This window comes from Roseobacter sp. FCG-D35, assembly GCF_033436665.1.
Classification (GTDB): Bacteria; Pseudomonadota; Alphaproteobacteria; order Rhodobacterales; family Rhodobacteraceae; genus JAWQFO01.
Map to the genome: position 1 here is coordinate 56,962 of NZ_JAWQFO010000002.1, position 112,618 is coordinate 169,579.

Below are 112,618 nucleotides of genomic sequence, written 5' to 3' on the forward strand. Positions count from 1 at the left end.
GGTCCTTGACCTCGTAGGCCGACTGTCCGGCCCCGCAGGCCACCAGCCCTTCGGGGTTGGGATCGTTGGCGCCGTGCAGCACGCCCATGTCGTGCCAGACCGAGCCAGGATAGTTCGGGGAGTGGTCGCCGACCTCGCGCCAAGCATATCCGCGCAGCTGGTCGGGGCCGACCGAGTGCATGCGGCCCACAAGCCCCGGACGGATGCCCGCCGCCCCGAGCGCATGCAGCCAGGTCGGCCGGTCTCCGGCGAGGACGTCGTCGTTGGTCCAGCACTCCTGCGCGCTGGGATGGCAGGCGGTCAGCATCGACATGCGGCTCGGCACGCAGATCGGCGAGGGGCAATAGGCGTTGGTCATCCGCACGCCGCGCGCGGCCAGCCGGTCGAGCGCCGGGGTGACGGCATGTGGATCGCCCGCCGCGCCGAGGACATGCGCGGCGTGCTGGTCGGAGAAGATGAACATCAGGTTCTTCGGTCGGGTCATCTTGGCCTCATGGCGCAGCCTTGCGGCGGCGTCGCCGTTCGCTGACAAGCGGCCAGACCAGCAGAAGCACCGCGAGCAAGGTGAAGATCAGCGGAAGTGGACGGGTGACGATGGGCGAGAAATCTCCGTTTGTCATCATCAGGCCCGAGCGCAGCTTTTCCTCTCCGAGAGGGGCGAGCACAAAGCCGATCACGAAGGGACCGAGCGGGATGCCGGCCTTTTCCAGCAGGAAACCGAGCACGCCGAAGATCAGCATGACCCAGACGTCGAAGGCGGTATTGTGCAGCGCGAAGGAGCCGATGACGCAAAACATCATCACCACAGGCAGAACGTAGCTTTTCGGCAGGTAGACCAGCCCCGCGATCCAGCGCACCGAGACCGACATCATGCCCCACATCACGAAGGTCGCCAGCAGGCAGGTTGCGATCATGCCCCAGACCACGTCAGCGTTGGTCAGAAACAGCGTCGGCCCGGGCTGGATCGACTGGATCATTAAAGCTCCGATCAGCACCGCGTCGATCACGCTGCCGGGGATGCCCATGGCGATCAGAGGGATCAGCGCGCCGCCGACGGTGGCATTGTTGGCGGCCTCCGAGGCGACGATGCCCTCTTCCGATCCCTTGCCGAATTTCTCCGGTTCGTTCGAGACGTTGCGGGTGACAGAGTAGGCGATGACCGACCCGATCGACGCTCCGATGCCGGGCAGGATGCCCACAAAGGTGCCGATGAAGGACGAACGCAGGATGTTGCCCGCGTAACGCTTGAGATCGCGCAGCGACATCAGGATCTGGCTCGACTTCATCTCGACCCGCTCGGGCACGCCCTCGCGCGAGACGCATTCCTTGATCACCTGGCTGACGGCGAAGGTGCCGATCAGCACCGGAAGTAGCTGCAGGCCGCCGTTCAACTTGTACCAGTCGAAGGTCAGGCGCGGCATCCCCGTGGCCGGATCGACGCCCGGCATCGAGACCAGCATGCCGAGGAAACCCGCGATCAACCCCTTGAGCAGGGAGCCTTCCGAGACCGAGGCGATCAGCACCATCGCCATCAGAATCAGCGTGAAATACTCGAACGGGCCAAAGCGCGTGGCGAGGATTGAAAGCGGTTGGGTGACGGTGAAGAGCACTGTCCAGGCGATCAGCCCGCCGAAGAAGGACGCGGTGATGCCAAGCCCGAGCGCACGCCCGGGCTGGCCGGCGCGCGCCAGCGGGTAGCCATCGAGCGTGGTCATCACGTTTGACGGCGTGCCGGGCATGCGCATCAGCGTGGCGGTGATCAGCCCGCCGCTGATCGAGCCCACATACATGGCGATCAGCAGCACCACCGCCTCGAAGGGCGGCATGTAGAAGGTCAGCGGCAGCGTGAGCGCGATCAGCATCGCGCCGGTCAGGCCGGGAATGGCACCGACGACGATGCCGAGGCCGGTCCCCAGCAGCAGCAGGAAGAACGGCCAGGGGGCGAAGATGTCGAGGATCGCGCCGCCGAGTGCGGGAAAGTCCATGGATCAGCCCTCAGACCGGCAGGTCGACGAAAAAGACGCGGGTGAAGACGTATTGCGCGCCGAAGGCCGCAATCAGCGCGATCCCAAGGGCGAAGGGCAGCGCGCGCAGGCGAAAGCGTTCCATCGCGAGGATCAGCAGGACGAGGTAGCCGGTCGTCAGGACGCCGAAGCCGATCAGCCGGCTTTGCAGCAGGGCGACATAGGCGACGGTCAGGCCCATCATCAACAGACCGCTGGCGGGATTGCCGCCCTCGAACTCGTCCCGGAAGATCGCCTTGGGGTCAGGCTGGCGCGCGAGGTAGCGCGCAGCGCTGACGCAGACCCCGAGACAGCAGGCGATCACCACGAGCGCGGTCCATTTCGGCACCGGTCCGGAGCCCAGCGGCTCGAACGTGCCGGGCGGCAGCGCGAGCGCCTGGACCAGGAACACGAGGCTGATGAGGGCGATCAGGAGACAGACTCCGATCTCGGTGAACGGGCGGCGGTCCATGGCGGTATCCGGAAGTTTCGGGAACGCCCCTGCGCCGCGCGTGGCGGCGCAGGGGTGCGGTTCACTTCTGCGCGGCCTGCTTGGCGACCGGCTCGATCGCTTCCCAGGTTGCGTCGAGGTCCGCCTGCAGGTCGGCACCGGTCAGGAAGGTCGGCGCGAAGCCTTTCGAGGTGAGGAACTCCTGGTAGCGGTCGGTCTGGGTCGCCTGTTCGAGTGCCGCGTTGAACTTCTCGACCACCTCGTCCGGGGTTTCTTTCGGGGCGAATATCCAGTTCTTGACGCAGAAGTTCATGTCATACCCGAGCTCCTTCATCGTCGGCAGGTCGGGCAGGCCGTCGAAACGCTCGCTCCCGGTGTAGGCCAGCGGCCGGATCTGGGAATCGGGGTTCTCGGACCCGTCCGGCAGCAGGGTGAAGTTGACCACCTCGGCCCCGGAGAGCACGGTCGCCCCGGTCTGGTTCCCGGTCAGTGCGGTGAAATTCGCCGTGCCGCCGCCGATCTGGACGAAGCGGAACTTGGCCCCCTCTTCGAGGTTCTGCAGCATGATCCCGGCCATGTGGTTGATCGCGCCGAGGTTGGCGCCGAAGATCATCGTGTCGGGCTCTGCCTTGACCTTCTCGAGCAGTTGTTCGACCGTTTCGATGCCGCTGTCCTTGCGCACCATCGGCGCGAGGCAGAACTCACCGGTCGCCGCCACTGGTTTGAAATCGCGCCAGCTGAAATCCAGCGCCCCGGTGCCTTCGCCGCCCATCAGCGCGATATGGATGATCAGGAAGTTGTAGCCGTCGGCCTCGGCTTCGAGAACCTGCCGCGAACCGATCGAGTAATGCCCTCCGACATTGACCACGGTCAGCGGCTGCGCGAGCGCGCCGGCATCCTCGAGGCTGGCCTGCAGCACCCGCGCCATCTGGTCCGAAGTGCCGCCGGGCTTGAACGGCACCACCAGCTTGACCGGTTTTTCGGGCCATTCGGCCTGCGCCATCCCGGCGCCGGCGAGCATGGCGGCAAGCGCCAGTCCGATAACTCTCTTCATTGTCTCTCCCTTTCTTGTGAAACGCGCCTCGATGCCACCAGGTCGTTGTGACCTGCCATCGATCCGGACAGGACACCCGGCGCAGCCTGCGGCCTGTCGGAACCAGCGGACGCGATACGATCTCGGCGGCGCGGACGCGCCGTGAACCGCCAAGAGACCACCCCGATCTGCTGTCGCCGCAGCTTCGGCGACACCGGGGCGGACCTGTCGTGCAAGAGCGCGATGCCCTGCTCGCAGTCCACGTTCTCCTCCCATCATAAGCCAATAGTTATACAAGATAATTCTTTGGCCGACCAATGATTATGGTAGAGAGGGATTCGTTGCAACGTCTTTGAACAGGCCGGACATGACGCACCCCAATATCCTTCTCGTCACCGCCGACCAGTGGCCCGGCGCCCTGTTCGGCGTGGCCGGACGGACCGATATCGACACACCCAGCTTCGACCAACTTGCGCGCAACGGGATCCGGTTTGTCAACGCCTTCTCGGAATGCCCGATCTGCATTCCGGCGCGGCGCAGCATGATGACCGGCACCGCGCCGCGCGAGCATGGGGATCGCGAGTTCCAGCCTTCGCTGACCCGGCCGGATCTGCCGCATCTTGCCGAGGTGCTGCGCGATGCCGGATACCAGACCGCCGCGGTCGGCAAGCTGCACGTCTACCCCTCGCGCGACCGGATCGGTTTCGAGGAGACGGTGCTTTACGAAGAAGGACGCCCGCAGCTTGGCGGGCCAGACGATTGGGAGCTGTGGCTGACCGATCGCGGGCAGGCCGGTCTGGGTCACGCCCACGGCATGTCCAACAACGGCTACGAGGTCCGGACCTGGCACCTCGACGAAGAAAGTCATCCGACGGTCTGGCTGGCCCGGCAGGCCTGCCGGACGATCCAGCGCCGCGACCCGACGCGGCCGATGTTTCTGCACCTGTCGTTCAACTTCCCGCACCCGCCGATCGTGCCGCTGCGCGACTACCTCGACGCCTATCGGGACCGCGCCATAGACCCGCCGGTCTCGGGCGACTGGACCGAGGACATGCCGCATGTGCTGCAGCGCGTACGCGCCTCCTGGCCGGAGATGACCGAGGATCAGATCGTCGCGATGCGCCGGGCGTTCTATGCCCAATGCACGCTGATCGACCACCAGTTCCGGCTGGTTGTCGGCACGCTGCGCGAACAGCTGATGCTCGACGATACGATCATCCTCTTCACCTCCGATCACGGCGAGATGCTGGGCGATCATGGCCTCTACGCCAAGCGGCTGATGCTGGGCATGTCCGCGTCGGTGCCGATGTTCCTGATGGGGGTGAAGGACTGTCTCCGCACCCGTCCCGGGACTATCGACATGCGCCTCGCCGCGATCCGGGATATCATGCCGACGCTGCTTGACCTCGCGGGCGTTCCTGTCCCCGAAAGCTGCACCGGGCGTTCGCTGGTTTCGGGTCCGCCGCGCGAGACGCTCTATTGCGAGGCACTGGCCGGAGCAATGGCGATGCGCATGGTCACCGACGGCCGGCACAAGCTGATCTGGTATCCTGCGGGCAACAGATTGCAGCTGTTCGACTGTGTCGACGATCCGCAAGAGTTGCACGACCTCTCTGCTGCGGCGGAACTGGCCGAGGTGCGCGACCGGCTCACCGCGCGGCTGATCGAAGAGCTGTATGGCGAGGATCTCGACTGGGTCCGCGATGGCGCGCTTCTGGGTTTCGACCCGCCCGAGGTCGTCACACCCGACGACCGCGGCCTGCACGGGCAGCGCGGCATCCATTTCCCGCAACCGCCGGCGGGCGACCCGTCGAAGGTCGTTGGCGCGCCCTGACCGGATGATTATCGATTAATCGACAGCGGGAGCTACGGATGGCGACGGGATGCGCTGACGTTCCGGACCAACTGCGTTTGCGCCTCGATGTCAGACGGGCGTTTGTCTTGATTTCGTTGTGAAACCTGGCTGAACCGTTGCCGTGGCACCGCCGAAGGCTTCGGTTTCCTTCTGCGTTGAACCAAGCGACCGTATGTGTCGAGGTGCCGGTACAGCGAGGGACCCTTCGGCATCCTGAAGGCCGTCACGTCGATGTCGCGCAGAAGGCGACATGGCCCGAGGCGAACCACGCGATCACCAGCGGACCGTAAGGGGGCGCCCATTCGCTGTGATGTGTGCGGTTGCGCGGGACCGATACCTCTGTGCGCGATCCCGTCGGAGCGACCCTCTGGCCCGCGACACTCAGGAGAATGGGCGGGGCCTCGCAATCGATGACGAGATGGTGCATCTGGTCGTCCGTCGTGGCCGTCACGCGCAGGGACGGCGGGGCGTCGTCTGGGGCGTGCGGCAGGTCGGGCAGGGCTGGCAGATCGGGCGTGCGCGGCGGTGCCGCGCGGCGACAGCCGGTGGCTTCCACCGCGCAGGCCAAAGACAGGAGCGCGGCGTCGTCCGCACCGCGCCCGGCCAGCGTGAGGCCAACGGGCATGCCGGTATCGGACATGATCCCCATCGGCACGGTCACCGTCGGTACGCCCATGTGCCGGATCGCGAGGTTGCCGTTGGCGACCCAGACGCCGTTGCGCCAGGCCGCTTCGGCCGAGGTCGGGTTCGTATCGGCATCCGCGGGTCCCACGTCGGCGACGGCGGGAAAGACCACGGCGTCGAGACCTGCGGCATCCATCCAGGCCTCGAGGTCCTGGCGCCGGGTCTCTTCGAGCCCTTCGAGCCCTTCGCGCAGACGGGGGATCTCCCGGAAGTCTGTTGAGGGGTGCTTGCGGGCGTGATCCGGATAGGTCGCGATGTCATCGTCGAACCCGGTGTAGCGGTCGGGCAGGGCCCCCTTTGCTGCCGGGAAGATGCGCGCGCCGTCGATCACTTCGAGGCGGTCGAGTCCCGGCTGGCCGTTGCGGCGCAGGAAGTCGTCCCAGGCCCAGACCGAGAGATCCATGATCTCGCGGCGCAGGTAGTCAGGACTGACAAGTCCGCGGCTGGCGACCGTGGGACAACCCGGGCGGTCGCCTTCGTAGTTCGAGACCAGCGGGAAATCGGTCAGGACCACCTCGGCGCCGGCCGCTTCGAGGTCGCGGCGCAGCGCCTCCCAGAGTGCCACGACCGAGGCGCGGGTCTCGATCTTCCGACCTGTGGGTCCGCCGATGCCGGGGTCGGGATGGGTTCCAGCCTCCGGGTCGGCGTTGAGATACATGCGCGGCAGCCCGAGCCGCTTGCCGGCCAAAGTTGCGGTGTCCGCGAGGGCCACGAAGCTTTCGGGTCGCGCCGGTGCAGGCAGAGCGACCCACGGCTGGCTGCGCCAGAAGTCGCCGTCGCTGCGCGGATCCTCGACGACCAGCACGTCGAGCAGCGCCAGCATGTCGACCATGCAGCGGGTATGCGGCACGACGACATCCATGGTCGGGACCAGCGGCCAGTTGCCGCGCACCGAGATCACGCCGCGGCTGGGCGTGTAGGCGCAAAGCCCGTTGTTTGAGGCCGGTGCGCGCCCGGAGGACCAGGTCTCTTCGCCCAGTCCGAAGGCGCCGAAGCCGGCGGCGGTGGCCGTGCCGGACCCGTTGGACGAGCCCGAGGCGAAGGCTGCGGTAAGCCAGTCCGCCGAATAGGGAGACTCGGCCCGCCCGTGCAGACCGCGCTGCATGCCGCCGTTGGCCATCGGCGGCATGGTCGTCAGCCCGACGAGGACGGCGCCCGCGGCGCGCAAGCGCTCGATCGCGAAACTGTCCTCGTTGGCGATCAGCCCGGCGAAGGCGGGCGAGCCGGCATCGACGGGCAGGCCACGCGCCTTGTAGCTGCCCTTGGCGGTGTAGGGGATGCCGTCGAGCCGCCCGAGCGCCGCACCTTGCGCACGGCGCCGGTCGGAGGCCCGCGCCGCCTCGAACATGGCCGGATCGAGGATCGGTACTGCGTTCAGACGCGGCCCCGCCCGGTCGAAGGCGGCGATGCGTTCGAGATGGGCGGCAAGCAACGCCGTGGCGGTCAAACGGCCCGCATCGAGGGTCGCCGAAAGCTCGGCGATTGTGGCCGTGGCCAGTGATATCATGACGGTCCTTCCGCTTGTTCCCGCCTCGGTAATTCAGCCGTTCGGGGTTGTCCAATGGCGCGCAATCTCGCGCCTGACACAGGCCGGTCGCGTGGACGATGCGCAAGGAATGGTTTGGCCGAACCGCGCGCTTCCGCTTAACCTCTGCGGGTAGGGACAGATCCGGACACCCGGAAAAGGAAAGCCAATGCCGAAGAACATCGTCATCCTGATGGACGGAACCTCGAACGAGATCAGGAAAAACCGCTCGAACATTCTGCGGCTTTACGGGACGCTGAAGAAATCGCAGGACCAGATCGTGTTCTACGATCCCGGCGTCGGGACCTTCGGGGCCGACAACGCCTGGTCTCGCCTCTGGCGCAAGACGGTCGAGCTCTGGGGTCTGGCGACCGGCTGGGGCATGGATGAGAACGTCAAGGAATCCTACCGCTTCATCGTCGAGCATTTCGACCGCGAGGCCGAGGAGAAAGACCGCATCTACATCATCGGCTTCTCCCGCGGCGCCTACACCGCCCGGGTGCTCGCAGGTTTCCTGCATGCCTTTGGGCTGGTCGATAAAACCAACCTCAACCTGCTCGACTATGCCTATCGCGCCTACAAACGCATCGGGGATCACGGGGACGCCCATGCCTTCGACGAAATCCGGCTGTTCAACGCGGTGCTGCGCCCCTACCGGCCCGAGATCCGGTTCCTGGGACTCTTCGATACCGTCTCGTCGGTGATCGAATCCGGGCGGTTCGGGCCGCGGCTCACGTCCCACGCCTTCACCAAGCACAACCCTTCGGTGCAGTCAGTGCGCCAGGCGGTGTCGATCGCCGAACGGCGCACGATGTTCCGCCCGCAACTCTGGCCCGAGGATCAGCCGTTCCGCTCGAACCCCTACGACGAGGATACCGAGGTGCCGCAGGACGCGCGCGAGGTCTGGTTTAGCGGTGTCCACGGCGACGTTGGCGGGGGCTATGCCGAGGAGGAAAGCGGGCTCGCAAAACTTCCGCTCGACTGGCTGATCGACGAGTCCAGGCACACCGAGTTGCAGTTCGTCGACCAGACCGTCGACCGGGTGGTGATGGGAGAGCATGGCGCCACGCAATACGCCCCGCCCGATCCGCTGGCCGACAAGCACGTCTCGCTCAAGGGGTTCTGGTGGATCTCCGAATACGTGCCGCGCCGCCCGCAGGCGCTGTCGCGGCGCAAGCCCTTCCTCGGCCTGATCCTGCCGCGCGGCGAGCCGCGCTGGCTGCCCGAGGGCGCGCGGCTGCACTGGTCGGTGCTGAAACGCGTGCGCGAGCTTGGCGACAAGCCGGTCAACCTTCCCGAACGCTACGAGATCGAAGGGTCGGAGTCCGACACAGAGAACGGCACGAAGGCCGACGCACCGGCGAAAACGGCCTGAGCAGATCGGCCGCGCATCGGGGACGTGCGGCGTGCGGCACGCGGTAAACGCCCCGTCCCGGATGCAGCCCGGGCCGGCGCGCGGGGTCCCGCATCTCAGGCGCTCGCCGCGAGGCGCTCGCGGGTTTCCTCGTAGTGATCGGGTGTGCTGTGGAACCACGCGGTGCCGCGCGTCGCACCGCCAAGCGACATCGACAGGTCTTCGAGCGAGGCCATGGGCAACTGCGCGTGAAACACGTCCCATCCGTTGGCGACCGGGTGCGCTTCGAACCCCAACACCCGGCCCTTGAGCCCGCTCACGAGCTGCACCAGGCCTCCGGAAAACACCGACGGCACCTCGACATCGACGTTCAGGATCGGTTGCAGGACCACTGTGCCGATCTCGGACAGCGCCTCGCGCACGGCGCTTTGCCCGGCGATACGGAAAGCCAGGTCGGAGCTGTCGACCGAATGCGCCTTGCCGTCCTTCAGCGTGACCGCGACGTCGACCACCGGAAATCCGGCCGGACCCGAGGCCAGCGCATCGCGCGCCCCCGCTTCGACGGCCGGAATGTAGTTGCGCGGCACGGCACCGCCCTTGACAGTCTCGGAAAATTCGAACCCGCTGCCCGAGGCGCGCGGGGTCAGGTCGATCACCACGTCGGCGAACTGCCCGGCGCCGCCGGACTGCTTGCGGTGCCGGTAGCGTTTCTCGGCGCCGCGCCGGATGGTCTCGCGCAGCGCGGCTGGCACCTCGATGCAGTCGACCTCGATCCCGTAGGCGTCGGAGAGCTTGGCGGTCATCCGCCGCAGGTGCAGCGGTCCCTGAACGCCGACCTCGAGCATGCCGGTAGCCTCGTCCTGCGCAAGGCTGAGACCGGGGTCGATCTCGGCCAGCATCCCGAGCGCCGCCGAAAGCTTGTTCTCGTCCTTTTCGTGCACTGGGCGGGTCAGTCGGCGCAGCGCTGGCGGATGCGCCTGTGCCCAGTCGGGCAGGTCGGTCGCCGCCTCGGCCTCGTAAAGCTTTCCGGGCGCCATGTGATCGCTCTTGATCGTCAGGGCGAAATGCCCGGCCGGCAGGGTCGAGACCGGCGACTTGCCGTCAAGCGCATTGAGGCTGCCGATGGCCGCGCCGCCAAGCCGGCATCCCGGGGCCACGCCCGGGCCGAGGGCGCGCATCAGAACGGCCTTGCCGATATGCTTGAGATGGTCGGCGAGGCTCGTCGCGGCCAGGACCCCGTCCGGCAGGTCGAGGCGGTCACGCAAGGTGGCGACGTCCGGCACCTCGTGGCGGAGCGACTTCATCAGCCGCTGGAGACCATTGCCCTGGCTGGCCGCGCCGAGCAGGGCGGGGATCAGGTCGTGGTGCTGCAACACGCGGGTCGCCACGGTGTAAAGCGAGTCGCTGGCCGGCACCTGGTCTTCGATGATCTGTTCGAGCAACGTGTCGTCGAAATCCGCCAGCGTCTCGAGCAGGTCGCTGCGTGCCTCGGTCTCGCGGGCCTGCATGTCGCGCGGCAGTTCAACCAGCGACGACCGCTCGCCCTCGTGGTACTCCCAGGCGCGTTCCGAGATGAGATCGATGGCGCCGGTGATCCTGTCGCCCAAGCGCATCGGGATCTGACGCAGCACGATGCCGTGCTTGCAGTAGGTCTGGAGTGCCGCGACGATGTCGGCCACGCGGTCGGTCGCGGCATCGATCCGGTTCACGAACAGGAAGGTCGGGATCCCGGATTCCTCCAGTGTTCGCAGGTAAGGGGCGGCCAGGACCGCCGCGTCCGCCTCGGCCGGCACGCAGAGCACGGCGGCGTCGCAGACCGCGAGCGCCGGACCGACCATCGCGAAGGTGTCGTGCCCGCCGGGCACATCCAGCACGGTCCAGTCGTCGCCCATGTACGCGAAAGTTTTCACGCTGACGTCGCCCATCAGGGAAAAGCCCTGAGCGTGCGGGGTCTCGAGACCGGCGAGCCCCTCGACCAGCGTGGTTTTTCCCGATTGAGACGGTCCGATTACAGCAAATGCCCTCACGCAAAGTCCTCCCAGCTTTTGCGGCGCAGGATCGCGCCCACTGCGATGGAGGTTCGCTTGCTCTGGTCCGGACCTGCCGTGCCGCGCGATTGCCAGAGCCGAAGGCCGGTTGCGCGCCGCTTTTGAACGCCAGTGTCAGTCAGGAGGAGGCGCGCAGTCAATAGTCCCGGGTGGCCCTCGCGGCGCCCCGCCGCGTCCCGGAGACCGCCTGCGCGTCAGGATGCGAGGGCGTTGATCACGACGAAGATCACGGCCGACAGGCCCGCGGCCGCGGGTACAGTGATGACCCAGGCCGCGACGATGGTCAGGAAATGCGAGCGTCGGACCAGCTTGCGCCGGCGCCGCTCTTCGGGGGCGAGCAGCGGCCGGTCGGGCACGGCGAGCCGCATCTGGCGCAAGCGTCGCTCGGAGTGCCACTCGCGGAAGAAGCCAACCCCGAAGATGGCCCCCACCGCGATATGAGTCGAGCTGACCGGCAAACCGAGCCAGCTTGCGAAGATAACAGTGATCGCTGCCGAGAGTGCGACGCAATAGGCGCGCATCGGGTTGAGCTTGGTGATCTGGCCGCCGACCACGCGGATCAGCTTGGGCCCGAAGAGGAACAGGCCGAAGGAGATGCCGAGCGCCCCGATCACCGTAACCCAGTAGGGGATGCTGACCGCCTGGGTGAAATCCCCGGTGCTCGACGCCTGAACGATCGCGGCGAGCGGCCCGACGGCGTTGGCGACATCGTTGGCGCCGTGGGCGAAGCTGAGCAGGGCCGCCGAGACGATCAGCGGGATACCGAACAGGATCTTGAGCGACTTGTTGCGGTTCTCCAGTCCCTCGGACTGTCGCCGGATCACCGGGATCATAGCGAGCCAGAGCAGCACGCCGATCAGGACGCCGATGCCCAGAGCCCCCGGCAGATCGATGCTGACCAGCTTCTTGAGGCCTTTGAGCACGAGGTAGCTGGCGAAAGTGCCGCCCATGACGCCGACGAGGACCGGAACCCAGGTGCGGGCGGCGGCGATCTTGTCGTCGCGGTAGATCACCCGGCTTTTGATGAACCACAGGAAGGCGGCGGCGATGAGACCGCCCAGGACCGGAGAGATCACCCAGCTTGCCGCGATCGATCCCATCGTGCCCCAACTCACTGCGCCAAGTCCCGCAGCGGCGACACCGGCCCCCATGACCCCGCCGACTACCGAATGGGTCGTCGAGACCGGTGCGCCGAGCCAGGTCGCGAGGTTGACCCAGAGCGCCGAGGACAACAGCGCCGCCATCATCGCCCAGATGAAGGTCGACGGGTCGTGCATGTCCTGCGGGGCGATGATGCCCTTGGCGATGGTCGACACCACGTCGCCGCCGGCGATCAGCGCCCCGGCGCTTTCGAAGACGGCGGCAATCACGATTGCTCCGCCCATGGTCAGCGCATTTGCGCCAACGGCGGGACCCATGTTGTTGGCGACATCGTTGGCGCCGATGTTGAGCGCCATGTAGGCACCGAAGATGGCAGCAATAACGACGACGAAGGTGTTGCTGGTCTGACCGAAGACGGCCGCGGCGACGACACCGGCGAGCACGACGAACACGAAGGCGATGCCGTAGCCCACGACCGGGCGCCCGGCGTGGCTGAGGGCCAGTTCCATGTTGGAATAGCGCCCGAGGTCGCGGTCCAGCGTATCGAGATGCCGGGCCTCGAAGTCTCTTTCCGCCATGTTCGTCCTCCGGGGGAATCGGTCAGCGGGCGTGTTACGGGATACCTGCGCCGCGGATCAACCGCAACGCGGGGTATTTTCCACTGTTACGTCCCGAATTCGCGCAGAATCGCCTTGAGTTCGGGTTCGTCCACGCGCTCGGACGCTTCCTGCGGGCTGAACCAGCCGCGCCGGCGTTCGTCGACCTCGGGAAAATCGTCGGCCAGTTCCTCGACCTCGACCGAGAAGACCAGCGTTTCCACCGGCATCGCCCAGCCCGTCGAGATGGTCTTGTCGTAATGGTAGGTGCCGACGGGTTCGGGGCAGAGCCGTCCGCGTCTGACCCCCGCCTCTTCCCAGGCCTCCTGCATGGCGGCCTCGGGCGAGGTCTTGCCCTCGATCGGCCAGCCCTTCGGCAGAATCCATCGACCGGTGTCCCGGCTGGTGATCAGCAGCACCTGTTGTCGGTCGGCTTCTTGCCGCAGACAGAGTGCAGCCACTTGCAGTCGTTTCGGTCGTTGAAGGAGGGGCTGAACATAATCGCCCCAAGCGGTCTTAAGTTGTTCGAGCATAATAGCCTGCATTTCTTATTGTTATTGGTCCATACATACAGCGATTGACGCGATTTTTCAATGCTTCCCGCCGATTGGGACGGGCGGGCGTGGGCGCGCTTCCAGCGGGACCCTGCTTGCGACCTCGACGCCGGATCGCCGGACCGGGCAGGAACTTCCCAGCCCGGATCGGCGTTGGTGTCTGCTTTGCGGCGCGGGACAGGACAATGCTAACAATCGACACCGAAAGTGGACCGGCCCCTACGGCGGGCACGGCGGCGGACGCCGGAACCGGTCGACCTGCTGGCGCCGCGCCAGACCGATCATCGCGCACCGAAACGCGCCCGGATCGCGTTTGCGTCGTGATCAATCCCAAATCCGGCCGCCGTCGCGGCGAGGCGAACCTCGACGACATCGGCAGGCTTTTCGAGGCCAACGGAATGGACGTGACCTTCTCGCGTCTCACGAAAGGCTCCGACGTCGAGGCCGCGGCGCGCGAGGCGGTGGCCGCGGGATACGATTGCGTGGTCAGCGCAGGCGGCGACGGGACCATGTCCGGCGTGGCGAGTGCGCTGAAGAACACAGGCGTCGCGATGGGCATCCTTCCGCTGGGAACGTTCAACTATTTCGCTCGGTCGCTCGGCGTGCCGGAGGACCTCGAAGGCGCCGTGGCGAACATCGCCCGAGGGATCCGGCGCCGCATAGCGGTCGGCACGATCAACGACCGGGTGTTTCTCAACAACGCGTCGCTCGGCATCTACCCGGAGGTTCTGCGCACCCGCGAGACCACCTATACGCGCTGGGGCCGAAGCCGAATTGCCGCCTACTGGTCCGTCCTGCTGACGCTTTTGCGCTTCCCCAAACCGCTACGCCTGAAGATCACGGCAGGTTCGGACGCGTTCACGGTTCGCACGCCACTTGCCTTCGTGGTCAGCAACGCCTTCCAGCTCGAACAGCTTGGTCTCGAAGGCGCCGACTGCATACGTAACGGCCAGATGGCGCTGCTGCTTGCACCTGATTGCAAACGCAGCGGGCTTTTCCTGCGCGGGCTGGCCCTTGCGCTTGGCGTCGCCCAGAAGAACCGTGATTTCCGGCTGGTCTGCGTCGACCCGATGGAGATTGCCTCGACACGCAAGCGTCTGCTGATTGCACGCGACGGGGAGCGTGCCGGAATGGAGCGCCCTTTCCGGTTTCAGCTGCATTCGGATGCGCTTACCGTGATTGCGCCTGCCGAAACGGCATCGAAGGTACGATGAAACGACTGATCCATTTGTCCGACCTGCACTTCGGCCGCGACCGGCCACAACTGCTCGAACCGCTGGTCGCGGCGGTGAACGGGATCGGGGCGGACCTCGTGGCGATTTCCGGCGATCTCACCCAGCGTGCCACGTCGGAACAGTACCGTGCCGCGCGGCGCTTCATCGACGAGATCGACGCGCCGGTGCTCTGCGTGCCGGGCAACCACGACACGCCCCTGCACAACTTCCCCGAACGCGTGCTGCGTCCGTGGCGGCGCTACCGCAAGTACATTTCCGAAGAGCTCGAACCGCAGGTCCACCATCCTGAGATGTCGGTGATCGGCATCAACTCGGTCAACAACCTCGGCTGGCAGCGCGGCTGGTTCAGCCGGCGCGCAATGCGCAAGGTTTGCCGCGGGTTCGCCAACGTGAACCCGCACGCATTCCGGCTTGTCGTGGTGCATCACCCGCTCGAGCACCTGCCGGGCGAGCGCAAGCGGCTGACGCGCGGAGCGAACAAGGCGATCCGCGAGTTGTCGCGCTGCGGCACGGACATCGTGCTTTCGGGGCATCTGCACAGCTGGCGCGCGGATACGTTCGCGACCCGTGCCGCCGACCGTCATGTCCTGTCGGTGCAGGCCGGCACCGGGTTGTCGAACCGTGTCCGGGGTGAGCCCAACGACTTCAACCTGCTGCTTATGCAGGACGACGAAGTGCAGGTCGAGCGCTTTGCGACGGATGGAGACTCACTCGCCTTCGCGCGCAGCGACTGCGTGCGTTTTCGCAAGATCGACGGCAGTTGGCGCGGCCTTCAGAAAGAGGACAGCGCCATCGCCGAGCGCGAGGCGCGCGATGTTTGACTGGATCGTCGCGCTGCTGCAGCAGGCGGGCTATTTCGGCATCGCCTTCCTGATGTTCGCCGAGAACGTCTTTCCGCCGATCCCGTCCGAACTGATCATGCCTTTGGCGGGGTTTCTGGTGCATCGCGGAGACCTAGGATTCGTACCGACCATGCTGGCCGGGATGGCGGGCTCGATCGCCGGGGCTTGGATCTGGTACTTCGCGGCGATGAAGTTCAAGCGGCGCCGGGTGCGGCGGCTGATCTCGAACCACGGGCGCTGGTTCACGATGACGCTCGAGGATCTCGACCGGGCCGAGGACTGGTTCGAGCGTCACGGCAGGATGGCGGTGCTGGTCGGGCGTCTGCTACCCGGTGTGCGCACGCTGATCTCGGTTCCGGCCGGGCTGACCGGGATGCCGCAGGGCACCTTCCTTCTGCTGACGGCCGTGGGTACGACCGTCTGGGTCGGTATCCTGACCCTGGCCGGCATGCTGCTCGGCAGCCAGTACGATCTCGTGCAGCAATGGCTGAACCCGGTGTCCAACATCCTGTTCGGTGCGCTTGCATTGATCTATGTCTATCGCCTTGTCACCCACAAGGGCGTGGTGGAGGACGAAGGGCAGGGCGCCTCATCGAAATGACGCCGGGCTCCGTCTCGCGCGGATGCGATGGACAGTCACAACCGGTGCTCCTAGATATCGGAGCGGCGCGGCCTGCGCGCCTACCGCCAACCGGAGATTGCGCGTGACAGGTCATGATCGGAAAAAAGGCTTTTCAGCACGCCGGCACGGACAGCTCCGACGGTCGCGCGGCCCGCATCTGCTCCTGTTCGCGGGCCTGGTCACCTGGCAAGCCTCCGCTGCCGGGGCGCAGCCGATCCCGATGCAGGAGCCGACGCTGAACACGCAGCTTCAGGACGCGCCGGAGTTCGGTTTCGCCAACGGTTCGGTCGTCGCCGCTCCGGTACCGTTCAAAAGCCCGGCGCTGGGCAGCGGTCTGGCCTTGGGTGGCGCGTGGCTGTTCAGCGACGATGCCGGCTCGGACGGCTCCTCGATTGGGCTTGGCGCGTTTCGCACGTCGAACGGCAGCGAGGGTATCGGAGCGGGGTTGAGCTTCAACCTCGACAACAACCGCTGGCAAGTGTCCTTTCTCGCCGCCAGCGCCGACCTCAACTACGACCTCTTCGTTCTCGGGATCCCGGTCCCGATCACGCAATCGGCCAACGCTGTGGACGCCACCTTCGAGTACGGGTTCCAGTCCGGCCTGTCGCTGGGGTTCGGGCTGTCCTATGCCGAGACGACGATCGGGTTGCAGCGCGGCGAGGACGGCATTCTGCCGCAATCGGTGCAGCTCGATTCCGATCTCGCCGTGGCCAAGTTCCGGCTGCTGGCGAATTACGACACCCGCGACGATTCCTACTATCCGACGACTGGAACCCTGTTCTCGGGCCAGCTTGCCTATGGCGAAGTCACCAACATCGGCCAGCGGGACTACCTTAAGGGCGTGCTGAAGGCCGCGGCCTACCGGCCTGTGTTCTCCGAGGGCGTGATCGCGGGACGCCTCACGGCCTGCGCCGCCGAGGAGGCAGCGCCGTTCTTCGACAGCTGCGCGATCGGCCCCACCGACGGCTTTCGCGGGTTTTCGTCGACCCAGTACCTCGATGACGCGCTGTTCTCGGTGCAGGCAGAGTACCGCGGCCGGATCACCAACTGGCTGGGGTTCGTGGTCTTCGCCGGAGCGGGATCGGTCGACGACGATCTGGCCGGCGCCGTGACCGGCGAGTACCAGACCGCGGCCGGGCTCGGGGCGCGCATCCGCCTGTCGAAAAGCTACCCGCTGGACTACAGCATCGACTACTCGATCAACAACGACGACGAGAAGCTGCTCTACATCAGCGTCGGGCAGCGCTTCTGAGCGCCCGCCCGCGTTATTTCCCTTCGTCCTGCTGCTGTGCGGCGCTGGTCGCGGCGGCGGCGATGGACTGCTTCTGCTCGTCGGTAAGATCCGACTGTTCCAGCCCCGGCACGTTCACGCGGACCTCGCGACGGGCGAAGTCGATGCCGGCTTCGTTGAAGGCCGCCTTGACGCGGTTGTAGACCTCCTTGCGGATGGTGAACTGCGTACCGGGCTTGGCCATGAACTTGCCGCGGATGATCATGCCGACGTCGTCGAAATCGAAGACGCCCTGGCTCTTGAACGGCTCCAGCATGTCGTCCTTGAACATCGGGTCCGCAATCATCTCCTGGCCGATCTTCTTAAAGATCTTCTTCACCTTGTTCGGATCGGTGTCGAAAGGCACCGTGAACTTGAGCTTCATGATCACCCAGTCGCGGCTGAAGTTGGTGAGCTTCGGAATCTCGCCGTAGGGGATCGTGTGGACCAGTCCGCGGTGATGGCGCAGCTGCATCGAGCGGACCGAGATTTTCTCGACCGTACCCATCGTTCCGTCGACCTCGACGTATTCGCCGACCCGGAAGGCATCGTCGAGCAGAAAGAAGATGCCCGAGACCACGTCGGTCACCAGCTTCTGCGCGCCGAAGCCGATGGCGAGGCCGAGGATGCCGGCACCGGCCAGCAGTGGCGTGATGTCGATGCCGAGCGATCCGATGGCGAGCAGGGCGAAGATCACCACGATGGCGATCTGCGACGCGATCCGCACCAGCGGAAGCACCGTCACCAGGCGCGAGCCGCCCTGTCCGCCACCTTCGCCGCCCTGTTCCTCCTCGGAGACCGCAAAGCTGGTCTGTTCCTTCGCAAGCCGGCGATTGACGTAAAGCGAGACCACCTCGAAGAGGATGTAGCCGACGGCCGCGACCATGACGAACTCAACAAGGTTGCTGGCGAAAGTGTCCTCGGTCGCGCTGGCCATGCTGAGCAGGTCGAGACCCCAGGCATTCGCGATGATCAGGACCACGAGGGTCAGGGCGACCACCCGTCCGATGCGCACGTAGCTGCGCTTGGTGGCCACGAAGGCGCGCTCGGCCACCTTACCCTCGCCCAGCATCGGCGGGTGCAGGTGCCGCACGAGACCGCGCACGGCGGTGTCGATGGCGGGCACCATCAGCAGCCAGAACATCGTGGAGTAATGCGGCGCATGCAGCAGCAGCCGGCCGTAGCCGAGACCGGTCAGGATGGTCACGACGACCCACATCAGGGCCGAGACGGCAATGGCGAACCGCGGATACCAGAAGGCGGCCTGTTCGTCGAACTCCGACCGGTCCGGGTCCGACCCGCGCATCATCTGCTGCAGGCCCTCGCGTGCCCGCCATGCGATCAGGGCGATGTAGACGTGCACGGCGAGGTTGGCCCAGAAGCCGATGCGAGTTTCCTCCAGCGGAACGCCGTGCAGGTTGTTGAAGTGAATGATGTAAAGCGTGAACCCGCCCAGCAAGACGAGACCGACGAGGTTGCGCGTCAGGTACTTCGCCCAGTGGTCCGACACGTTGACCAGGCGCAGGTGCGGGGTTTCGGGCGCGAGGATGAACCGCGAGGCGGCATAGGCGAGACGCGGGAACCAGATCAGGTAGGTCAGGAACGGCGCCGCGAAACTCAGCTGTTCCGGCGTCATAACCGAAAGTGCCGTGGCGCGGGTGGCGAAGTAGAATGCGATAAGACCCAGCAGTTCGCGGCAGAAGCGGCGGAACAGGAAGCTGAGCGCCGCCCACAGCGAGTCGGCATCGTAGGTGCGTTTGGAGGTCTGCCAGCGGCGCGAGAAGAGGTTGACGAGATACTCGGCCAGAAGCCCGACGCCGAGCGACAGGACCAGCAGACCGGCCAGAAGCAGCAGGCCCTTGGCACCGAATTTCGCGCCGAGGTCGGCAAAGGCCTCGGCCTGCTTGGACAGCAGCACCGGAAGCCGCGAGATCGCGGCCAGGATCGGCGTGTAGAACGCCTCCCACCCTGTCTGGATCGCCGAGAGGAAGCTTGCCGCCTCGCCAGGTTCGCCCGCGGCTTCCGCGGTCGAGTTGAGCTGTTCCAGCAACAGGCCTCGGACCTGATCGTCGGAGAGGCGCGCGACGAGGGCGTCGATGGCTTCTGGCGTCAGCGGGTCGGGCAGGGCGACCGCGTCTTCGGCGGTGGCGTCCGTTGAACTTTCCTGCGCGATGAGCGGGGCGGTCAAAAATAGCAGAAACGAAATGAAAGCGGCGGCGGCAGTGGCGAGACGGGACAAGTGGTATCCTTCGGCGTCTGTGGGTCTTCGGGCGCACGCTAGCAGCATGGTCCCGAGGGCCGAAAGGAAAAGGATCCTGCCAGCCAAGGATTTTCAGCGAGCGCTGCCGCAGGACAACAGCGCAGACCCTTGTGCCGGAGCGGCGCCGCGGCCGCCCTGCGTCAGAACCGGAAGGTCGCGCCGATCACCGGACCGGTCTGGTCGACATCGAAAATCACCTCGTCGTCGGAGTAGTCGACCGACATGTGGCGCCAGCCCACGGCGACGTTCACCGTGTCGTTGATGTTGTAGGTAGTGCCCGCGAAGATACTCCAGGTCATGTCCGACCCGACGCCGAATCCGCCGACCTCGGCATTGCCGAAGAGGGTGAAACGGTCGTTGATCCGGTATGTGCCAACCAGACCGACCACCGGGTCGACCCAGTCCGCGTCGGAATCTCGCTGGATCGTGCGCCCGGCAGCGGTCCGGACTTCGAAATCGTTGCGCAGCCACCACGCGCGCGCACCGCCGTAGGCCTCGAGCCGGTGCGTGTCGGATCGCGACAGCGTGCCGCCCACCGACAGCATGAAGTTGCTCGTTTTGGCAACCAGCTCGACATCGTCGACATTCGGGCCGGACACATCCTGATCGTAGGACAGGCGCGAGATCGAGCCGTCGAAGAAGACGGCGAAATCGTCCCGACGCGCGACCCCGAGCATGAAGACCGCATAATCGAGGTTGTCGAGAATATCGCCGAAGGACAGGTCGACATCGGCCGCCGGAAGCCCGAAGGAACCGACATCGCCCTCCATTCCCAGAAGCCAGGCATAGGGCGTCACCTGGATTTCCCAGTCCTGCGCAAGCGCGGGACTTCCGGCGAGGAACGCCATTGCCGCGCCCATTGCGAACCTGCGAGCCGTCATCGGATCTTTCCTCCGTCTGCACCATACGGCCCCGCGCGCGGGGCCCCGCGTCAGTTGCCGTCTTCTTCGACTTCCGTCCACCGGTCGTCGGGGTCGAACGCCTGCAACGCGGCGTTCACCGTTTCGTCGTCCTCGCCCAGATCGGCCTCGAGCAGGATCCCGTTCTCGCCGATCATGAAGGACATGATGCCGGTATGGCCGTAGTCGGCCGGCACCGCGATCAGCGCGTGGCTCACCACCTGGTTGCCGTTGATGATGTAATCCATCTCGCCGCCCGGCGCATTCGGGCCTTGCGAATTGAAGACGTGGAACAGGTAGCCGTAGAACGGCTCCGGGTCCTGCTCCTCTCCGTCGATCTCGTAGCCGACCGCCGCCGCCCGCGCGAAGATGTCGCCGAGCGGGCTGTCCTCTTCGGGCCAGTAGAGCCCGTCTTTTTCGTCCGGCGACGAGATGATGTGCCAGGCGAACTCCATAACGCCGTCTTCGTCGTAATCGACAAGCCGGTACTCGGCCTGCAGATCGACGTAGGCCTCCATCAGTTCCATGACCGACAACTCGTTGAACCCGATGCGACGCGCGTCGATTTCCTCGCGTCCGGCGACGGCGTCGAAATACCACGCGCCGGCGTCATTCTCGATCAGCGGGACCGGCATCGGCCAGTCGTCTTCGCCGACGAGCAGTTCGACCGAACCGTCCTCCTGCGGTTCGAAGCTGTAACCCTCCTTGTAGAGCTCCATGAACCGTTCCCAGACCAGCCGGTCGCGCGGTGCGCTGCCCGACGAGATTACATCGACCGCCTCGGTCCCGAAGACGGCGATGACGCCGTCGCGATCCGACGCCTCGAGCGCCGCGATCAATGCGTCGAGCGCGGCCTGTGGCGTATCGAAGGTTGCCGGATCCTCCGCGGCAGTCACCGGGCTGGAGAGAACGGCCGCGATGGCCGCGGCAGACAACAAACGTACCATGATCATCTTCTCCGCTTCTTGCCGCCGCGACTCTTGTGGCCGCGGCTCGAAGATGCCCGGGACACGTGGCCGTGGCTGGTCTTGTGCATGGCAGGCCGCGATGCCTGCCGCTTGACCGTCGGCTTGCGCACGGCCGGTTTCGCGGCCGGCCGGCGCACCTGGGCCGGCTTGGCCGCCGCTTTCCTGACCGCCGGCTTTTGGGCCGCCGGTTTTTTCACCGCGGGCTTGGCAGCCGCCTTTTGCGTCGCTGGCCTGTTTGCGTGCGCCTTCGAGGACCCTGCGCGATGCACCTTGGCCTTGTCGCCGTTTTTGGACTTGCGCTTGATCGAGTTCGACGCGCCGGTTTTGGGCCGGTTCGACGCGGCGCGATCGACCTTGGGCTTCGGCCGCTGCGCGGGGCGCGTCTCGGGCCGGTCGCGGTCGGGACGGTTCGCGTTCGGGCGGTTGTTCCCGGGTCGGTTCCTGTCCGCGGTGTCGCCTCGGTTGGGCCGGTCGGCATTGGGCCGGTTGTTGCGGTTGCCATCCCGGTTCGGACGGTCCACTGCCGCCGCGAGGTCGCGGTTGCCGCTCTTGGAGATGTTCTCACGAACCTTGTCGCCACGTGACTTGTGTTTTTCGGTGTGCAGCTTGCTCTTGCCGTCGGCGTTCTTGCGGTTCTTGATCTTCTTGCGCGCGTCCTTGCGCTTGCGCTCGTCGGCCTTCCACTCCTGCTTGAGCTTCTTCTTGGTGTCCTTGTCGATGTTGACGCGATTGCCAATGTTGACGTTGCCGTCGACGTCGAGATCGATGTCGGGATCATGGATGATCGGGCCGCCGCCCCAGCCGCCGCAGTTCCGGCAGCCCCAGTAGTCGTTCCAGTCGTCGTCATCGTCGAAGATCTCGTCGATCAAGGCGTAGGTGCCGAAAGCCACTGCGCCGGTCATCAGCGCGTCGCCGACACCGTAGTTCGTATCGGCATAGCCATAGGTCGCCGGAAAGACCTGCTGCGCCTCGTACTGCGGAACATAGACCACCTGCGGATCGGTCGGCTGGATCACGACGTCCTGGGTCTCGGTCACCTCGACCTGCTGTTCCTCGCCGCTCTCAAGCGCCCCGGTCTGAACGGCATCCTTGCGCAGTTCCTGGACCGCGGCCATCACGTCGTCGCTCTGGGCCAGCATCGCAGTGCCCATCGCTTCGGTCCATTCGAGATGTTCGGCCATGTCCGACAAAACGTCGGGGAAGGCCTCTGCTAGAACACCGACGCTTTCGTCCCAGTCCTCGTCGGCGATCAGCGCCTCGAGTTCCTGCGGGTCGGCGTCGGCATTGCCTTCTACCAGACGATTGGCCTTCACCACGTCCAGCGGCGAAGTCGCGGCGACAAGCACCTGAACCAGCAGGGTATCGGGGTAGAGCGCGACCGGCGCCACCAGCGAGGACAACTCGTCGGTGTCGAGCAGATCCTCGTCGGCAATCTCTGTGTCGAGCGCGTCTTCGTCGCTGTCCTGTGCAAAGGACGCCGTGCCGGCGCAAATCGCCAAGCCGGCCAGAAACTTCAGGGTCGTCCGGAACATCGTGGTTACCTCCCGCCCAAAAATCGCAAAACTTGTATTTACAATAGTTTGCTAAACCGATTCCGCTAGAAGAATCTGCCAGAATGGCCGAATTTCAAAGGCCTCGGCCTCGCAGCCGGCAGCCTGTTGTAAGATCGGGGGGCCGGGCCGCCCGACCGTGCCGGTTCAGAGCACGAGCAGCTTTTTTGCCGCGCTCACGATGTCGCCCAGTGGCAGCTGGGTCGCGCCGGCGGCCAGCAGCGGCAGCAGCGCGGCGCCGAGCAGGGGCAGGATCGCGGCCCGGCTGAAGGGGATCGTGCGCATTTTTTTCGCCGCCTCGTCGATCTTGGCCGCGTCCGCCGCGTCGCCCTCGGCCTCGGCGTCCTGCGGAGCGGCGAAGTTCCGGCCGAAGGTTTCGCGTTCCTGTGCGCGGAAGCGCCGGGTTGCATTTGCGGCGGCGGCCATCCGGGTCCGGCGCTTGAGGTCGAGAAGCGGTGCGCGGAAGGCTGTCAGAGACACCAGAAACAGCGCCGCGGTCGTTGCCACCCAGATCGACAGCATCCAGCCGTAGGCATCCGGAGAGATCCGGCCGGAACTCAATCCTTGCGCCACCGACCCCGCGACCGAGATCGACAGCGCGAACATCATTGCTGAAAAAACGTTCGGATGCTGCCCGAGAAATCCGAGTCCGCCGGAGCGGTCAGGATGCGTCGCGACAAGGCGCAGGTCGAGCCGCGCGATCCCGCGCAGAAGCTGCGCCCAGCAGAAATAACGCCAAAGCGCGCGCAGAAGCAGGAACCAGAAGATCGGCGCGGTCACCAGCCCGGCCCAAAGACCTGCAACGGTGACCCGGGTATTCTCGGGTGTTCCGGCGTATCGCCAGTCAGGCAACTGCACGTCCCGGAAGAGGTGACCGCAAAGCACCAGGACAAACGCGAGCCCGGCGCAGGCCAGCAGCGCGTGGCGGCTGCGCGCCCGGTCGATCGCGCGGACGACTGCGTCCGCGGCCTGCGTCATGTGATGCGGTGCGATCAACGGCGCCTCGGCGAAATGCGCGAGGTAGCGCCGCAGCTGGACGTCGACCCGGCGGTCCATCAGCAAGAGAAGCGGCGAGGCGACCAGGTAGCGCGCCCAAGCGTTGGCATCGGCAAGGAACGCGCCGCGGAACCCGGCGGCGGTTCCCGACAGCAAGGTGATGAAGAGCAGTACGCCCCAGCCGACGATGGCGACCGCGATCGCCTTGCCGCGCGCTCTGCGCGCAGTCTCTGAAAGCGCGCTGAGGCGCAGGGTGAGCTGGTCGAGCGCGTCGCCGGAATGCAGCGCGAACCGGTCGACGGCCGCGTCGAACACCCGCGTGTCTTGCGCATCCTTGCCCTTGGGAGATTCCGCCTCTGTCATCACAGCCTCCAACCCGTTCGGGCAGACACTGCACCCACCGCCTTTCGCGCGCAAGGCCGCTTGCGGATCTCGTTTTGGCCGGCACCCGTGGTTGCCGGGAAAATGGATCTGCGCGAAAAACCCTTGCCGAAACCGGTTTCGGAGACAATCCTGCGTTGCATGGGAGGACGTACAGAGGTGAAAACCAAGCCTGTGGAGACGCGCGCCGGTCGTGGCGACCGGGTGCGGATCAGCGATCTTGCCGAGGCGCTTGGGCTGACCAAGGGCACGGTGTCGCGGGCGCTGAACGACTATCCCGATATCTCCGAGGCGACCCGGCGTCGCGTGGCGGGCGCTGCACAGCGCATGGGTTACAGGCCGCTTGCCACCGCGCAGGCGATCCGCACCGGACGGGTGCGCGCCGTCGGGCTCGTGATGCAGCTTGAACAGCACGACAGCCAGCGCCCCTTCCTCGCCGATTTCCTGCGCGGCATCTCGACGGCAGCGGGCAGCGAGGGCTGGACCCTGACCGTGGCGACGGCGCAAAGCGAAGCCGAGGGGCTCGAGACCTTCCGGCGCATCGTCGCGGACCGCAAGGCAGACGGCTTCATCCTGCCGCGGACCAAGGTGCGCGACCCGCGCATCGACCTGCTGCGCGATCGCCGCGTGCCCTTCGTGCTCTACGGTCGCACCGGCAATCCCGAAGGCTGCGCCTGGTTCGACATCCTTGGCGAAGACGCGATGAGCGAGGCGGTGATCCGCCTGGCCGATCACGGTCACCGCCGGATCGCGTTCCTGAACGGGGCGACGCGGTTCAATTACTCGGCCTTGCGGGCGCGCGGATTCCGCGACGGCATGGCGGCGGCGGGGCTCGTGGCCGACCCCGACCTGATGCTGAGCGGTGTCGTGAGCGTCGACGAAGGCGAGGCGGCGGCGCGGCGGCTTCTGGCCTTGCCGGAGCCGCCGACCGCCATTCTCTGCGCGCTCGACACGGCGGCACTGGGTGTCTACCGCGCCGCTGCCGCGCTTGGGCTGGACCTCGGGCGCGACCTATCGCTGATCGGCTATGACGGCATCCCCGAGGCCGCCGCAGTCACGCCGACGCTGACAAGTTTCGAAGTCGATCAGGCCGAGGCCGGCGCGCGACTGGCCCGCCTGCTGATCGAACGCTGCCGCGGCGCGTCGGCCGAGGACCTGCGCGAGACCGCGCATGCCCGTCTGCGCATCGGCGGCACGGACGGCCCGCCGGCACAGGACAGCGCCGGGCTGGCGGCAAAGATCACACAAAAACGCAATGAAACCCGAGGGAGACAACCATGACACAAAAGCAAATCACCACCCGGCTTCTGGCCGGTACCGCGCTTGCCGCGCTGCTGGCCGGGGCCGCCGGCGCGGACATCCGGTTCTGGACCACAGAGGAACAGCCCGAGCGTCTCGCCCAGCAGGAGAAGCTGGCGGCCGATTTCGAGGCGGAGACCGGCATCGGCGTCGAGGTCATCCCAGTCACCGAGTCCGATCTGGGCACCCGCGCCACGGCGGCCTTTGCCGCCGGGGACCTGCCGGACGTGATCTACCACACGCTGCAATACGCACTGCCTTGGGTCGATGCAGGCATTCTCGACACCGAGGCCGCGACCGAAGTGATCGAGGCGTTGGGTCCCGACACCTTCGCGCCGGGTGCGCTCGACTTCGCCAAGACCGAAGACGGCTGGGCCAGCGTGCCGGTCGATGGCTGGACGCAGATGATCCTCTACCGGCAGGATCTCTTCGAGGAGGCAGGGCTGGAAGCGCCCACTACCTTTGCTGCCGTCGAGGCGGCGATCGAGACGCTGCACAACCCGCCCGAGATGTTCGGCTTTGTCGCCGCCACCAAGGTCGACGAGAACTTCATGAGCCAGGTGCTGGAGCATGTCTTCCTCGCCAACGGTGCGACACCCGTCGGCGCGGACGGCTTCAGCGGCTTCGACGAAGCCGCGACGGTGGAGGTTCTGGAATTCTACAAGAAGCTCGCCGAAGCCTCGCCGCCGGGCGAGCTTTACTGGGACCAGTCGCGCACGCTCTACTTCGCGGGAGACGCGGCCATGATCATCTGGTCGCCGTTCATCCTCGACGAACTCGCGGGCCTGCGCGACAGCGCACCGCCGACGATCAACGACGATCCGACCTCGCCCGAGCTTGCCTCGAAGACCGGGATCGTGACCAATTTCGCCGGCCCCTCGAACCCCGACGGTGCGGCCTGGGCCGACATCCGCTATTTCGGCATCACGGCGGACGCCGATTTCGACGAGGCCAAGCAGTTCGTCGAATACTCGATGTCGACGGGCTATACCGCCACGCTGGCCATCGCGCCCGAGGGCAAGTTCCCGGTACGTCGCGGCGGCGAGGCCGGCAGCGAGGAGTTCATCGAGGCCTGGTCGCAACTGCCCGCGGGCGTGGATCGCAAGGCTCCGCTGGCGGAGCTTTACGGTGCCGCGATGATCGACGAGATCGTCGGCGGCCTCGACGTCGCCAAGCGCTGGGGCGTGGCCGAGAACCAGCTCGCCCTCGCCTCCAAGATCGTAAACAGCCAGGTCATCAACCGGGTCGTGCGCGAATACATGGACGGCCAGATCGAGGCCGCGGAGGCGGTTGCCAAGATGAACGACGAGCTGGCCGCGATCGAGTGAACCATGAGGGCAGGGGCCGTGCCGGCCCCTGCCGCGACCCGTCCCGAGGATGACGCAATGTCAGATGCCGTACCGCCGAAAGGCACAGGTCCGCTCGCCCGCCGCGAAGCGCGGCTGGCCTGGGGTCTGCTGCTACCGACGCTGCTGATCGTCTCGGCGGTCGTGGTCATCCCGTTGCTGTCGATCTTCTGGATCAGCTTCAAGCCCATCGGGCTCGCCGACCTGCGCCCGCCCGCGCCGGTGATCCGCGAAAGCTTGCGCGGCTCGGGCGAAGAGATGCGCATCGAGTACCGGCTGCGCAACTCGTCGCGCAGCGAGACGATCTCGGGGGTGACCCTGCGCGACACGCTGCCCGAAGGGCTGACGCCGGGCGCGCTCGACCCGCGCTGCGCGATCGAAGGGCGCGATCTCTTCTGCGACTTCGGCGATCTCGACGGCGGCGGTCGCGACGAGCTCGAGCTTTCGGTGACGCTGGAGGGCGAGGAGGCGGCGGTCGAAGCGGCGCTCGAAGCCAGCGTTCCGGCGATCTCGGGTACCGCGCCCAATGTCCTGACCAGCCTTGATTTTAGCCTCGAGAACTTCCAGCGGGTCTTCGACGGCGGTGAATTCTGGTCGGTGCTGGGCGTGACGATGTTCTACACCGTTTTCGGGACCATCGGCGCGCTGCTGGTGGGGCTTTTCGCTGCGATGCTGCTCGACCGTTCGTTCAAGGGGCAGTCGATCCTGCGCGGGCTCTACCTCTTTCCCTATGTCGCCCCGGTCATCGCCGTCGCCTTCACCTGGGTGATCCTCTTCGATCCGTTCTCGGGCTCGGCCAATGCGCTCTTGATCCAGATGGGCGTCAGCGACACGTCGATCAATTTCTTCGGAGAGCGTCCGCTGGCGCTGATCATGGTGACGGTGTTCGAGATCTGGCGCTACTTCCCGCTGAGCTTCCTTTTCATCCTCGCGCGCATGCAATCCATCGGCGAGGATATGTACGAGGCCGCCGACATGGACGGCGCCTCGCCGTTCCAGCAGTTCTGGTTCCTCTCGCTGCCGCAGCTTCTGGGCATCCTGTCGGTACTCTTCCTGCTGCGCTTCATCTGGACCTTCAACAAGTTCGACGACATCTTCCTGCTGACCGGCGGCAACGCCGGCACGCGCACGCTGACCGTGAACGTCTACGAACAGGCCTTCGCCGTCTCCAATATCGGGGCGGGGGCGGCCGTCGCCGTTGTGATTTTCGGCTGCCTGCTGATCTTCTCCTACTTCTTCTTCCGCTTCATCAGCCGGGAGGAAGGGCTGTGACTGACATCTCCCGCGAAACCTGGACCACCGGCGGCTGGGCGCGCCCCTTGCACAACGGCAACATCACCGGCCCGCTCATCGGTGCGGTCTGGATGGTCGTCGTGGCCACCGGTGTCACCGTGATCATGTCCTTTGCCACCGGGGCCGAGTATCGCCCTTCGCTGGTCTGGTCGCTGGTCTTCGGTGCGGGTCTCGGCGCGCTGGCGGTCCGGGTGAAGCGCGAGATGCTGCTCGGCGTTGCGGCTGCGGTTCTCGCCGGCTTTGCGGTCGCCGGCATCGGCCCGGTCCTGACCGGCGAAGTTTCTTTTGCCGGGCGCTGGATCGCGGTTTTCCTCGCCGCCTTCGGGTCCGCCTGGCCGCTGGCATGGATGGTGTCGGGTCTGCCTGCGGGGCCGGCCACGCGCCACGAATTCGAGCATTCGGTGATCCGCTTCCTGCTCGGTTTCGGCTACGTCTTCTTCACCGCGATCGTCGCCATTCCTTTCTACGTCATGGTGATGACAAGCCTGAAGAACCAGCAGCAGCTGATGCAGAACCCGCTGGATTTCACGCTGGACCTCAGCCAGGGCTGGGGCCTTTTCGACAGCTATGTCGAGCTGATGACGACCTTCAGTTTCGGCACCTACCTCTGGACGTCGTTCTATGTCTCCTGCCTTACGGTGCTGCTGACCCTGCTGTTCTCGATCCCCGGCGCCTATGCCGTGGCGCGGCTGCGCTTCAAGGGGCGGCTCGCGTTCTCGCGCTCGATCCTGCTCATTTACATGGTGCCGATGATCGTGCTCGCCCTGCCGATCTACATCGCCTTCTCGATGACCGGCCTGCGCAATTCGATCTTTGGCATCGTGCTGATCTATCCCGTGACAACCATCCCGGTCGCGCTCTACATGCTGCAGGGCTATTTCCGGGGCCTGCCCGCCGAGGTTGAGGAGGCGGGGCTGATGGACGGGCTGTCGCGGCTTGCGGTGATCTGGAAGATCACGCTTCCGCTGTCGCTGCCGGCGCTGGCCTCGGTGTCGCTTTACGTCTTCATGATCGCCTGGAACGAGTTTCTGCTGGCGTTCATGCTGCTCGACGATCCGTCGAAATTCACGCTGACCCGCGGGGTCGCGATGCTCAATTCCTCCGAGATTCCGCGCCAGCACCTGATGGCGGGCTCGGTCATCGCGACGGTGCCGATCATGGCGCTGTTCCTCGGGCTCGAACGTTTCATGACCAAGGGCCTGACCGCGGGCTCGGTAAAGGGGTGACGATGACCGACCAAGACCTCGACGACCGCGCGCGGCAGATCCTGCGTGACAACGACAGGGGCGGCTACACGATCCCCACCAAGGGGCTTTACCCCTTCCAGTGGAACTGGGATTCCGCCTTCGCCGCCTGGGGGTTCTCGACCTTCGACATCGACCGCGCCTGGACCGAACTCGAGACGCTGTTTTCGGGGCAATGGGACACCGGCATGGTGCCGCATATCATCTTCCACGTCGAGGATGACGGGTATTTTCCGGGCTCTTCGGTCTGGAGCACCGGGCAGACCCCACCGTCCTCGGGGATCAGCCAGCCGCCCGTCGCCGCCACGCTGGCGCGCAAGATCTTCGAGACCGACCCGGAGGCCGGGCGGGACCGCCTTTCGGCCCTCTATCCGAAGCTGCTGGACTGGCACCGCTGGTGGCGCGAGGCACGCACCGTCGACGGGCTCGCCTGCGTGACGCATCCCTGGGAGTCCGGGCGCGACAACTGTCCGGATTGGGATCCGGGCATGGAGAATGTCGACGGCTCGGGCGTCGGCCCCTACCAGCGCCGCGACACCGGGCACGTCGATGCGTCTATGCGCCCGAGCAAGGAGGAATACGACCGGTACCTCGCGCTCGTGCAGTACGGCGTCGCCTGTGGCTGGGACCAAGGGCAGATCCTCGGCAAAGGTCCGTTCGTGATGGCCGATCCGGCGATCACCTTCATCCTGATCCGGGCCAATCGCGACCTCGCGGCGCTGGCCGAGGTGCTGGGCGCGGACTCCGCAGAACCGCTGGGTTGGGCGCGGGACCTCGAGACGGCGCTGCCCGGCATCTGGAACGAGGACCTTCAGGCCTACTGCGCCCGCGACATGCGCACCGGCGCGTTCGCGCGCTCGATCAGTTCGGGCGCGTCGCTGGGGCTGCTGGCGGCGGTTGAGAACCCGCAAATGGAGGACAGGCTCTCGGCGATCTGGGACCGGGTCGAGTACGGCTTCCCGTCGAACGATCCCGCGGCGCCGAGTTTCGATGCCCGGCGCTACTGGCGCGGTCCCACCTGGCCGGTGGTCAATTCCCTGATTGCGATGGGTCTCAAAGACGCCGGCCGCGGGAACGAGGAAATGCGCCTGCGCCGCGAAACCGCACGGCTGATCCGCGACGGCGGGTTCTACGAGTACTTCGACCCGACCGACGGCACGCCCTGCGGCGGCAACCACTTCACCTGGACGGCGGCGATCTGGCTCGCCTGGGCCAGTCCCAACGCGAGGAACTGACGATGGGAGCGATTGCGCTACGCAAGATCGAGAAATGGTTCGGCGACCTGCAGGTTATCAAGGGCGTCGACCTCGACATCTCGGATGGCGAGTTCGTCGTCTTCGTCGGCCCGTCTGGCTGCGGCAAGTCCACGCTGCTGCGCATGATCGGCGGGCTCGAGGAGATCTCGCGCGGGCAGCTTCTGATCGACGGCAAGGACGTGACCTCGGACCCGCCCTCGCGGCGCGGCTTGTCGATGGTCTTCCAGTCCTACGCGCTTTACCCGCATATGTCGGTGCGCGACAACATGGGCTTTTCGCTCAAGACCGCCGGTGCGCCGAAATCGGTGATCGACGAGAAGGTGTCGGAAGCCTCGCGCATTCTCAAGCTCGACGACTATCTCGATCGCAGGCCAAAGGCGCTCTCCGGCGGTCAGCGCCAGCGGGTCGCTATCGGGCGCTCGATCGTGCGCGACCCGACCGCGTTTCTCTTCGACGAACCGCTGTCGAACCTCGATGCGGCCCTGCGCGTCGAAATGCGCTACGAGATCGCAAAGCTGCACCAGGCCCTGGCTTCGACGATGATCTACGTCACCCATGACCAGGTCGAGGCGATGACACTGGCCGACCGGATCGTGGTGCTCGAGTTCGGGACAATCGCGCAGGCCGGCACGCCGCGCGAGCTTTACGAGAACCCGGCCAACCTTTTCGTCGCGCAGTTCATCGGCAGCCCGGCGATGAACGTTATGGCCTGCACGACGGACGGCGCATCCTACCGCCTCGACGGCGGGCGCGGAGGCGACTTCTCGGGCGACCGCCCCGCGGTGAAGCTGGGCGTGCGGCCGGAACATATCTCACTCGGAGACGCCGGAACGGGCCAACTCGACGGAACGGTGGACGTGCTGGAGTATCTCGGGGCCGATACCTTCGTGATCATCGACGCCGGCAGCGCGGGCCGGCTGACCGTACGGCTCATCGGAGATTCGGAGCTGAAGCCGGGGTCGCAGGTCGGCCTGTCCTTCGACGGGCCGGTGCATTTCTTCGACGCGGACGGGCGGGCCATCTGACCCGCGCCCGCCCGGCGCAACGCTCAGAACGGCAGTTTCATGCCCGGCGGCAGGCCGAGACCTTCGGTTAGCTTCGACATCTCTTCCTGCGCGCGATCCGACGCCTTCGCCTGCGCGTCCTTGATCGCGGCAAGGATCAGGTCCTCGACGACTTCCTTTTCGTCCTTGTTGAAGATCGACGGGTCGATGTCGAGCGACCTGAGTTCGCCCTTGGCGCTGCAGACGGCCTTGACCAGGCCCGCACCGGATTCGCCGGTCACGGTGATGTTGTGCATCTCCTCCTGCATCTCGGCCATCTTGCCCTGCATTTCCTGCGCGGCCTTCATCATCTTGGTCATGTCGCCAAGTCCGCCAAGTCCCTTGAACATCTGGTCTCCTTCCGGGAATTCGTTGCCTTGCGCTCGCTCTGCGCCGCTTCTGTCAGCTGCCACGGCCCCGACCGGCCGCGTTGCGCCCTATATCGGCCCGCCGGGTTGCGACGACAAGGCCCGGAGCGGACGCCGGGGCGAAGAAACGCCTAGTCCTCCTCGAACGGATCCCATTCTTCCTCGACCTCCGGCAGCGCCTCGCTGGCGGTCTGCGCCGCGATCTCCTGCGCGGTGCGGATCGCCGAGATCTTTGCCTGTGGGAAGGAGGCCAGCACCGCCTGCATCAGGGGATGCGCCTGCGCCTCGGCTTCCATCGCGTAGCGTTCGGCATTGCGCACCTCGTCGATGGTCTCTCCGCCACCGTCCGAGACCACGCTGACCGCCCAGCGGTTGCCGGTCCAGCCCTGCAGCCGGTGTCCGAGGCGCTGGGCGAGGTCGCGCGACGCGCTGTCGGTCGGCTGGAATTCGATCCGGCCGGGCTGGTAGGACACGAGCCGCAGGTCGGTCTCGACATCGGCCAGTAGCTTGCCGTCGCGGTTGGCGCGGATCAGTTCGACGACGTGATCGAAGGTGGCATACCGCGCCAGTGCCTCGTCGGGGCTCTGCGCAAGCGCGGCCTGCGGTGCGAGACCCGCGCCGCGCCCGCTCTGCCCGCCTGTCCGGTAGGCGACCGGCGCGGCTTCGGCCTGCGGCGCCGAGACCTGGCGCCCGCCACCCGGACCGGGGCCCGGCGGCGGCGTCTCGTCCTTGAGCCGGCGCACCAGCTCCTCGGGTGAGGGCAGGTCGGCGACGTGGGTCAGGCGGATCACCGCCATCTCGGCGGCCATCATCGTGTTGGGGGCCTGCGCCACCTCTTCCAGCGCCTTGAGCAGCATCTGCCAGAGCCGTGTCAGAACCCGCATCGGCAGTGCCTCGGCCATCTGCAGCCCGCGCGCGCGCTCGTCCGGCGAGACGGTCGGATCCTCTGCGGCCGAGGGCGTGATCTTGACCACCGACACCCAGTGCGTGATCTCGGCCAGATCGCGCATGACTGCCATCGGATCGGCCCCGTCGGCATATTGCGCGCCGAGTTCCGTCAGCGCGCCTGCGGCATCGCCTTTCAGCACCATGTCGAAGAGATCGAGCACCCGGCCCCGGTCGGCGAGACCGAGCATCGCGCGGACCTGGTCGGCCCCGGTTTCGCCCGCGCCGTGGCTGATCGCCTGATCGAGCAGCGAGGTCGCGTCGCGCGCCGAGCCTTCCGCTGCGCGGGTGATCAGCGCCAGCGCGTCCTCGGCGATCTGCGCACCTTCCGCCTCGGCGATGCGGCGCAGGAGACCGATCATCACTTCGGGCTCGATCCGGCGCAGATCAAAGCGCTGGCAGCGCGAAAGCACGGTCACCGGCACCTTGCGGATCTCGGTGGTCGCGAAGATGAATTTCACATGCGCGGGCGGCTCCTCGAGCGTCTTCAGCAGCGCGTTGAAGGCCGAGGTGCTGAGCATGTGCACCTCGTCGATGATGTAGATCTTGTAGCGCGCCGAGGCGGCCCGGTAATGCACGCTGTCGATGATCTCGCGGATGTCGTTGACGCCGGTGCGCGAGGCGGCGTCCATCTCCATCACGTCGACGTGTCGGCCCTCCATGATCGCCGTGCAATGCTCACAGACGCCGCAGGGATCGGTCGTCGGTCCGCCGGTACCGTCCGATCCGATGCAGTTCATGCCCTTGGCGATGATCCGGGCGGTGGTGGTCTTACCGGTGCCCCGGATGCCCGTCATGATGAAGGCCTGGGCGATGCGGTCGGCCTCGAAGGCGTTGCGCAGGGTGCGCACCATCGCGTCCTGGCCGACGAGATCGGCGAAGGTTTCGGGCCGGTACTTGCGTGCGAGAACCTGGTATCGGGGGGAGTCGGACATCTTCGCGCCTTGTCTGTTCGCGCAGACCCTAAGGCTTGCGACCGATGCCGTCCACCAGCACTCACAGAAGCCAGAGCACGGCGCCGGTTGCGACCGCGCCGAAACACAGCGTGACCGCGATCACCGTAAGGGACCGGCTTGGCTGGGCCTTCGCATCGTGCTCGTTCATGCGTTTTTGGGTCTCGATCGATTTCCGCCAGGCGGCCCAGAAGATCAGCAGCGCGACGAGGACGAAAACCTGTGCCACGAGCTTCGCCGCCCATGTGGGTTCGAAATCCCCGAAGACCGCCTTGAGACCTAAGGCGACGGCGAGGCTGGCCATGCCGGTGCGCATCCACCCGGCAAACGTGCGCTCGTTGGCGAGGATCGTGCGATCCTCGGCCCAGTCGGTGCGGTCCTCCGCCATTTGCTGGCTGCTCGGCATGGCGATGACTATAGCGGTCGACCTGCGCGATGACAGGCCCAACCTGCGCGATTGTCGAGGTCGTCGCCGGGCCCGTCTCGGGCGCAACCCCGCCGCGGTCGGCGGAACTGCCGCGCCGTTCGGCGCATTGAGTGACTGCGGCGGGAAGGGAACCGGGCATTTTTTGCGCTGACCCAACGTCGCCGCGCATGTAGGATGTCTGAGTATCGCAAACTGCGCCAAGGGGGATGGGTCCATGCGCCTGAGGGGAATTCGCGGCAGCCGGAACGTGGAGGATCGCCGTCGCATGGGCGGCCGGCGCGCCGGTGGCATCGGCGGCATCGGGCTGATTCTCGTGCTGATCATCGGGTATTTCGCCGGAATCGACGTGACCCCCTTCCTGCAGGGAGCGGGCGGAGGCGCGCCGGTGACCCAGTCGCGCGAACCCTCCGAGCAGAGCAACCAGCAGGCGGAGTTCTCCAGCCGGGTGCTGGCCACGACCGAGGAGGTCTGGTCGCGCATCTTCGCCGAACAGCTGGGCCGGACCTACGAGCCGCCTGTGCTGGTGCTTTTCGCGGGCGTGACGCAAAGCCCCTGCGGCAGCGCCTCGGGGGCGACGGGCCCGTTCTACTGCCCGGCGGATGAAAAGGCCTATCTCGACACCGATTTCTTCCGCATGCTCGACCAGCAGATGGGTGCGGGTGGGGACTTTGCCGCCGCCTACGTGATCGCACATGAGGTCGCGCACCACGTCCAGAACCAGCTTGGCATCCTGCCCAAGGTCAACGCCGCGCGCCAGCAGGCCAGCACGGTCGAGGCAAACCAGATGACGGTTCGGCTTGAGCTCATGGCTGATTGCCTTTCGGGAGTCTGGGCCAGCAACGTGCAGGGCCTCTTGGACAAGGGCGATATCGAGGAGGCGCTGAACGCCGCCAGGAAGATCGGCGACGACTACATCCAGCGTCAGGCGGGCCGGGTTCCGAACCCGCACAGCTTCACCCACGGCACCTCCGAGCAGCGCATGCGCTGGTTTGCCGCCGGCTACGACACCGGTGACATCGGCCGGTGCGACACCTTCGGGCCCGATCAGATCTGACGGAGCGGTGCACGCCAGAGCGCGCACCGCACCGCGTCATCGCCGCTTGTCGCGCCCGCGTCGCGCACCTTCGTCATAGAGTTTCTGCAGACCACGCTGCCGCGCGCGCGCCTCGGCAACGGTTTCCGAATTGATCTGGTCCTCGCGCAGAAGCTTGCGCCAGCGCCGCAATCGCTCGGGGTCGAGTTCGCCTCGGCGGACGGCTTCCTGCACCGCGCAGCCAGGTTCGCTCTCGTGGCCGCAATCGCGGAACCGGCATTCCCCGGCCAGCGTGCCAATGTCGGAAAACACCTCGTCGATCCCCTCCGCGGCATCGACCAACCCGAGTTCGCGCATGCCGGGCGTATCGATCAGCCAACCTCCGGCCAGCGTGCGGCGCAGGGCGCGCGCGGTGGTGGTGTGTCGTCCGCGCGCATCGGCCTCGCGGATGCCCTGCGTGGCTTCCTCGGTGGCGGTCAGGGCGTTCTGCAGGGTGGTCTTGCCGACCCCGGACATGCCGACAAGCGCAAGGGTCTGGCCGCCCCGGCACCATGGATCGAGCCTGCGCGCCTCGTCGGGCTGGCGCGCGTCCAGCGTCAGGGCTGTGACCAGAGGCGACAGGCGCTCGGCCGCGCGTCGGTAGGTCGCGGGGTCGGGGCAGGTGTCGGCCTTTGTCAGTACCACCAGCGGCAGGCAGCCCGATTGCGCGGCGAGCGCGAGGTAGCGCTCGACCCGCGCTTCGCGGAAGTCGTCGTTGCAGCTGGTCACGATGCCCAGCGTGTCGACATTCGCCGCGATCAGCTGGTCGCGGTGTTCGCGGCCCGCGGCTTTGCGCCCAAGCTGCGTGTCGCGTGGCAGTACCGACAGGATGCGGGTGCCATCCTGCAGTACCCAGTCACCCACGGCGAGCGGCGCGCCGTCCGGCAGCGACAGGTCGAGGGCACCTGCCTCGCCCAGCGCCTCGGCGCGATTGCGATGCACGCTCGTGATGCGCGCGGGCCTGCCAGTTTCGCCCGGCTCGAGCGCCCGCGCACGGTGGTCCGACCATCCGAGGTCGGAAAGGGAAAAGTCTGTCATTTGTTCGAAGATCCCGAAAATGCCTTCAGATCGGTCCGCATGCACATGCTGCGGTCCGTTCGATGCATCGGGCGGGTCGGCCTAGCCGCGCGCCGCCCGGAGAGGGGTGACAAGCTCCATGCTGTCCTCCGGTCCGGGGAGTCGAAGTGAGAGGCTGGACAACGACCCAAGCGGGACTCGTTACGGCTGCTTCCTTCCGGACCTGACCGGGTTGGCGAGGCGCTCGCCCGCGCCAACCTCTCACCGCGTGATATAGGCCTTTGTCGCGCATGCCGCAACCCAGGCCGCCAGATCACAGGCTAAGCCGCACCGGAAGGAAGCCATCGCAGGTCGGCGCGAGCGGTTCCGGCGCCATCCATGCGAGATCGGACAGGTGCCGCACTGCGTCCGGAGCGGTGTAGAGCACGGCCTTGACGCCCAATCCCGGCGTGAAGAGCCATGGCGGACGCGTGTCCGGTAGCGCCCAATCGTCAGACCGCAGGCAGTCGAGCAGGGCGCGCTCGGTTGAGGTATTGCTGCGCAATGCGACCTGCGTGTCGTGGTGAATTTCGTATCCGCCGCCGCCGCCGATCCGGTAATGCGTGGTCGCCATCACGAAATCCTGCGCGGGGTCGAGCGGCGCGCCGCGGAAGGTCAGGTTGCGGATACGCCTTGGGGCGCCGGGCACCGGGTAGCCCGAGTGGTCGAAGGCGGGCGCGCGCGTCGGGTCGATTTCGTAATCCAGACCGTGCACCGTGTCGAAGCGGAACCCGGGCACCCGCGTATCTACAAGCAACTGGTCGGCGTTGCCCGGGGTCAGTGTTTCGAAGATTCGGGCTGAGCGCTCGAGCCAGTCACGCACCTGAGCGCCGGTCACACGCACCGCCCAGACCTGGTTGTGGTAGGGCGAGATACCCGCGATCGAGCGTCGCGGCACCGCGCCTTTCGGCAGGCAGACGAAATTGTCCGGACCCTCGAGACCGCCGACGGCGGGGATCGCGGTGGCAACCAGCAGCGGCAGGTCCTCGAGCGGTGTGCCGCAGAGCGCACGGCTGACGACACGCCGCTTGGCGGCGGCCAGCAGGTGCGAGAGCGGCCCGGCTTGTGCCAGCGCGAAGTAGCTGTGCATCGCCTCTGGCAATTCCGTCACCTTCGCGGAGAGGAAGCTGCGGGTCGCTTCGTGCGCCCGCTGCGACAGTCGCAGGATCGCGGGGTCTCTCGGCGCTTCGAGCGGCAGAGCTTCCAGCCGGGCGGTGTGGTTCTGCACGCGCCAGCGGGTGCCGTCGCGCATCAGGTCGAGGTCGATGACCCCCAGATCGGACCCAGCGACGCCGGGTAGCACGGCGGCCTTGCCTTCGAGTGTTCCCTGCCGGCTGTCGACACCGGCAATGCCGTCGTGGTCGGGGCCGGGAAAACGCAGGTGTGTATGGCCCGCCACCACGGCATCGACCCCGTCGAGCGCCGCGATGGCGCGCGCGGCGCTTTCGGGATCGGGGCCGCTTTCGCTGCCGCTGATCCCCATGTGCGCAAGGACGACGACAAGGTCTGCGCCTTCCGCGCGGGCCTCGGCCAGCGCACAGCGCAGCGCATCGAGCGCGCCCGTGACCGTGGCGCGCCCCTCGAGGTGGTGCCGCGACCAGTCGGCTGTTTGCGGTGGTAGCACCGACAGAACTGCGATGCGCAGCGGATGAGCCTCGCCTGCGGTATCCCGCACCGTGCGGTCGAGAACCGCTAGACGGCGCAGCATCGGCAGAGTCGGGCTGGTCAGGTTGGCGCAGACCACCGGCATGTTGTACTGGTCGAGAACCGACGCAAGGTAGGGCAGACCGTGGTCGACATCATGGTTTCCGAGCCCGACCGCATCGTATCGCAGGTGGTTCAGGCTCGCGGCCATCGGGTGCGGCGACACGTCCGTGCCTTGCTCGGCCAGCCAGTCGCCCAGCGGTGTCCCCTGCAACGTGTCGCCATTGTCGAGCAGCAGGCACAGATCGCCGCGTGCGACAGCCTCAGCCCGCGCCCGTTCGATCATCGGGGCCAACATGGCGAGCCCGCGGCGCTCGACCGGGCGATCGTTTACGTAGTCATGCCCGACAAGCTGCATATGCAGATCCGTGGTCGCCAAGATCCGCAGGCTGGCCCGAACCGGTTCCGACGATGGCTTTGCGCTGTCCGCGATCAGGCTGTCCTCCTGTCCTGCCGAACAATCTAAGGCTGTATCGGTTCGATCAGATCGCGCGTGACTTGGCAATCCCCACCGAGGTTCCTTTCGGCGCGGACTTGCGCCGCGCGGCGCACCATGCGACGTCGAAGTCCGGGATGCGAACGGGAGCGGTATGAAACTCGCGGAAACGGTGACATTCGGGGGATCGGCGCTCGATCGGGCCGGAGAAATCCGTGCGGACGCGGACAAGGTCGCGGCGGCGATGTGCGATCCGCGGGCGCGGACGCTGCTCTATTGGCGCGGCAAGGTCCTGATCACGCCCGAGCGCCCGGCGGCCCTGGTCCGGCTTCCGATGGATCACCCGGTGCTGGACGAGGCCGCGGACGAACGCATCCTGATTGGCCGCGAGGACGGCGCGCCGTGCTTTGCCTGCGATCTCTCGGCCTGGGAGCCCGACGACCTCGACCCCGACCTCTTGGGCGGATTTCTCGATCCGACCGAGCAGCGCCACCCGAAGCTGCCCGACACCGCGTGTTTCGTGGAACTGCGCCGGGTCATGACTTGGCTGTCTCCGCGGGACGCCGAACTTGCGGCGACCGGCAAGGCGGTGTTCGGCTGGCATGCGACCCACCGGTTCTGCGCGCGTTGCGGGCAGGCCACCGACATGGCCCAGGCGGGTTGGCAGAGGGTCTGCCCCGGCTGTGGCGGCCAGCATTTCCCGCGCACCGACCCCGTCGTCATCATGCTGATCACCCGCGGCAACTCGGTCCTGATGGGACGCAGCCCGGGCTGGCCCGACGGCATGTATTCGCTTCTTGCAGGCTTCGTCGAACCGGGCGAGACGCTCGAGGCCGCCGTGCGCCGCGAGGTGTTCGAGGAAACCCGTGTCCAGGTCGGCGAGGTCAGCTACCTCGCAAGCCAGCCCTGGCCGTTCCCCGCCTCGCTGATGATCGGCTGCGCCGGCATCGCGGAAAGCGAGGAGATCGTGATCGACCCGCTCGAGATCGAGGCGGCGATGTGGGTCAGCCGGGAAGAAATGATGCAAGCCTTCGCCGGAGACCATCCGGACATCCTGCCGGCGCGCAAGGGCGCGATCGCGCATTTCCTGATCTCGGCCTGGCTGGCCGACCGCCTGGACTGAAGGCGCGCCATGAAGGTTTCGGGCAAGGAAGACATAGATGCGCCTGTCGAAGCGGTCTTCGACATGCTCTGTGATTTCGAAACTTTCGAAGCGACCGCGCGGCGCAAAGGGGCCGAAGTCCACCGGGTGTCACCGGGCGGACCGGTCGGCAAGGGGGCGGCGTGGGAAACGCGCTTTGTCTTTCGCGGTGTCCGGCGCGACATGCGGCTCGAGATCGCGACCTTCGCACCGCCGCACGAAATGGTCATCGACGCGCGGTCCGACGGCATCGACGGGGCCGGACGGTTCGAACTGATGGCGCTCTCGCCGGAGCGCACACGGATCATGGTCAGTTTCGAGATGCGCCCGCGCACGATGGCCGCGCGACTGCTGATCCAGACGCTGCGGCTTGCCAAGCCGCAGCTCTCCAAGCGCTTCAAGCTGCGCCTTGCGCAACACGCGCGCGACGCCGAGGAGCGCTGCCGCGCGAACAAACTGCCAAGGTCCGGCGATCAGCCGAGGTAGACCTGACCCGCGGGGTACCGCACGCGGGGCACGCTGTGGGTGGCGAGGAAGAAGCCGATGGTCAGCGGGCCGACACGACCCAGAAACATCACGATCATCACCAGTGTCCGGCCTAGCGCATCGAGCTCGGTCGTCGCGCCGCGCGACAGGCCCACGGTTCCGAAGGCCGAGCTGATCTCGAAGGCGAGGTCGAGAAACGCGCCGTCGTGCGAGATCGAGGTCAGGAAGATGCCGGTCAGTACCAGCAGCATCGACACGACCGTGAGCGCGAGCACCTTCATCACTTCTTCCATCTTCATGCTGCGTCCGAAGGCGTTGAGGCTCGTGTGACGCTTGAAGAAGGCGATCGTTGCTAGAAGAAGGACGATGCCCGTCGTGACCTTGATGCCGCCCGCCGTCGAGGTCGATCCACCGCCGATCAGCATCAGCGCCATTGTCATCAGCGTCGTGCTGTCGTGCATGCCCGAGGTGTTGAGCGTGTTGAACCCCGCCGTGCGCGGTGTCACGGCCTGAAACCAGCTGGCCCAGACCTTGTCGGCGGTCGAGCTCAACGCGCCGAGTGTTCCGGGGTTCTGCCACTCGAGGGCGGCGAACAGCACCCAAGCACCGAGGATGAGCGAGAGGGTTCCGGCCAGCGTGAGCTTGCTGTGCAGGGTAAGGCCGTGCCAGCCGCGGACCTGCCAGATATCGCCGACGACGACAAAGCCGATACCGCCGAGGATGAAGAGCAGCGGGACGACGAGGTTGACCACCGGATGGCCGACATAGCTCATCAGGCTGTCGTGAAAGAGCGCGAAACCGGCGTTGTTGAAGGCCGAGATCGAATGGAAAAGCGCGTGCCAGAGCCCCTGTCCCCAGCCGTACTCTGGCACGAACACGACCGAAAGCGCCAGCGCGCCCATGGCCTCGCAGGCGAGCGCCACCGCAAGGATCACCCGGATCAGCACCATCAGGTTGGCAATCGAGGTCTGGTTCACCTCCTCGCGCAGGATCAGGCGCTGCGGCATGCCGACGGGAATGCCGAGCGCCGACAGGACCAGCACCGCAAAGGTCATCAGGCCCAGCCCGCCAAGCTGGATCAGCACCGCGATCACCGCCTGGCCGAAGTAGCTGAAGGTGCTGCCCGGATCGACGACGACAAGGCCTGTCACGGTCACCGCCGAGGTCGACATGAACAGCGCGTCCCAGAACGGGATCGGGCGCTGCAGTGATACCGGCAGCCACAGAAGGATCGCACCGACGACAATGCAGCCGAGATATAGTAAGGCAAGCGTTGCCGGCGGTGGCAGCCGCCAGCCGCTTGGATCGCGCACCGAACGCGACCGCGCGCGGCTGCGCGCCCTGGGCATCGCGCGCGGGGCGCGCGGCATCAGAGGCTGGCCGCGAAGTTGCGCAGGTCGTTGCGCTGGCCGAGCAGCAGCAACAGGTCGTTCTTCTGCAACGTGCAGTCCTGTCCGTCCCGCCCGAGGTACTCGGTCCCGCGCATCACGCCGACGCAGCGCAGGTTGAAGTCGTCGGTGTGTGGCAGGGCCGACAGCGGCTTGCCTTCGAGGCTTTCGGGAATGCGGAAATTCACCACGTGATAGCCGTTGCCGAGGCTCACGTAGTCACGCACCAGCGGGTTGTTGAGCACCTGCGCGACATGCTGGCCGACCTCTTCCTCGGGGTGGATGATCCGGTCGACACCTAGCTTCGACAGGATACGGTGGTGGGTCTTGGTGCGCGCCTTGGCCCAGACCGTTTCGACGCCGATGAGCTTGAGGTTTATGGCCGCCAGGATGCTCGATTCGAGATCGTCCGCCATCGCGACGAGCGCGACGTCGCAGTCGCCCAGCCCCGCCTCGCGCAGGGCGAGGTCGTCGCGCGCATCCGCGATCATCGCCTGCGAGATACGGTCGGCAAGGTTGCTCACCACCGCCTCGTCGAGGTCGATGCCGATGACGTGGTTGCCGAAGCGCGACAGCTCGGTGGCGACGGTGGCGCCAAAATTGCCGAGGCCCACGACACCGAAAGTCCTGTTTTTCTGCGCCATGGCCGCCTCCGGAAAGGGTTTCGTCCCGGCTGCTCAGTCCCGCCTTGGATCGGCCGGGTAGACGCCGAGGATTTCGATCATGGTAGTGAAGTACGCCAGTTCTTCCAGTGCCAGCGCGACGCCGCGATCGTCGGGGTGGCCCTCGATGTCGGCGTAGAACTGCGTCGCGGTGAACGACCCGCCGACCATGTAGCTTTCGAGCTTGGTCATGTTGATGCCGTTGGTCGCGAACCCGCCCATCGCCTTGTAGAGCGCGGCGGGAATGTTGCGCACTTCGAAGACGAAGCTGGTGATCATCCCGTGGTCGCCGCGCCGGCTGTGATCGGCCTCGGCGGACATCACCAGAAACCGCGTGGTGTTGTTGTCGTGATCCTCGATATGGCGGGCCAGCACGTCCAGTCCGTAGATCTCGGCGGCCAGCTCGCTGGCCAGCGCGGCAAGCGCCGGATCGGCGGCCTCGGCGACTTCGCGCGCGGCGCGCGCATTGTCCGAGCGCGTGACCCCGGTGATGCCGTTGGCGCGCAGGAAACTCGCGCATTGTGGCAGGATCACAGGATGCCCGTGCGCTTCGCGGACCTGCGCCAGCGTGGCACCGGGCAGGCCGAGAAGGTTGACGTGGACGCGCACGAAGGCCTCGTCGATGATGTGCAGCCCGCTTTTCGGCAGCAGCGAGTGCACGTCGGCCACGCGCCCGTAGGTGGAGTTCTCCACCGCGATCATGCCGAGATCGGCCGCGCCGCTGCGCACGGCCTCGATCGCGTCCTCGAAGGTGGGGCAGGGCAGCGGCTCGTGTTCGGGCCGTGCCTCAACACAGGCCTGGTGCGAATAGGCGCCCAGTTCGCCCTGGAATGCGATGCGGCGCGGCAGGTCGGTTGTCATCGGCGAGTCCTTGGATATGCTCGGGATATTCTCTCGGGGCGAGGGCGATTGGTCGCGGTAACTACACCTTGCCACAGCCAAGGTGAAGCAATAGACAGCGCCAAAACCCATAGCAATGGACGACTACCGATGTTCGACACGATGACCTTGACCAAAGTCGCGGCCGGCCTGTGCGGTGCGTGGCTGATCCTGCTTCTCGGAAAATGGGTCGCTGAAGAGACCTATCACGTCGCCGGGCACGGCGAGCAGGCGTATGTCATCGAGGTCGCCGAAGCCGAAGGTGGCGGCGAGGAAGAAGAGCAGGTCGATATCGCAGCCCTCGTGGCCGAAGCCGACGTGGACAAGGGTGCCACCGTGTTCCGCAAGTGCACGGCCTGCCACAAGCTGGACGGCAGCGACGGCGTCGGGCCGCATCTGAACGGCGTCGTGGGGCGCGACATCGCCTCGGTCGGCGGGTTCAGCTACTCGGGCGCGCTGCAGGAAAAGGAAGGGGCCTGGACGCCGGAAAACCTCAGCGGCTTCCTCGAAAAGCCCTCGTCCTGGGCCGCGGGAACCTCGATGGGCTTTGCCGGTCTCAACAAGGTTGAGGACCGGGCAAACGTGATCGCCTACCTCCAAAGCACCGGCGGCTGAACGTGCCGCGATACGGTATCCGGGCCGTCTGCCGAAGGGCAGGCGGCCTTTTTCTTGTGCGCTCCCGAAATCGCGGCAGAACATAACATTTTCGCAACTTGTCACTTGGTGGCGCGAGCCGTTAGCTTACATCAACGCGCAGACGGACGGCGCCAAGACCGCCGCGATTGAGGAGGATCAGCCAGATGCATGCAGCCCGCCCCCGTGCCATATCCCGCCAGTTCCGCGACGCGAATTTTCCGGCGCTGGCATTGGCCTGGCTGCTCGTCGGCCTGCTTATTGCGATGCCGGCACTGGCGCAGGACAGCGAGGAACCTGCGGAAGAGATCGTGCTCTCCGAAGGCTCGGGCGAAATCATCGAGAGCCATGGCTATTCCTATTACGGCGATCTGACCTATCCCGCCGATTACGAGCATTTCGACTACGTCAATCCCGATGCCCCGAAAGGCGGAGAGATCTCGCTATCCGCACTCGGCACCTTCGATTCCATGAACCCGTATTCGCGAAAGGGCCGTGCCGGGGCGCTGTCGACTGTGATGTACGAAAGCCTTCTGGGCGAGGGCACGGGCAACATACTGGCGCCTGCGGATGTCTACGGCGAGGGCTACGGCCTTCTGGCCGAACGCCTGGAATACCCCGAAAGCAAGGACTGGGTGATCTTTCACATGCGGCCCGAAGCGCGGTTCTCGGACGGCACGCCGGTCACCGCCCATGACATCGCCTTCAGCCACAACCTGCTGCTCGACCAGGGGCTCGAATCCTACGCCAAGGCGGTGCGCAAGCGCATCCCGAAGGTCGAGGTGATCGACGATCACACGATCAAGTTCTGGTTCACACCCGGCATCTCGCGGCGCAGCCTGATCGACCAGGTCGGTGGTGTGCCGGCATGGTCGAAGAAATGGTACGAGGAAAGCGGCGCGCGGCTCGACGAATCCCGGCTCGAGATCTCGCCGGGCTCCGGTCCTTACATGGTCGAAAGCGTCGATGTGAACCGCCGGATCGTCTACAAGCGCAATCCCGACTACTGGGGCAAGGACCTGCCGTTCAACAAGGGCCGCAACAACTTCGATCGCATCCGGATCGAGTATTTCGGCGACGAGAACTCGGCCTTCGAAGCCTTCAAGGCCGGCGAGTACACCTTCCGGACCGAGGGCAACTCGCGCCAGTGGGCTACGGCTTACGAATTCCCCAAGGTCCAGCAGGGTCAGGTCATCAAAACTGAGCTTCCGGACGGGGCTCCGCCGACGCCGTCGGGCATCGTTTTCAACCTCGGCCGCGAGGCGCTGCAGGACAAGCGCGTGCGCGAGGCGATCGCGCTGGGGTTCAACTTCGAATGGACCAACGAGTCGCTGCAATTCGGTCTTTTCAAGCCGCGCGCCTCGTTCTCGCAGGATACCGACCTGATGGCGACCGGGATGCCGGAAGGGCCGGAACTCGCCTTCCTGGAGTCCCTCGGCGATCTCGTGCCACCCGAATTGCTGACCGAGGAAGCGCGGATGCCGCATACCTCCGACCCCTCGCGGCTGCTTGATCGGCGCAACCGCCGCGCGGCCAAGCAGCTTTTCGAAGAGGCGGGCTGGACGGCGGGGTCCGACGGCCAGCTGCGCGATGCGAACGGCCAGACGATGCGCCTGACCTTCCTGCTGAACTCCGCCGGGTCTTCCACCCTTCGGGCCGTCGTGGAAAACTTCATCGCCAACCTGCAGGCGATGGGCGTGGATGCCGTTCTGGATGCGGTGGACGCCAGCCAGTACACCCTGCGTGAGCGCGACCGCGATTACGACATGGTCTACGACGCCTATGCCGCCTTCCTCGGCACCGGCACCGGGCTTGCCCAACGGTACGGGTCGGAGGCGGCCAGTTACTCGCTCTTCAACCCCGCCGGCCTCGCAAGCCCGCTGGTCGACGCCATCATCGAGGCGTCGCTGCAGGCGGAAAGCAGCGAAGAGGAGCAGGCGACCTTGCGCGCGCTCGACCGGGCGCTGCGGCACGAATTCTTCATGATCCCGACCTGGTACAACGACAGTCACTGGGTCGCCTACTACGATCAGTACGAGCATCCCGAGGAACTGCCCGCGTTTGCGCTCGGAGAGCTGGACTTCTGGTGGTACAACGAGGAAAAGGCCGAGGCGCTGCGGGCTTCGGGCGCGCTGCGGTAAGGTGCCAGGAAGGTAAAGACGGCCGATGGGCGCCTACATTCTCCGACGACTGCTGCTGATCGTTCCGACGCTTCTGGGCATCATGCTGATCAACTTCGCGCTGGTGCAGTTCGTGCCCGGCGGCCCGGTCGAACAGGCCATCGCGCGCCTGCAGGGCAGTGGCGACGTCTTCGAGGGCTTCGCCGGGGCCGGCAACGATGCGGGCAACAACCAGATGGCCGCGAACGAAAGCCAGTACGTCGGCGCGCGCGGCCTGCCGCCCGAATTCATCGAGGAGCTTGAGCGCGAGTTCGGCTTCGACAAGCCGCCCGTGGAACGCTTTTTCACGATGATGTGGAACTACATGCGTTTCGATTTCGGCGAGAGCTACTTCCGCTCCATCGGCGTCATCGACCTGATCAAGGAGAAGCTGCCGGTTTCCATCACGCTCGGTCTCTGGTCGACACTGATCGCCTATCTGGTCTCGATCCCGCTCGGTGTACGAAAGGCGGTCAAGGACGGGACGAGCTTCGATACCTGGACCTCGGGCGTGATCATCGCGGCCTATGCCATCCCCGGCTTTCTCTTCGCCATCCTGCTGCTGGTGCTCTTTGCGGGCGGGTCCTACTGGCAGATCTTCCCGCTGCGCGGCCTCACCTCCGACAACTGGGATCAGTTGAGCCTTCTGGGCAAGATCGGCGACTACTTCTGGCACATCACCCTGCCGGTCGTCGCCTCGACGATCTCGGCCTTCGCCACGCTGACGCTGCTGACCAAGAACAGCTTTCTCGACGAGATCAAAAAGCAATATGTGATGACCGCCCGCGCCAAGGGCCTGTCGGAATCCCGCGTGCTTTATGGCCATGTCTTCCGCAACGCGATGCTGATCGTGATTGCGGGCTTCCCGGCGGTCTTCATCGGCGTCTTCTTCGGCGGGTCGCTGATCATCGAGACGATCTTTTCGCTCGACGGTCTCGGCCGGCTCGGCTTCGAGGCGGCCGTGGCGCGCGACTATCCAATTGTCTTCGGCACGCTCTTCATCTTCGGCCTCATCGGCCTGCTTGTCGGGATACTGTCGGACCTGATGTATGTCTTCGTCGATCCGCGCATCGACTTCGAAAAGCGGGAGGGCTGAGATGGCGCAGGTCGATCTTCGCCCCGAACGCATGCCCGGCCAGGACGCGCCGCCGCCGGTCACCGAACCGCCCAAGACATGGCTCTCGCCGCTCAACCAGCGGCGCTGGCGCAACTTCAAGCGCAACCGACGCGCTTTCTGGTCGCTGTGGATCTTCGCCGTCCTTTTCGGGCTGTCGCTCTTTGCCGAGTTCATCGCCTACGACAAGCCGATCGTGGTGAACTATCGCGGCGAGTACTATTTCCCGATCTGGAACTTTTACCCCGAGACCGAGTTCGGCGGCGATTTCCAGACCGAGGCCGTGTACCGCGACCCGGAGGTGAAGTGCCTCATCGAAAGCGGCGGGCTCGACATTTGTTTCGATGATCCCGAAGGTGTCATCGAGGATGCGCAGGACGGCGTGGTCGAAGGCGAAGCGATCGAGAAGGGCTGGGCGATCTGGCCGCTTATCCCCTATTCCTACAACACCGCCGTCGACCGGCCCGGCGCGGCCCCGCTGCCGCCCAACGGCCAGAACCTGCTTGGGACCGACGGGACCAAGCGCGACGTGCTGGCCCGGGTGATCCACGGCTTCCGCCTGTCGATCCTCTTCACGCTGATGGTGACGGGCGCCTCGACGGTGATCGGCATCATCGCGGGCGCCGTGCAGGGCTTTTTCGGCGGCTGGCTCGACCTCGTGTTCCAGCGCATCATCGAGATCTGGTCCTCGACGCCTTCGCTATACGTCATCATCATCATGTTCGCGATCCTGGGGCGAAGTTTCTGGTTGCTCGTGATCCTGCTGGTGCTGTTTTCCTGGACCGGCCTTGTCGGTGTCGTGCGCGCCGAGTTCCTGCGCGCGCGCAACCTCGAATACGTCCGCGCGGCGCGGGCGCTGGGCGTCAGCAACATCACCATCATGTTCCGCCACATGCTGCCCAACGCGATGGTTGCCACGCTGACCATGCTGCCCTTCATCATCACCGGCACGATCTCGTCGCTGGCGGTGCTCGACTTCCTCGGCTTCGGCCTGCCGTCCTCGGCCCCGTCGCTGGGCGAACTGACGCTGCAGGCCAAGCAGAACCTGCAGGCGCCCTGGCTTGCCTTTACCGCGTTTTTTACCTTCGCGATCATGCTGTCGCTGCTGGTCTTCATCTTCGAAGGCATCCGCGATGCCTTCGACCCCAGAAAGACCTTCTCATGAGCCTGCTCGACGTGAAGGACCTCCACGTCCGCTTCCGGCAGGACGGCGCGGTGACCCACGCGGTCAAGGGTGTGAGCTTTACCGTCGACCGCGGCGAGACCGTTGCGCTGGTCGGCGAAAGCGGCTCGGGGAAATCGGTGTCGGCGCTCTCCACGGTGTCGCTGCTCGGCGACAGTGCCGAGGTGTCGGGCTCAGTGACCTTCGACGGCCAGCAGATGATCGGCGCCAGCGAGAAGCTGCTGCGCGACGTGCGCGGCAACGACATCAGCTTCATCTTCCAGGAGCCGATGACCTCGCTGAACCCGCTGCACACCATCGAGAAGCAGCTGTCGGAAAGCCTCGCGCTGCACCAGGGCCTGACCGGGCAGGCGGCGCGGGACCGAATCCTCGAACTGCTCGACAAGGTCGGCATCCAGGACGCCGAGTCGCGCCTGACCAGCTATCCGCACCAGCTTTCGGGTGGGCAGCGCCAGCGCGTGATGATCGCGATGGCACTGGCGAACAAACCCGACGTGCTGATCGCGGACGAGCCGACAACGGCGCTCGACGTGACGATCCAGGCGCAGATCCTCGACCTGCTGGGCGAGCTCAAGCAATCCGAGGGCATGGGGCTTTTGTTCATCACCCACGACCTCGGGATCGTGCGCCGCATCGCGGACCGGGTCTGCGTGATGCAGAAAGGCGAGATCGTCGAGACCGGACCGACCCACGAGATCTTCGACAACCCGCAGCACCCCTACACCCAGAAGCTGCTCAGCGCCGAGCCCTCGGGCCACCCCGAACCGGTCGCAAGCGACGCCGGGGTGATCGCCGAGACCCGTAACCTGCGGGTCTGGTTCCCGATCCAGAAAGGTCTGTTGCGCCGGACGGTGGGCCACGTGAAGGCGGTCAACGACGCCACAATCGACGTGCGCGCCGGGGAGACGCTGGGCATCGTCGGGGAAAGCGGGTCGGGCAAGACCACGATGGCGCTGGCGATCATGCGGCTGATCTCGTCGGACGGCGAAATCCGCTTTCTTGATCAGGACGTGCGCAAGTGGTCCACGCGTGAGTTGCGGCGCCGCCGGGCGGACATGCAGATCGTCTTCCAGGATCCGTTTGGATCGCTCTCGCCGCGCATGACATGCTTCCAGATCATTTCCGAGGGGCTCACCATCCACAAGGTCGACCCCGAGCGCGAGCCACGTGAGCTGGTGCGCGATGTCATGATCGAGGTCGGACTCGACCCGGCGACGATGGACCGCTACCCGCACGAGTTCTCGGGCGGCCAGCGTCAGCGCATCGCGATCGCGCGAGCGATGGTCCTGCGCCCGCGTCTGCTGGTACTGGACGAGCCGACCTCGGCGCTCGACATGACCGTGCAGGTGCAGATCGTCGACCTGCTGCGCCGCCTGCAGGAGAAATACGGGCTCGCCTATCTCTTCATCAGCCACGATCTCAAGGTTGTGCGGGCGATGTCGCACAAGGTCATCGTGATGAAGCGCGGCGATGTGGTCGAGTACGGTCCGGCCGATGCGCTCTACGAGAACCCGCGCACGGAGTACACGCGCACGCTGCTCAAGGCTGCCACCTGAGAGCAGTTGCCAACGCCCAGATTGGCGTGGTCATCGTGACAAGATAAGTCTATACAATTGGGCATGAGCGGACAGCGCCCGATCTACCGGACCGTCAAGAACGCCCTGCAGCACCGGATCGAAACTGGCGCGCTGCGGGTCGGCGACCAATTGCCAAGCGAAGAGGCCATTGCGCAGGAATTCGACTGCTCGCGCCTGACCGCGCACCGCGCCGTGCGCGAACTGGCGGCCGAAGGCTTTGTCGAGCGGCGCCGTCGTGCGGGCACAACGGTCCTGCCGCGCGAGCGCGGCGGCGTGTTGATCCGAATTCCACTGATCCGCGACGAGGTGGCCGCGGCTGGCAAGAGCTACCGCTACGAGTTGATCGACCTCAAGAGCGTCGCCGCCAGTGCCCGGGTCGCCTCCGATCTCGGGCTGGCGCAGGGCGACGAGGTTCTGGCCGTGCGCTGCCGGCATTGGGGCGACCGCACGGTCTGGCAGTACGAGGAGCGCTGGATCAACCCGGCGGCGGCGCCCGGCGTCCAGGACCAGTCCTTCCTGCGCACCAGCCCGAACCGCTGGCTGCTGACCCATGTGCCCTATTCGGACGTGACCCACGAGATCACGGCGGTCGCGGCGACGAAGGCACAGGCGGTGCGCCTCGGTCTCGCCATCGGTGCGCCGCTGCTTCAGACCCGGCGCGTCACCTCGCTGCACGGGACTGGCATCACCACCGTGACGCTGCTGCATCCGGGCGGCACCTACACGTTACGCTCCGGGCCTGCGCAGGATGGGACATCTGCATGAAATCGAAAGAGATCTTCGCGGAGACGGCCTTGTTGCCTAGCGGTTGGGCTCAGAACGTAAGTGTTTCGGTCGATCCGTCAGGCCGCATCGCCGAGGTGCGCAAAGATGCGCAGCCGGGGGCCTTTACCCACCGCGTTGGAGTTCTTCTGGCGGCTCCCGCGAACCTGCACAGCCATGCGTTTCAGCGCGCGATGGCCGGTTTCACCGAGACCCGCGGCAGCGGCGCGTCAGACAGCTTCTGGACCTGGCGACAGGTGATGTACCGCTTTCTCGAGCAATTGACTCCGGAGGATGTCGAGGCGATCACCGGCTTCGTGCAGATGGAGATGCTCGAGGCCGGCTATGCCGCCTCGGTCGAGTTCCACTACCTGCACCATCGGCCCGACGGAGAACCCTATGCCGACCTTGCGGAAATGTCCGGCCGGGTCTGCGCCGCGGCGGCGGATACCGGAATCGGGCTGACGCTGCTTCCGGTGCTCTACCAGTACGGCGGGATCGACCGGCGGCCGCTCGGTGCCGGGCAGGTGCGCTTCGGCAACGATCCGGACCGATACGCGCGTCTGCTCGAAGGGGCCGAGGCGGCGCTGACGGGTCTTCCGCCGGATGCGAGGATCGGGGTCGCGCCCCACAGCCTGCGCGCGGTCGACGCCGAAAGGCTGACATGGGCCTCAGAGCTTCGGCCCGACGCACCGCTGCACATGCACATCGCCGAGCAGGTGGCGGAGGTCGAGGAGATCCGACAGGCGACCGGCGCGCGGCCGGTGGACTGGCTGCTCGACACGCATGCGGTCGACGGGCGCTGGTGCCTGATCCATTGCACCCAGATGACCGAGGCCGAAACCGTGCGGCTGGCGACGAGCGGCGCAGTTGCGGGCCTTTGCCCGATCACAGAAAGCAGCCTCGGCGACGGGATCTTCAACGGCGAGAGCTATGTCGGACAGGGCGGTCGCTTCGGGATCGGGTCGGATTCCAACATCCGTATCTCGCTGTCCGAAGAGTTGCGCACGCTGGAGTACTCCCAGCGCCTCGCCAGCAGCCGGCGCGCGGTCTTCGCCGAAGCCGGCCGCAGCACCGGTCGGGTACTCTTCGAGGCCGCGCTGTCCGGGGGCGCGGCGGCCGCCGGACGCGATTGCGGTGCAATCGAAGCGGGTCGGGTCGCCGACCTGCTGAGCCTCGACGCTGAGGCGACCGGTCTGCTCGGGCGCGCGGGCGACCAGATCCTTGACAGCTGGATCTTCGCCGGTGACGACCGTCTGGTCCGTGATGTCTGGTCGGCGGGGCGCCATGTCGTGCGTGAGGGGCGACACGTCGCCCGAAACGGAATCGAGGCCCGTTACCGCCGCACGATCCGGTGCCTGACGGGCGCGATCTGAGCTGCCCGCCAGTCGCTTGACAGCGTCGCGGCGTGGATATTTATATATACAATAATACGTCTTTCGATCTTTCCGCCCGACCGGAGCCGCCGTGACCGCGCAACGAGTCCTTCTCAACCTCGCCCTTCCGGCCCCCGGTTACGCGGGCCCGGTGATCCGCGATGCGGGCATCGTCATCAAGGACGGACGCATCGCGGCGGCGGGTTCAGTCAGGGACCTCGACCTTCCCGAGGCGGCCGAGCAGCTCGACTGCGGCGGACGGCTGGCAACGCCCGCACTGGTCGATTGCCACACTCACCTCGTGCATGGCGGCGAACGCTCCGGCGAGTTCAGGATGCGGCTCGAAGGGCGCAGCTATGCCGAGATCGCGCGTGCGGGCGGCGGGATTCTCTCGACGGTCGCGGCGACACGCGCGCTCTCGGTCGACGAACTTGTCGAGACAGCGTTGCCGCGGCTCGACCACCTGCTGGCCGAAGGGGTCGGAACGGTCGAGATCAAGTCGGGTTATGGTCTTGAGGTCGAAGCTGAACTCGACATGCTGCGGGCCGCCCGTGCGCTGTCGGACCACATAAAGGTCCGTATCCGCACCAGCTGGCTCGCCGCACACGCGGTGCCGCCGGAGTACCGGGACCGACGGCAGGCCTACATCGACGAGGTGGTGATCGCCGGTCTGCGCGCCGCGCATGCCGAAGGGCTGGTCGACGCCGTTGACGGCTTTTGCGAGGGGATCGCCTTTTCGGTGGATGAAATGGCGCAGGTCTTCGAGGCGGCGACGGCGTTGGGCCTGCCGGTGAAGCTGCATGCCGAGCAGCTCTCGGACCTCGGCGGGGCGGCGCTGGCCGCGCGGCACGGCGCGTTGTCGGCGGATCACCTCGAATACCTCTCCGAAGCCGATGCCGCAGCGCTGGCAGAGGCCGGTACGGTGGCCGTCCTTCTGCCCGGGGCCTTCTACACGCTGCGCGAAACCCAGGCACCGCCGGTTGCCGCCCTGCGCAAAACCGGTGCGCGGATGGCGCTGGCCACGGACTGCAACCCGGGCAGTTCGCCGCTGACCTCGCTGCTGCTGGCGATGAACATGGGGGCCACGCTTTTCGGCCTCACGGTGCCGGAATGCCTTGAGGCGGTGACCGTCAACGCGGCGCGGGCGCTCGGACTTGAGGGCGAGGTGGGAACGCTGGCGCCCGGCGCTGCCGCCGATATCGCGATCTGGGACGTGGCGGACCCGGCCGAGCTGGTCTATCGCATCGGTTACAATCCGCTCTGGCGGCGCATTTACGAAGGTCAGGACGCATGAGCGTGACGTTGCAGCCCGGCCAGGTGACACTGGCTGATCTGGAACGGATCTACCGATCCGTCGAGCCGGTGCGGCTAAACCCGGATACCGCCGAAGGCATTCGGGCCGCCGCCGACGTGATATCGGGGATCGCCGCGGGCACGGCGGCGGTCTACGGCGTGAACACGGGCTTTGGCAAGCTCGCCTCGGTGCGTATTCCTGCCGCGGACACCGCAGCGCTGCAGCGCAACCTGATCCTCAGCCATTGCTGCGGTGTCGGCGACCCGCTGTCCGAGGATGTCACCCGGCTGATGATGGCGCTCAAGCTGATCTCGCTGGGCCGCGGCGCCTCCGGGGTCCGCCCGCTCGTGATCGCGCAGATCGAGGCGATGCTGGAGCGCGGCGTGCTGCCGGTGGTGCCGGGGCAGGGCTCGGTCGGGGCCTCTGGCGACCTCGCGCCGCTTGCGCATATGGCCGCGGCGATGCTGGGCGAGGGCGAGGCCATTATTGATGGACGCCGGATGCCGGCGCGCGAGGCGCTGGCCGCGGCGGGGCTCGCGCCCATTGAACTCGCCGCCAAGGAAGGCCTCGCGCTGATCAACGGCACCCAGACCTCGACCGCGTTGGCGCTGGCGGCGCTGTTTCGGGCGCATCGCATCTTCGTGGCCTCGGTCGCCGCGGGCGCGCTGTCGACCGATGCGGCGATGGGCAGCTCGGCTCCGTTCCATCCAGAGATCCATCGCCTGCGCGGCCATCGTGGCCAGATCGACACCGGCGCCGCCCTGCGGGCCCTTCTCGACGGCTCCGAGATCCGCCTCAGCCACCTCGACGGCGACGAGCGGGTGCAGGACCCGTATTGCATCCGCTGCCAGCCGCAGGTCGCCGGTGCCTGCCTCGACCTGATGCGCTCGGTTGCCGCCGTTCTCGAGATCGAGGCCAATGCCGTCACCGACAACCCTCTGGTGCTGTCGGACGGCACGACCGTGTCGGGCGGCAACTTCCACGCCGAACCGGTGGCCTTCGCCGCTGACCAGCTGGCGCTTGCCATCGCCGAGACCGGCGCGATCAGCCAGCGCCGCATTGCGCTTCTGGTCGACCCGGCGCTCAGTTTCGGCCTGCCCGCCTTTCTGACCCCGGCACCCGGGCTGAACTCGGGGCTGATGATCGCCGAAGTCACCTCGGCGGCGCTGATGAGCGAGAACAAGCAGCTCGCGCATCCCGCGAGCGTCGATTCGACCCCGACCTCGGCCAACCAGGAAGATCACGTGTCGATGGCCTGCCACGGCGCGCGGCGGCTATTGCGGATGACCCGCAACCTGTCGGTCATCGTCGGGGTGGAAATGATCAGCGCAGCACAGGGAGTGGCGCTGCGCGGACCGATGAAGACGTCCGCCCCCCTTCAGCAGGTGATCGCACGGTTGCGGCAGGAGGTGGCGGAACTGGCCGAGGACCGTTACATGGCGCCCGATCTGGAGGCGGCGGCGCGACTGGTCATGGACGGCGCCCTGACGGAGGTGCTGCCCGACGATTGCCTCGCGGGGCTTGCGCTGTGAGCGCGGTCGAGGTCTCGCGCGGCGACGGGCCGGTGGTCCTCGGCCTGCCGCATACCGGCACCTTCGTGCCGGACGACATCCGCCATCGGCTGAACGAGAACGGGCGCGGGCTGGCGGATACGGACTGGCACGTTCACGAGCTCTACGAGGGGCTTCTGGACGGCGTCACGACGGTTCGCACGCCGGTGCATCGCTACGTCATCGACTGCAACCGCGACCCGTCGCGCGCTTCGCTCTATCCGGGCATGAACACAACGGCCCTCGTCCCGGACACGGATTTCGACGGAAAGCCGATCTGGAAGCCGGGGGCGGAGCCGACCGAGGCCGATATCGCGCATCGACTGAACGATCACTTTTGGCCTTATCATGTCGCGCTCGAGGCCGAGTTGGCCCGGGTTCGCGAGCGTCACGGCGTCGTGATCTTGTACGATTGTCACTCGATTCGGGGCGATATTCCATTTCTCTTCGCCGGTCGCTTGACGGATCTCAACATCGGGACCGACTCCGGAAAGACCTGTGCGGAATTGGTGGAAAAGATCGTTATCCGGCACTGCAAGAGCTCCGATTACAGCTGCGTTCTGAACGGCCGCTTCAAGGGCGGCTGGACGACACGCCATTATGGCCGCCCGGCCGAAGACTGGCACGCCATCCAGATGGAAATCGCGCAGGCCGCCTACATGGACGAGACCCCACCCTGGACTTGGCGGCCGGAAAAGGCCGAACGACTGCGCACCCTGCTGCGCGCGATCCTGAGCGACCTGGCCGACCTGGCCCCGACCCTGAAAGGTGCCGCATGACCCTCAACCGCCATGAAGACCGTGTCGTAAAGCCCGCAACGGGAACGATATTGTCGGCCAAGAGCTGGCTGACCGAGGCACCGCTGCGGATGCTGATGAACAACCTGCACCCGGACGTGGCCGAGAACCCCAAGGAGTTGGTGGTCTATGGCGGCATCGGGCGCGCGGCGCGGGACTGGCAGAGTTTCGATCGCATCGTCGCGGCGCTGGAGGAACTCGAAGACGACGAGACCCTGCTGGTGCAATCCGGCAAGCCGGTGGGCGTTTTCCGTACTCACAAGGACGCCCCGCGGGTGCTGATCGCCAACTCGAATCTGGTGCCGCATTGGGCGAACTGGGACCATTTCAACGAACTCGACCGCAAGGGGCTGATGATGTACGGCCAGATGACGGCCGGGTCGTGGATCTACATCGGCAGCCAGGGGATCGTGCAGGGCACCTACGAGACCTTCGTCGAGGCCGGGCGCCAGCACTATGGCGGCGATCTCAGCGGACGCTGGATTCTGACCGGTGGCCTCGGCGGCATGGGCGGGGCGCAGCCTTTGGCGGCGGTCATGGCGGGCGCGAGTTGCCTCGCGGTCGAATGCAATCCCGAAAGCATCGCGTTTCGCCTGCGCACGCGTTATCTCGACGCGCAGGCCGAGACACTTGACGAGGCGCTCGAGATGATCGCGCGCTGGACCGAGGCGGGCGAGGCGAAATCGGTCGGTCTGCTGGGCAATGCCGCCGACGTGTTTCCCGAACTTTACGCCCGCGGCGTGCGCCCCGACATCGTGACCGATCAGACCTCGGCCCATGACCCGGTCAACGGCTACCTGCCGCAGGGCTGGACGCTGGAGCGCTGGAAGGCGTCGCGCGCGCAGGACCCGAAAGGCGTGGCCGAGGCCGCGCGGGCCTCGATGAAGGTGCAGGTCGCGGCGATGGTCGATTTCCACAAGGCGGGTGTGCCGACGGTCGATTACGGCAACAACATCCGGCAGGTGGCCTATGACGAGGGGCTGAAGGATGCCTTCGCCTTCCCCGGGTTCGTTCCGGCCTACGTGCGGCCACTTTTCTGTCGCGGCATCGGGCCGTTCCGCTGGGTGGCGCTGTCGGGCGATCCCGAGGACATCGCCCGCACCGATGCCAAGGTCAAGGAACTGACACCGGGCAACACGCATCTGCACAACTGGCTCGACATGGCGGCCGAGCGCATCGCCTTCCAGGGTCTGCCGGCGCGGATCTGCTGGGTCGGGCTCGGCGACCGGCATCGGCTGGGTCTGGCCTTCAACGAGATGGTGCGCAGCGGCGAATTGAAGGCCCCGGTGGTGATCGGCCGCGACCATCTCGATTCGGGCTCGGTTGCCTCGCCGAACCGCGAAACCGAGGCGATGCGGGACGGCTCGGACGCGGTGTCGGACTGGCCCTTGCTCAACGCGCTTCTCAACACGGCCTCCGGTGCCACGTGGGTGTCGCTGCATCACGGCGGCGGGGTCGGGATGGGGTTCAGCCAGCATTCAGGCGTGGTGATCTGCTGCGATGGGACCGAGGACGCGGACCGGCGCATCGAGCGGGTGCTCTGGAACGACCCGGCCAGCGGGGTGATGCGCCACGCCGACGCGGGCTATGACATCGCGCGCGACTGTGCCCGGGAACATGGGCTCGACCTGCCGGGCATCCTGTAGGACCGCGCGCCGCCGGCGACCTCACGGTTGTCGCGGCAGCGCGCGGTCCAGACCCGCCGAAAATTGACGGGTCGTTCGAGGGTGTCAGTGTGCCATGAGGACGGGAAGTTTCGCCTCCTGGAGCATGACCCGGGTCGTTCCACCGAGAAGTGCTTCCCGGAAGCGGGAGTGCCCGTAGGCGCCCATAACGATCATGTCGGCCCCGTTTTCCTGTGCGAACTGGTTAAGAGACGCACCAACGCTGCTGCCCGTCTTGGCCAGCACGCTGATCTCGCAATTGACCCCGTGCCGCGACAGCAACACGGCAAGTTGCCCGCCGGGATCCGATCCTTCGGGCCCGTGCCCGGGCGGATCGATGGCGGCGATGCGCACCTGCTTCGCGGCTTTCAGGAAGGGTAGGGCGACCCGGGTCGCGCGCAGCGCCTGGGCACTGAAGTTCCAGGCCACGACGATGGACTCGGGCAGCCGGAGTTCGGCGTCGCGCGGCAGGCAGAGGGTCGGGCAGGCGGCGTCGAACAGCAGTTCCTCGACGATACTGACGTTTTCGGGCGTCGCTCCGGGCCCGTAGGGCAGGGACGCCACGGCAAGGTCCGAGAATCGCGCGATCCGCGCCACCGGATTGCCGGTGTCGGGGCTGGTGACAACGCCGATGGAAGTGTTGGTTCGCAGTCCGGAGCGTTCGAGACGTTTCTCGACCGCCTCGCGGATCTTCTTGCCGCGCGACTGTGCCTGTTCCAGCGACGCCTGCAGCAGGGCCGCACCGACGCCGACCTCGTAATAGCTCGACAGGGCATGATCGATCCCGAGGCAGATCACCTCGAGATGCGCGTCGAGGTCACGCGCGAGCGATATCGCCTGTTCCAGCGAGGGCGGCGGATCGGCGGCGTCGGTGACGACGGTCAGGATGGATTTGAAACTCATGATCCCCTCCTCTCGGATGCGGGTGGCGGATGGCCGAGGATCCGCTTTGTGGTTTGCCTAGCATGTGACGCACGTGGCGGGCCTTGATGCAAATCAAGCGTTTGGCGGCAGCATAGCACGAAAAAACCCGGCGCCGTGGCGCCGGGTCTCGGTCGGTTGGGAGGGGAGTAAGCCGCCCGAGGTAATCAGGACGGTCCGACCATAAGGCACGTCATGTTGCGCGCGGCGAGGCGCCGGCAGGCAAGGTCCGCGGTTTCGCGGGTCATGCCGAGGAAATTCGCGTCGAAACCCGAGCTGCGCTTGACCACCTTGCGCAACGATCCGTCGAGCGTCGCCATCTCGGCCAGGGCCGTTGTCAGCAGCGCTTTCTCGGCCGCGTAGCGGCTGGGGTAGCTTCCGACGTTCACGCCCCATTGTCGGCCGCCGGAGGTCGAGATCCGGGTCACGACCTCGGGCTCTTCCTCGGCAAGCACCGTGGCCACGACGCTGCTCAGGTCGCTCGGACGCAGCTCGGGCCGGGGCGAGGCGAAGGACACCAGCGTTGCCGCGGGCCGGTCGCCCACGGTCTCGGCGACCGTGGCGACCTGCGCCGCGGCCAGCGCGGTCGCGATGTCGTCGGCCTGTACCACCTGTCCCGGCAGCGGGGCGTCCGGCACCGGCTCAGGTGGGGCGCTGGCGACCACGACCTGCGGTTCCGCCGATTGCGGGCGCAATTGCGGACGCTTGCTGGTGGTGACCGCGCCGGCAAGACGGATCGTCTTGCCCTGCGCGCCAGTGGTCATGCCGGTGGTGCCGGCGACCTCGCTCACGCGCGAGTAGTCCGGAGCCGCAGGCTTGCGCACGGCGACGCGGCTGGGCGCGGCGCGAAAGCCGAGATCCAGCAGTTCGGCCACCTTGGCGTTGCGATTTGCGCTCGACGTGCCGCCGAAGACGGTGGCGATAATGCGCTCGTCGCCACGTTCCGCCGAGGCCACGAGGTTGAACCCCGCGGCGCGGGTGTAGCCGGTCTTGATGCCGTCGGCGCCGCGGTAGGCGGCCAGCAGGCGGCGGTTGGTGTTCGGCACTTCCTTGATCCCGGCATAGGTCGAGCGGCGCGAGAACAGGTTGTAATACTGCGGGTAGTCGTAAAGCACGTGGCGTCCGAGGATCGTCATGTCACGCGCGGTCGACAGGTGCCCGTTCTCGGTCAGCCCGTGCGCGTTCTTGAACGTGGTCCGGGTCATGCCAAGCGCCTTGGCGGTGCGGTTCATGCGCCGGGCAAAGGCCGCCTCGGAGCCTTCCAGCGCCTCGCCGATGGCCGTCGCCGCATCGTTGGCCGACTTCACGGCGGCGGCGCGGACCAGGTAGCGGAACGCGATCTTCTGCCCCGAGCGCAGACCCAGTTTCGACGGCGGCTCGGACGCGGCGAACCTGGAAATGGTGACCTTCTGATCAAGCGAGATCTCGCCGCGTTCCACCGCCTCGAAGGCAATGTAGAGCGTCATCATCTTTGTGAGAGAGGCGGGGTGCAGCCGGGTGTCGGCGTTGCGCGAATGCAGCACTTCGCCACTGCGCGCGTCCACCACGTAGGCGGCATAGGGCGCGGCCAGTGCGCTGAGCGGAAGCACGACCATCATCCAGAATGCTGCGAAAAGAAATAGCCCTGTGCGGGCCGACTGCATGCGTCGCGCCTTCATGATTTCACCTGCCTCGTTCTGCCGCTGCCGCCGATTATCCCGGCTGACAATTAATTTTCGAAAAAGCTAGCACAGCGCCGGAAACCGATAAAGCGAGAGATTCAACGGCCTTGGCAAAAGCAGTTCACGTATTGCCGCCACATGTTGCGAGTCGTCGCAGGCGTATCCACAACTGCCAGCAAAACAGGGCGGTTATGCAATCCTGCGCGCGATGCAAGCGATGTGCAAAACTCTTGCCGGGCGTGGCGCAGGGGACACAGATAGCGCGCTGCCAGCACCTCCGGGTTTGGCAAAGTGGCGCTCAGACCGATCAGCCAAGGCGGTCGAGCAGTGCGGACAAGCCCGCAAGATCGCGAATTTCGGCAAAGCGCGGGTGCTCGGGAGGCTCGGCGTGTTCCACCGCCCAAGTCAGGTCATGCGGCACGTAGGCCCCCCAACCGCCGGCCGCGATCATCGGCAGGACGTCCGACCGCAGCGAATTGCCGACCATCAGCCCGCGCGCTGCGCCGTCGGCGTGGCGTGTGAAGATTTCGGCATAGACCGCGTCGGATTTCTCGGAAACGATCTCGACGCCGTCGAAAAGCTCGCCCAGCCCGGACTGGGCCAGCTTGCGTTCCTGGTCGAGCAGGTCGCCCTTGGTGATCAGCAGCACCTTGTGCGTCTCGCGCGCGGCTTCGACGGCCGTTCGGGCGTGCGGCAGCAGGTCGACGGGGTGCTCGAGCATCTCGCGCCCTGCCGCGAGCAATTCCGAGATCACGCGTGCCGAGACCCGTCCGCCTGTCACCTCGATGGCGGTTTCGATCATCGACAGGGTGAAGCCCTTGATGCCGAAACCGTAGTGCCCCAGATTGCGACGCTCGGCGGCCTCGAGCCGGGCAGTCAGGCTTTCTGGATCGGTGAAATCCGCGAGCAGCCCGGCAAAGCGTTCCTGTGTCAACTGGAAGTACCGCTCGTTGTGCCACAGCGTGTCATCGGCATCGAAACCGACGGTGGTGACGGATTGCGGCATGTGGCGGACCCCTTTTCTAAATATTCAGACAGGTTATATAGACGCGCAAGAGACTCGGCTTGTCTGGATGGGGAATCAGTAGCGGCGATGCGCGTGCAGGAGCACTTGATGGCGGAACGTTTCGGGGATGACGGGGACACGTCGATCCTGACGAAAACCAAGCCCAAGACCAAGCGCCCGCCGCTCTACAAGGTTCTGTTGCTGAATGACGACTTCACGCCGATGGAATTCGTTGTTCACGTCCTTGAACGGTTCTTCCACCTCAGCCACGCGCAGGCGTTCGAGATCATGCTGACGGTCCACAAGAAGGGTCTCGCCGTGGTCGGCGTGTTCAGCCACGAGATCGCCGAGACCAAGGTGGCGCAGGTGATGGATTTCGCCCGGCGCCACCAGCATCCGCTCCAGTGCACGATGGAAAAAGAAGAATAGGCAGGTGATCGACGCCCGCCTGACCATCGCCCTGTCCGGCGACGCATTGGCGTTGCCCGATGACGGCCGGATCGTTGCCTTCGAACCGCCGCGCGGGTCTGACCTGCCGGGCCTCGACCGCGATCGGCTGCTCGTGGTTCAGGACTCAAAGCTCGATTTTGACGACTTTTCCGCGCGCGGCTTCGACTGCGCCACCCAGGCCGAGGGGTCGTTTGCGACCGCGGTTGTCTGTCTGCCGCGCGCGCGGCGCGAGGCGCAGGCGCTGCTGGCCCGGGCGTTCGAACTGACCGACGGACCGGTCATCGTCGACGGGCAGAAGACCGACGGCATCGACGCCATGCTGCGGCAGGTCCGCAGGCGCGCGCGCGTCGAGGGACCGATCTCGAAGGCGCATGGCAAGCTCTTCTGGCTGCCTTCCGGCACCGGGGACCGGTTCGCCGACTGGGCCGCCGGCCCGGAACTGAGCTCCGGCGGGTTCTGGACCGCCCCGGGCGTGTTCTCTGCCGACGGCATCGACCCGGCCTCGGCGATGCTTGCCGACGCGCTGCCCGAGAAACTCGGGCCCGAGGTTGCTGACCTGGGCGCGGGCTGGGGCTTTCTGTCGGCCCACGTGCTGACCCGCGACAGCGTGCGCCGTGTGCACCTCGTTGAGGCCGGTCACATGGCCCTGCAGTGCGCCCAGCACAATCTCACGGACCCCCGCGCGGTGTTCCACTGGGCCGATGCCACGCGTTGGCAGGCGCCCGAGCGGATCGACACGGTGGTCATGAACCCGCCCTTTCACACCGACCGGGCCGCCGATCCGCGGCTCGGCCAGGCCTTTGTCGCCGCCGCGGCGCGTATTCTCGCACCACAGGGCCAGCTCTGGATGGTGGCCAACCGGCACCTGCCTTACGAGTCGACCTTGAAGGACCATTTTGCCATGGTGGCCGAGGCGGGCGGAGATTCGCGGTTCAAGCTCTTGCAGGCGGCGCGACCGGTACGGCGGCGCGGCTGAAGACACGGAAGGCGGGACATGTCCTTTTCGATCAGCGGCAAGACGGCGATCGTCACCGGCGCGGCGAACGGCATCGGACTCGCCATCGCGCGCCATTTCGTCGAGCGCGGCGCCAACGTGATGTGCGCCGACATGGACGAGAAGAAACTCGTCGAGGAATGGCGCGACCCGGCGCGGACCGAGGAGAACCTTGCCTATTTCGCCGGCGACCTGCGCCAGCGCCTGACCATCGCCAACCTGATCTCGGCCACGATCGACCAGTTCGATCAGGTCGACATTTTGGTCAACGCCTCGCGGCAGATGCTGACCACGGACCCGCTCGATGTCGAAGACACATCGGTCTCGCTGCTGATGGAGCAGAACGTGATGACCGCGCTGCAGCTGACCCAGCAGGTCGCGCGGCGCATGATCAAGCAGGGCGAAGGACAGGAAGAGGGGCAGGTCGGCTCGATCGTCAACCTGTCCTCGATCACCGCACATCACACCCGGCCGGAACTCATGGCGTTTTCGATGGCCTCCGCGGCGATGGAGCAGATGACCCGTTCGATGGCGCTGGTGCTGGCGCAGCACAGGATCCGCGTCAACGCCGTCGCTTTCGGGTCGGTGATGAGCAACTCGCTCAAGCTGTCGATGGCCGATCATTCCGAATGGCGCGACGACATCCGCAGCCACACGCCGCTGGGCCGGATCGCGGCACCCTCGGAACTGAGCGAGGCGGTTCAATTCCTGGCCGCCGAAAGCTCGGGCTTCGTGACCGGGCAGGTGATCACCATCGACGGCGGACGCTCGTTGCTCGATGCGGTCGCCGCCCCGGCGCATTGACGCGGCGCCCCTTTCCCTATCCGCCGCTTGGGCATAGAACGCCCCGAAACCCGCAGGAGCGATCATGAGCAGCGATTTCGACAGCGAAAAGACACGCGCCGCGGCGTGGTTCCGCGACCTCCGCGACGGCATCGTCGCGGCCTTCGAAGCGCTCGAGGAGACCCACGACGAAGGTCCGCTCTCGGAGGCGGCGACAGGCCGGTTCGAGGTCAGCCAAACCCGGCGCAAGAGCGAGGACGGATCGGACGCCGGCGGCGGTCTGATGAGCGTGATGCGCGGCGGCCGTGTGTTCGAGAAGGTCGGCGTCAACGTTTCGACCGTCTACGGCACGCTCGGGGCGCGCGCGCAGCAGGCGATGGCCGCGCGCAAGGGCATCCCCGGTATGGCCGAGGATCCGCGTTTCTGGGCCTCCGGGATCAGCCTTGTCGCGCATATGCAGAACCCGCATGTCCCGGCAGTCCATATGAACACGCGAATGTTCTGGACCCCGCATGCCTGGTGGTTCGGCGGCGGGTCCGACCTCAATCCCTGCATCGAGTATGACGAGGACACCGCGCATTTCCATGCCACTCAGCAGGCCCATCTCGACCCGCATGGCACCGCGCATTACCCGCGCCTCAAGAACTGGGCGGACGAGTATTTCTTCATCCCGCACCGTGGGCGCGCGCGGGGCGTCGGGGGCATCTTCATGGATGACCATTGCACCGGCGACTGGGAGGCTGATTTTGCGCTGACCCAGGACATCGGGCGGGCATTTCTGCCCGCCTACCTCCCGCTGGTCGAGAAGCGCCGGGGGCAGGCATGGGGCGATGCCGACAAGGACGCCCAGCTGGTGCACCGCGGGCTCTACGCGGAATACAACCTCGTCTACGATCGCGGCACGAAATTCGGGCTGGAAACCGGCCATGATGCCAATGCCGTTCTGATGAGCCTGCCGCCGCTGGCCAAATGGGTCTAAGCGCGCGGGCCTACCAGCCGGCCTCGACCAGCGCGGCGCGGTAGGACAGGCTGACGCGCATCTTCGGACCGTGACCGCGGTCATGCAGCAGGCGGTGCAGTTTCGGAAGCTGCCAGCAGGGCACGTGCATCACCATATGATGCTCGAGGTGGTAGTTGACCCAGTAGGGGGCGACCAGCGCGCGCTCGACAAGGCCGGCCTTCGTGGTGCGCACGTTCTGCAACGGATTGTCCGACTGTTCGGTGGCGCCGTGCTCGGCGATGTTGCGGATGCGCAGGACAAGCTGGAACCAGGTCAGGTAGGGCAGAAGCCAGAAGGCAAGGCCGTACCACCACTCTCCGGCCAGCCCCATCAGCAGCATGACAGCCGCGAAGACGGGCAGCGATTTCCACAGGTCGCGCGCCTTGAACGCTTGCGCGGCATCGCGGGTCGCGGCCTCGATGGCGTCGTCGTCTCCCGCCAGCCGCAGCGACATTGCGATCTGCGCGGCAAGCTGGCGGACTCCGGTTTGCCCGGTCAGGTCGCGCAGGAACTTGCGTTTCAGGCTCGCGCGCGACGTCGGGAACTTCGAGGACAGCACGAGATCGGGGTCGCGCTCGGTCTGGGTGTGGCGGTGATGTGTCAGGTGATAGTGCCGGTAGCTCGCCAGCTCGGCTAGGATCGGCCGCCCGCAGAGCCATTCGCCGGCGAACTCGTTGAGCTTGCGGTCCCGGAACAGCGCATTGTGTGCCGCCTCGTGCATCAGGATGGCAAGCCCCAGCTGGCGCGAGCCGATCAGCACGACGGCCAGAAGGAAGGTCAGCGGGTTGGGCCAGACCGCGAAGATCGCGACGGCCGCCGCGATCACGCCCCAGCAATGCAGGACCAGCCACGCCCCGGCAAGGTCCGAGCGCCGCGCAAGCGGGCGGATGTCGTCGCTGCTGAGGTAGGCCTTGCCCGGCGTCATGGTGGAATGCTTCCAGACGTGCCCGGCTTGCGTCAAGCAGGACGCCCCGTCACGTTCCGTGCCAGTCGAAGAATCCGTCGCCCGCTTTGGCGAGCAATTCATCGGCCAGGTCGGTTCCCATGTCCGGGCCCTCGGCGACCGGGCCACTGCGCGCGCCGGCGATGGCCTGCGACCCGTCCGGACGCAGCACCTCGCCGCGCAGGTGCAGACGGTCGCCCTCGAGCACGGCCAGTCCGGCGATCGGTGTCTCGCAGGATCCGTCGAGCCGGCGCAGGAAGGCGCGTTCGGCCTCGACGCGCTGTGCCGTGGGGCGGTCGTGGATCGCCGCCAGCATCTCGGCCACCCGGTCGTCGTCGCCCCGGCGTTCGATGCCGATCGCGCCTTGCGCGATGGCCGGCAGCATGTCCTCGGGATCGACTGGCGTGGCCGGTACGCCGTCCATGCCGAGACGGTTCAGGCCAGCGGTGGCGAGGAAGGTGCAGTCTGCCACCCCGTCGGCCAGCTTTTTCAGCCGCGTCTGCACGTTTCCGCGAAATTCGACGACCTCGAGGCCGGGACGGCGGTTCAACAGCTGCGCGCGGCGGCGCAGGCTCGAGGTGCCGACCACCGAGCCTGCCGGCAGGTCGGCGATGCGCGAATAACGTTGCGAGACGAAAGCGTCGCGCACGTCCTCGCGCGGAAGGTAGCAGTCGATCAGCAGGCCCTGCGGCTGCTCGGTCGGCATGTCCTTCATCGAGTGCACGGCAATGTCGATGCCACCGGCCAGGAGGCTGGCCTCGATCTCGCGGGTGAAAAGCCCCTTGCCGCCGATCTCCTTCAGCGGCCGGTCCTGGATCCTGTCGCCGGTCACCTTTATGACGACGATCTCGAAACACGCCCCCGGTAGGCCGAAGGCACCCGCGAGCCTGTCACGTGTCTCGTGGGCCTGGGCCAGTGCAAGCGGCGAGCCGCGGGTGCCGATCCGAAGCGGCTGGTCCGGTGTGGGAAGTGTCTCGGTCATGCGATCTTCCTTACGCGCCGGGTTCGGACGTGACAAGGCGACCGCTTGACATCGCTTGCGGGTCGGGAAACCAACGTGGGAACGAATGCGAGGAGCCTCATGACAAAGACCCTGTTGCGCGCGCTTGGCGGAGAAACCCTGGCGACCCCGCCGATCTGGATGATGCGGCAGGCCGGACGCTACCTGCCGGAGTACCGCGCCACGCGCGAGAAGGCGGGCGATTTCCTGTCCTTGTGCTACACGCCCGATCTTGCCGCCGAGGTGACGCTGCAACCGATCCGGCGCTACGGCTTCGACGCGGCGATCCTTTTTGCCGACATCCTGCTGGTCCCGCAGGCGCTGGGCGCCGAGCTGTGGTTCGTGACCGGCGAGGGGCCGCGGCTTTCGACGGTGACCGAACAGCGGGATTTCGACGCGCTGCGGCCTGCGGGCGAGGTACATGAGACGCTTTCGCCGGTCTACGAGACGCTGCGGATCCTGGCGCGCGAACTGCCCGACACGGTGACCCTGATCGGCTTTGCCGGCGCGCCCTGGACGGTGGCGACCTACATGATCGCCGGGCGCGGCACGCCCGACCAGGGTCCGGCACATGCGCTCAAAGACGGCAATTGTGTACTCTTCGAAGCGCTGCTGGAGCGGATCACGGCCGCGACCATCGAATACCTCTCGGCCCAGATCGAGGCCGGGGCGGAGGTGGTGAAGCTTTTCGACAGCTGGGCCGGATCGCTGAACGACGAAGACTTCCAGAAGTATGCGCTGGCACCCGCGCGCGAGATCACGGCAGCACTGAAGAAACGCCACCCCGGAATCCCCGTGATCGGTTTTCCACGCGGGGCGGACACGCGCTATGCCGGTTTCGCACAGGCGACCGGCGTCGATTGCGTGGCACTCGACAATGCGGTCGATGCGGATTGGGCGGCGGGGCATGTGCAAACGGATGGCTGCGTGCAGGGCAACCTCGCGCCCGAGCACCTCGTGACGGGCGGGCAGGCGCTTGTCGACGAGACCCGGCGTATCGTCGCAGCCTTCTCCGGCGGGCCGCACATCTTCAATCTGGGGCATGGCATCACACCCGACGCGGACCCCGACAACGTGGCGCGCATGATTGACGCAGTGAGAGATCGCTAGGGGGCATTTCTTGCCTTGACGCCCCGGTCCGGCTGGCATAGTCGGAGCGCCCATGACGGCGTGGTAGCTCAGTTGGTTAGAGCGAACGACTCATAATCGTTAGGTCGGGAGTTCAAGTCTCCCCCACGCCACCATCACCTTCTCTTCGCCCTGTTTTCCTTGAAGCGCATGGAAACGAAGGGCTTTTTGGACCCGGTCTGGTACACGGAAGTGGTGCCCGGCGATGAGGTTGAGGATGAACACACCGAAGCTGCGCGGCAGTGTCTGGTCCGTATGGGAACGTGTCCCTGCTGACGTGGTCGAGAAGGCGCAGGGCAAAGCGGTTCCGGTAACGATAGGTGGCGAACAGGACAAGATCCTGCTGACGACCCACGCCAAGAAATCGCTTGGGACCAAGGACAAGGGGGAAGCCAAGTTGCGTTACCACGAGGTGTCGGTTGCTCTGCAGCGCTTCTACGAGGGACTGAGAAACGGTCCACAGATGATCACCGAAAGGCAGGCAGCGGCACTCGCGGGGGACTACTACCGCTCACTGGTTCAGCAGTACGGGGACAACCCCGGTGATCCCGAGCGGTGGGAGACGGCAATGGATCCCCTCGTTGAAGTTGCGGATGAGGAGGCCGACATCAGCCACAACCAGCGTGGGAAGCTTCTGGAACGGCTGCACGGTGCTGAGGCTGATCGCTGGCTCGGGGAGCGCGGCATGACGGTAGACGGCTCTTCGCGCGATCTGCTCCTGACCGAGTTCAACCGTGCGGCACTGGATGCCTGCGAGACGCTGCGCAAGCGGGCTGTGGGTGACTGGACGCAAGATACCAAGGCTGATCGTTTCCCGTCTTGGATGCCACCTACAGCGGCCAAGGGCGCGGCACCTGCGGTAGCCCAACAGAAGACGGGCGTGACGGGTGAGGTCAGCGGAGGCACATCGAACAGTCTGCTCACGCTGCACGGTATATGGGAAGAGCAACACGAGAAGAGCGGCGGAAGGCTCAAGGGGCGCAGGGGGCCGAGGATGATGGTCGAAGCTTTCATCGCCTACGCTGGCCACTCGGACGCCACCCGCATCACGTATATTCAAGCGCAGGCATGGGCTTCTTCTCTCCGAGACGGCGAGAAGCCAAAGGCGGCAAGGACCGTCAACGACACGTACGTGGCCCACCTCAAGGCGATCCTGAACCAGCCGGAAGCTAAACGGATGCTGGGCGGGGGCAATCCTTTCAGTGGGGTTTCCGTCAAGGCTGAGAAGAAGACCAAGCTCCGGTCCCAAGGGTTCACGTCGGAGGAAGCAGTGAAAGTTCTACGCGCGGCTATGGCGGTGTCCTTGGAGGGCAAGCGAAGCACCGAGCAGAAGGCCAAGTCGAGGCGATGGCTTCCGCCGATGCTTGCCCATACCGGGGCCAGGGTTGGCGAACTCGCACAGTTGCGGAAAGACGACTTGAAGCAGACCGGAGAGGTTTGCTGGCTGAGGCTCACGCCAGAGGCAGGCAGCGTCAAGTCAGGGATTTACCGCGATGTTCCTCTTCATCCCCAGCTTGTGGTATGGGGGCTGGTCGAGTGGATCAAGGGTTCGCCCGATGGGCCGCTTTTCTACAGCCCCAGCGGCAAGGGACGGGATGCCGATCTTGCGCGGCGGGACAAGTGCAATCAGCACACTGCCGATCTGGTGCGGGAGGCGGGGGTCTCGGACATTGCCCAGCCTAACCACGGTTGGCGGCACAGGTGGAAGACCGTAGCGCGTAGCTGCGGTATCGGCAGCGACTGGCAGAGGGCGATACAGGGCCATAGTGGTGGAGCGGTGGATTACGACTATGGCGAGTTCGAGATCGAACCCAAGTTCGAGATGATCTCCAAGATGCCGTGGTATCAGTTGTAGGGCGATTTTGCTGGGCGAAGAGAAGGTGGCGACTCGCGCGATGCGCTGAGAGACTCTGGGAGGGCGCAGGAGGGGCCATTCCACCTTTGCGGTTGGGTGGGTAGCCCAGCGCTTTGGTGAGTCTGTAGGGCGCTCCTGTGGGCTCTAAGGGGCGGCATATTACCCCACCCATATAGAGAGGAGGAACGTTCTTCCTCTCGGACGCTGACCGGCGTTCAAAAAAGCCCACAACCCACAGGAACTTCCCATGACGACCCCAAAAACCCTCTCGGCAGGGATGATACGCCGTGACTACGACTTCGCATTCCGTGACCTGAGCAGCACCCACGTTGCCGCACTGGTGGCGACAATCAAGCGAGGAACCACCCTCGACCCGATATTGGTCTGGCGAGAACGAGACCCCCAAGGCAAGCCCTCAGGCTGCATGGTGCTGCTTGATGGGGCGCATCGGATGGCAGCTTACCGCCAGACTCGGAAGAACCGCAGCATCCCTGCTGTGATCTTCGAGGGCAGCCGGGTGGAAGCCATGTTGGAGGCCGTGGGGCGGAATGCCAGAGCGGTGCTGCCCATGACCACGACCGAACGGATGAACGCTGCTTGGCGGTTGGTGTGGGAGTTCGACCCTCCTGCGCTTTCCATCGCGGAGACCTCTCGTGCATCGGGCGTGGGAACCACACAAGTGAAGAAGATGCGGAAGAGGAAGAAGGTTATGCAAGCAGTGGAAGCTGTGGAGACCGAGTTCACCGGGAGGTGGAGCCACGACCGGAAGGACCGGGACGGAGGTGAAGCCCCCGAGCGGATGAGTGACGCGGCGCGACGCAAGCAGGTCGAGGTGATGGCCGAGGCACTCCGCAAGACCGCAGGGATGTGGCCAAAGAAAGACCGGGAATTGTTCGCGGATGCACTGGAGACCGCTTTCGGCTACCACCTTCGAGAAGTCGCGGAATACCTCTACGAGTTCGATTGGGAACGAGAAGCGGATGGCTTCGAGCGCTGCCCCGTGACGGGCGCGGACGGGGATGAAGGACCGCACTTCGGGCCACAAGAAGAACCCGACTTCTGACGAGTTGAGGGGTCAGCCTGGGTAGACACTCATTGGGTGGACGTTCTGTCCAGGCTGGCCCCATGGCCCCATTGAAAACAAAGAATCTTTTCTGTGGGTTCGTGCGGTTCCGGGAAGGGATCGTCTACGGATGTTTTGCCGCAGGAATCCGAGACGGCAATCTGTCATATGCGGAACCCCGAGTTCCCCCCGGTAAGGCCCCTCGAATGGCTCAGGCAGGGCCAAGGATGCGCCCAGTGCGGGCCAGCGTTCGTTCTCAACGAGTTGGAGCGAGAGATGTCAGTAAGTGAAAGCCACGGGGGTGCTCGCTTGCCGCTCAGCCGTGGGCGTACACCTCATCAAGTCAGCTTGACGGTACTCAGTGCTGGTCGTAACACTCACAACCAACGTTGACGATTGCAACAAAGGTGCGGTGATGAAGAAGTACGTGACCTACAGGCGCGTGAGCACGGCGGAACAAGGCCGCAGCGGGTTGGGGCTGGACGCGCAGGACCGGGACATCAAGCTGTTCCTCGAAACCTACAGCGATACCCCGCTCGAAGTGGTGGGCGAGTTCTTGGACGTGTTGAGCGGCAAGGACGATGATCGCCCACAACTGGCGAAAGCCATCGAGATGGCCAAGCGATTGGGAGCAGAGCTTCTGGTCTCGAAGCTTGACCGCCTGTCGCGACGCGTGTCCTTCATCGCGAACCTGATGGAAGACCCCAAGCTGTCCCTGCGGGTGGCTCAGATGCCATACGCTGATAAGTTCCAGTTGCACATCTACGCGGCCCTTGCTGAACAGGAACGTGAATTCATCAGCAAGAGGACAAGCGCAGCGCTGGCAGCGGCAAAGGATCGAGGCGTGAAGCTAGGTGGCATGCGAGATGCCACGATGAAGCGAAACAAGGTCGTCAAGGCGAACGCCCAGCGCCGAGCCGACAAGGTTGCTGGTCTGATCATCCCACTTCGAGAAGCTGGCCGAACGCTGAGGGAGATCGCAGGAGAACTGAACAACGCCGGGGTCAAGACCGCGCGGGGTGGAGCGTGGCAAGCGTCACAGGTCAAGCGGATACTGGAGAGGTTGGAGGCTGCTGCCTAACGGGTGATAATGCGTTTTCGTGTAGCCACGCGGCTGTGCGTTGAAGAGTCGAAAAGGCGAGCGGGCAGGCTAGACACGCGGCATCACTTCTTTCGCGGCGCGGCGACTTCCATCAGCGGCGTCTGCATCACGCTGCATTCGTCTGATTCGTCGCCATCGCGAGTGATGAATTGGGCCGCCTCATCTTCAGACCGCTCACCGACTGGTACAGGATCACCCGCCCATCCACACTCTGAGCACCTCGGCCTTTCGAAGAGCACCTCTGGATATTCTGAGTTCGAGCCTTCTTCTGGAAAGAGGCGATGCGAGTCACAAACCGGGCATTCCTCGGGTACACCTCGTAGGTACCTCACGCAAATCGATGTCGCCATACCAATCGCATAAGAAACAGCGCTCGTAGCGACTTCGGCATCCACCCACTTTCCAGACTGTGAATGTGTCAGCCAGTTCACATAGACCCACGTCTCTTTCAGCGTCGTTTTGATGAGACGCCGCCGCTCCCGGTTGTTGGCCCCCTCAAGAAACGAGTCGAATATCTTGTCAACCCACAACACAAAGTTCGAGCGTTGTGGCTTGTCCTCTGCTGGCCACTCGCGTGTGTCCTGAGCGGCGTGAACAAACGCGAGAAGGTTCTCTCGACATCGAACACCTATTGCCCGAAAAGCACCGGGGTCATTGGCCTGCGAAAGCGCGAGGTCGCATTCCTGGATAGCGTTCAGAACACTTGTGAAAGGCCGCACCCGCTCGATGTCTGCCTGTTTTAGGTCGTTGCGGGGGATACGTAGGCAGAGGCCCACATGAAAGGTGAGCGCTAGGTCCAAGTTCGGGAACTGGTTCTGAGAGTAGAGGTTCGTCGGGTTTGTTATTACCCACCACCGGCCATCACTGGCGTGAATGTCCCAAACAGCATGGGTGTGATCCATGACAGCTTCCGCGTAGAGTTTTTGCGCGAACGTTACTTCCGTTCCATCAGGCGACTGATCGAGAAAGTAGTCGACGACCTCTTTTTTTTCCTCTTCTGTGAAGCCGATCATTGGTGCTCTCCGTTGCGGGCAGTTGTTGTCTTACCTGCCATCATGTCGACCGCCACTGTGGCACAAATGGGAAAAAGTTAATCAGGAAATCAGTTGCTCTGGTATACGGAACTAGTACACGCGGGGCGAACCGAAACGGAAAAATGCCAATGGATTCAGTGACGCAGCCTGCGTTAAGCCATGTCTCCCCCACGCCACCATCACATCTTTTCCGCCACTTGTCCGCGCGCGGTTTCCTCCCGTGACGTGCCTTATCCTGCATCATGTGGTCAATGCGGCGACCAAGTGCGCCCGAGTTTTCCAGACAGGGTAAAAATTCGTCCGAATTCAGGCACTATAGTGCAAATTCGCGGTATTCGAGGCGCTCTTCTTTCAGGTTCTGTGGGCGGCCGGAGGGCGTCGGATCGCCAGTCGATGTCTCGCGATCTGACCCGAGGGCGGTGGCCGTCTGAACTGCGTGACCTACCGGTTTCAGTCTCATCTCGCGGCAAGCGGCGGCATTGCCTTTAAAGATAAGACATTGCGATTGCTAAAAAATCTGTGTTCGGCGCTGGTGTGGATGCCGTGCAACAGGTTTTATGGCCCGGACGAGATCGGGGCTCGGGCGGGCGGCGTCGGAGAGGTTTCGCGCATAATGAGAAACATGCAGGAAAGTTACAAAACCGGGTGACAACTTTGCCGGAAGCCCTTAGCAATTTCACAGGTAAAAACGAGTCAGAGCCCGCGTGGAGGCGGCGCAACTGGCCACCTTGGGAGGATCCAAATGACCGTTTCACGCAAGACGTTCCTGAACATGGCCGCGGGCGCCGCGCTGGCTTTGGGGCTTGGTGCCGCGCCGGCACTGGCGCAGGAAGTGACCCTGCGCATGCACCAGTTCCTGCCGCCGCAGGCCAACGTGCCGAAGCTCGTGCTCGACGTCTGGGCCGACAAGGTCGAGGCCGACAGCGACGGGCGTATCAAGGTCGAACGCTACCCCTCGATGCAGCTGGGCGGCACCCCGCCCGAATTGATGGACCAGGCGATCGACGGCGTGGCCGACATCGTCTGGACCGTCGTCGGCTACACGCCCGGCCGCTACCCGTCGACGGAAGTCTTCGAACTGCCCTTCATGATGACAGACGCCCGGGCCGCCTCGCGCGCCTATTGGCAGATGTTCGAAAAGCACATGAAGGATACCGAGTTCAAGGATGTGCACATCCTCGGGACCTGGGTCCACGGGCCCGGGCTGATCCATGCCAACAAGGAAGTCCGCACCCCGGACGACATGCAAGGCCTGAAGATCCGCGGCGGCTCGCGCCTGGTCAATTCGCTGCTCGAAAAGACCGGCGCGACCCCGGTCGGGATGCCGGTTCCGGCGATCCCCGAGGGCCTGTCGAAGGGCGTCATCGACGGCACGACGATCCCGTGGGAAGTGACCACGGCGCTCAAGGTGCCCGAGCTCGTTTCGCACCACACCGAGTTCACCGGTAACGCGCTTTATGTGCTGACCTTCGTGCTGGCGATGAACAAGGACCGCTACGACAGCCTGCCCGATGACCTCAAGAAAGTCATCGACGACAATTCGGGCGAGGAATTCTCGGTCTTTGCAGGTGGAACGCAGGCGGATGCCGACGGTCCGGCGCGCAAGGTGGCCGAGGATCGCGGCAACACCATCGTGACGCTCAACGAAGAGGAGACCCAGGTCTGGATCGACGCGTCGCAGCCGATCTACGACGAGTGGGTTGCCGACATGGAAGGCAAGGGCATCGACGGTCAGGCGCTGATCGACGAGGCCCGTTCGCTGATCGACCAGTACACCGAGTAAGCGAAACGCCGGCGGTGCCGCACCCCGCGCGGGGCGGTGCCGCCGGTTTCTTGCAGGAGCGCGCCGCGCCATGCACCGTCTCATGACATTTCTCGCCAGGACGACGGCGCTGGCAGGGGGGCTGGTGCTGATGGGGCTGGTGATCCTGACGACGCTGTCGATCATCGGGCGCACGCTGAACAAGGTTCTGCACGGTCCCGGCATCCAAGAAAACTTCGGCGGTATCGCGCAGGCCCTGCTGGCCACCGGGGTCGGCGAGATCCAGGGCAACTACGAACTTCTCGAGGCCGGGGTCGCATTTGCCATCTTCTCGTTCTTCCCGATCTGCCAGCTGCATGGCGCGCATGCCACGGTAGACGTGTTCACATCCTTCCTGCCACGCCGCGCGACACGCTTCATCGCTGCATTCTGGGAAATCGTGCTCACCGCGGTACTGATCCTGCTCAGCTGGCGGCTCTACGAGGGCATGTTGCGCTACGTTAACAACGGCGAGACGACACTCTTCCTGCAGTTCCCGGTCTGGTGGGCCTATGCCGCCAGTTTCGCCGCATCGGTCGTCACCTGCATCGTCGCCGTCTACTGCGCCGTCGCGCGCGTCGGCGAGGCCGTGATGGACCGGACGATTCTGCCTAGCCACTAGGAACCCGCGCGTGAGCAACCTCGAACTCGGATTCTGGTCCTTCCCCGTCCTGCTGGTGATGATTTTCCTGCGCGCGCCTATCGGGCTTGCCATGATGCTCTGCGGCTTCGGCGGCTGGTACATGGCAATGGGCGGCAACCCGACACCGCTGCTGGCCAAGCTAAAGTCCGAGACCTACACGACGTTTTCCAGCTACTCGCTGTCGATCATCCCGATGTTCCTGCTGATGGGCCAGTTCGCGACCCTGTCGGGCATGTCCTCAGCACTCTTCAAGGCTGCCGAGAGCTTTCTGGGGCATCGCCGCGGCGGTGTCGCGATGGCCGCGGTCGGTGCCTGTGCGGGCTTCGGCGCGATCTGCGGCTCATCGCTGGCGACGGCGGCCACCATGTCGCGCGTGGCCCTGCCGGAACTGCGGCGCTACGGCTATTCGGGCGGCTTCTCGACCGCGACGCTTGCCGCCGGTGGCACGCTGGGCATCCTGATCCCGCCTTCGGTGATCCTGGTGATCTACGCGATCCTGACCGAACAGAACATCGCCAAGCTGTTCCTCGCGGCCTTCATTCCCGGCATCCTCGCCGCGGTGGGATACATGCTGACGATCTCGATCTACGTCCGGCTTTATTCGGACGCCGCCGGCACCCGTGCGCCGCAGCCGATGTCGGAACGCTGGGCGGCACTGGGTGCGACATGGCCGGTGCTGGTGATCTTCGCGCTGGTGGTGGGCGGCATCTATCTCGGCTGGTTCACCCCGACCGAAGGCTCGGCGATCGGGGCCGCGGGCACCGGCATCGTCGCGCTGCTTTCTGGCAGCCTCAACTGGAAGGTCTTCGCCGAGAGCCTGCTCGGCACCGCCAAGACGACCGCGATGATCTTCTTCATCGTCCTTGGCGCGGCGTTCTACAACGGGTTCCTCGCCCTGTCCGGCGTGCCGCAATTCCTGGCCGACTGGGTGCTGACGCAAGGCTTCTCGCCCTGGCTCGTGCTGTCGATCGTGCTGATCTTCTATCTCGTCTTCGGCTGCCTGATGGACAGCCTGTCGATGATCCTGCTGACGGTGCCGATCTTCTTCCCGGTGATCTCGGCGATGGATTTCGGCATGACGCCCGAACATGTCGCGATCTGGTTCGGCATCCTCGTGCTGATCGTGGTCGAGGTCGGGCTGATCACTCCGCCGGTGGGCATGAACCTTTTCATCATCAACGCGATGGATCGCAATACGCCGATCACCGAGACCTACAAGGCGGTCATGTTCTTCGTGGGCTCCGACATCCTGCGCGTGATCCTGCTTGTGCTCTTTCCGGCGATCACGCTGTTCCTGATCCCCTGACGGCGCGTCGGGGTGCCGGTTGAAGTGCATTAAATTGCATCAATCGCAGCAACTTATTGCGAGGATCGGCGAAAGATGCAGGATAAAGCAGGCTCGACCGCGAGCCTGGGGAGGACCGTATGACAGCCAGAGCGGACAATGCCGCCAGCCATTTCGTCGACCGTCATGTCGTGGAGGGGCGGGGCGACAAGACGGCCTATCGCGAGGCAGGGGGCAGCCGCAGCCTGAGCTATGCCGCGCTGGCCGACGGCGCATCCCGCCTCGCAGGCGCGTTGACGCGGGCCGGCATCCGACCCGAGGAACGCGCCGCGATGCTGGTCCTCGACACCATCGAGTTCCCGCAGATCTTCTTCGGCGCGCTCAAGGCCGGCGTCATCCCTGTGCCATTGAACACCCTGCTTGCAGCGCCGGTCTATGACGCCATCCTGCGCGACAGCCGCGCGGCGATCCTGTTCGTCTCGGCGCCGCTTCTCGACACGATCGCCCCGGTTCTCGCGGACAACCCTCATCTTCGACAGGTGGTCGTGATCGGCGAAGTGGCCGTGCCGGACGGCGCGCAGGGCTACACCGGTTTCGCCGACGGGGCCGAATTGTCCGAGACCGCGCCCGCCTCGCCGGACGAGGTTGCCTTCTGGCTTTATTCCTCCGGTTCGACCGGTGCGCCCAAGGGCGTGCATCACGTCCATTCGAGCCTGCGCGCCACGGCGGACACCTACGGGGCGGAAGTCTTGGGCATCCGCGAGGAGGACACGGTGCTCTCGGCGGCCAAGCTCTTTTTCGCTTATGGGCTTGGAAACGCCATGACCTTTCCGCTGTCGGTCGGCGCGACCTCGATCCTGTTTCCCGGCCGGCCGACGCCCGGCGACATGCTCTCCGTGATCCGCGACGAGCAGCCGACGATCTTCTGCGGCGTCCCGACGCTCTATGCCGCGATGGTGGCCGAGATGGATCGCGCCGGCGTGCCGGCCTCATCGCTTCGGCGCTGCATCTCCGCCGGCGAGGCACTGCCCGAGGACATCGGCACGCGCTGGCATCGCCACACCGGCGTTCACATCCTCGACGGCGTCGGCTCGACCGAAATGCTGCACATCTTTCTCAGCAACCGCGCCGACGACGTGGTCTACGGCACCTCCGGATTGCCGGTCCCCGGCTACGCGGTGCGGCTGGTGAACGAGGCGGGCGACGAGGTCGGCGACGGCGAGGTTGGTGAGCTGCTGGTCAACGGCGCGTCGGCGGCGGGCGGCTACTGGAACCAGCGCGCGAAATCCCGCGCGACTTTCGAAGGCGTCTGGACCCGTACCGGCGACAAGTACGAACGCCGCCCCGACGGTCGGCTGGTCTACTGCGGGCGCACCGACGACATGTTCAAGGTCTCGGGCATCTGGGTCTCGCCCTTCGAGGTCGAACAGGCGCTGACCAGCCACAAGGCGGTGCTTGAGGCGGCGGTGGTGGCGGCCCGGGACGCCGACGGGCTGGAAAAGCCGAAGGCCTTCATCGTCCTGCAAGGGGCGTCCGAGGAGGGCCTGACGGAGGAACTGCGCGAACACGTCAAGACGCGCATCGGCAAGTGGAAGTATCCGCGCTGGATCGAGGTCGTCGAGGACCTGCCGAAGACCGCCACCGGCAAGATCCAGCGCTTCAAGCTGAGGGAACAAAGCTGATGGAGTGGACCGCCGAACCGCAAGACCGGCTGAGCGTCAACGGCACGGCCCTGGAATACGCCTGTTTCGGCCCGCCACCGGCGGAGGCACCCACGCTGGTCCTGCTGCACGAGGGGCTGGGCTGCGTCGCCTTGTGGCGCGACTTTCCGCGGCGGCTGGCAGAGGCGACGGGACTCGGTGTGTTGGTCTATTCCCGCGCGGGCTACGGTGCGTCCGACCCGGTCGAGCTGCCGCGGCCGCTCGATTATATGACGCGCGAGGCGTGCGACGTTCTGGGCCCGCTGATGGATGCGGCCGGGATCCGGCAGGCGGTGCTTCTGGGCCACTCCGACGGGGCGACGATCGCCGCGATCTATGCCGGGTCGGTCAGCGACATGCGGGTGCGCGGGCTCGTGCTGATCGCGCCGCATTTCTTCACCGAACCGGACGGTCTGGCCGAGATCCGCGCCGCGGGCGAGGCCTATGCTTCGGGAGACCTGAAGGACAAGCTGTCCGCCTATCACTCGGAACCCGACGTGGCCTTCAACGGATGGCACGACGCCTGGACTGATCCCGCCTTCGAAAGCTGGAACGTGGCCGACAGCATCGACCACTGGCGTGTGCCCGCTCTCGTCGTGCAGGGCGATGCCGATCCTTACGGCACGTTGGCACAGGTGCGCGAGGTTGAACACCGGATCTACGCGCCGGTCGAAACGCTGATCCTGGAAGGCGCGAAGCATTCTCCGCATCTCGAACGCAAGGAGGCGGTCGTGGCGGGCATCGCCGAATTTTGCGCGACACTTCTGCGGCTGGAACGACAGGAGGTGGCGCTTGCATGACGCGCTGCCACCCCATGCCCACGTTCCGGGCGTCAATACGCGCCATCCGGACGACCGCTTCGACGCGCTGAAGGCAAGCGTCCAGGGTGTGCCGCTGGAGGAGTTGCACGTGACGGCGGCCTTTGAGGCCGGGTTGGCATGGCTCGATGCCGGCTACTATTGGGAAAGCCACGAGGTGCTGGAGGCGGTGTGGCTGCGCACGCCCGACCCCAGCCCCGAGCGCGAAATGGTCCAGGCGCTGATCCAGCTTGCCAACGCGCGGCTCAAGCAGCGCATGGGACGCCCGAACGCGGTGCGCCGGTTGTGCGGCATGGTCGCCGATCACCTTGCGGCCTGTCCGACCGACAGAGTGATTCTCGGGCTTCGTGCGAAGGAGGTAGAAGACTGGTTGGCCGAGACGCAAAACTCGAAAAAAGAGTATTATAATGCATTAAATTGGCGTGAAGCAGCGCGATAGGTGGGTATCTTAGGCGCGAGATATGAACTATAGTTCATCGAAACAGCGGTGCCAGTCGGGTACCGCCGGGAGGAACACACGTGACCAAGCGCATTGATTTCCAGGTCGACCCGACGTCGATGAGACACTGGAAGGTGGAGTACGACGGACCCGTGGCATGGCTGTCGATGGACGTCGACGAGAAAGGCGGGCTGTTCGACGGATACGAGCTCAAGCTCAATTCCTACGACCTCGGGGTCGACATCGAGCTTGCCGATGTCGTTCAGCGCATGCGTTTCGAGCACCCGGAGGTGAAGGTCGTGGTGATGCGCTCGGCCAAGGACAAGGTGTTCTGCGCCGGAGCCAACATCCGCATGCTTGGCGGCGCGGCGCACGCTCACAAGGTCAACTTCTGCAAGTTCACCAACGAGACCCGCAACACCTTCGAGGCGGCGCTGGCCGACTCGGGCCAGAACTACATCTGCGCGGTCAAGGGCTCCTGCGCGGGCGGCGGGTACGAGCTGGCGCTTGCCTGCAACCACATCATGCTGACCGACGACAGCACCTCCTCGGTGGCGCTGCCCGAGGTGCCGCTGCTGGCGGTGCTGCCCGGCACCGGCGGGCTGACGCGGGTCACTGACAAGCGCAAGGTGCGGCGCGACCTCGCGGACGTGTTCTGCTCGGTCGAGGAAGGGGTGAAGGGCAAGCGCGCCAAGGAGTGGCGGCTCGTCGACGAGGTGATCCCGAACTCGAAGTTCGACGAGGTGGTGGCCGAGCGGGCCCGGGAATTCGCTGCGCAGTCCGACAAGCCGGACGTGGAGAAGGGCATCGAATTGACCCCGCTGTCGCGCAGCTTTGCCGAGGACGGCGTGACCTATTCCAGCGTGGAGGTCGAGATCGACCGTGCCGGGCGTCGGGCGACGATCATGATCAAGGGACCGGACGAGGACGCGCCCGCGGACATGGACGCCTTCACCGCACAAGGGGCGGAGGCCTGGATGCTGCGCTGCGCGCGCGAGCTTGACGATGCGATCCTGCACCTGCGCAGCAACGAGGACGAGATCGGGCTGATCGCTTTCCAGACCCAGGGCGACCCGGAGCAGGTGATCGCGCATGAAGCGCTGCTGCTCGACAACGCGGATCACTGGCTGGCGAACGAGGTTCTGGCCTACTGGAAGCGGGTGCTGAAGCGTGTCGACATGACCTCGCGCAGTCTCGTGGCCATCGTCGAACACGGCTCGTGCTTCGCGGGGGTGCTGGCCGAACTGCTCTGGTCCGTCGACCGCAGCTACATGATGCTCGAGGAATTCGACGGCGACAATCGGCACATGGCGACCGTGACCCTGTCCGACGCCAACTTCGGGCGCTACCCGATGGGCAATGACCTGTCGCGTCTGGCCACGCGGTTTCTCGCAGAGCCCGAACATCTCGACACGCTGAAGGGCAGGGTGGGCGAGGCTCTCGAGGCCGAAGACGCCGAGGAGTTGGGCCTCGTGACCTACGCCCATGACGACATCGACTGGGAGGACGAGGTCCGTCTTTTCATGGAAGAGCGCGCCAGCTTCTCGCCCGACGCGATGACGGGGATGGAGGCGAACCTGCGCTTTGCCGGTCCCGAGACGATGGAGACGCGCATCTTTGGGCGGCTCACCGCCTGGCAGAACTGGATTTTCCAGCGACCGAACGCCGTCGGGCCGGACGGGGCGCTGCAGCGCTACGGCACCGGCCAGCGCGGCGATTACAACATGCAGCGGGTCTGAGGCGCCGCCGGAAGGAGGAGAGGATGGCCGCAGAGACGATCGACGCCTACCACGCTGCGCAGACCGGCGGCGACCGGGCAATCTGCGCGCGCCTGCGCGCCGAGATCGACGCGGGCCTGCCCAAGGCCGAGGCGAAGATCTGGCACGCCCATCCGGTCTGGTTCCTCAACGGCAACCCGATCGTCGGCTATTCCAAGCTCAAGACCTGCGTCCGCCTGCTGTTCTGGTCCGGGCAATCCTTCGACACGCCGGGCCTGAAACCCGAAGGCAAGTTCAAGGCGGCAGAGGCGCGCTACACCGATGCCGCCGAGATCGACGCGGGCGCGCTGCAAGGCTGGCTGGCCGACGCGCGGCGCATCCAATGGGACTACAAGAACATCGTGAAACGCAAGGGCGAGCTGGTCCGGCTTTCCTGAGACAACCCGAAACATGCGGGCCATTGGGTCCGTTCATGAGGAGATAGAGATGCTCGACCTGATCAACGTCAGCTACGACACGCAGATTCCCAACAACGTGAACCTCAGCTCCGACAAGAAGGTGCTGAAGGCGCTCGAGAAATGGCACCCGGGCTACATCAACTGGTGGAACGACCTGATACCGCAGCAATTCCAGGAAAGCATGGTCTACCTGCGGACCGCTGTCTCCGTCGATCCCAAGGGCTGGGCCAAGTTCGACTATGTGAAGATGCCGGAATACCGTTGGGGCGTGTTGCTGGCCCCGCAGGTCGAGGATCGCACCATTCCCTGCGGCGAGCACTTCGGCGAACCGGCCTGGCAGGAGGTGCCGGGCGAATACCGGAACATGCTCAAGCGCCTGATCGTGATCCAGGGCGACACCGAGCCGGGCTCGGTCGAGCAGCAGCGTTTCCTCGGGCTGACAGCGCCCTCGCTTTATGACATGCGCAACCTTTTCCAGGTCAACGTCGAGGAGGGCCGTCACCTTTGGGCGATGGTCTACCTGCTGCAGAAGTACTTCGGCCGTGACGGGCGCGAGGAGGCAGACGACCTGCTGGTGCGCTCCTCGGGGTCCGACGAGGCGCCGCGCATGCTGGGCGCGTTCAACGAGGAGACGCCGGACTGGCTGTCGTTCTTCATGTTCACCTACTTCACCGACCGCGATGGCAAGATGCAGCTCGAGTCGCTGGCACAATCGGGCTTCGATCCGCTGAGTCGGACCTGCCGCTTCATGCTGACCGAAGAGGCACACCACATGTTCGTGGGCGAAACCGGCGTCGGGCGCACGATCCAGGCCACGGTCGAGGCGATGAACAAGGCCGGGATCACCGATCCCAACGACATCAACAAGGTGCGTGACCTGGGTGTGATCGACCTGCCGACGATCCAGAAAAAGCTGAACCTGCACTACACGCTATCGCTCGATCTCTTTGGGCAGGAAGTGTCGACCAACGCCGCCAACGCGTTCAACGCCGGCATCAAGGGTCGGTTCATGGAGCCGCGGATCAAGGATGATCACCAACTCAAGGGGGATACCTACAAGGTCACCTCGATCGTCGATGGCAAGATCCTGACCGAGGACGTACCGGCGCTGACGGCGATCAACATGCGCCTGCGCGACGACTACGTGCGCGATGCCGCCGGCGGCGTGGGCCGCTGGAACAAGATCATCGAGAAGGCCGGTATCGAATTCGAACTCAAGCTGCCGCACGAAGGCTTTCACCGCCAGATCGGCGTGTTCAGCACGGTGGCGGTCGACCCGGCGGGCAACATCGTCTCGCGCGAGGAATGGGACAAGCGCCGCGACGAGTGGCTGCCCACCAAGGCCGACGGCGACTTTATCCAGTCGTTGATGAAGCCGTGCTACGAACCCGGCCAGTACGCCTCGTGGATTGCACCGCCCAAGGTCGGCATCGACAACCAGCCGGGCGATTTCGAATACGTTCAGCTGCACATGGCCTGACCCGTGCCCGGCTGATCCAGATCAACGACCCCCGGCGCGGGCGATGGAACACTCGCCCGCGTCACGCCAGACCGTGACCCAAGGAGGAGATCGGACCATGCAGACCCAGACCGAAACGCGCACCCTGACCAAGATCCTGCCACGGCCCGATTGTCTCGGCTGTGTCGACTGCAAGGGCTACTGCCGCGACATCCTCGAGATGACCTTCGTGCCCGACCAGGTCCTGCATCGCTCCGACACGCATACATGACAGCACCGATCAAGCAGCACCTGATCGACCCCGAAATCTGCATCCGCTGTTACACCTGCGAGATGACCTGCCCGATCGAGGCGATCCAGCACGACGACACCAACGTCGTGGTGGACCCCGAGATCTGCAATCATTGCATGGACTGCATCCCGGTCTGCCCGACCGGGTCCATCGACGAGTGGCGCGTTGTCGAAACGCCCTATTCTCTGGACGAGCAGTATTCCTGGGACGAACTGCCCGAGCAGGCCGACATCGCGACACCGGATGCCGATGACGACGGGATCGAGGCGCATGACGCCGCCGTGGCCCAGCTGTTGGCAGAGGCGCACAAGGGCGCGGGCGGCAAGGCCAAGGCGCCCGCGACGGCCTCCAAGCCCACCATCAACCTCTACACGCTGGGCAAGCCGGCGACCGCGAAGGTGCAGGGCAACTACCGGCTGACCCATGCTGAAAGCGACAGCGACGTGCGTCATGTCATCCTTGATTTCGGCAGCCTGCCGTTCCCCGTGCTGGAAGGCCAGAGTATCGGGATCATCGCGCCCGGCACCGATGCCGATGGCAAGCCGCACCTGCCTCGGCTCTACTCGGTCTCGAACCCCCGCGACGGCGAGCGGCCGGGGTTCAACAACGTCTCGCTGACCGTGAAGCGGGAAGAGAAGGGCCTGTGCTCGAACTACGTCTGCGATCTGCAGAAGGGCGACGAGGTGCAGGTCACCGGGCCTTTCGGCTCGACCTTCCTGCTGCCTTCGGACCCCGAGGCGCACCTGCTGATGATCTGCACCGGCACGGGCTCGGCCCCGTTCCGCGGTTTCACCATGCGCCGCCAGCGCGAAATGCCGAAATCGAAGGACACACTAACGCTGGTCTTCGGTGCGCGCGGGCCGCGTGACCTGCCCTACTTCGGACCGCTCGGGAAGGTACCGGACAGCTTCATGCGCAAGGAATTTGCCTTCAGCCGGGTGCCGGACGAGCCGAAACACTACGTGCAGGACAAGCTGCGCGAACGCGGTGAGCGGGTCGCCGAACTGCTGCGCGACGACAAGGCGCATGTCTACATCTGCGGGCTGAAAGCGATGGAGCAGGGCGTCGAGGAGGCGTTTCGCGACATCGCGCGCGGCGCCGGGCTGGACTGGAAGGACCTGCGCGACCGGATGCGCGAAGAGGGCCGCTATCACGTCGAGACTTACTGAGCGCGACACGTCGGTGCGTTGACGCTTGCCCGGTGCATCAGCGCTGCATAGGGTATGCATTATTTTTCACATCGAGAGACCGCGATGCGCAGCGATCCCGACCCGACCGACGCTTCGGCGCAACTGATCTCGCGGCTCGCGACGCGGGTGCGGGACGTGCGCAAGGCGCGCGGATTGCCGCGGCGTGTCCTGTCCGAGCTGTCCGGTGTCTCGCCGCGCTATCTCGCGCAGCTCGAGGCCGGCGAGGGGAACGTATCGGTCGTTCTGCTGCAACGTATCGCCGCTGCGCTCGATCTCAGGATCGAAGCCCTGCTGGCCGAGGATCTGCCCTGGGAACGCGACGTGCAGCGCGTGGCCATGCTATACCGCAGCGCGCCCGGTCCGGTGCAGGACAAGGTGCGCGCACTGCTGGCGCCACAGAACCCGGCGGCCTTGCGCGCCGGACGCATCTGCCTTGTCGGGCTGCGCGGGGCGGGCAAGTCGACGCTGGGCCGGATGGCGGGCGAGGCGCTGAACCTGCCGTTCGTCGAGCTCAACCGGGAGATCGAGACCCAGACCGGCATGCCGCTCTCCGAGGTCATGGCCTTCTACGGCCAGGAGGGCTATCGCGCGCTCGAGGCCGAAGCCGTGGCCCGCGTTGTGGCAAGCCACGACCGGCTCGTGCTGGCGGTGGCGGGCGGGATCGTCGAGGACGCCGACACCTATGGCCAGCTTCTCGAACGGTTCCACACGATCTGGATCCGGACCTCCCCCGCCGAACACATGGAGCGGGTCCGCGCGCAGGGCGACCTGCGGCCGATGCAAGGCAACCCGGCGGCGATGGAGCATCTCAAGGGGCTGCTCGCCGCGCGCACGCCGCTCTACGAAAGGGCCGAGGCGCAGGTGAACACCGCGAACCGCACGGTGTCCGCCTCTCTCAACGATCTTCTGAAGGCGATCGCCTCGCACGGATTTCTCGACCGCGTCGGGGCCTGAGCGCAGGACACGAAAAAGGGCCGCGACGATGCGCGGCCCTTCGGTTCGGTCGGGACAGGTTCAGGCGCTCCAGGCCATTCGGGCCGGGTGGTACTCGAACCCGATGTGGTGTCCGGCGCCCAGCAGGCCTTCCTTGGTGTGGTTGTAGAGCGAGCGCCAGTAGGGCTGGATCGTCACCCCTTCGCCCTGCACCAGCGCCTCGCCTTCCTTCATGATCTCGCGCCGTTCGTCGACATCCGCGGTCGCGAGCGCCCTTTCCAGCAGCGCGTCGAAATCCGCGTTCGACCAGCCGAACTCGTTCCAGGCCTCGCCCGAACGGTAGGCCAGCGCCCAGATCTGCACGCCGAGCGGGCGTGCGTTCCAGTTCGTCGAGGAGAACGGATACTTGGTCCAGTCGTTCCAGAAGGTCGAGCCGGGCAGGATCGAACGTTTCACGTTGATGCCCGCGTCGCGCAGCTGGGCCGCCACCGCGTCGGTGGTGTCCTTGCGCCAGGCGTCGTCGATCGAGACGAGCTCGTGCTCGAAATCGCCCATGCCGGCCTCGTCCATCAGCGCCTTGGCGGCCGCCGGATCGACGGTGCGCGGCGGCAGCTCGGCGTATTCGGGATGCATCGGGCCGACGTGGTGGTTCTCGGCGACGATACCGCGTCCGGCGTAGCCAAGCTCGAGCAGCAGGTTGTTGTCGACCGCCATCGCCAGGGCCTGGCGCACGCGCTTGTCCTCGTAGGGCCGTTTGCCATCGACCTCGGCCAGCTGGTTCGGCCGGATCACGATGGTCGAGCCGGAGGCGACGGTGTTCTGCACGAACCCGTCGAGCGTGTCGAAGATGTCGATGAACTCACCCTCGATCGAGTAGGTCGCGTCGATCTCCTCGGCCTCGGCTGCGGCGACGTAAGCCGCCGGATCGGTGCCGTAGTCGATGTATTCCAACCGATCGATGTAGGGGCCGCCATAAACCTCTGTGCCCCACCAGGTGTGATCGGTGTTGCGCACCAGCACGGCCTTGACGCCGACATCGAAGGTCTCGGGCAGGTAGGGCCCAGTTCCGACCGCATTCTCGATCATGTTGTCGGGATCGAAGCCTTCCGGCACGATCGCCGCCGGGTAGTCCGCCATGCCGGGGATCAGCGTGATGTCGGGACGCGGCAGGGACAGCTTGACCGTGTGGTCGTCGACCACCTCGATCGCGCCCTCGATGGCGGTGCCGCTGGCCTCGTCGATCAGCGTGGCAAAGCGCCCGGCCATCGAGTTGCCTTCCAGGCTCTTGTCGCACCAGCGCTCGATGTTGCGGGCAACGTCGGCGGCGGTGAATGCGGAGCCGTCGTTCCAGGTCACGCCCTGGCGGACGTTCAGCGTGTACTCGGTGGCGTCGTCGTTGATTTCCCAGCTTTCCAGCAGCGCCGGGGTGAACGAGCCGTCGTTTTCCCAGATCGCGAGGTACTCCAGCCAGCCGCGGCTGACATTGCCCATCTCGGACCAGTCGTAGGTGCGCGGGTCCTTGAGCGCCTTGACCAGCATCTGCATGCGCACGGTGCCGCCCTCGCTGGGCGTGCCCTGGGCATGCGCGGGCTGAGGCAGGCCGAGCATCGCATAGGCCGTCGCGCTGGTCGCGCCGAATGCGCTGGCGAGTGCGATGAACTCGCGGCGGCTCATCGCGTCACGCCCGACTTTACTGGCCGAGTCCACCACGGACTTCGGCAGCGGTTTTCCGGTGCGGGTCAGAAATGTCATGATCTTCCTCTCTGTTGGTGCGGAATTCCGGTTCCGCATTCCCGGGCAGGCAGCCCGGCAGGTGATGCAGTTTTTCTGCGTTCTTCCGTGATCTTGGCGCGAAGTGTCCAAGACGCGGGGGACCGCGTCAAGACCGCCGGTCGCACCGGGGTCGCGGCGGTGCGCGCACAGGGCCGTGAGGGCGGCTCCCTCAGGACCGGTCGAATGGCCGCACCGCCCGGAATCTGCCGCTCCTGCGGACCTGCGTGTCGCAGACGGGCAAGACCCCTGCGTCAACGGACGATCGCTCGGTCCTTCACGCAGCGGTGTTCCGCGACACCCAGGATTGCCGCGGTTCGCTACGCGATCTGGTCCGCGCCATGGTGCGCGCGAAATTGCTGCCATAGGTGGCAGGCAAGAGAATCAGTCCTGCGTCGCACCCGCCGGGATTTGCCCGCTTCGCGGTTGGCCGTCGCTTGGGCGACTCTCGTCCAGAGCGCGCGCAGGGGCTTTGGCCGTGCCGAAGTACCGCGCGAGAAACCCGTAGAACCACGCCGCCTGCGCGGCGTCGTGGCGCAGCATCAGCGCGGTCTGCGCGTCGCGGTCCTGCGCCCCGGGCCGGCCGTAGGTTTCCGTGCCCGCCGCCTGCCACCGCCGGAAGCCTTCGATCGTCACTTCCGGATGGAACTGCAGCCCGGTGACGTGCGGCCCGATCGCGAAGGCCTGATTCTCGAACGCGGCGCTGCGCGCGAGATGGGTGGCGCCGGCAGGCAGGTCGAAAGTATGGAAATGCCATTGCGTGAAATGCAGCGGATGCGGCAAGAAGTCCTTTCCGGCCTCCGTGGGCGACACCTCGTAATACCCGAATTCGTAGCGCCCATCGGCGAGTGGGCCTGTGCCGGCCCCGTGCGCCCTGGCAATCATCTGCGCACCCTGGCAGATGCCCAGCAGGGGCAGGCCGGCGGCGAGAGTCTCCTCGATCAGGCGGTACTCCGCCCGAAGAAACGGATTTTCCGAAACGGAATCGGCATTGTAGTTGCCGCCGTAAAGAACCACGCCCGCAACATCTTCCGCGATCGACCCCGCGTCCTCGCCGCGCCAGGGGTTCCGCGTATCTGGCGCGAAGCCCTCGATTTGGCAGAAGGTCGTCACGCGGTCGTCGGTCGGCTCGGGGCCGTGTCGGATGAGCAGGATGCGCCGTTGCATGGTGTCTCCTCGTGGATCGGGCCGGGGCCGGTTGGGCCTATGGTCGATCGCCACGCTCTCAGACTTGTCCGGGACCTGCAACGACACTGTGCGGTCAGGAAGCGGTTGCCGTTCCAGTCCGGTCGCGCGTATCAGGCGGCATGTGCCGTCGCCACCTTCTTGCCGCTCCATTTCTTTGCCCGGCCGGGAATGCCGTCTGCCGACGGTACGTGCAACCATGAGCGATCACCTGCGCGGTCTGATCATTACCGTGTTCGGCGTGCTTTTCGTCGTGCCGGATTCGCTTTTCGTGCGGCTGATCGACGCCGATGCGGTGACCATCGCCTTCTGGCGGTGCCTGATCGCCGGCGGCGGTCTGGGTCTGGCGATCCTGCTGACGCGCGGAACCAGGCCCTTTCGCGCGGTCCTTGCCACCGGCATCCACGGGCTGATCTTCATGGTCGGCACCGGGGCAAGCGGCGCCCTGTTCGTGTTCGCGGTCAGCCTGACGTCGGTCGCCAACGTCGTCTTCATCATCGCCACGATGCCGCTGTTCGCGAGCCTGTTCAGCCGGGTCTTTCTCGGCGAGCCGATCAGCCGCCGGATGTGGCTCACGATGGCCGCGGTCGCGGCCGGACTCGCGGTGATCGCCTACGGTTCGGGCGAGACCGCCAACGCAAGCCTTGCAGGGGACGCGCTGGCGGTCTGCGTCGCGGCGCTGTTCGCCGGAGGGCTGACGGCGGCCCGCCATGTCCGCCATGTGTCGATGGTGCCGGGCGTGGCGATGGCGCTCGTGGCCGGGGCGTTGGTCCTGCTGCCCGTCGCGGCGCCCTTTTCGGTTGTGCCGAGCCAGGCGCCGCTGGTGCTCGGGCACGGGGCTTTCATCCTGTTCAGCTCGATGCTGCTGGCGCTGGGTCCGCGCTACATCGCCTCGGCCGAGGTAGCGCTGCTGATCCTGCTCGAATCCGTTCTGGCCCCTCTGCTGGCATGGACGGTGATCGGCGAGGATCCGGGCAGATATGCGCTGGTCGGCGGTGCCATCGTGGTCAGCGCGCTTTTCGTGTCGAACCTGGTGGTGTTGCGCCGGCGTCGCGCCCCGGCCGCGTCCGGCTAGAACTTCGCCGAAACGCCCGGCAGTTCGAGCGCCTTGACCAGATCCCGCAGCTCCTGCCGCGCGGCGATGTTGGAGATGTTGAGCTGCTTGACGCCGATGTCGCGCAGATCGAGCAGGGTCAGCCCGCGCGGGAACAGTTCGCGGAAAATGACGCGCTCGCTGAAGCCCGGTGCAATGCGGAAGCCGATGCGCTTGGACAGGTTGCCGATGGCGCGTTCCATCTTCTCCTTGTTGACCATGCGCTGCGCCCCCATCCGGTTGCGCACGACGATCCAGTCGATGGGCGCGAGGCCGGCCTGCGCGCGCAGTTGTCGCGCGTTCCAGACCATTTCGGAATAGACCGACGGCCCGAGGATCTTCTCGCCGGTGTTGTCGATGCGTGCGAGCAGGTCGAAGTCGACGAAACTGTCGTTGAGCGGCGTGATCAGCGTGTCGGCGAGCGAATGCGCAACCTGGCTCAGCCGTGTGTGCGAGCCGGGGCAGTCGATCAGGATGAAGTCGTTGTGCGGCTCGAGCTCGGCCATCGCGGCGGACAGGCGGTGGTCGTAGATGTTCTCGCCGGGCTGAAGCTGGTCGGGCGAGATCTCGGGCAGCTCGTGCACGGTCGGGCTGGGCAGGTCCAGCTCGGCCTTGTCGAGAAACTCGACGCGGTTCTCACAGTAACGTCCGAAGGTGCGCTGGCGCAGGTCGAGGTCGAGGGCGCTGATCCTGTGGCCCATCCGCGCGAGCGCCGTCGCCACATGCATCGAGACCGTCGATTTCCCGGCTCCGCCCTTTTCGTTGCCCACGACGATGATGTGCGCCATGCCCGTCCCCTCGTCCGCCCACTGTCCCGCAGCGGTTCATTGGCGCCCACTATATGTTGTGGCCGCTACCTTGGAAAGCGGTGAAGCCCTTTGCGGCCGCCATAAAGCGTTTCCGTGTCGCCCGGGTCGCGCCCCGGACGCACTGGGGCGTCTAGGCGTTCTCTGTCCTTGGCTAGAGGCCGCGACGCACCAACGCGTCGAGCGCTTCGCGCAGAGGGGCGAGTTGCTCTGCGTAGCGACACCATCCGGTGTCGCGCGCAGGATCGACCGCGCGGCGGACCTGGTCGGCACTTGCCGTCAGGATCGGGCGGGTGATGTCGGTCGTGACAAGCGTCTCGTCCGGGTCCGGGATGCCGCAGGCGCGGCGCAGCGCAAGTGCTGTCTCGAACGGGTCACGGATCAGCGCGCCGAAATCGGCGGTCACGATGCGCTCTGCTTCGCTGGCCTGGAAATGCGCGACGAGATCGCGGGCCAGCGCCTGGTAGCAGGCGATGTCGCCGAGATCATAGGCAAAGCCGTTGCCCGGGCCGCCGAAGCACTGGCGGTAGAGCGACCAGCCCAGGGCCATCTCGTCCCGCTGCATCACCACGATCCGGGCTTCGGGCAGGGCGGCGCACAAGAACCCGATCCAGCGGAAGTTGAGCGGCATCTTGTCGATCACCGTGGCGTGCCCACCGGCGTATTCGGCAAGCCGGTGGCGCAGGATGCGCTGGAGATCGAGAATTTCGTCGACGCTCAGACAGGATCGGCTGTTTTCTTTCAGCGTGCGCAAGATCGGCGCGATGGCGGTCTTGACCAGTGCCAGTTCGCCCGCCGGGCGCACGTCGGCGCCGTGGCTCAATATCTGTTCGGTCAGCGTGGTGCCCGAGCGCGGCAGCCCGGTGACGAAGATTGGCGTGACTTGCGGATCGCCCATCGGTGCGCGCGGCAGGCGCAAGGTCTTGAGCCAGGCGAAAAGCGCCGCGTCCCGGGTCACGTCATAGCCGAGGCGCGCCTTGCGCAGCGCATTCCCCTCTGCCAGATGGTCGAAGGCGCGCGTGTGATCGCCGAGTTGATCGAGCGCATTGAACAGCGCGAATTTCAGGTGTGCCCGGTCATCTGGGTCCGTGGTGCGGTCCAGCAGCTTCTCCATCCGGGCGATGCGCGGATCGTCCGGGCCGGTGAAGGCGGCGATCTCCGACAGGTTGCGGTGCAGGACGGCGCTGTCGGGATGCAGGGCAAGGGCGGCCTCGTAATGCGCCAGCGCCTCGTCGCGGCGTCCGAGGGCGCGGGCGAGGATGGCCAGGTCGTTCAATGTCGCCGCGTTCTCAGGATCGAGGCGTATCGCGGTTCCGAAAGCCGCCTGCGCATTGTCGGCATCGCCCGAAGCCAGAGCGACGCGGCCCTGCAGGGTCAGGGCGGCGGGATGCTCGGGGGCGATGGCAAGTGCGCGCGCGACGGCCCTTCGCGCCGCGTCCGGCTGGCCGCAGTCAAGCTGGCAGGCGGCGAGATCGAGCCAGTGTGCCACGCAGTCAGGGGCCAGCGCGGTTGCCCGTCCGAAGGCGGCCGTCGCGCGGTTTGGCCGGCCGGCGGCGCGCAGGGCGCGCCCTTTTGCGGACCAGAGTTCCGCGGTTTCCTGCGCAGGCAGCGCGCGGTCGTAGACCCGCACGGCGGCTTCGGGTCGGCCCAGCCGGAGATGGCAGGCGCCCATGATCTCGATCAGGGCCGGATGCAGCGGGCCGCCGTCGGTGTCGAGCCGTTCGGCAAGGCGCAGCGCCTCGTCCCAGTGACCCTGCCGGAACGAGGCGGCGACCGCGTCAAGCCGGTCCTGCGGCAGGCTTTCGATGGCGTCGCGCTCAAGCGCTGCCAGACCGGACCGCGCGCGGGTATTCGCGGGAAACCGCGATATCACTGCCTCGTAGAGACCGGCCGCACCGGCCATGTCGCCGCGCCGGCGCAGGCGTTCGGCCTGGGACAGCAGGATTCGGGCCGGAGGCGTCTGCTTGTTCACGAAGGAACGGCCTTTCTGTGCGCGTCGTCTTTTCTGCACTCTGGCCATGTTTCCTTACCAAACCCTTGAAACGAAAACAGGCGCGGAGAGGTCTCCGCGCCCGCTTGTGGCGATGCCTGCCGGCTGGCTCAGAAGCCGAGCCCTGCGTACTTGTTCTTGAACTTCGACACGCGCCCGCCGGTGTCCATCAGGCGGGTGCCGCCACCGGTCCAGGCCGGGTGCGAAGAGGGGTCGATGTCGAGCGAGAGCGTCTCGCCTTCCTTGCCCCAGGTCGATTTCATCTGCACCACGGTGCCGTCCGTCAGCTTGACGTCGATCAGGTGGTAGTCGGGATGGGTATCGGCTTTCATCGTCCCGCTCCTTACGCTTCTGCGCCCGCTTTGGGCTTGTAATGGGTGTTCTCGGCGATCCGTGCGGATTTGCCGCGACGGCTGCGCAGGTAGTAGAGCTTGGCGCGACGCACGCGTCCGCGGCGCACCACTTCGATGCTCTCGATATTGGTGGAATGCAGCGGGAAGACGCGCTCGACGCCCTCGCCGAAGGAGATCTTGCGCACGGTGAACGAACCGGCGATGCCGGTGCCGTTGTTGCGCGCGATGCAGACGCCTTCGTAGTTCTGCACCCGGGTCCGGGTGCCTTCAGTGACCTTGTAGCCCACGCGCACGGTGTCACCGGCGCGGAAGTCGGGAATGGTCTTTCCCAGTTCGGCGATCTGTTCCGCCTCGATTTCTGCGATCAGGTCCATCTGATCAACTCCTGGTTTGCTCGCGGTTCGTGCCGCGAAGATTTGCGCGTCCCAGAGCTTCCGTCTTCTGCCGGGGCGTCCTCGGAGGCCCCGCGGGAGTTGTCGAACGACGTTCCTTGTTGTGTTCCGCCACGTGACCGGGAGACCGAAGAAGGCTTGCACCCGTGTTGTCAACGCGAACTGGTCCGAAGCCGCCGTTGCGAGTCCGAACGGGCGGGGTATAGGCAGGAACGAAGCGCGGATCAAGCCTTGTCTTGAGGGGTGCGACCGGGTGTCCGCGCAAGGTGGGCCTGCCAGAGATCCGGCCGCCGCGCCCGGGTCAGCGCCTCGGCCATCTGCTGGCGCCACTCGGCGATCCGGGCGTGGTTGCCCGAGGTCAGGACTTCGGGAATCTCGCGGCCCTGCCATTCGGCGGGTCGCGTGTACTGCGGATGTTCCAGAAGCCCGCCGGAATGGCTTTCCTCCTCGGTGCTGGCGGCATTGCCGAGAACGCCGGGCAGCAGGCGCACGGTGGCGTCGATCACCGCCTGCGCCGCGATCTCGCCACCGGTCAGCACGTAGTCGCCCAGCGAGATCTCGGCGATGTCGTAGTGTTCGAGCACCCGTTCATCCACGCCTTCGAAGCGCCCGCAAAGGATGGTGACCCCGTCGCAGGCTGCGAGATCGCGCGCCATAGCCTGGTCGAAGCGGCGTCCGCGCGGCGACATGTAAAGCACCGGCCAGCGCCCGCGCGCGTGGGCCTGCGCCTCTTCGATCGCCGGCCCCACGACATCCGCCCGCATCACCATCCCGGCGCCGCCGCCGGCGGGCGTGTCGTCGACGTTGCGGTGCCGGCCGATGCCGAAGCCACGCAGGTCATGGGTAAAGAGCTGCCACAGCCCGTCCTGCAGCGCGCGCCCCGTGAGGCTCTGGCCCAGGACGCCGGGAAAGGCCTCGGGAAACAGCGTGACGATCCGCGCCTGCCAGACCCCGGCAAGCTCCGGCGCGGGCTCCAGCAGCTCGCGCGGTTTCAGCGAGGCGCGGATGGTCTTACGGCCGTGCGATCTGGGCGTCTCGGACATGGTTCAGAAGATGCCTTCGGGCGGATCGGCGACGATACGTCCACCGGCGATGTCGACGGTGGGCACGATGGCCAGGGTAAAGGGCAGCAGCGCGGTCTCGGAAGAGCCGGGAAGCTGCACCTCGAGGATGTCCTGCGCGCCGTGGTTCTGCACCGCCTTCACGCGGCCCAATTCAGTGCCTCCGGTGTCGACAACCGTCAGGCCGATGAGATCGGCGTGGTAGTATTCATCCTCGGTCAGGTCGGGCAGCTGATCGCGCGAGGCAAAAAGCTGCACGCCCTTCAGCGCGTCGGCCTCTTCCTTGGTCGCGACCTCGGCGATGCGGGCGGCAAAGCCGTTCTTGATCGGGCGCAGAAGCGCGAGGTGGAATGCGCGCGCGCCGTCCTCGGAACTCAGCGGGCTGTAGCTTTCGATATTTTCCGGCACCGCGCAGAAGCTCTTGACGCGCAATTCGCCGCGCACGCCATAGGCGCCTGCGATGGCGCCGACGCAGACCTTGTCATCGTTCATTCTTCCACTCCAAGGCAGAGCCTTTCGCTCATCTCGCCGCCGCGGTCCGTGCAGGACTGGCTGTCGGATGCGCGTTCATAGAGCACGCCCGCCACGAAGGCGATGCCGATCAAGGCGAGCGTGCGGATCGGCCGGAACATCTTGCAAGCCCCCAATAGCGAGAAAAAAACGGCGCGGCCCCGGAAAGAGCCGCGCCGGGATGATGGCCGCGCGATGGCGCGCGGCGGGCCGGGCCTTACTCGGCAGCGGCGTCCTCGGCCGGCGCGTCGGCGGGGGCCTCGGCTTCGGCGGCCTTGGCGGCTTTCGCCTCGGCACGCTCCTGCGCCTTTTTGCCCGGTGCGCCTTTCTTGGGGTTGTCGCGCTCGGACTTCTCGCGCAGGCCGGCGGCCTCAAGCATGCGGGCCACACGGTCGGTCGGCTGGGCGCCCTGGCCGATCCAGTGCTGGACGCGCTCGATGTCGATCTTCACCCGGTCCTCGCTGTCTTTCGGCAGCAGCGGGTTGTAGGTGCCGAGCTTCTCGATGAAGCGGCCGTCGCGCGGCATGCGGCTGTCGGCGGCGACGATGGCGTAATGCGGGCGCTTCTTGGAACCGCCGCGGGCGAGTCTGATCTTCATGGCCATGTGGGTCTCTCCTTTGAATGGCTGTCGGGGCCGGACCGTGCCGGTCCCCGGGGTCTGGTCATTGCTTGTGTTTCTCGTGATGGTTGATGACTTCCCGGATGATGAAGGCCAGGAAAGCCTTGGCGAATTCGGGGTCGAGATCGGCCTCGGTCGCCAGGTCTTCGAGCCGTGCGACCTGCTGCGCTTCGCGCGCCGGGTCGGACGGGGGAAGGTCGTGTTCGGCCTTGAGTTTCCCCACGGCCTGTGTGTGCTTGAAGCGTTCGCCCAGCGTGTAGACGAGGATCGCGTCAAGCCGGTCGATGCTGGAGCGGTGCTCGCTCAGCAGCGCGGCGGCGCGGGTCGTGACGTCCTGTGTCATGGGCAGTCTCCAGTGCAGTCTTTGGTGCGGAAAGCGGCAATGCCGCGCATCGGTTCAGTCAACGGCCCAGCCCTCCGGTCGGAACATCGGATCGGCGTAGTGGCCGATCTCCATCTCGATCCCGTGCGCAAGCTGCGTGTCGCGCAGCGCGCCGGGTCCGGGATGGCGATAGACCACGTCGCTGCCGTCGACGCTGTCGGCGCGAGGATCCTTGACCGCGCCGAGCCGTTCGGCCAGGCGGATGCTGTCGAGGTTTTTGGGATCGATGTAGCTGACCGCCGCGTCCCAGCCCTGCTGTTCGTAATAGTAGCGCCGCGCTGCGTGTGTCGCCTCGAGCGCGATGCCGCGGCCGGTGACCTCAGGCCAGATAACCCAGGCGATTTCCCTCTCGGGCCATTTCGCCGGTTTCCAGCCGCCCGCCATGCCGTAGGTGCGGTCGGTCTCGCGGTCGTGGATCATCCACATGCCGTATCCGCGGATCTGCCAGTGGCCGATCTCGGCGGCATAGAGCATCCAGGCCTCGTATTGGTTCAGCGGCCCGCCCATGAAGCGGGCGCGGTAGCTTGTGAACGTGGCCTTGAAGTCGGGATAGTCCTCGGGTTCCGGTCCGCGCAGCACAAGGCGCGCCGTCTCGATCACGGGGATGTCGCTGCCGCTCATGCCGCCCTCCGGGTGAGGTCGTGGCGGTAGACCAGCGTCTCGTCGTCGTCGGGCAGGGCGTCGGGATCGAGCACGGCCCCGAGCCGTTCGGCCACGGCGGCCGAGCGGTGGTTGTCGCGCGCGACGTAGCTGACCAGCGTCGTCCAGCCATAGGCGCGCGCGGCATGGTCGCGCACTGCCGCCGCGGCTTCGGTGGCATAGCCTTCGCCCTCGGCGCCGTCGCAGAGCATGTAGCCCAGTTCCGGTTCGCGATCCTCGGGTTCGAAGCCCAGCAGCACGAAGCCCTTGCGGCTTGCATCCGCGCGCAGCGTCACCGTCCAGAGCCCGTGCCCGCGCAGCACCCAGCCCGCGACCATCTGGGCGAAGTCGAGCCAGGCCTCGTCGCGGCTGACGGACCCGAAGTGCTTGCCGCGCGGCCCGCAGACGATCTCGGCATAGTCCGGGAAATCCCCGATGCGTGGGGCGCAGAGCAGCAGGCGCTCGGTCCAGATCTCCGGGATCTCGCCCGCGACCCGGGCCGCAAGGTGCAGCGCCGGTCCTTGTGCGGGGGTCTCGCAGGGCAGGGGCGTCGTCCAATCGCTCATGCCACTGCCTCCGGCGCAGGGTGGCGATAGACCAGCGGTGTCTTGCCCAAACCGCTGTCCGGGGCGTTGGCAGACGCGTCGACGCGGCATCCGAGCCGTTCGGCCAGTGCGATGGAACGTGCATTGTCCGGGTCGATGTAGCTGACGGCGGTCGTCCAGCCGAGCGTATCGTAGGCGTAGGCCCGTGCGGCACTGGCGGCCTCGAAAGCATATCCCTTGCCCTCGGCGGCCTCGGACCAGACCGTCCAGCCGATCTCGTTCTCCGGCCATTCGGGCGGCACCCAGGGTCCCGAGTGTCCCAGTGGCGCGCCGCTTTGCCTGTCGCAATAGACGAACGAGCCGACGCCTTTCAGCGCCCACATCCCGGCGACATGGCAGAACGACCGCCAGGCCTTGCCCGGCGTCGGGTCCGGCCAGGCGCCGATGAATTCGGACCGGCGCGACAGGAAGAACGGCTCGAAGACGGCATAGTCCTCGAACCGCGGCGCGCGCAGGATCAGGCGGTCGGTCTCGAGAACCGGGGTATCGGCGAGAACGGCGATCATGCCGGCACCACCGCGAGGTCGTGCACGATCACAACGTCGCCGGGATCCTCGCCCCGCGCCTCGGAGTCGATCCGCCCGCCGAGCCGCAGGCCAAGGGCGATCGAGCGGTCGTTTGCGGGTTCGATGATGTTGATGAGGCGTGTCCAGCCAAGGTCTTTCCGGGTCCAATCCATCACCGCACGCGCAGCCTCGGCGGCGAAGCCCTTGCCCTCGGCCTCGGGAACGACGAACCAACCCAGTTCCGGCTCGGGGTAGTGGTCGGGGTGGTAGATCCCGACTTCGCCGAGATAGGCGCCCGTCGCGCGATCCTCGACACCGAAGGGGCCGTAGCCGCGCAGGGTCCAGAGCGCCACGTCGGACGTCCAGGTGCGCCAGGCCTCGGCCCGGGGGCGCATCCCGCGCTCGTGCACGGATCGCTCGGACGCAAAGAACTCCGCCCAGCGTTCGAAATCCGAAAGCCGGGGCGCGCGCAGGCGCAGGCGCTCGGTCTCTAGGACCGGGATATCCGCGCCGGGACGTGTCACTTCTTCTTGCCGAAGCCCGAAAGGCCCGGGGGCAGGGCCATGCCGCCGCCGCCCAGACCGGGCATGCCGCCCGGCATCTTGCCGCCAAGCTGCTTGGCGGCCGCTTCGATCTGCTTGGGGTCCATCTGGCTGGGGTCCATGCCGCCCTTGCCGAACATGCCCTTCATGGCCTGTTTCATCATGCCGCCTTTGCCCATCTTGCCCATCTTCTTCATCATGTCCGACATCTGCCGGTGCATCTTGAGAAGCTTGTTGAGCTCGGAGACTTCCATGCCCGAGCCGGCCGCGATGCGCTTCTTGCGGGAGGCCTGGAGGATCTGCGGGTTGGCGCGTTCCTTCTTGGTCATCGACTGGATCAGGGCGATCTGCTGCTTGAGGATCTTGTCGTCAAAGCCCGCCTGTTCGACCTGCTTGGCCATCTTTCCCATGCCGGGCATCATGCCCATCATGCCCTGCATACCGCCCATCTTGATCATCTGCTCGAGCTGCATCCGAAGGTCGTTCATGTTGAACTGACCCTTCTGGAAACGCTTCATCATCCGCTCGGCCTGTTCGGCCTCGAGCGTCTGCTGGGCTTTCTCGACCAGCGCCACGATGTCGCCCATGCCCAGGATGCGACCGGCGATGCGATCCGGCTCGAAGGTCTCGAGCGCGTCCATCTTCTCGCCCAGACCGACGAACTTGATCGGCTTGCCGGTGACAGCACGCATAGACAAGGCTGCCCCGCCGCGCCCGTCGCCGTCCATCCGGGTCAGCACGACGCCGGAGATCCCGATGCGCTCGTCGAAGTTCTGGGCCGTGTGCACCGCGTCCTGGCCGGTCAGACCGTCAACGACCAGCAGCGTCTCGCGCGGGTTCGACACGTCGCGCACCGCCTCGACCTGCGCCATCAACTCCTCGTCGATCGAGAGGCGACCGGCGGTGTCGAGCATGTAGACGTCATAGCCGCCCATCGACGCCTGGGTCCTGGCGCGCTTGGCGATGGCGACCGGGTTCTCGCCCTTGACGATGGGCAATGTGTCGACACCGATCTGGGTGCCGAGGATGGCAAGCTGTTCCATTGCAGCGGGGCGCTGAACGTCGAGCGAGGCCATCAGCACCTTCTTGCCGTCGCGCTCCTTGAGGCGCTTGGCGAGCTTCGCGGTCGTCGTGGTCTTGCCGCCGCCCTGCAGGCCGACCATCAGAATCGGCGCGGGCGGGTTGTCGATCTTGAGCGATCCCGGCTCGCCTTCGCCGGTCAGCACGTCGACCAGCGCGTCGTGCACGATCTTGACGACCTGCTGGCCAGGCGTGACCGACTTGGTGACGGCCTGTCCGGTCGCCTTGTCCTGAACGGTCTTCACGAAGTCGCGGGCCACCGGCAGCGACACGTCTGCTTCGAGCAGGGCGACGCGGACCTCGCGCAGCGCGGTCTTGACGTCCTCTTCGGAAAGGGCGCCCTGCTTGGTCAGGCGGTCGAAGACGCCGGAAAGGCGGTCTGACAGGCTTTCGAACATGGGCTCAGGGCCCCCTTTTTCTCGGTTGCGGAACGCCCCTGATGTAAGGGCTCCCGCAGGACAACTCAAACACCGCGGCCCGGTGCAATGCAGTTTCGCCCCCACGGGCGCAACGCGCTGGTGGAGGGCGATCCCTGAAATGGGCCAGGGACCGGAAGGCTGGTGCTTCCGGAGATTTGTTCCGGCGCATACGCCCCGGGGCCACCTGAGTCAAGCGCGGGCGCTCAGAGACCGATTTTGGACAGCCGGAACTGGATGTGCCGGACGGACTCCTCGAGATTGTCGAAGCGGCTTTCGATCTCCTCGCGCGGGATGAAATCCGTGCGCCGCGGGTCGTCCACGAGCTCCGACAGGACCTGCACGAAGGCCGGATCGTCGCGCAGGCGCTGGTTCACCCGGCGCATCAGCTCGTGATGGTCCTCGGCGGTACGCATCGTCAGGTTGGGCAGCGGCATTCGGAACTCTCCGGCAATAAATCCAAGCCGTGACCCTACGTCATACCCTTGCGTAACGCAATGCGCATTGCAAAGCGCAATGCGTCCTCCCATCTGCGGCGTGTAACGGAACGCAATACATCACGCAATGCAGCGGAGCGGGCCATGCACTACGCCACAGTCACCACCAATGACGTCGACCCGAAAGAGCCGCTCGTCTTCCTTATCGACCTGCAGGGGCAGGGCGGATCGCGCCGCTTCGTCGGCACATCCACATCCGGAGCGCGGCTGCCGCAGGTCGGATTTCCCTGGATCGTGTCGCGCCTGCTGGACCGTGCGGTCGACGATCCGGACTGGGCGGGGCGCTGCGACTGGGTGCATTTCAAGATGCTCGAAGCCTGGATCTTCGGTCGCTCTATCAACCTCACGTTGCTCGAGAACGCCCCGCGCGACCGGCTTCCGGACCGCCGCAGGGAATTTGCCGAAGCCCACGACGCGGGCCTTGACGGTGTCAGCCCCGACCCCGGGCTGCTGGCGCAAAGCCTCGGTGACCTGTGCCGGCGGGCGCTGCAGACGGTGCTCGACGCCGAAGACGGCGCCGAGGAGCGGCGCACCAGCCCGCAGCGGTGGTGGGCCGCCGTCCAGGCCCATGCAGAGGCCGAAGGGCTGAGTGACGAAGACGCCGAAGCCGACCTGCGCAAAAGGGTCGGCTGAGGGACGGAGCAACGACAACAAGAACAAGCGAAGGCAGGACAGGCGCGCCACACCACTCACGGATAACCGGGACGGCCCGAGATGGCGAAAGATCCCGGAGGCGCCAAAAGCAACAACGAAGGCGGGAGAGCATGCGCCGCGGTCCATCGGGATCGCGGCGCTTTTTTGCCTTGCCTCCCGTGGCAGGGCCCGTGTCAGGCGGCAAGCGCCTCGATGCGGCGATGGGCCTGCCCGACCGAGGCGTCGGCATCGACGGCAAGCCGGTCGGCGGCAATGATCTCGACAGCCGTGATGCCGAGAAATCCGAGGAAGTGCCGCAGGTAGCCCGAGGCAAAGTCGATGTCCGAACCGACCTCGGTGCCGCCGGAGGCCAGCACGACGATGGCGCGCTTGCCGGTCAAAAGCCCCTCGGGGCCGTTCTCGGTGTAGCGGAAGGTGACCCCGGCACGGGCGACGAGGTCGACCCAGGTCTTGAGCGCAGCCGGGATGCCGAAGTTGTAGATCGGCAGGCCGATCACCACCACGTCCGCGCGCTCCAGTTCCGAGACAAGTTCGTCCGACAGCGCCAGCGCCTCGCGCTGCGACGGGGTGCGTCCGTTCGCGGGCGTTACGTTCGCCCCGATCCAGGCGGCGTCGAGAACCGGAAGGCCGCCGGCAAGATCGCGCCGCAGGATTTCTGCCCCGGGAAAGCGCGCCGCGACCTCGGCGCTGAGCCGGCGCGAAACCGAGCCCTCGGCCCGGGCGGAGGCGTCGATGTGAAGTACGGTCGATGTCATGGAGATGTCCTTTCTGCGTGGCATGGAGTGCAGATTTGGCAGTTGCTCTGACGAACGCAATTTGCCAGATTCAACATGATCTGTGAATCCGCGCACACCAGCGACAGGAGGCCTTATGGAGAACTGGGACGAGATCAGGACCGCCTTCCAGGTGGCGCGCATGGGCACAGTCAGCGGCGCCGCTGAGGTTCTCGGTGTGCATCATGCCACGGTGATCCGGCACATCGACGCGCTCGAGGGGCAGCTGGGCGTCAAGCTCTTCCAGCGGCATGCGCGCGGCTACACGGCGACCGAGGCCGGGCAGGACCTTTTGCGCGTGGCGCAGGCCACCGACGACCAGTTCAGCCAGCTTGCCAGCCGCATCCGCGGGCGCGGGACCGATGTCTCCGGAGAACTCGTCGTCACCTCGCTGGTCAGCTTCGCGCCGCAGATCGTGCCGGTGCTGGCAGCCTTCCAGCAGGCGCATCCCGAGGTCATCGTGCGCTACCTCACCGGTGACCGGCTGTTCCGGCTGGAATATGGCGAGGCGCATGTGGCGATCCGGGCGGGCAACGCGCCCGACCAGCCCGACAACGTCGTACAGCCGTTCTGCGAACAGCAGATCGCGCTTTACGGTGCGGAGTCTTACGTCGCACGCCATGGCCGGCCCGGCGGAGTCGACGACCTTTCGGCGCACCGGTTCGTCAGCGCGGATTCCGCCGAGAGCCGCGCGCCCTTCGCCAAGTGGCTGCGCGACCAGGTGCCGGCCGAGGCGATCACGTTCCGAAGCAGCGACCCGCGGGCGATGACCGAGGCGATCCATGCCGGGGCGGGCTTGGGGTTCCTGGCGGTCGAAGAGGCCGAGACCCTTCCGGACCTTGTGCAGGTCATGGCGCCGCGGCCGGAATGGTCCTCGCCGCTGTGGCTGGTCACGCATGTCGATCTGCATCGCACGACAAAGGTGCAGGCGTTTCTGAGCTTTCTGAAGGCATCGGTGAAAGACCGCGTGTCATGACGCCCTCGCACCAGGGCCACGCGGCGATGCTGGCCTTTTCGGCGCTGGTGGCGGGATCGTTCTCGCTCGGGGCGCTCGCCGCCAATGAGATCGCGCCGGCGGCGCTGAACGCCGTGCGGTTCTGGATCGCCGCCGCGGTGATCGGCGCTGCCGCACTGGCCACGACCGGGCTGCCGCGGACCGCGTTCAGGGCGCCGTGGCGCTTCGTGGTTCTGGGCGGGCTCTTCGCTTTCTACTTCTTGCTGATGTTCGAGGGGTTGAAAACAGCGCCGCCGGTGAGTGCTGCGGCCGTGTTCACTCTGACGCCGGTCCTCGCCGCCGGTTTCGGCTGGCTGATCCTGCGGCAGGTGACCACGCCGCGCATGGCCGCGGCACTGGCTATCGGCGGGGCCGGGGCGCTGTGGGTGATCTTCCGCGCCGACTGGCAGGCGCTGCGCGCATTCGAGGTTGGGCGCGGCGAGGCGATCTATTTCCTAGGCTGTGTCAGCCATGCCGCCTATACGCCCATGGTGCGGCGCCTGAACCGGGGCGAGGCGCCCTTGGTCTTTACCTTCGGCATGCTGATCGCAGGCGGGCTGCTGCTGACGCTGTTCGGGTGGCGAGAGATTCGCGCCACCGACTGGGGGGCGCTGCCTGCGATCGTCTGGGTCACTATCTTCTACGTTTCGGTCTTTGCCTCCGCCGCGACCTTCGTGCTGCTGCAGTTCGCGACGCTGCGCCTGCCGTCCGCGAAGGTCATGGCCTACACCTACCTAACGCCGAGCTGGGTGATCCTGTGGGAGATCCTGCTGGGACACGGCGCACCCGCACCGGTGGTGTTTCTCGGCGTGGCGCTGACCGTCGCGGCGCTTCTGCTGCTGGTGCGCGACGAGGAGTCCCCCGTGCGCGCAACAGGTTGAGACGGCGCGACAAGGTGGGGGCTCTGCCCCCGTCGCGGCGGTGCCGCGCCTCCCCCGGGATATTTCTAAACCAGAGAGGCTGCGGATCTCGCGATTGGTCGAGGGAACAATTTCGTGAGCGGCGGGGTTTAGGCGATACTGAAGTGAAAAGGACCCCGCAATGCGCAGCATCATCTACATCATCGGTCTCATCGTGGTCATCCTGGCCGTTCTCAGCCTGCTTGGGCTGAACTGACCCTCGCCGCGAACGAGACATCGGGGATGAATTCATGAACAATATCATCTACATCATCGGCTTGATCGTCGTGGTGCTTGCGATCATCAGCCTAGCCTTCTGACGCGCCTCAGGGATCGTCACCGGGCGGCTCGGGGAGTTCCCGGGCGAGAAATCGCTCGAACGCATCGAGATTGATCGGCTCGAACTGGCCGAAGCCTTGCATCCAGACGGATGCGGTGCGCATCGCGTCGGGTTCGAGCCGGCACCATTTGACGCGGCCGCGCTTTTCCTGGCTGACCAGCCCGGCCGCTGTCAGCACCATCAGATGCCGCGAGATCGCCGCCAGAGACATGTCGAAGGGCTCGGCCACATCCGTCACGGCCATGTCGTCCTCGAGCAGCATGCCGAGGATTGCACGCCTGGTCGGGTCCGCAAGCGCGGCGAAAATCTGATCGAGCGCGTCTGGCATGATGTCCTGTAGCGCGAGGCGCGGGTCGGCGAAAGCGAGATTTGGCCCTTGAGAGGGTCGCGCCTTGCCGGATTTCGGTGTCGGGATAGTGCGTGAAAACTATTGTGCTCTGCCGCCGTGCTTTTCTTTTGAGGCGAAATCTCCACAGCAGCGTCGGCATAAGATCAACGCAATCATCATTAACCTATCAAAGCCTTTATCCCAAGTCGTGCCGGATGGCGAGTGGGCTGTTATGGCCGTGTGACGGGAGTGTGCGATGTTCCGAGTTTGCCGCGCGGACACGGCCCGTCAGCCATCATTCAACAAAACCATTGAATATGCGCAGGGGCCGTCGGGGCGGACGCGCCCGGTAAGCGGGCTCAGATCGGTCCATTGATCTGTTCCGGAAAAATCAGTTGTTTCAAAGGTTTGCCGCGATCCGTCCCGCCCCGCGATCGCGGTTGACTCGCCGGGGCGGTCTGAGTAGCACATGCCCAGCCATTCCGCGGGGAATTTGCGTGCCCGATCCAGACAGCCAGCAGCGTCTTCAGCAGCTCGAGAGCCGGATCGCCGCCGCCCGAAAGGCGCAGGGACCGAAACCGCGCGCGGATGAGCACTATTCACAGGCCCAGCTGGCCTGGCGGATGGTGATCGAACTCGTGGCCGGTCTGGGGATCGGTTTCGGCATCGGATACGGGCTGGACGTTCTTTTCGGGACACTGCCCGTTTTCATGGTGCTGTTCACGATGCTGGGCCTCGCGGCCGGGGTGAAGACAATGCTTCGCTCCGCCCAGGAGGTTCAGGAGAAGAAATTGGCCGAAGAGGCCGAACAGGATGTCGCGGCGCGCGGGGAGTGACCCGCGGGGCCATGCAAGGGGAGCCGGAGATGGCGACAGCACAGGGCGAAGACGCAGGCGGGCTGGTGTTCCACCCGATGGACCAGTTCATCGTGAAGCCGTTCTTCGGCGACGGACCGGTGGCCTGGTACACGATCACCAACGCCACCGTTTGGATGGCCCTGGCCGTTCTCGCCACCTTCCTGCTGCTGGTCTGGGGTGCCTCGAAGCGCGCCATGGTGCCGGGGCGCACGCAATCGGTGGCCGAACTGGCCTATGGGTTCATCTACAAGATGCTCGAAGACATCTGCGGCAAGGAAGGTGTGAAGTACTTTCCTTACGTGATGACGCTCTTCATGTTCATCGTGATGGCGAACTTCCTCGGGCTGATCCCGACGGCCTTTACGCCGACCTCGCACTTTGCCGTCACCGTGGTGCTGGCGCTCGCTGTCTTCCTGACCGTGACGGTACTGGGTTTCGTCAAGAACGGCACCGAGTTCCTCGGTCTGTTCTGGGTGACCTCCGCGCCGCTGGCGCTGCGGCCCGTGCTCGCGATCATCGAGCTGATCTCGTATTTCGTGCGGCCGGTCAGCCACTCGATCCGTCTTGCCGGCAACGTCATGGCCGGTCACGCGGTGATCAAGGTCTTCGCCGGCTTCGCGGCGATCGCCGTCATCTCGCCGGTCTCGATCCTGGCGATCACGGCGATGTACGGGCTCGAGGTTCTGGTTTCGTTCATCCAGGCCTACGTCTTCACGATCCTGACCTGCGTCTACCTCAAGGACGCGCTTCACCCGCATCACTGACACGCGCGCGTGGCGACACGCGGCAATCCAATGCTCAACTTCCAATCGTAAGGAGAATTCACATGGAAGGCGATCTCGCACACATCGGCGCCGGTCTGGCGGCAATCGGTTCCGGCGCAGCGGCCATCGGGGTCGGCAACGTGGCCGGCAACTACCTCGCAGGCGCCCTGCGCAACCCCTCGGCTGCAGCCAGCCAGACCGCGACGCTCTTCATCGGCATCGCCTTCGCGGAAGCCCTGGGCATCTTCGCGTTCCTGGTTGCCCTGCTGCTGATGTTCGCCGTCTAAGCTTCGCGGAACGACATTCCTTACGACGGGGCGGGTGCACGGCATCCGTCCCACCGAGGGGCAAGGTTTCCAAGGAGACGCCGGGATGGCAACTGAAACGACACAAGGTGACGGGCTCGCCGACGCGACGGGCGTCGCGGCGCACTCGGCCACCGAGCAGAGCGCGGGCATGCCGCAGCTCGACTTCTCGACCTGGGGCAACCAGATCTTCTGGTTGGTCATTGCCCTTGTCGTCCTCTACCTGATCCTGTCGCGCGTGGCTCTGCCGCGTATCGGCGCCGTCCTGGCCGAGCGTCAGGGCACGATCACAAACGACATCGCCGCGGCCGAGGATCTCAAGGCAAAGGCGAAAGAGGCGGAAGCCGCCTACGACAAGGCGCTGGCCGATGCCCGCACCGAGGCGCATGGCATCGTCGCCAAAGCCAAGGAGGACATCCAGGCCGATCTCGACGCTGCGATCGCCAAGGCCGACGCCGAGATCGCGGCGAAAACCGCGGAATCGGAAAAAGCCATCGCTGAGATTCGCGCCGGGGCGCTGGAATCGGTCCAGGAAGTGGCCAACGACGCTGCCAAGGAGATCGTTGCTGTTCTCGGCGGCAAGGCCGACGAGAAAGCCGTTGAGGCGGCCGTGGCCGCGCGGCTGAAAGGATGACGAGCATGGCACTGACACGCTTTACCCTCGGCACCGTTGCCGCATTGGGTCTTGCCGGTCCGGCGGCGGCGGCGACGGGTCCGTTCTTTTCGCTGCAAAACACCGATTTCGTGGTGCTGCTGGCCTTCCTCGTTTTCATCGGGGTGCTGGTCTACTTCAAGGTGCCGGGCATGGTCGGCAGCATGCTCGACAAGCGTGCCGACGGCATCCGCTCGGAACTCGAGGAGGCGCGGTCGCTGCGCGAGGAGGCCCAGAGCCTGCTGGCGAGCTACGAGCGCAAGCAGAAAGAGGTTCAGGACCAGGCCGACCGCATTGTCGCCCATGCGCGCGAAGAGGCGGAAGTCGCCGCCGAGCAGGCCCAGGCCGATCTTGCCAAATCGCTTGAGCGGCGCATGGCCGCCGCTGACGAGCAGATTGCCAGCGCGCGCAGCGCCGCGGTGCGCGAAGTGCGCGACCAGGCGATCACGGTCGCCGTGGCGGCTGCACGTGAGGTCATCGCCAAGCAGATGACGGCGAGCGACGCCAACAAGCTCATCGACGACTCGATTGCGCAGGTCGAGACCAAGCTGCACTGAGCGGCGCAGGTCAGACAGCCCTGAAAGCCCCGGCCGTGTCCGGGGCTTTTTCGTTGGCCGGGCTGAATCACCGGCTCTGCTTACCGGCTGTTAACCTTGGCACACACAGGCTTGCGCCATGTGCCGCATTCTCGTTCTTTCCACGGTCGTCTGCGCCTGCTCAATGCCGGGTCCGCATTTCGAAGGCGTCGAGGCCACGCGCGTGACAACCAAAGGCGCGGTTTTCGACGTGCGCGTGAACGGCCGCCTCGCCGAGGCGGTGCGCGTCAATACGCGCTATGCGCCGCGGTTCGGACCGCTGGCGGACGAGGCAGGGCTGGCTATGCGCCAGGTGTCGGGCTGCACGGTGACGGAGGTGCGCGGCGATCAGGCCGTGGCGACCGGGTTGCTCGACTGCGGCGACGGCCCTCCGCCGGCCTCCCGGCTGGCGCCCGGCGGGACCTACGAATGCGTTCCCCTGGCCGGTTTTCCCGATGACGACCTGTCGGGAACCTACCTCGACTACGAGTGCGTTCCGGTGGGCTGAGCAGAGGTTCGTGTCAATATCTTGTGGATAACCTGCGGACTTCCGCAGCCTGTGGTAGGCGAAGATTGACACCTTTGGCTTCCGGGCGCAGTCTTGGCAGACCTTGAATCAGCAGGATCGCGGACGCCTTGCGCTTTTCGAAACTCAGACTGACCGGCTTCAAGAGCTTCGTGGACCCGACCGATCTTGTCATCGCGGACGGGCTGACCGGCGTGGTCGGACCGAACGGCTGCGGCAAGTCGAACCTGCTCGAGGCGTTGCGCTGGGTAATGGGCGAGAACCGTCCGACGGCGATGCGTGGCGACGGTATGGAGGACGTGATCTTCGCCGGGGCCTCGAGCCGCCCGGCGCGCAACTTCGCCGAAGTCTCGCTGCATCTCGACAACTCCGAACGTCTCGCGCCTGCTGGGTTCAACGACAGCGACCACCTCGAGATCGTGCGCCGGATCACGCGCGACGCCGGCTCGGCCTACAAGGTCGGCGCCAAGGACGTGCGTGCGCGCGACGTGCAGATGCTCTTTGCCGATGCGTCGACGGGGGCGCACAGCCCTGCGCTGGTCCGGCAGGGCCAGATCTCGGAGCTGATCAACGCCAAGCCCAAGAACCGCCGGCGCATCCTCGAGGAAGCCGCCGGGATCTCGGGACTCTACCAGCGCCGTCACGAGGCCGAGCTGAAGCTGAAATCGGCCGAGGCCAACCTGCTGCGCGTCGACGACGTGATCGAACAATTGGCCAACCAGCTGGCGCAGCTTGCGCGGCAGGCCCGTGCCGCCGCGCGCTACCGAGAGATCGGTGCGGACCTGCGGCGCGCCGAGGGTATGCTGCTCTACCGGCGCTGGCGCGAGGCGGACGAGGCACGGGCGCGGGCCGAGGACGACCTGCGCGAAAAGGTTTCGGCAGCGGCCCAGGCCGAGCTTGCCGTGCGCCATGCGGTCAAGGCGCGCGAGACCGCCGAGGCCGCGCTGCCGGCCCTGCGCGAGGAGGACGCGGTGGCAGCCGCGGTCCTGCAGAGGCTCACCGTGCAGCGCGACACGCTCGCCGACCAGGAGGCGCGGGCCGAGGCGCTGATCCGGACTCTCGACGGGCGCATCGCGCAGCTTGCCCGCGACATCGAGCGCGAAGGCGGCCTGAACCGTGATGCCGGCGAGACCATCGAGCGGCTGGAGTGGGAAGGCCGGGAACTTGCCAGGGCGGCCGAAGGCCATGACGAGCGCCTTGCCGAAGCGGCGGAGGCCGCGCACGAGGCGGCGGCCGTCCTGCAGGCGCGCGAGAACGATCTTGCGGAAAAGACCGAGGATGTCGCCCGGCTTGCCGCGCGGCACGGGTCCGCGCGGCGCCTGCTGGAGGACAGCCGCAAGTCGCAGGCAACGGCGGAACAGGGTGCGTCGAAGGCCCGCGGTGCCGTCGAGGCCAGTCAGGCAGCGCTCGACAAGGCAGGGGCGGATTTCCAGGCGGCGCAGGCGGCCGAAGCCGCAGCGGTGACCGCGGCCGAAAACGCCGAAGCCGCGCTGATCGCCGCCGACGAGGCGCTGGCCGAAACGCAGGGCCGAGAAGCGGATGCGCGCGCGCATCTGTCTGAGGCCGAGGGAGAGGCCAACGCGTTGCGCGCGGAGGCAGCGGCACTGGCCAAGCTGGTGCAGCGCGACACCGCCGAAAACGGCCAGATCCTCGATTTGCTTTCTGTGGCCCCTGGGTACGAGAAGGCGCTCGGCGCGGCACTGGCCGACGACCTGCGCGCGCCGCGCGTGGACGCGCAGGCGGCCTCCGGCTGGGTGGCTCTCGCCGGTTATGACAGCCCGCAACCGCTGCCCGAGGGCGTGAACCCGCTGTCGGAGGTCATGAGCGTCCCGGACGTTCTGGCACGACGCATCGGCCAGATCGGGCTGGTTTCGCAGGAAGACGGTGCGCGCCTGCAGGACCGGCTTCTGCCGGGCCAACGGCTGGTCTCGGTCGAAGGCGATCTCTGGCGCTGGGACGGGTTCCGCGCTGGGGCCGAAGATGCGCCCTCGGCGGCGGCGCTGCGGCTGCAACAGCTCAACCGCCTCGAAGAGTTGAAGCAGTCTCTGGAACTGGCGACGCAGAAAGCACTGGGCGCCAAGGGCGCGCACGAAACCCTGAAGGAAATGCTGGCAGAGCGCGCCAAGGCCGACACGGCGGCGCGCGAGGCGCGGCGCGCGGCGGACCGGCAGGTCGCCGAGGCCGGGCGCGCGCTGAGCCGGGCCGAGGCCGACCGAACACTTGCCGAGGGTCGCCTCACCGAGATGGGGCTGGCGGTCAAGCGGCACGAGGACGAGGCCATGGGCGCACGCGGTCGCGTGCTCGAGGCAGAACGCGTCCTCGCCGATCTGGGCAACCTCGACGAGGCGCGCGCGGGGATGGACGACCTGCGCATGACGGTCGAGGCGGCACGGATCACGATGATGTCGCGCCGCTCCGCCCATGACGAAATGCGGCGCGAGGGCGAGGCCCGGACCAAGCGTGCGCAGGAGGTGACCAAGGAGATCAGCGGCTGGCGGCACCGGCTCGAGACTGCCGAGAAGCGCACCGCTGAACTGGTCGAGCGCAAGCAGGCTTCGGAGACCGAGCTTGAAGAGGCGCAGGCCGTACCGGGCGAAATCGCGGCGCAACGCGCTGAACTGAACGACGGGATCGCCAAGGCCGAATCCCGCAAGGCCAAGGCCTCCGGCGCCTTGTCCGAAGGCGAGGCCGGCCTGCGCGAGGCCACCGTGGCCGAACGCGATGCCGAACGCCTCGCCTCCGAGGCGCGCGAGGCGCGGGCGCGGGCCGAGGCGCGGCGCGACGCGGCCCAGGAATCCGTCGCCGCGGCGGCAGAGCGAATTGCCGAGGACAGCCAGGTCACGCCGAACCAGCTTCTGGCACGGCTCGACGCCTTGCCCGACCAGATGCCCGGGGCCGACCAGCTCGAAGCCGACGTGAACAGGCTCAAGCGCCAGCGCGACGCGCTGGGGGCCGTGAACCTGCGCGCCGAGGAAGATGCGCGCGAGGTTCAGGACGAACACGACACGCTGACCCGCGAGAAGGCCGACCTCGAGGAAGCGATCCGCACCCTGCGCAACGGCATCGCCGGACTGAACCGGGAAGGGCGCGAGCGCCTTCTGACCGCCTTCGAACAGGTAAATTCGAATTTCTCGATGCTGTTCAAGCATCTCTTCGGCGGCGGCGAGGCCAACCTCGTGATGGTCGAAAGCGACGATCCGCTCGAGGCGGGGCTCGAGATCATGTGCCAGCCGCCGGGCAAGAAGCTGGCGACGCTGTCGCTGCTCTCGGGGGGTGAGCAGACCCTGACGGCGCTGGCGCTGATCTTTGCGGTCTTCCTTGCCAACCCTGCGCCGATCTGCGTGCTCGACGAGGTCGACGCACCGCTCGACGACGCCAACGTGACGCGGTTCTGCGATCTTCTGGACGAGATGTGCCGGCAGACCGAGACCCGCTTCCTGATCATCACCCACCATGCGGTGACCATGTCGCGCATGGACAGGCTCTTCGGGGTGACCATGGCCGAACAAGGCGTGAGCCAGCTTGTCTCGGTCGATCTCAAGCGCGCGGAGACGCTTGTCGCCTGAGAACGCGAGGCGGTTCGGAGGCAAAGAAAAACCCCGCAGAGCACGCTCGCGGGGCCAGTGGTGAAACCTGAATGACCGTTTCGCCGGACACTCTAGCGGGCCGGCCCTAACACGCGGTAAACATTTCGCCCGCGATCCCTTCAGGTCAGCAGTGCGATACCGACCGGGATCGCCAGCGCGGCGCCCCACGTTGTCCACAACAGGCGCACGGCGGCGTCGATGTCCGACGGCCCGATGTCGAGCCGCCCGTCCGGGTTCACAAACGGAAAGTCTCGCATATGCCCGTCATAGGCCCGCGGACCGGCCAGGGCGATCCCGAGCGCTCGGGCGAATGCGGCTTCGGGCCAGCCTGCATTGGGCGACTTGTGGCGCGCCGCGTCGGCGCGGATGCCGTGCCGGTCGGACACGCGCCCGACCAAAACCACCAGCATCGCCGTCAGTCGCGCCGGGGCGAGGTTCATGAGGTCGTCGAACCGCGCCGCGGCCCATCCGAAATCCGCATGGCGCGGCGTCCGGTAGCCGATCATGCTGTCGGCGGTGTTCACGGCCTTGTAGACCAGCATTGCGGGCAGGCCGCCGACAAGGAACCAGAAGGCCGGGGCGATCACCCCGTCCGACAGGTTCTCGGCCGCGCTTTCGATGGCCGACCGCGCGACCTGCGGCTCCTCCATCCCGCCGGTGTCGCGGCTGACGATGCGGGCTACGGCGCGCCGGCCCTCGATCAGTGACATCCGCAGCCCGTCGGCCACGGCCGCGACATGCTCGACCAGCGATCTCTGTGCCAGCAGGATCGCGGCGGCGGGCACCACGGCCCAGGGCCCCAAGGCTGAAACCAGGCTCCCGGTGATCCAGGCGCTGACGACGAGGAGGACAAGGGTGGCGAGGCCTTTCGTACGCCTCAGGCTGCCACGGTTCAGCGCCCGGTCCAGCGCCCCGACCGCGCGTCCCAGAAGGACAGCGGGGTGTGGCAGGCGCGACCAGAGCCATTTCGGTTCGCCCAGCAGCGCGTCGAGGGCGAGCGCACAGGCCAGCATCGCCGCCGTGCTCATCCCAGCGCGGCCTCCAATCGCGGCCAGGCCCCGGCCGGCGGCAACCCGAGGCGCAGCCAGCGGGTGGAGTAGGGAAAGACCCGCGACCAGATGTGATTCTCGGCAAGCCGCGCCTGCCAGCTCTGCGCATCGTCGACATCGTAAAGCCGGAACAGCGTCGTACCGCCATGCAGCCTGGCCCCGGCCCGCGTCATCAACCCGTCGAGCCGGGTCGCGTCGCGGACAAGCCGGGCACGGGTCCGGGCATTCCAGTCCGCGTCTTCGAGTGCGGCCGCGCCGATATGCAAGGCCGGACCCGAAACTGCCCAGGGGCCGATCCGTTCTGCGAGCAACGCGATCAGTTGCGTATCGCCGATGGCGAAACCGAGGCGCAGACCGGCAAGCCCCCAGAACTTGCCGAAGCTCTTGAGGATCAGCAGCCCGCCGCGGCTCGCCGCCGGCATCATCGTCGCGCCGGGCAGCACGTCGCAGAAGCTTTCGTCGACGATGCAGAACCGCGCCTTGAGGTCGGGGAGGGTCCAGATCCGGCCATCGGGGTTGTTCGGATGCACGATCACCTGCGCGTCGCTCGGCCCGGACCGTACGACCTGCCAGCGGGCGGCATCGAAGGCGGCAGCATGCTCGTTGTAGGTGGGACCTGGGATCGACACGCGGCCCACCGGCCACAAGTGCGGCACCTGCGCGATGATCAGCGAAGCGCCCGGTGCCGCGAGCACCGCGGCGGTGTCGGGGACCGACCAGTGCCGCCGCGCGGCGCGCAGCAGGCGGTCGAGCGCTTCGGCATCCGGTAGCGCGGTCCAGGCGTCTGGAGGCAGGGTCGGGGCCGGGTAGGGCTCGGGATTGATGCCGGTGGAAAGGTCGACCCAGTCTGCCCGTGTTC

The 112,618-nt window shown here is 66.1% G+C and carries 105 protein-coding genes, 1 tRNA gene and 1 other RNA gene (2 of these 107 running past the window's edge); 58 read left to right on the forward strand and 49 right to left on the reverse strand.

The window, feature by feature from the left end; genetic code table 11:
- The 4 genes from R5H30_RS04405 to R5H30_RS04420 all read right to left on the reverse strand — a co-directional run.
- Window positions 1-484: the 5' end (the start) of a sulfatase family protein gene (locus R5H30_RS04405; RefSeq protein WP_318326837.1), read on the reverse strand. The gene continues 977 nt to the left of window position 1, outside the view; the window shows 484 of its 1,461 coding nt (coding positions 1-484); its start codon is at window positions 482-484; its stop codon lies beyond the left edge, outside the window.
- A 7-nt stretch (window positions 485-491) separates the two neighbouring features.
- A complete protein-coding gene (locus R5H30_RS04410) occupies window positions 492-1,985 on the reverse strand; it encodes a tripartite tricarboxylate transporter permease (RefSeq protein ID WP_318326838.1) in 1,494 nt (497 codons plus the stop codon).
- A gap of 10 nt (window positions 1,986-1,995) precedes the next feature.
- The gene (locus tag R5H30_RS04415; protein ID WP_318326839.1) at window positions 1,996-2,475 is read right to left on the reverse strand and encodes a tripartite tricarboxylate transporter TctB family protein; all 480 of its coding nucleotides are present in this window, start codon (window positions 2,473-2,475) and stop codon (window positions 1,996-1,998) included.
- Window positions 2,476-2,536: 61 nt separating this feature from the next.
- The gene (locus tag R5H30_RS04420; RefSeq protein ID WP_318326840.1) at window positions 2,537-3,508 is read right to left on the reverse strand and encodes a tripartite tricarboxylate transporter substrate binding protein; all 972 of its coding nucleotides are present in this window, start codon (window positions 3,506-3,508) and stop codon (window positions 2,537-2,539) included.
- A 346-nt stretch (window positions 3,509-3,854) separates the two neighbouring features.
- Here R5H30_RS04420 and R5H30_RS04425 point away from each other — a divergent pair, with 346 nt between their 5' ends.
- Window positions 3,855-5,321, forward strand: coding sequence for a sulfatase-like hydrolase/transferase (locus R5H30_RS04425; protein WP_318326841.1), 1,467 nt, complete (start codon window positions 3,855-3,857; stop codon window positions 5,319-5,321).
- A gap of 244 nt (window positions 5,322-5,565) precedes the next feature.
- Here the strand turns inward: R5H30_RS04425 and R5H30_RS04430 are convergent, their stop codons facing one another.
- Entirely contained in the window at window positions 5,566-7,533 is a 1,968-nt protein-coding gene (locus R5H30_RS04430; RefSeq protein WP_318326842.1) for an amidase, read from the reverse strand.
- A 187-nt stretch (window positions 7,534-7,720) separates the two neighbouring features.
- On the opposite strand from R5H30_RS04430, the gene R5H30_RS04435 reads away from it, so the two are divergent.
- On the forward strand, window positions 7,721-8,926 hold the full coding sequence (locus R5H30_RS04435) for a T6SS phospholipase effector Tle1-like catalytic domain-containing protein (protein ID WP_318326843.1): 1,206 nt from the start codon (window positions 7,721-7,723) through the stop codon (window positions 8,924-8,926).
- Window positions 8,927-9,021: 95 nt separating this feature from the next.
- Here the strand turns inward: R5H30_RS04435 and R5H30_RS04440 are convergent, their stop codons facing one another.
- The 3 genes from R5H30_RS04440 to R5H30_RS04450 all read right to left on the reverse strand — a co-directional run bounded on the left by R5H30_RS04440 (window position 9,022) and on the right by R5H30_RS04450 (window position 13,111).
- Window positions 9,022-10,932 (reverse strand): elongation factor G, encoded by a 1,911-nt coding sequence (locus R5H30_RS04440; RefSeq protein ID WP_318326844.1) that lies wholly within the window; start codon window positions 10,930-10,932, stop codon window positions 9,022-9,024.
- Window positions 10,933-11,147: 215 nt separating this feature from the next.
- On the reverse strand, window positions 11,148-12,632 hold the full coding sequence (locus R5H30_RS04445; protein WP_318326845.1) for an inorganic phosphate transporter: 1,485 nt from the start codon (window positions 12,630-12,632) through the stop codon (window positions 11,148-11,150).
- 86 nt (window positions 12,633-12,718) lie between these two features.
- Window positions 12,719-13,111, reverse strand: a complete 393-nt coding sequence (locus tag R5H30_RS04450; RefSeq protein WP_412105102.1) for an NUDIX hydrolase — start codon at window positions 13,109-13,111, stop codon at window positions 12,719-12,721.
- A 413-nt stretch (window positions 13,112-13,524) separates the two neighbouring features.
- Here R5H30_RS04450 and R5H30_RS04455 point away from each other — a divergent pair, with 413 nt between their 5' ends.
- The 4 genes from R5H30_RS04455 to R5H30_RS04470 all read left to right on the forward strand — a co-directional run bounded on the left by R5H30_RS04455 (window position 13,525) and on the right by R5H30_RS04470 (window position 17,155).
- Window positions 13,525-14,418 (forward strand): diacylglycerol/lipid kinase family protein, encoded by an 894-nt coding sequence (locus tag R5H30_RS04455; protein ID WP_318326847.1) that lies wholly within the window; start codon window positions 13,525-13,527, stop codon window positions 14,416-14,418.
- Window positions 14,415-15,260 (forward strand): metallophosphoesterase family protein, encoded by an 846-nt coding sequence (locus R5H30_RS04460; RefSeq protein WP_318326848.1) that lies wholly within the window; start codon window positions 14,415-14,417, stop codon window positions 15,258-15,260. The genes R5H30_RS04455 and R5H30_RS04460 overlap by 4 nt, the downstream gene beginning before the upstream one ends.
- Entirely contained in the window at window positions 15,253-15,882 is a 630-nt protein-coding gene (locus tag R5H30_RS04465) for a DedA family protein (protein WP_318326849.1), read from the forward strand. Before R5H30_RS04460 ends, R5H30_RS04465 begins: the two co-directional genes overlap by 8 nt.
- A gap of 241 nt (window positions 15,883-16,123) precedes the next feature.
- Window positions 16,124-17,155 (forward strand): BamA/TamA family outer membrane protein, encoded by a 1,032-nt coding sequence (locus R5H30_RS04470; RefSeq protein ID WP_318326850.1) that lies wholly within the window; start codon window positions 16,124-16,126, stop codon window positions 17,153-17,155.
- Window positions 17,156-17,168: 13 nt separating this feature from the next.
- On the opposite strand, the gene R5H30_RS04475 is transcribed toward R5H30_RS04470, so the two are convergent.
- From R5H30_RS04475 to R5H30_RS04495, 5 genes are all read right to left on the reverse strand, one after another.
- Window positions 17,169-19,361 carry a mechanosensitive ion channel family protein gene (locus tag R5H30_RS04475; RefSeq protein WP_318326851.1) on the reverse strand — a complete coding sequence of 731 codons (2,193 nt, stop codon included), beginning with the start codon at window positions 19,359-19,361 and terminating at the stop codon, window positions 17,169-17,171.
- Between the two features lie 212 nt (window positions 19,362-19,573).
- The gene (locus tag R5H30_RS04480; protein ID WP_318326852.1) at window positions 19,574-20,314 is read right to left on the reverse strand and encodes a porin family protein; all 741 of its coding nucleotides are present in this window, start codon (window positions 20,312-20,314) and stop codon (window positions 19,574-19,576) included.
- 50 nt (window positions 20,315-20,364) lie between these two features.
- Window positions 20,365-21,279 (reverse strand): DUF2950 family protein, encoded by a 915-nt coding sequence (locus R5H30_RS04485; protein WP_318326853.1) that lies wholly within the window; start codon window positions 21,277-21,279, stop codon window positions 20,365-20,367.
- Between the two features lie 2 nt (window positions 21,280-21,281).
- Window positions 21,282-22,832, reverse strand: a complete 1,551-nt coding sequence (locus R5H30_RS04490) for a DUF3300 domain-containing protein (RefSeq protein ID WP_318326854.1) — start codon at window positions 22,830-22,832, stop codon at window positions 21,282-21,284.
- A 165-nt stretch (window positions 22,833-22,997) separates the two neighbouring features.
- Window positions 22,998-24,209 (reverse strand): hypothetical protein, encoded by a 1,212-nt coding sequence (locus tag R5H30_RS04495; RefSeq protein WP_318326855.1) that lies wholly within the window; start codon window positions 24,207-24,209, stop codon window positions 22,998-23,000.
- A gap of 159 nt (window positions 24,210-24,368) precedes the next feature.
- Between R5H30_RS04495 and R5H30_RS04500 the strand changes: the two genes are divergently transcribed.
- The 6 genes from R5H30_RS04500 to R5H30_RS04525 are packed head-to-tail and all read left to right on the forward strand — an operon-like array spanning window position 24,369 to window position 31,690.
- Window positions 24,369-25,508, forward strand: coding sequence for a LacI family DNA-binding transcriptional regulator (locus tag R5H30_RS04500; RefSeq protein WP_318326856.1), 1,140 nt, complete (start codon window positions 24,369-24,371; stop codon window positions 25,506-25,508).
- Window positions 25,505-26,854 (forward strand): ABC transporter substrate-binding protein, encoded by a 1,350-nt coding sequence (locus R5H30_RS04505; protein WP_318326857.1) that lies wholly within the window; start codon window positions 25,505-25,507, stop codon window positions 26,852-26,854. The genes R5H30_RS04500 and R5H30_RS04505 overlap by 4 nt, the downstream gene beginning before the upstream one ends.
- Window positions 26,855-26,911: 57 nt before the next feature.
- On the forward strand, window positions 26,912-28,144 hold the full coding sequence (locus tag R5H30_RS04510; RefSeq protein WP_318326858.1) for a carbohydrate ABC transporter permease: 1,233 nt from the start codon (window positions 26,912-26,914) through the stop codon (window positions 28,142-28,144).
- Window positions 28,141-29,391 (forward strand): carbohydrate ABC transporter permease, encoded by a 1,251-nt coding sequence (locus R5H30_RS04515; protein ID WP_412105103.1) that lies wholly within the window; start codon window positions 28,141-28,143, stop codon window positions 29,389-29,391. The genes R5H30_RS04510 and R5H30_RS04515 overlap by 4 nt, the downstream gene beginning before the upstream one ends.
- 2 nt (window positions 29,392-29,393) lie before the next feature.
- The gene (locus tag R5H30_RS04520; protein WP_318326859.1) at window positions 29,394-30,644 is read left to right on the forward strand and encodes an MGH1-like glycoside hydrolase domain-containing protein; all 1,251 of its coding nucleotides are present in this window, start codon (window positions 29,394-29,396) and stop codon (window positions 30,642-30,644) included.
- Window positions 30,645-30,646: 2 nt separating this feature from the next.
- The gene (locus tag R5H30_RS04525) at window positions 30,647-31,690 is read left to right on the forward strand and encodes an ABC transporter ATP-binding protein (protein WP_318326861.1); all 1,044 of its coding nucleotides are present in this window, start codon (window positions 30,647-30,649) and stop codon (window positions 31,688-31,690) included.
- A gap of 23 nt (window positions 31,691-31,713) precedes the next feature.
- Here R5H30_RS04525 and R5H30_RS04530 read toward each other — a convergent pair whose 3' ends face one another.
- The 3 genes from R5H30_RS04530 to R5H30_RS04540 all read right to left on the reverse strand — a co-directional run bounded on the left by R5H30_RS04530 (window position 31,714) and on the right by R5H30_RS04540 (window position 34,380).
- The gene (locus R5H30_RS04530) at window positions 31,714-32,058 is read right to left on the reverse strand and encodes a YbaB/EbfC family nucleoid-associated protein (RefSeq protein WP_318326862.1); all 345 of its coding nucleotides are present in this window, start codon (window positions 32,056-32,058) and stop codon (window positions 31,714-31,716) included.
- A 149-nt stretch (window positions 32,059-32,207) separates the two neighbouring features.
- Window positions 32,208-33,956 (reverse strand): DNA polymerase III subunit gamma/tau, encoded by a 1,749-nt coding sequence (locus R5H30_RS04535; RefSeq protein WP_318326863.1) that lies wholly within the window; start codon window positions 33,954-33,956, stop codon window positions 32,208-32,210.
- 61 nt (window positions 33,957-34,017) lie between these two features.
- Window positions 34,018-34,380 (reverse strand): YidH family protein, encoded by a 363-nt coding sequence (locus tag R5H30_RS04540; protein WP_412105104.1) that lies wholly within the window; start codon window positions 34,378-34,380, stop codon window positions 34,018-34,020.
- Window positions 34,381-34,615: 235 nt separating this feature from the next.
- Between R5H30_RS04540 and ypfJ the strand changes: the two genes are divergently transcribed.
- Complete coding sequence (gene ypfJ, locus R5H30_RS04545; protein ID WP_318326865.1) at window positions 34,616-35,455, forward strand: KPN_02809 family neutral zinc metallopeptidase; 840 nt, start codon at window positions 34,616-34,618, stop codon at window positions 35,453-35,455.
- Window positions 35,456-35,491: 36 nt separating this feature from the next.
- Here the strand turns inward: ypfJ and rsgA are convergent, their stop codons facing one another.
- From rsgA to R5H30_RS04560, 3 genes are all read right to left on the reverse strand, one after another.
- Entirely contained in the window at window positions 35,492-36,511 is a 1,020-nt protein-coding gene (rsgA, locus tag R5H30_RS04550; protein ID WP_318326866.1) for a ribosome small subunit-dependent GTPase A, read from the reverse strand.
- Window positions 36,512-36,655: 144 nt separating this feature from the next.
- An RNA gene (gene ffs / locus R5H30_RS04555) (signal recognition particle sRNA small type) lies at window positions 36,656-36,754 on the reverse strand.
- A gap of 49 nt (window positions 36,755-36,803) precedes the next feature.
- Window positions 36,804-38,612 (reverse strand): 5'-nucleotidase C-terminal domain-containing protein, encoded by a 1,809-nt coding sequence (locus tag R5H30_RS04560; protein ID WP_318326867.1) that lies wholly within the window; start codon window positions 38,610-38,612, stop codon window positions 36,804-36,806.
- A gap of 211 nt (window positions 38,613-38,823) precedes the next feature.
- Between R5H30_RS04560 and nudC the strand changes: the two genes are divergently transcribed.
- Window positions 38,824-39,792: an NAD(+) diphosphatase gene (gene nudC, locus R5H30_RS04565; protein ID WP_318326868.1), complete on the forward strand. Its 969-nt coding sequence runs from the start codon at window positions 38,824-38,826 to the stop codon at window positions 39,790-39,792.
- Between the two features lie 9 nt (window positions 39,793-39,801).
- On the forward strand, window positions 39,802-40,296 hold the full coding sequence (locus R5H30_RS04570; protein WP_318326869.1) for an SRPBCC family protein: 495 nt from the start codon (window positions 39,802-39,804) through the stop codon (window positions 40,294-40,296).
- Here the strand turns inward: R5H30_RS04570 and R5H30_RS04575 are convergent.
- The 3 genes from R5H30_RS04575 to R5H30_RS04585 are packed head-to-tail and all read right to left on the reverse strand — an operon-like array spanning window position 40,284 to window position 43,195.
- Window positions 40,284-41,645 (reverse strand): TrkH family potassium uptake protein, encoded by a 1,362-nt coding sequence (locus tag R5H30_RS04575; protein ID WP_318327710.1) that lies wholly within the window; start codon window positions 41,643-41,645, stop codon window positions 40,284-40,286. The genes R5H30_RS04570 and R5H30_RS04575 overlap by 13 nt on opposite strands.
- Window positions 41,646-41,665: 20 nt before the next feature.
- Entirely contained in the window at window positions 41,666-42,328 is a 663-nt protein-coding gene (locus R5H30_RS04580; RefSeq protein ID WP_318326870.1) for a potassium channel family protein, read from the reverse strand.
- A gap of 33 nt (window positions 42,329-42,361) precedes the next feature.
- A complete protein-coding gene (locus R5H30_RS04585) occupies window positions 42,362-43,195 on the reverse strand; it encodes a prephenate dehydratase (protein WP_318327712.1) in 834 nt (277 codons plus the stop codon).
- A 141-nt stretch (window positions 43,196-43,336) separates the two neighbouring features.
- Here R5H30_RS04585 and R5H30_RS04590 point away from each other — a divergent pair, with 141 nt between their 5' ends.
- The 11 genes from R5H30_RS04590 (at window position 43,337) to hutU (ending at window position 57,316) form a co-directional block, all read left to right on the forward strand.
- The gene (locus R5H30_RS04590; protein WP_318326872.1) at window positions 43,337-43,840 is read left to right on the forward strand and encodes a c-type cytochrome; all 504 of its coding nucleotides are present in this window, start codon (window positions 43,337-43,339) and stop codon (window positions 43,838-43,840) included.
- Window positions 43,841-44,124: 284 nt separating this feature from the next.
- Window positions 44,125-45,999, forward strand: a complete 1,875-nt coding sequence (locus tag R5H30_RS04595) for an extracellular solute-binding protein (RefSeq protein ID WP_318327713.1) — start codon at window positions 44,125-44,127, stop codon at window positions 45,997-45,999.
- A gap of 25 nt (window positions 46,000-46,024) precedes the next feature.
- Window positions 46,025-47,113 carry a microcin C ABC transporter permease YejB gene (locus R5H30_RS04600; protein WP_318326873.1) on the forward strand — a complete coding sequence of 363 codons (1,089 nt, stop codon included), beginning with the start codon at window positions 46,025-46,027 and terminating at the stop codon, window positions 47,111-47,113.
- Window positions 47,114-47,144: 31 nt separating this feature from the next.
- Complete coding sequence (locus R5H30_RS04605; protein ID WP_318327714.1) at window positions 47,145-48,296, forward strand: ABC transporter permease; 1,152 nt, start codon at window positions 47,145-47,147, stop codon at window positions 48,294-48,296.
- Window positions 48,293-49,870, forward strand: coding sequence for an ABC transporter ATP-binding protein (locus tag R5H30_RS04610; RefSeq protein WP_318326874.1), 1,578 nt, complete (start codon window positions 48,293-48,295; stop codon window positions 49,868-49,870). Before R5H30_RS04605 ends, R5H30_RS04610 begins: the two co-directional genes overlap by 4 nt.
- Window positions 49,871-49,933: 63 nt before the next feature.
- On the forward strand, window positions 49,934-50,656 hold the full coding sequence (gene hutC / locus R5H30_RS04615; RefSeq protein ID WP_318326875.1) for a histidine utilization transcriptional repressor HutC: 723 nt from the start codon (window positions 49,934-49,936) through the stop codon (window positions 50,654-50,656).
- Entirely contained in the window at window positions 50,653-52,029 is a 1,377-nt protein-coding gene (locus R5H30_RS04620) for a formimidoylglutamate deiminase (protein WP_318326876.1), read from the forward strand. Before hutC ends, R5H30_RS04620 begins: the two co-directional genes overlap by 4 nt.
- 91 nt (window positions 52,030-52,120) lie before the next feature.
- Entirely contained in the window at window positions 52,121-53,323 is a 1,203-nt protein-coding gene (hutI, locus tag R5H30_RS04625) for an imidazolonepropionase (protein WP_318326877.1), read from the forward strand.
- Window positions 53,320-54,855, forward strand: coding sequence for a histidine ammonia-lyase (gene hutH, locus R5H30_RS04630; RefSeq protein WP_318326878.1), 1,536 nt, complete (start codon window positions 53,320-53,322; stop codon window positions 54,853-54,855). Before hutI ends, hutH begins: the two co-directional genes overlap by 4 nt.
- Complete coding sequence (gene hutG, locus R5H30_RS04635) at window positions 54,852-55,652, forward strand: N-formylglutamate deformylase (protein ID WP_318326879.1); 801 nt, start codon at window positions 54,852-54,854, stop codon at window positions 55,650-55,652. Before hutH ends, hutG begins: the two co-directional genes overlap by 4 nt.
- Window positions 55,649-57,316, forward strand: a complete 1,668-nt coding sequence (gene hutU, locus R5H30_RS04640) for a urocanate hydratase (protein ID WP_318326880.1) — start codon at window positions 55,649-55,651, stop codon at window positions 57,314-57,316. The genes hutG and hutU overlap by 4 nt, the downstream gene beginning before the upstream one ends.
- Before the next feature lie 84 nt (window positions 57,317-57,400).
- Here the strand turns inward: hutU and R5H30_RS04645 are convergent, their stop codons facing one another.
- From R5H30_RS04645 to R5H30_RS04655, 3 genes are all read right to left on the reverse strand, one after another.
- Complete coding sequence (locus R5H30_RS04645) at window positions 57,401-58,237, reverse strand: universal stress protein (protein WP_318326881.1); 837 nt, start codon at window positions 58,235-58,237, stop codon at window positions 57,401-57,403.
- A gap of 185 nt (window positions 58,238-58,422) precedes the next feature.
- On the reverse strand, window positions 58,423-59,913 hold the full coding sequence (locus R5H30_RS04650; protein WP_318326882.1) for a D-alanyl-D-alanine carboxypeptidase family protein: 1,491 nt from the start codon (window positions 59,911-59,913) through the stop codon (window positions 58,423-58,425).
- A 310-nt stretch (window positions 59,914-60,223) separates the two neighbouring features.
- The gene (locus tag R5H30_RS04655; RefSeq protein WP_318326883.1) at window positions 60,224-60,922 is read right to left on the reverse strand and encodes an HAD family hydrolase; all 699 of its coding nucleotides are present in this window, start codon (window positions 60,920-60,922) and stop codon (window positions 60,224-60,226) included.
- A gap of 108 nt (window positions 60,923-61,030) precedes the next feature.
- Between R5H30_RS04655 and clpS the strand changes: the two genes are divergently transcribed.
- The 4 genes from clpS (at window position 61,031) to hemF (ending at window position 64,128) form a co-directional block, all read left to right on the forward strand.
- On the forward strand, window positions 61,031-61,351 hold the full coding sequence (gene clpS, locus R5H30_RS04660; protein ID WP_412105105.1) for an ATP-dependent Clp protease adapter ClpS: 321 nt from the start codon (window positions 61,031-61,033) through the stop codon (window positions 61,349-61,351).
- A 4-nt stretch (window positions 61,352-61,355) separates the two neighbouring features.
- Window positions 61,356-62,348, forward strand: coding sequence for a class I SAM-dependent methyltransferase (locus tag R5H30_RS04665; protein WP_318326886.1), 993 nt, complete (start codon window positions 61,356-61,358; stop codon window positions 62,346-62,348).
- An 18-nt stretch (window positions 62,349-62,366) separates the two neighbouring features.
- Window positions 62,367-63,170 (forward strand): SDR family NAD(P)-dependent oxidoreductase, encoded by an 804-nt coding sequence (locus R5H30_RS04670; RefSeq protein ID WP_318326887.1) that lies wholly within the window; start codon window positions 62,367-62,369, stop codon window positions 63,168-63,170.
- Window positions 63,171-63,234: 64 nt separating this feature from the next.
- A complete protein-coding gene (gene hemF / locus R5H30_RS04675; protein ID WP_318326888.1) occupies window positions 63,235-64,128 on the forward strand; it encodes an oxygen-dependent coproporphyrinogen oxidase in 894 nt (297 codons plus the stop codon).
- 10 nt (window positions 64,129-64,138) lie between these two features.
- On the opposite strand, the gene R5H30_RS04680 is transcribed toward hemF, so the two are convergent.
- Together R5H30_RS04680 and hemC are read right to left on the reverse strand one after the other, a co-directional pair.
- On the reverse strand, window positions 64,139-65,074 hold the full coding sequence (locus R5H30_RS04680; RefSeq protein WP_318326889.1) for a fatty acid desaturase family protein: 936 nt from the start codon (window positions 65,072-65,074) through the stop codon (window positions 64,139-64,141).
- 49 nt (window positions 65,075-65,123) lie between these two features.
- Window positions 65,124-66,074 carry a hydroxymethylbilane synthase gene (hemC, locus tag R5H30_RS04685; RefSeq protein WP_318326890.1) on the reverse strand — a complete coding sequence of 317 codons (951 nt, stop codon included), beginning with the start codon at window positions 66,072-66,074 and terminating at the stop codon, window positions 65,124-65,126.
- A 99-nt stretch (window positions 66,075-66,173) separates the two neighbouring features.
- Between hemC and hemE the strand changes: the two genes are divergently transcribed.
- The 5 genes from hemE to R5H30_RS04710 all read left to right on the forward strand — a co-directional run bounded on the left by hemE (window position 66,174) and on the right by R5H30_RS04710 (window position 71,219).
- The gene (gene hemE, locus R5H30_RS04690; RefSeq protein WP_318326891.1) at window positions 66,174-67,202 is read left to right on the forward strand and encodes a uroporphyrinogen decarboxylase; all 1,029 of its coding nucleotides are present in this window, start codon (window positions 66,174-66,176) and stop codon (window positions 67,200-67,202) included.
- Between the two features lie 57 nt (window positions 67,203-67,259).
- Window positions 67,260-67,336, forward strand: a tRNA-Met gene (locus R5H30_RS04695).
- A gap of 101 nt (window positions 67,337-67,437) precedes the next feature.
- Window positions 67,438-69,075 (forward strand): DUF6538 domain-containing protein, encoded by a 1,638-nt coding sequence (locus tag R5H30_RS04700; RefSeq protein ID WP_318326892.1) that lies wholly within the window; start codon window positions 67,438-67,440, stop codon window positions 69,073-69,075.
- Window positions 69,076-69,322: 247 nt separating this feature from the next.
- Window positions 69,323-70,138 carry a ParB N-terminal domain-containing protein gene (locus tag R5H30_RS04705; RefSeq protein WP_318326893.1) on the forward strand — a complete coding sequence of 272 codons (816 nt, stop codon included), beginning with the start codon at window positions 69,323-69,325 and terminating at the stop codon, window positions 70,136-70,138.
- 415 nt (window positions 70,139-70,553) lie between these two features.
- Complete coding sequence (locus tag R5H30_RS04710; RefSeq protein ID WP_318326894.1) at window positions 70,554-71,219, forward strand: recombinase family protein; 666 nt, start codon at window positions 70,554-70,556, stop codon at window positions 71,217-71,219.
- An 83-nt stretch (window positions 71,220-71,302) separates the two neighbouring features.
- Here R5H30_RS04710 and R5H30_RS04715 read toward each other — a convergent pair whose 3' ends face one another.
- Window positions 71,303-72,253: a hypothetical protein gene (locus tag R5H30_RS04715; RefSeq protein WP_318326895.1), complete on the reverse strand. Its 951-nt coding sequence runs from the start codon at window positions 72,251-72,253 to the stop codon at window positions 71,303-71,305.
- Between the two features lie 763 nt (window positions 72,254-73,016).
- On the opposite strand from R5H30_RS04715, the gene R5H30_RS04720 reads away from it, so the two are divergent.
- The 12 genes from R5H30_RS04720 (at window position 73,017) to R5H30_RS04775 (ending at window position 85,031) form a co-directional block, all read left to right on the forward strand.
- Window positions 73,017-74,057 (forward strand): TRAP transporter substrate-binding protein, encoded by a 1,041-nt coding sequence (locus R5H30_RS04720; RefSeq protein ID WP_318326896.1) that lies wholly within the window; start codon window positions 73,017-73,019, stop codon window positions 74,055-74,057.
- 70 nt (window positions 74,058-74,127) lie between these two features.
- On the forward strand, window positions 74,128-74,697 hold the full coding sequence (locus tag R5H30_RS04725; protein ID WP_318326897.1) for a TRAP transporter small permease: 570 nt from the start codon (window positions 74,128-74,130) through the stop codon (window positions 74,695-74,697).
- Between the two features lie 10 nt (window positions 74,698-74,707).
- Complete coding sequence (locus tag R5H30_RS04730) at window positions 74,708-76,024, forward strand: TRAP transporter large permease (RefSeq protein WP_318326898.1); 1,317 nt, start codon at window positions 74,708-74,710, stop codon at window positions 76,022-76,024.
- Between the two features lie 119 nt (window positions 76,025-76,143).
- A complete protein-coding gene (locus R5H30_RS04735) occupies window positions 76,144-77,685 on the forward strand; it encodes a benzoate-CoA ligase family protein (protein ID WP_318326899.1) in 1,542 nt (513 codons plus the stop codon).
- Entirely contained in the window at window positions 77,685-78,503 is an 819-nt protein-coding gene (locus R5H30_RS04740; protein WP_318326901.1) for an alpha/beta fold hydrolase, read from the forward strand. The genes R5H30_RS04735 and R5H30_RS04740 overlap by 1 nt, the downstream gene beginning before the upstream one ends.
- Window positions 78,496-78,960 (forward strand): DUF309 domain-containing protein, encoded by a 465-nt coding sequence (locus tag R5H30_RS04745; RefSeq protein ID WP_318326902.1) that lies wholly within the window; start codon window positions 78,496-78,498, stop codon window positions 78,958-78,960. Before R5H30_RS04740 ends, R5H30_RS04745 begins: the two co-directional genes overlap by 8 nt.
- Window positions 78,961-79,040: 80 nt before the next feature.
- Window positions 79,041-80,699, forward strand: coding sequence for a 2,3-epoxybenzoyl-CoA dihydrolase (gene boxC, locus R5H30_RS04750; RefSeq protein ID WP_318326903.1), 1,659 nt, complete (start codon window positions 79,041-79,043; stop codon window positions 80,697-80,699).
- Between the two features lie 23 nt (window positions 80,700-80,722).
- Window positions 80,723-81,115, forward strand: coding sequence for a DUF1801 domain-containing protein (locus tag R5H30_RS04755; RefSeq protein WP_318326904.1), 393 nt, complete (start codon window positions 80,723-80,725; stop codon window positions 81,113-81,115).
- Between the two features lie 49 nt (window positions 81,116-81,164).
- Entirely contained in the window at window positions 81,165-82,616 is a 1,452-nt protein-coding gene (gene boxB / locus R5H30_RS04760) for a benzoyl-CoA 2,3-epoxidase subunit BoxB (protein WP_318326905.1), read from the forward strand.
- A gap of 97 nt (window positions 82,617-82,713) precedes the next feature.
- Window positions 82,714-82,866, forward strand: coding sequence for a hypothetical protein (locus R5H30_RS04765; protein ID WP_318326906.1), 153 nt, complete (start codon window positions 82,714-82,716; stop codon window positions 82,864-82,866).
- Complete coding sequence (boxA, locus tag R5H30_RS04770; RefSeq protein ID WP_318326907.1) at window positions 82,863-84,056, forward strand: benzoyl-CoA 2,3-epoxidase subunit BoxA; 1,194 nt, start codon at window positions 82,863-82,865, stop codon at window positions 84,054-84,056. Before R5H30_RS04765 ends, boxA begins: the two co-directional genes overlap by 4 nt.
- Before the next feature lie 84 nt (window positions 84,057-84,140).
- The gene (locus tag R5H30_RS04775; RefSeq protein ID WP_318326908.1) at window positions 84,141-85,031 is read left to right on the forward strand and encodes a helix-turn-helix transcriptional regulator; all 891 of its coding nucleotides are present in this window, start codon (window positions 84,141-84,143) and stop codon (window positions 85,029-85,031) included.
- A gap of 60 nt (window positions 85,032-85,091) precedes the next feature.
- On the opposite strand, the gene R5H30_RS04780 is transcribed toward R5H30_RS04775, so the two are convergent.
- Window positions 85,092-86,762, reverse strand: a complete 1,671-nt coding sequence (locus tag R5H30_RS04780; protein WP_318326909.1) for an ABC transporter substrate-binding protein — start codon at window positions 86,760-86,762, stop codon at window positions 85,092-85,094.
- A gap of 402 nt (window positions 86,763-87,164) precedes the next feature.
- Entirely contained in the window at window positions 87,165-87,947 is a 783-nt protein-coding gene (locus R5H30_RS04785; protein WP_318326910.1) for a glutamine amidotransferase-related protein, read from the reverse strand.
- Window positions 87,948-88,164: 217 nt separating this feature from the next.
- On the opposite strand from R5H30_RS04785, the gene R5H30_RS04790 reads away from it, so the two are divergent.
- Window positions 88,165-89,040: a DMT family transporter gene (locus R5H30_RS04790; protein WP_318326911.1), complete on the forward strand. Its 876-nt coding sequence runs from the start codon at window positions 88,165-88,167 to the stop codon at window positions 89,038-89,040.
- Here R5H30_RS04790 and R5H30_RS04795 read toward each other — a convergent pair.
- The 15 genes from R5H30_RS04795 to R5H30_RS04865 all read right to left on the reverse strand — a co-directional run bounded on the left by R5H30_RS04795 (window position 89,037) and on the right by R5H30_RS04865 (window position 99,396).
- On the reverse strand, window positions 89,037-89,846 hold the full coding sequence (locus tag R5H30_RS04795; RefSeq protein WP_318326912.1) for a division plane positioning ATPase MipZ: 810 nt from the start codon (window positions 89,844-89,846) through the stop codon (window positions 89,037-89,039). The two genes, R5H30_RS04790 and R5H30_RS04795, sit on opposite strands and share 4 nt — an antisense overlap.
- Before the next feature lie 172 nt (window positions 89,847-90,018).
- Complete coding sequence (locus R5H30_RS04800) at window positions 90,019-91,836, reverse strand: tetratricopeptide repeat-containing sulfotransferase family protein (protein WP_318326913.1); 1,818 nt, start codon at window positions 91,834-91,836, stop codon at window positions 90,019-90,021.
- Between the two features lie 128 nt (window positions 91,837-91,964).
- Entirely contained in the window at window positions 91,965-92,186 is a 222-nt protein-coding gene (rpmE, locus tag R5H30_RS04805) for a 50S ribosomal protein L31 (protein ID WP_318326914.1), read from the reverse strand.
- Window positions 92,187-92,197: 11 nt separating this feature from the next.
- Window positions 92,198-92,581, reverse strand: coding sequence for a 50S ribosomal protein L19 (gene rplS, locus R5H30_RS04810; protein ID WP_318326915.1), 384 nt, complete (start codon window positions 92,579-92,581; stop codon window positions 92,198-92,200).
- Window positions 92,582-92,823: 242 nt separating this feature from the next.
- The gene (gene trmD / locus R5H30_RS04815; protein ID WP_318326916.1) at window positions 92,824-93,642 is read right to left on the reverse strand and encodes a tRNA (guanosine(37)-N1)-methyltransferase TrmD; all 819 of its coding nucleotides are present in this window, start codon (window positions 93,640-93,642) and stop codon (window positions 92,824-92,826) included.
- Between the two features lie 3 nt (window positions 93,643-93,645).
- Window positions 93,646-94,152, reverse strand: a complete 507-nt coding sequence (gene rimM, locus R5H30_RS04820) for a ribosome maturation factor RimM (protein WP_318326918.1) — start codon at window positions 94,150-94,152, stop codon at window positions 93,646-93,648.
- On the reverse strand, window positions 94,149-94,292 hold the full coding sequence (locus tag R5H30_RS04825; protein WP_318326920.1) for a hypothetical protein: 144 nt from the start codon (window positions 94,290-94,292) through the stop codon (window positions 94,149-94,151). Before R5H30_RS04825 ends, rimM begins: the two co-directional genes overlap by 4 nt.
- 95 nt (window positions 94,293-94,387) lie before the next feature.
- A complete protein-coding gene (rpsP, locus tag R5H30_RS04830; RefSeq protein WP_318326921.1) occupies window positions 94,388-94,774 on the reverse strand; it encodes a 30S ribosomal protein S16 in 387 nt (128 codons plus the stop codon).
- 58 nt (window positions 94,775-94,832) lie between these two features.
- Complete coding sequence (locus tag R5H30_RS04835; protein WP_318326922.1) at window positions 94,833-95,132, reverse strand: chorismate mutase; 300 nt, start codon at window positions 95,130-95,132, stop codon at window positions 94,833-94,835.
- A 54-nt stretch (window positions 95,133-95,186) separates the two neighbouring features.
- On the reverse strand, window positions 95,187-95,792 hold the full coding sequence (locus R5H30_RS04840; RefSeq protein ID WP_318326923.1) for a GNAT family N-acetyltransferase: 606 nt from the start codon (window positions 95,790-95,792) through the stop codon (window positions 95,187-95,189).
- Window positions 95,789-96,376, reverse strand: coding sequence for a GNAT family N-acetyltransferase (locus R5H30_RS04845; protein ID WP_318326924.1), 588 nt, complete (start codon window positions 96,374-96,376; stop codon window positions 95,789-95,791). The genes R5H30_RS04840 and R5H30_RS04845 overlap by 4 nt, the downstream gene beginning before the upstream one ends.
- Window positions 96,373-96,921, reverse strand: a complete 549-nt coding sequence (locus R5H30_RS04850; protein ID WP_318326926.1) for a GNAT family N-acetyltransferase — start codon at window positions 96,919-96,921, stop codon at window positions 96,373-96,375. Before R5H30_RS04850 ends, R5H30_RS04845 begins: the two co-directional genes overlap by 4 nt.
- Window positions 96,918-97,445 carry a GNAT family N-acetyltransferase gene (locus R5H30_RS04855; protein ID WP_318326927.1) on the reverse strand — a complete coding sequence of 176 codons (528 nt, stop codon included), beginning with the start codon at window positions 97,443-97,445 and terminating at the stop codon, window positions 96,918-96,920. The genes R5H30_RS04850 and R5H30_RS04855 overlap by 4 nt, the downstream gene beginning before the upstream one ends.
- Complete coding sequence (ffh, locus tag R5H30_RS04860; RefSeq protein WP_318326928.1) at window positions 97,442-98,941, reverse strand: signal recognition particle protein; 1,500 nt, start codon at window positions 98,939-98,941, stop codon at window positions 97,442-97,444. The genes R5H30_RS04855 and ffh overlap by 4 nt, the downstream gene beginning before the upstream one ends.
- A gap of 224 nt (window positions 98,942-99,165) precedes the next feature.
- A complete protein-coding gene (locus R5H30_RS04865) occupies window positions 99,166-99,396 on the reverse strand; it encodes a hypothetical protein (protein WP_318326929.1) in 231 nt (76 codons plus the stop codon).
- Window positions 99,397-99,540: 144 nt separating this feature from the next.
- On the opposite strand from R5H30_RS04865, the gene R5H30_RS04870 reads away from it, so the two are divergent.
- The gene (locus R5H30_RS04870) at window positions 99,541-100,089 is read left to right on the forward strand and encodes a hypothetical protein (protein WP_318326930.1); all 549 of its coding nucleotides are present in this window, start codon (window positions 99,541-99,543) and stop codon (window positions 100,087-100,089) included.
- Between the two features lie 194 nt (window positions 100,090-100,283).
- Here R5H30_RS04870 and R5H30_RS04875 read toward each other — a convergent pair whose 3' ends face one another.
- Entirely contained in the window at window positions 100,284-100,865 is a 582-nt protein-coding gene (locus R5H30_RS04875; RefSeq protein ID WP_318326931.1) for an FMN-dependent NADH-azoreductase, read from the reverse strand.
- Between the two features lie 115 nt (window positions 100,866-100,980).
- Between R5H30_RS04875 and R5H30_RS04880 the strand changes: the two genes are divergently transcribed.
- Both R5H30_RS04880 and R5H30_RS04885 read left to right on the forward strand, forming a co-directional pair.
- The gene (locus R5H30_RS04880) at window positions 100,981-101,859 is read left to right on the forward strand and encodes a LysR family transcriptional regulator (RefSeq protein ID WP_318326932.1); all 879 of its coding nucleotides are present in this window, start codon (window positions 100,981-100,983) and stop codon (window positions 101,857-101,859) included.
- Window positions 101,856-102,758 (forward strand): DMT family transporter, encoded by a 903-nt coding sequence (locus R5H30_RS04885; protein WP_318326933.1) that lies wholly within the window; start codon window positions 101,856-101,858, stop codon window positions 102,756-102,758. Before R5H30_RS04880 ends, R5H30_RS04885 begins: the two co-directional genes overlap by 4 nt.
- 344 nt (window positions 102,759-103,102) lie before the next feature.
- On the opposite strand, the gene R5H30_RS04890 is transcribed toward R5H30_RS04885, so the two are convergent.
- Window positions 103,103-103,444, reverse strand: coding sequence for an ArsR/SmtB family transcription factor (locus tag R5H30_RS04890; protein WP_318326934.1), 342 nt, complete (start codon window positions 103,442-103,444; stop codon window positions 103,103-103,105).
- A 497-nt stretch (window positions 103,445-103,941) separates the two neighbouring features.
- Here R5H30_RS04890 and R5H30_RS04895 point away from each other — a divergent pair, with 497 nt between their 5' ends.
- The 7 genes from R5H30_RS04895 to smc all read left to right on the forward strand — a co-directional run bounded on the left by R5H30_RS04895 (window position 103,942) and on the right by smc (window position 110,689).
- On the forward strand, window positions 103,942-104,280 hold the full coding sequence (locus R5H30_RS04895) for an AtpZ/AtpI family protein (RefSeq protein ID WP_318326935.1): 339 nt from the start codon (window positions 103,942-103,944) through the stop codon (window positions 104,278-104,280).
- 29 nt (window positions 104,281-104,309) lie between these two features.
- Complete coding sequence (locus R5H30_RS04900) at window positions 104,310-105,065, forward strand: F0F1 ATP synthase subunit A (protein WP_318326936.1); 756 nt, start codon at window positions 104,310-104,312, stop codon at window positions 105,063-105,065.
- 62 nt (window positions 105,066-105,127) lie between these two features.
- Window positions 105,128-105,352 carry a F0F1 ATP synthase subunit C gene (locus R5H30_RS04905; protein ID WP_318326937.1) on the forward strand — a complete coding sequence of 75 codons (225 nt, stop codon included), beginning with the start codon at window positions 105,128-105,130 and terminating at the stop codon, window positions 105,350-105,352.
- An 85-nt stretch (window positions 105,353-105,437) separates the two neighbouring features.
- On the forward strand, window positions 105,438-106,004 hold the full coding sequence (locus R5H30_RS04910) for a F0F1 ATP synthase subunit B' (RefSeq protein ID WP_318326938.1): 567 nt from the start codon (window positions 105,438-105,440) through the stop codon (window positions 106,002-106,004).
- 5 nt (window positions 106,005-106,009) lie between these two features.
- Window positions 106,010-106,579 carry a F0F1 ATP synthase subunit B gene (locus R5H30_RS04915; RefSeq protein WP_318326939.1) on the forward strand — a complete coding sequence of 190 codons (570 nt, stop codon included), beginning with the start codon at window positions 106,010-106,012 and terminating at the stop codon, window positions 106,577-106,579.
- Between the two features lie 163 nt (window positions 106,580-106,742).
- Window positions 106,743-107,105 carry a hypothetical protein gene (locus R5H30_RS04920; RefSeq protein ID WP_318326940.1) on the forward strand — a complete coding sequence of 121 codons (363 nt, stop codon included), beginning with the start codon at window positions 106,743-106,745 and terminating at the stop codon, window positions 107,103-107,105.
- Between the two features lie 128 nt (window positions 107,106-107,233).
- The gene (smc, locus tag R5H30_RS04925) at window positions 107,234-110,689 is read left to right on the forward strand and encodes a chromosome segregation protein SMC (RefSeq protein WP_318326941.1); all 3,456 of its coding nucleotides are present in this window, start codon (window positions 107,234-107,236) and stop codon (window positions 110,687-110,689) included.
- 140 nt (window positions 110,690-110,829) lie between these two features.
- On the opposite strand, the gene cbiB is transcribed toward smc, so the two are convergent.
- Window positions 110,830-111,738, reverse strand: coding sequence for an adenosylcobinamide-phosphate synthase CbiB (gene cbiB / locus R5H30_RS04930; protein WP_318326942.1), 909 nt, complete (start codon window positions 111,736-111,738; stop codon window positions 110,830-110,832).
- Window positions 111,735-112,618 carry the 3' portion of a threonine-phosphate decarboxylase gene (locus R5H30_RS04935; RefSeq protein WP_318326943.1) on the reverse strand. Its footprint extends 88 nt past the window's final position, so the window shows 884 of its 972 coding nt (coding positions 89-972); its start codon lies off the right edge, out of view; it ends in the stop codon at window positions 111,735-111,737. Before R5H30_RS04935 ends, cbiB begins: the two co-directional genes overlap by 4 nt.

What these genes read in the sequence shown, in the direction of transcription:
- cbiB (WP_318326942.1), bottom strand. Translation starts at nt 111,738, where the DNA reads ATGAGCACGGCGGCGATGCTGGCCTGTGCGCTCGCCCTCGACGCGCTG.
- rsgA (WP_318326866.1), bottom strand. Translation starts at nt 36,511, where the DNA reads ATGACAGACTTTTCCCTTTCCGACCTCGGATGGTCGGACCACCGTGCG.
- hemC (WP_318326890.1), bottom strand. Translation starts at nt 66,074, where the DNA reads ATGACCGAGACACTTCCCACACCGGACCAGCCGCTTCGGATCGGCACC.
- R5H30_RS04735 (WP_318326899.1), top strand. Translation starts at nt 76,144, where the DNA reads ATGACAGCCAGAGCGGACAATGCCGCCAGCCATTTCGTCGACCGTCAT.
- R5H30_RS04715 (WP_318326895.1), bottom strand. Translation starts at nt 72,253, where the DNA reads ATGATCGGCTTCACAGAAGAGGAAAAAAAAGAGGTCGTCGACTACTTT.
- trmD (WP_318326916.1), bottom strand. Translation starts at nt 93,642, where the DNA reads ATGTCCGAGACGCCCAGATCGCACGGCCGTAAGACCATCCGCGCCTCG.
- nudC (WP_318326868.1), top strand. Translation starts at nt 38,824, where the DNA reads ATGAAACTCGCGGAAACGGTGACATTCGGGGGATCGGCGCTCGATCGG.
- R5H30_RS04520 (WP_318326859.1), top strand. Translation starts at nt 29,394, where the DNA reads ATGACCGACCAAGACCTCGACGACCGCGCGCGGCAGATCCTGCGTGAC.
- R5H30_RS04600 (WP_318326873.1), top strand. Translation starts at nt 46,025, where the DNA reads ATGGGCGCCTACATTCTCCGACGACTGCTGCTGATCGTTCCGACGCTT.
- R5H30_RS04500 (WP_318326856.1), top strand. Translation starts at nt 24,369, where the DNA reads ATGGGAGGACGTACAGAGGTGAAAACCAAGCCTGTGGAGACGCGCGCC.
- R5H30_RS04835 (WP_318326922.1), bottom strand. Translation starts at nt 95,132, where the DNA reads ATGACACAGGACGTCACGACCCGCGCCGCCGCGCTGCTGAGCGAGCAC.
- hutC (WP_318326875.1), top strand. Translation starts at nt 49,934, where the DNA reads ATGAGCGGACAGCGCCCGATCTACCGGACCGTCAAGAACGCCCTGCAG.
- R5H30_RS04775 (WP_318326908.1), top strand. Translation starts at nt 84,141, where the DNA reads ATGCGCAGCGATCCCGACCCGACCGACGCTTCGGCGCAACTGATCTCG.
- R5H30_RS04780 (WP_318326909.1), bottom strand. Translation starts at nt 86,762, where the DNA reads ATGACATTTCTGACCCGCACCGGAAAACCGCTGCCGAAGTCCGTGGTG.
- R5H30_RS04725 (WP_318326897.1), top strand. Translation starts at nt 74,128, where the DNA reads ATGCACCGTCTCATGACATTTCTCGCCAGGACGACGGCGCTGGCAGGG.
- hutH (WP_318326878.1), top strand. Translation starts at nt 53,320, where the DNA reads ATGAGCGTGACGTTGCAGCCCGGCCAGGTGACACTGGCTGATCTGGAA.
- R5H30_RS04875 (WP_318326931.1), bottom strand. Translation starts at nt 100,865, where the DNA reads ATGACATCGACCGTACTTCACATCGACGCCTCCGCCCGGGCCGAGGGC.
- R5H30_RS04490 (WP_318326854.1), bottom strand. Translation starts at nt 22,832, where the DNA reads ATGTTCCGGACGACCCTGAAGTTTCTGGCCGGCTTGGCGATTTGCGCC.
- R5H30_RS04910 (WP_318326938.1), top strand. Translation starts at nt 105,438, where the DNA reads ATGGCAACTGAAACGACACAAGGTGACGGGCTCGCCGACGCGACGGGC.
- R5H30_RS04900 (WP_318326936.1), top strand. Translation starts at nt 104,310, where the DNA reads ATGGCGACAGCACAGGGCGAAGACGCAGGCGGGCTGGTGTTCCACCCG.
- ypfJ (WP_318326865.1), top strand. Translation starts at nt 34,616, where the DNA reads ATGCGCCTGAGGGGAATTCGCGGCAGCCGGAACGTGGAGGATCGCCGT.
- R5H30_RS04540 (WP_412105104.1), bottom strand. Translation starts at nt 34,380, where the DNA reads ATGCCGAGCAGCCAGCAAATGGCGGAGGACCGCACCGACTGGGCCGAG.
- R5H30_RS04915 (WP_318326939.1), top strand. Translation starts at nt 106,010, where the DNA reads ATGGCACTGACACGCTTTACCCTCGGCACCGTTGCCGCATTGGGTCTT.
- boxA (WP_318326907.1), top strand. Translation starts at nt 82,863, where the DNA reads ATGACAGCACCGATCAAGCAGCACCTGATCGACCCCGAAATCTGCATC.
- R5H30_RS04680 (WP_318326889.1), bottom strand. Translation starts at nt 65,074, where the DNA reads ATGACGCCGGGCAAGGCCTACCTCAGCAGCGACGACATCCGCCCGCTT.
- R5H30_RS04570 (WP_318326869.1), top strand. Translation starts at nt 39,802, where the DNA reads ATGAAGGTTTCGGGCAAGGAAGACATAGATGCGCCTGTCGAAGCGGTC.
- R5H30_RS04785 (WP_318326910.1), bottom strand. Translation starts at nt 87,947, where the DNA reads ATGCAACGGCGCATCCTGCTCATCCGACACGGCCCCGAGCCGACCGAC.
- R5H30_RS04620 (WP_318326876.1), top strand. Translation starts at nt 50,653, where the DNA reads ATGAAATCGAAAGAGATCTTCGCGGAGACGGCCTTGTTGCCTAGCGGT.
- R5H30_RS04610 (WP_318326874.1), top strand. Translation starts at nt 48,293, where the DNA reads ATGAGCCTGCTCGACGTGAAGGACCTCCACGTCCGCTTCCGGCAGGAC.
- R5H30_RS04510 (WP_318326858.1), top strand. Translation starts at nt 26,912, where the DNA reads ATGTCAGATGCCGTACCGCCGAAAGGCACAGGTCCGCTCGCCCGCCGC.
- hemE (WP_318326891.1), top strand. Translation starts at nt 66,174, where the DNA reads ATGACAAAGACCCTGTTGCGCGCGCTTGGCGGAGAAACCCTGGCGACC.
- R5H30_RS04525 (WP_318326861.1), top strand. Translation starts at nt 30,647, where the DNA reads ATGGGAGCGATTGCGCTACGCAAGATCGAGAAATGGTTCGGCGACCTG.
- R5H30_RS04580 (WP_318326870.1), bottom strand. Translation starts at nt 42,328, where the DNA reads ATGGCGCAGAAAAACAGGACTTTCGGTGTCGTGGGCCTCGGCAATTTT.
- rpsP (WP_318326921.1), bottom strand. Translation starts at nt 94,774, where the DNA reads ATGGCCATGAAGATCAGACTCGCCCGCGGCGGTTCCAAGAAGCGCCCG.
- R5H30_RS04865 (WP_318326929.1), bottom strand. Translation starts at nt 99,396, where the DNA reads ATGCCGCTGCCCAACCTGACGATGCGTACCGCCGAGGACCATCACGAG.
- R5H30_RS04705 (WP_318326893.1), top strand. Translation starts at nt 69,323, where the DNA reads ATGACGACCCCAAAAACCCTCTCGGCAGGGATGATACGCCGTGACTAC.
- clpS (WP_412105105.1), top strand. Translation starts at nt 61,031, where the DNA reads ATGGCGGAACGTTTCGGGGATGACGGGGACACGTCGATCCTGACGAAA.
- boxB (WP_318326905.1), top strand. Translation starts at nt 81,165, where the DNA reads ATGCTCGACCTGATCAACGTCAGCTACGACACGCAGATTCCCAACAAC.
- R5H30_RS04465 (WP_318326849.1), top strand. Translation starts at nt 15,253, where the DNA reads ATGTTTGACTGGATCGTCGCGCTGCTGCAGCAGGCGGGCTATTTCGGC.
- R5H30_RS04430 (WP_318326842.1), bottom strand. Translation starts at nt 7,533, where the DNA reads ATGATATCACTGGCCACGGCCACAATCGCCGAGCTTTCGGCGACCCTC.
- R5H30_RS04890 (WP_318326934.1), bottom strand. Translation starts at nt 103,444, where the DNA reads ATGCCAGACGCGCTCGATCAGATTTTCGCCGCGCTTGCGGACCCGACC.
- ffh (WP_318326928.1), bottom strand. Translation starts at nt 98,941, where the DNA reads ATGTTCGAAAGCCTGTCAGACCGCCTTTCCGGCGTCTTCGACCGCCTG.
- R5H30_RS04410 (WP_318326838.1), bottom strand. Translation starts at nt 1,985, where the DNA reads ATGGACTTTCCCGCACTCGGCGGCGCGATCCTCGACATCTTCGCCCCC.
- R5H30_RS04840 (WP_318326923.1), bottom strand. Translation starts at nt 95,792, where the DNA reads ATGAGCGGCAGCGACATCCCCGTGATCGAGACGGCGCGCCTTGTGCTG.
- R5H30_RS04530 (WP_318326862.1), bottom strand. Translation starts at nt 32,058, where the DNA reads ATGTTCAAGGGACTTGGCGGACTTGGCGACATGACCAAGATGATGAAG.
- R5H30_RS04905 (WP_318326937.1), top strand. Translation starts at nt 105,128, where the DNA reads ATGGAAGGCGATCTCGCACACATCGGCGCCGGTCTGGCGGCAATCGGT.
- R5H30_RS04575 (WP_318327710.1), bottom strand. Translation starts at nt 41,645, where the DNA reads ATGCCCAGGGCGCGCAGCCGCGCGCGGTCGCGTTCGGTGCGCGATCCA.
- R5H30_RS04720 (WP_318326896.1), top strand. Translation starts at nt 73,017, where the DNA reads ATGACCGTTTCACGCAAGACGTTCCTGAACATGGCCGCGGGCGCCGCG.
- R5H30_RS04885 (WP_318326933.1), top strand. Translation starts at nt 101,856, where the DNA reads ATGACGCCCTCGCACCAGGGCCACGCGGCGATGCTGGCCTTTTCGGCG.
- R5H30_RS04605 (WP_318327714.1), top strand. Translation starts at nt 47,145, where the DNA reads ATGCCCGGCCAGGACGCGCCGCCGCCGGTCACCGAACCGCCCAAGACA.
- R5H30_RS04650 (WP_318326882.1), bottom strand. Translation starts at nt 59,913, where the DNA reads ATGAAGGCGCGACGCATGCAGTCGGCCCGCACAGGGCTATTTCTTTTC.
- rplS (WP_318326915.1), bottom strand. Translation starts at nt 92,581, where the DNA reads ATGGACCTGATCGCAGAAATCGAGGCGGAACAGATCGCCGAACTGGGA.
- R5H30_RS04670 (WP_318326887.1), top strand. Translation starts at nt 62,367, where the DNA reads ATGTCCTTTTCGATCAGCGGCAAGACGGCGATCGTCACCGGCGCGGCG.
- rimM (WP_318326918.1), bottom strand. Translation starts at nt 94,152, where the DNA reads ATGAACGATGACAAGGTCTGCGTCGGCGCCATCGCAGGCGCCTATGGC.
- R5H30_RS04435 (WP_318326843.1), top strand. Translation starts at nt 7,721, where the DNA reads ATGCCGAAGAACATCGTCATCCTGATGGACGGAACCTCGAACGAGATC.
- R5H30_RS04425 (WP_318326841.1), top strand. Translation starts at nt 3,855, where the DNA reads ATGACGCACCCCAATATCCTTCTCGTCACCGCCGACCAGTGGCCCGGC.
- R5H30_RS04825 (WP_318326920.1), bottom strand. Translation starts at nt 94,292, where the DNA reads ATGTTCCGGCCGATCCGCACGCTCGCCTTGATCGGCATCGCCTTCGTG.
- R5H30_RS04470 (WP_318326850.1), top strand. Translation starts at nt 16,124, where the DNA reads ATGCAGGAGCCGACGCTGAACACGCAGCTTCAGGACGCGCCGGAGTTC.
- R5H30_RS04655 (WP_318326883.1), bottom strand. Translation starts at nt 60,922, where the DNA reads ATGCCGCAATCCGTCACCACCGTCGGTTTCGATGCCGATGACACGCTG.
- R5H30_RS04535 (WP_318326863.1), bottom strand. Translation starts at nt 33,956, where the DNA reads ATGTCCGACTCCCCCCGATACCAGGTTCTCGCACGCAAGTACCGGCCC.
- R5H30_RS04850 (WP_318326926.1), bottom strand. Translation starts at nt 96,921, where the DNA reads ATGATCGCCGTTCTCGCCGATACCCCGGTTCTCGAGACCGACCGCCTG.
- rpmE (WP_318326914.1), bottom strand. Translation starts at nt 92,186, where the DNA reads ATGAAAGCCGATACCCATCCCGACTACCACCTGATCGACGTCAAGCTG.
- R5H30_RS04755 (WP_318326904.1), top strand. Translation starts at nt 80,723, where the DNA reads ATGGCCGCAGAGACGATCGACGCCTACCACGCTGCGCAGACCGGCGGC.
- R5H30_RS04880 (WP_318326932.1), top strand. Translation starts at nt 100,981, where the DNA reads ATGGAGAACTGGGACGAGATCAGGACCGCCTTCCAGGTGGCGCGCATG.
- hemF (WP_318326888.1), top strand. Translation starts at nt 63,235, where the DNA reads ATGAGCAGCGATTTCGACAGCGAAAAGACACGCGCCGCGGCGTGGTTC.
- R5H30_RS04505 (WP_318326857.1), top strand. Translation starts at nt 25,505, where the DNA reads ATGACACAAAAGCAAATCACCACCCGGCTTCTGGCCGGTACCGCGCTT.
- R5H30_RS04445 (WP_318326845.1), bottom strand. Translation starts at nt 12,632, where the DNA reads ATGGCGGAAAGAGACTTCGAGGCCCGGCATCTCGATACGCTGGACCGC.
- R5H30_RS04765 (WP_318326906.1), top strand. Translation starts at nt 82,714, where the DNA reads ATGCAGACCCAGACCGAAACGCGCACCCTGACCAAGATCCTGCCACGG.
- R5H30_RS04415 (WP_318326839.1), bottom strand. Translation starts at nt 2,475, where the DNA reads ATGGACCGCCGCCCGTTCACCGAGATCGGAGTCTGTCTCCTGATCGCC.
- R5H30_RS04480 (WP_318326852.1), bottom strand. Translation starts at nt 20,314, where the DNA reads ATGACGGCTCGCAGGTTCGCAATGGGCGCGGCAATGGCGTTCCTCGCC.
- R5H30_RS04420 (WP_318326840.1), bottom strand. Translation starts at nt 3,508, where the DNA reads ATGAAGAGAGTTATCGGACTGGCGCTTGCCGCCATGCTCGCCGGCGCC.
- R5H30_RS04460 (WP_318326848.1), top strand. Translation starts at nt 14,415, where the DNA reads ATGAAACGACTGATCCATTTGTCCGACCTGCACTTCGGCCGCGACCGG.
- hutU (WP_318326880.1), top strand. Translation starts at nt 55,649, where the DNA reads ATGACCCTCAACCGCCATGAAGACCGTGTCGTAAAGCCCGCAACGGGA.
- R5H30_RS04645 (WP_318326881.1), bottom strand. Translation starts at nt 58,237, where the DNA reads ATGAGTTTCAAATCCATCCTGACCGTCGTCACCGACGCCGCCGATCCG.
- R5H30_RS04590 (WP_318326872.1), top strand. Translation starts at nt 43,337, where the DNA reads ATGTTCGACACGATGACCTTGACCAAAGTCGCGGCCGGCCTGTGCGGT.
- R5H30_RS04920 (WP_318326940.1), top strand. Translation starts at nt 106,743, where the DNA reads ATGCCGGGTCCGCATTTCGAAGGCGTCGAGGCCACGCGCGTGACAACC.
- R5H30_RS04495 (WP_318326855.1), bottom strand. Translation starts at nt 24,209, where the DNA reads ATGACAGAGGCGGAATCTCCCAAGGGCAAGGATGCGCAAGACACGCGG.
- R5H30_RS04845 (WP_318326924.1), bottom strand. Translation starts at nt 96,376, where the DNA reads ATGAGCGATTGGACGACGCCCCTGCCCTGCGAGACCCCCGCACAAGGA.
- R5H30_RS04700 (WP_318326892.1), top strand. Translation starts at nt 67,438, where the DNA reads ATGAACACACCGAAGCTGCGCGGCAGTGTCTGGTCCGTATGGGAACGT.
- R5H30_RS04790 (WP_318326911.1), top strand. Translation starts at nt 88,165, where the DNA reads ATGAGCGATCACCTGCGCGGTCTGATCATTACCGTGTTCGGCGTGCTT.
- R5H30_RS04740 (WP_318326901.1), top strand. Translation starts at nt 77,685, where the DNA reads ATGGAGTGGACCGCCGAACCGCAAGACCGGCTGAGCGTCAACGGCACG.
- R5H30_RS04710 (WP_318326894.1), top strand. Translation starts at nt 70,554, where the DNA reads ATGAAGAAGTACGTGACCTACAGGCGCGTGAGCACGGCGGAACAAGGC.
- R5H30_RS04485 (WP_318326853.1), bottom strand. Translation starts at nt 21,279, where the DNA reads ATGGTACGTTTGTTGTCTGCCGCGGCCATCGCGGCCGTTCTCTCCAGC.
- R5H30_RS04870 (WP_318326930.1), top strand. Translation starts at nt 99,541, where the DNA reads ATGCACTACGCCACAGTCACCACCAATGACGTCGACCCGAAAGAGCCG.
- R5H30_RS04595 (WP_318327713.1), top strand. Translation starts at nt 44,125, where the DNA reads ATGCCGGCACTGGCGCAGGACAGCGAGGAACCTGCGGAAGAGATCGTG.
- R5H30_RS04795 (WP_318326912.1), bottom strand. Translation starts at nt 89,846, where the DNA reads ATGGCGCACATCATCGTCGTGGGCAACGAAAAGGGCGGAGCCGGGAAA.